This is a genomic window from Cronobacter sp. EKM101R, from assembly GCF_963888145.1.
GTDB classification, from domain to species: domain Bacteria; phylum Pseudomonadota; class Gammaproteobacteria; order Enterobacterales; family Enterobacteriaceae; genus Cronobacter; species Cronobacter turicensis.
Map to the genome: position 1 here is coordinate 23,072 of NZ_CAWPHW010000072.1, position 113,026 is coordinate 136,097.

At 58.0% G+C, this 113,026-nt stretch carries 109 protein-coding genes, 2 tRNA genes and 1 other RNA gene (1 of these 112 only partly in view); 73 read left to right on the forward strand and 39 right to left on the reverse strand.

Translation table 11 applies throughout. From position 1 onward, the window contains the following. A partial coding sequence (locus AACV31_RS22475) for an FkbM family methyltransferase (protein ID WP_165156248.1) occupies positions 1–500 on the reverse strand: 500 nt, incomplete at its 3' end. Positions 501–787: 287 nt separating this feature from the next. Between AACV31_RS22475 and AACV31_RS22480 the strand changes: the two genes are divergently transcribed. Next, entirely contained in the window at positions 788–982 is a 195-nt protein-coding gene (locus AACV31_RS22480) for a hypothetical protein (RefSeq protein ID WP_165156246.1), read from the forward strand. A gap of 2 nt (positions 983–984) precedes the next feature. Here AACV31_RS22480 and hdeA read toward each other — a convergent pair whose 3' ends face one another. Beyond that, the gene (hdeA, locus tag AACV31_RS22485; RefSeq protein WP_165156244.1) at positions 985–1,317 is read right to left on the reverse strand and encodes an acid-activated periplasmic chaperone HdeA; all 333 of its coding nucleotides are present in this window, start codon (positions 1,315–1,317) and stop codon (positions 985–987) included. Positions 1,318–1,939: 622 nt separating this feature from the next. On the opposite strand from hdeA, the gene tssA reads away from it, so the two are divergent. The 3 genes from tssA to AACV31_RS22500 are packed head-to-tail and all read left to right on the forward strand — an operon-like array spanning position 1,940 to position 5,378. Continuing rightward, positions 1,940–3,526: a type VI secretion system protein TssA gene (gene tssA, locus AACV31_RS22490; RefSeq protein ID WP_165156234.1), complete on the forward strand. Its 1,587-nt coding sequence runs from the start codon at positions 1,940–1,942 to the stop codon at positions 3,524–3,526. 36 nt (positions 3,527–3,562) lie between these two features. Then, positions 3,563–4,018: a type VI secretion system baseplate subunit TssE gene (gene tssE, locus AACV31_RS22495; RefSeq protein WP_165156224.1), complete on the forward strand. Its 456-nt coding sequence runs from the start codon at positions 3,563–3,565 to the stop codon at positions 4,016–4,018. Positions 4,019–4,040: 22 nt separating this feature from the next. Next, positions 4,041–5,378 (forward strand): VasL domain-containing protein, encoded by a 1,338-nt coding sequence (locus tag AACV31_RS22500; RefSeq protein ID WP_165156222.1) that lies wholly within the window; start codon positions 4,041–4,043, stop codon positions 5,376–5,378. A 166-nt stretch (positions 5,379–5,544) separates the two neighbouring features. On the opposite strand, the gene AACV31_RS22505 is transcribed toward AACV31_RS22500, so the two are convergent. Beyond that, complete coding sequence (locus AACV31_RS22505) at positions 5,545–6,447, reverse strand: LysR family transcriptional regulator (RefSeq protein ID WP_165156220.1); 903 nt, start codon at positions 6,445–6,447, stop codon at positions 5,545–5,547. A 72-nt stretch (positions 6,448–6,519) separates the two neighbouring features. Between AACV31_RS22505 and blaCSR the strand changes: the two genes are divergently transcribed. After that, a complete protein-coding gene (gene blaCSR / locus AACV31_RS22510) occupies positions 6,520–7,407 on the forward strand; it encodes a CSR family subclass B3 metallo-beta-lactamase-like protein (protein WP_255491316.1) in 888 nt (295 codons plus the stop codon). A gap of 35 nt (positions 7,408–7,442) precedes the next feature. On the opposite strand, the gene AACV31_RS22515 is transcribed toward blaCSR, so the two are convergent. Both AACV31_RS22515 and wrbA read right to left on the reverse strand, forming a co-directional pair. Continuing rightward, a complete protein-coding gene (locus AACV31_RS22515) occupies positions 7,443–7,670 on the reverse strand; it encodes a YccJ family protein (RefSeq protein ID WP_004385405.1) in 228 nt (75 codons plus the stop codon). Between the two features lie 25 nt (positions 7,671–7,695). Then, on the reverse strand, positions 7,696–8,292 hold the full coding sequence (gene wrbA, locus AACV31_RS22520; protein ID WP_161589026.1) for an NAD(P)H:quinone oxidoreductase: 597 nt from the start codon (positions 8,290–8,292) through the stop codon (positions 7,696–7,698). Between the two features lie 399 nt (positions 8,293–8,691). Here wrbA and AACV31_RS22525 point away from each other — a divergent pair, with 399 nt between their 5' ends. Then, on the forward strand, positions 8,692–8,865 hold the full coding sequence (locus AACV31_RS22525; protein ID WP_032981312.1) for a general stress protein: 174 nt from the start codon (positions 8,692–8,694) through the stop codon (positions 8,863–8,865). Between the two features lie 89 nt (positions 8,866–8,954). Here the strand turns inward: AACV31_RS22525 and rutG are convergent, their stop codons facing one another. The 7 genes from rutG to rutA are packed head-to-tail and all read right to left on the reverse strand — an operon-like array spanning position 8,955 to position 14,404. Continuing rightward, complete coding sequence (gene rutG, locus AACV31_RS22530) at positions 8,955–10,292, reverse strand: pyrimidine utilization transport protein G (protein ID WP_007768914.1); 1,338 nt, start codon at positions 10,290–10,292, stop codon at positions 8,955–8,957. A gap of 17 nt (positions 10,293–10,309) precedes the next feature. Then, a complete protein-coding gene (rutF, locus tag AACV31_RS22535; RefSeq protein ID WP_165156216.1) occupies positions 10,310–10,810 on the reverse strand; it encodes an NADH-dependent FMN reductase RutF in 501 nt (166 codons plus the stop codon). Between the two features lie 9 nt (positions 10,811–10,819). Then, a complete protein-coding gene (locus AACV31_RS22540) occupies positions 10,820–11,410 on the reverse strand; it encodes a malonic semialdehyde reductase (protein WP_161577078.1) in 591 nt (196 codons plus the stop codon). Then, a complete protein-coding gene (gene rutD, locus AACV31_RS22545; RefSeq protein WP_161589024.1) occupies positions 11,407–12,210 on the reverse strand; it encodes a pyrimidine utilization protein D in 804 nt (267 codons plus the stop codon). The genes AACV31_RS22540 and rutD overlap by 4 nt, the downstream gene beginning before the upstream one ends. Then, positions 12,210–12,608, reverse strand: coding sequence for a pyrimidine utilization protein C (gene rutC / locus AACV31_RS22550; RefSeq protein ID WP_146377138.1), 399 nt, complete (start codon positions 12,606–12,608; stop codon positions 12,210–12,212). The genes rutD and rutC overlap by 1 nt, the downstream gene beginning before the upstream one ends. 9 nt (positions 12,609–12,617) lie before the next feature. Continuing rightward, positions 12,618–13,316: a pyrimidine utilization protein B gene (gene rutB, locus AACV31_RS22555; protein ID WP_165156214.1), complete on the reverse strand. Its 699-nt coding sequence runs from the start codon at positions 13,314–13,316 to the stop codon at positions 12,618–12,620. Next, on the reverse strand, positions 13,316–14,404 hold the full coding sequence (rutA, locus tag AACV31_RS22560) for a pyrimidine utilization protein A (protein WP_075198834.1): 1,089 nt from the start codon (positions 14,402–14,404) through the stop codon (positions 13,316–13,318). Before rutA ends, rutB begins: the two co-directional genes overlap by 1 nt. Positions 14,405–14,685: 281 nt before the next feature. Here rutA and rutR point away from each other — a divergent pair, with 281 nt between their 5' ends. Continuing rightward, complete coding sequence (rutR, locus tag AACV31_RS22565; RefSeq protein WP_007768928.1) at positions 14,686–15,324, forward strand: HTH-type transcriptional regulator RutR; 639 nt, start codon at positions 14,686–14,688, stop codon at positions 15,322–15,324. A gap of 119 nt (positions 15,325–15,443) precedes the next feature. Beyond that, positions 15,444–15,932 (forward strand): DUF943 family protein, encoded by a 489-nt coding sequence (locus tag AACV31_RS22570; RefSeq protein ID WP_165156212.1) that lies wholly within the window; start codon positions 15,444–15,446, stop codon positions 15,930–15,932. A 56-nt stretch (positions 15,933–15,988) separates the two neighbouring features. Here the strand turns inward: AACV31_RS22570 and putA are convergent, their stop codons facing one another. Next, positions 15,989–19,951, reverse strand: coding sequence for a trifunctional transcriptional regulator/proline dehydrogenase/L-glutamate gamma-semialdehyde dehydrogenase (putA, locus tag AACV31_RS22575; protein WP_165156210.1), 3,963 nt, complete (start codon positions 19,949–19,951; stop codon positions 15,989–15,991). A gap of 412 nt (positions 19,952–20,363) precedes the next feature. On the opposite strand from putA, the gene putP reads away from it, so the two are divergent. After that, on the forward strand, positions 20,364–21,872 hold the full coding sequence (gene putP / locus AACV31_RS22580) for a sodium/proline symporter PutP (protein WP_165156208.1): 1,509 nt from the start codon (positions 20,364–20,366) through the stop codon (positions 21,870–21,872). A 117-nt stretch (positions 21,873–21,989) separates the two neighbouring features. Then, positions 21,990–22,412 carry a DUF3574 domain-containing protein gene (locus tag AACV31_RS22585; protein WP_185155294.1) on the forward strand — a complete coding sequence of 141 codons (423 nt, stop codon included), beginning with the start codon at positions 21,990–21,992 and terminating at the stop codon, positions 22,410–22,412. Positions 22,413–22,443: 31 nt separating this feature from the next. Here the strand turns inward: AACV31_RS22585 and AACV31_RS22590 are convergent, their stop codons facing one another. Then, positions 22,444–23,628: a NupC/NupG family nucleoside CNT transporter gene (locus tag AACV31_RS22590; RefSeq protein WP_165156204.1), complete on the reverse strand. Its 1,185-nt coding sequence runs from the start codon at positions 23,626–23,628 to the stop codon at positions 22,444–22,446. A gap of 356 nt (positions 23,629–23,984) precedes the next feature. Between AACV31_RS22590 and efeU the strand changes: the two genes are divergently transcribed. The 4 genes from efeU (at position 23,985) to phoH (ending at position 28,618) form a co-directional block, all read left to right on the forward strand. After that, the gene (gene efeU, locus AACV31_RS22595; protein ID WP_165156202.1) at positions 23,985–24,815 is read left to right on the forward strand and encodes an iron uptake transporter permease EfeU; all 831 of its coding nucleotides are present in this window, start codon (positions 23,985–23,987) and stop codon (positions 24,813–24,815) included. Positions 24,816–24,871: 56 nt separating this feature from the next. After that, positions 24,872–25,999 carry an iron uptake system protein EfeO gene (efeO, locus tag AACV31_RS22600; protein ID WP_165156200.1) on the forward strand — a complete coding sequence of 376 codons (1,128 nt, stop codon included), beginning with the start codon at positions 24,872–24,874 and terminating at the stop codon, positions 25,997–25,999. A 5-nt stretch (positions 26,000–26,004) separates the two neighbouring features. Continuing rightward, positions 26,005–27,288, forward strand: a complete 1,284-nt coding sequence (efeB, locus tag AACV31_RS22605; RefSeq protein WP_165156298.1) for an iron uptake transporter deferrochelatase/peroxidase subunit — start codon at positions 26,005–26,007, stop codon at positions 27,286–27,288. A gap of 541 nt (positions 27,289–27,829) precedes the next feature. Continuing rightward, the gene (gene phoH / locus AACV31_RS22610) at positions 27,830–28,618 is read left to right on the forward strand and encodes a phosphate starvation-inducible protein PhoH (protein ID WP_041923414.1); all 789 of its coding nucleotides are present in this window, start codon (positions 27,830–27,832) and stop codon (positions 28,616–28,618) included. A 227-nt stretch (positions 28,619–28,845) separates the two neighbouring features. Here phoH and AACV31_RS22615 read toward each other — a convergent pair. Beyond that, positions 28,846–28,933: transfer RNA gene (locus AACV31_RS22615), tRNA-Ser, on the reverse strand. Positions 28,934–29,179: 246 nt separating this feature from the next. Between AACV31_RS22615 and AACV31_RS22620 the strand changes: the two genes are divergently transcribed. Next, positions 29,180–31,504 carry an FdhF/YdeP family oxidoreductase gene (locus AACV31_RS22620; RefSeq protein ID WP_165156198.1) on the forward strand — a complete coding sequence of 775 codons (2,325 nt, stop codon included), beginning with the start codon at positions 29,180–29,182 and terminating at the stop codon, positions 31,502–31,504. A 154-nt stretch (positions 31,505–31,658) separates the two neighbouring features. Here AACV31_RS22620 and AACV31_RS22625 read toward each other — a convergent pair. Together AACV31_RS22625 and AACV31_RS22630 are read right to left on the reverse strand one after the other, a co-directional pair. Beyond that, positions 31,659–31,801, reverse strand: a non-coding RNA gene (locus tag AACV31_RS22625) — RtT sRNA. A 47-nt stretch (positions 31,802–31,848) separates the two neighbouring features. After that, positions 31,849–31,936: transfer RNA gene (locus AACV31_RS22630), tRNA-Ser, on the reverse strand. Between the two features lie 559 nt (positions 31,937–32,495). On the opposite strand from AACV31_RS22630, the gene AACV31_RS22635 reads away from it, so the two are divergent. The 11 genes from AACV31_RS22635 (at position 32,496) to AACV31_RS22685 (ending at position 42,974) form a co-directional block, all read left to right on the forward strand. Then, entirely contained in the window at positions 32,496–33,029 is a 534-nt protein-coding gene (locus tag AACV31_RS22635; RefSeq protein ID WP_075198845.1) for a fimbrial protein, read from the forward strand. A gap of 79 nt (positions 33,030–33,108) precedes the next feature. Then, entirely contained in the window at positions 33,109–33,798 is a 690-nt protein-coding gene (locus AACV31_RS22640) for a fimbrial biogenesis chaperone (protein WP_165156196.1), read from the forward strand. A gap of 97 nt (positions 33,799–33,895) precedes the next feature. Next, the gene (locus AACV31_RS22645) at positions 33,896–36,367 is read left to right on the forward strand and encodes a fimbria/pilus outer membrane usher protein (protein ID WP_255491317.1); all 2,472 of its coding nucleotides are present in this window, start codon (positions 33,896–33,898) and stop codon (positions 36,365–36,367) included. A 14-nt stretch (positions 36,368–36,381) separates the two neighbouring features. Continuing rightward, entirely contained in the window at positions 36,382–37,410 is a 1,029-nt protein-coding gene (locus tag AACV31_RS22650) for a fimbrial protein (RefSeq protein WP_165156192.1), read from the forward strand. 86 nt (positions 37,411–37,496) lie between these two features. Beyond that, complete coding sequence (gene ghrA, locus AACV31_RS22655) at positions 37,497–38,438, forward strand: glyoxylate/hydroxypyruvate reductase GhrA (RefSeq protein ID WP_165156190.1); 942 nt, start codon at positions 37,497–37,499, stop codon at positions 38,436–38,438. Positions 38,439–38,513: 75 nt separating this feature from the next. Then, positions 38,514–39,251, forward strand: coding sequence for a phosphatase (locus tag AACV31_RS22660; protein WP_165156188.1), 738 nt, complete (start codon positions 38,514–38,516; stop codon positions 39,249–39,251). A 24-nt stretch (positions 39,252–39,275) separates the two neighbouring features. Continuing rightward, positions 39,276–39,842, forward strand: coding sequence for a TorD/DmsD family molecular chaperone (locus AACV31_RS22665; RefSeq protein ID WP_165156186.1), 567 nt, complete (start codon positions 39,276–39,278; stop codon positions 39,840–39,842). Between the two features lie 108 nt (positions 39,843–39,950). Continuing rightward, positions 39,951–40,427, forward strand: coding sequence for a DUF1097 domain-containing protein (locus AACV31_RS22670; protein ID WP_105537342.1), 477 nt, complete (start codon positions 39,951–39,953; stop codon positions 40,425–40,427). A 206-nt stretch (positions 40,428–40,633) separates the two neighbouring features. Further along, the gene (locus tag AACV31_RS22675; protein ID WP_165156184.1) at positions 40,634–40,939 is read left to right on the forward strand and encodes a type 1 fimbrial protein; all 306 of its coding nucleotides are present in this window, start codon (positions 40,634–40,636) and stop codon (positions 40,937–40,939) included. 72 nt (positions 40,940–41,011) lie between these two features. Then, complete coding sequence (ymdB, locus tag AACV31_RS22680; protein WP_165156182.1) at positions 41,012–41,554, forward strand: O-acetyl-ADP-ribose deacetylase; 543 nt, start codon at positions 41,012–41,014, stop codon at positions 41,552–41,554. Then, the gene (locus tag AACV31_RS22685; RefSeq protein WP_255491313.1) at positions 41,487–42,974 is read left to right on the forward strand and encodes a phospholipase D family protein; all 1,488 of its coding nucleotides are present in this window, start codon (positions 41,487–41,489) and stop codon (positions 42,972–42,974) included. Before ymdB ends, AACV31_RS22685 begins: the two co-directional genes overlap by 68 nt. Positions 42,975–43,003: 29 nt before the next feature. Here AACV31_RS22685 and mdoC read toward each other — a convergent pair whose 3' ends face one another. Next, positions 43,004–44,161 (reverse strand): glucans biosynthesis protein MdoC, encoded by a 1,158-nt coding sequence (gene mdoC, locus AACV31_RS22690; protein WP_165156180.1) that lies wholly within the window; start codon positions 44,159–44,161, stop codon positions 43,004–43,006. Between the two features lie 273 nt (positions 44,162–44,434). Here mdoC and mdoG point away from each other — a divergent pair, with 273 nt between their 5' ends. The 3 genes from mdoG to AACV31_RS22705 all read left to right on the forward strand — a co-directional run bounded on the left by mdoG (position 44,435) and on the right by AACV31_RS22705 (position 48,818). Then, positions 44,435–45,970, forward strand: coding sequence for a glucans biosynthesis protein MdoG (gene mdoG, locus AACV31_RS22695; RefSeq protein WP_085958890.1), 1,536 nt, complete (start codon positions 44,435–44,437; stop codon positions 45,968–45,970). Next, positions 45,963–48,491, forward strand: coding sequence for a glucans biosynthesis glucosyltransferase MdoH (gene mdoH, locus AACV31_RS22700; protein WP_165156178.1), 2,529 nt, complete (start codon positions 45,963–45,965; stop codon positions 48,489–48,491). Before mdoG ends, mdoH begins: the two co-directional genes overlap by 8 nt. Positions 48,492–48,569: 78 nt before the next feature. Next, positions 48,570–48,818, forward strand: a complete 249-nt coding sequence (locus AACV31_RS22705) for a YceK/YidQ family lipoprotein (RefSeq protein WP_370458113.1) — start codon at positions 48,570–48,572, stop codon at positions 48,816–48,818. A 3-nt stretch (positions 48,819–48,821) separates the two neighbouring features. Here the strand turns inward: AACV31_RS22705 and AACV31_RS22710 are convergent, their stop codons facing one another. Continuing rightward, positions 48,822–49,199 carry a MysB family protein gene (locus tag AACV31_RS22710; RefSeq protein WP_015740818.1) on the reverse strand — a complete coding sequence of 126 codons (378 nt, stop codon included), beginning with the start codon at positions 49,197–49,199 and terminating at the stop codon, positions 48,822–48,824. Positions 49,200–49,325: 126 nt separating this feature from the next. Beyond that, on the reverse strand, positions 49,326–50,246 hold the full coding sequence (locus tag AACV31_RS22715) for a Kdo(2)-lipid IV(A) acyltransferase (RefSeq protein WP_105537347.1): 921 nt from the start codon (positions 50,244–50,246) through the stop codon (positions 49,326–49,328). Positions 50,247–50,471: 225 nt separating this feature from the next. On the opposite strand from AACV31_RS22715, the gene trhO reads away from it, so the two are divergent. Then, positions 50,472–51,521 (forward strand): oxygen-dependent tRNA uridine(34) hydroxylase TrhO, encoded by a 1,050-nt coding sequence (gene trhO / locus AACV31_RS22720; RefSeq protein WP_165156176.1) that lies wholly within the window; start codon positions 50,472–50,474, stop codon positions 51,519–51,521. A 57-nt stretch (positions 51,522–51,578) separates the two neighbouring features. On the opposite strand, the gene AACV31_RS22725 is transcribed toward trhO, so the two are convergent. The 9 genes from AACV31_RS22725 to mdtH all read right to left on the reverse strand — a co-directional run bounded on the left by AACV31_RS22725 (position 51,579) and on the right by mdtH (position 58,987). Next, complete coding sequence (locus tag AACV31_RS22725) at positions 51,579–52,154, reverse strand: YceI family protein (protein ID WP_007866757.1); 576 nt, start codon at positions 52,152–52,154, stop codon at positions 51,579–51,581. A 14-nt stretch (positions 52,155–52,168) separates the two neighbouring features. Beyond that, the gene (locus AACV31_RS22730) at positions 52,169–52,723 is read right to left on the reverse strand and encodes a cytochrome b (RefSeq protein WP_007769367.1); all 555 of its coding nucleotides are present in this window, start codon (positions 52,721–52,723) and stop codon (positions 52,169–52,171) included. Positions 52,724–53,047: 324 nt separating this feature from the next. Then, positions 53,048–54,172 carry an N-methyl-L-tryptophan oxidase gene (gene solA / locus AACV31_RS22735; protein ID WP_165156174.1) on the reverse strand — a complete coding sequence of 375 codons (1,125 nt, stop codon included), beginning with the start codon at positions 54,170–54,172 and terminating at the stop codon, positions 53,048–53,050. 117 nt (positions 54,173–54,289) lie between these two features. Then, positions 54,290–54,544: a biofilm formation regulator BssS gene (bssS, locus tag AACV31_RS22740; protein ID WP_007707814.1), complete on the reverse strand. Its 255-nt coding sequence runs from the start codon at positions 54,542–54,544 to the stop codon at positions 54,290–54,292. A 325-nt stretch (positions 54,545–54,869) separates the two neighbouring features. Further along, positions 54,870–55,115 (reverse strand): DNA damage-inducible protein I, encoded by a 246-nt coding sequence (dinI, locus tag AACV31_RS22745; protein ID WP_007769370.1) that lies wholly within the window; start codon positions 55,113–55,115, stop codon positions 54,870–54,872. An 85-nt stretch (positions 55,116–55,200) separates the two neighbouring features. Further along, positions 55,201–56,247, reverse strand: a complete 1,047-nt coding sequence (gene pyrC / locus AACV31_RS22750; protein ID WP_165156172.1) for a dihydroorotase — start codon at positions 56,245–56,247, stop codon at positions 55,201–55,203. A gap of 128 nt (positions 56,248–56,375) precedes the next feature. Then, a complete protein-coding gene (locus AACV31_RS22755; RefSeq protein WP_041923426.1) occupies positions 56,376–56,936 on the reverse strand; it encodes a lipoprotein in 561 nt (186 codons plus the stop codon). Positions 56,937–57,054: 118 nt separating this feature from the next. Further along, positions 57,055–57,702 (reverse strand): glutaredoxin 2, encoded by a 648-nt coding sequence (gene grxB, locus AACV31_RS22760; protein WP_165156170.1) that lies wholly within the window; start codon positions 57,700–57,702, stop codon positions 57,055–57,057. Positions 57,703–57,778: 76 nt separating this feature from the next. Further along, positions 57,779–58,987, reverse strand: a complete 1,209-nt coding sequence (gene mdtH / locus AACV31_RS22765) for a multidrug efflux MFS transporter MdtH (protein WP_105537352.1) — start codon at positions 58,985–58,987, stop codon at positions 57,779–57,781. Positions 58,988–59,253: 266 nt separating this feature from the next. On the opposite strand from mdtH, the gene rimJ reads away from it, so the two are divergent. The 4 genes from rimJ to murJ all read left to right on the forward strand — a co-directional run bounded on the left by rimJ (position 59,254) and on the right by murJ (position 63,079). Beyond that, positions 59,254–59,838: a ribosomal protein S5-alanine N-acetyltransferase gene (gene rimJ / locus AACV31_RS22770; RefSeq protein WP_007769379.1), complete on the forward strand. Its 585-nt coding sequence runs from the start codon at positions 59,254–59,256 to the stop codon at positions 59,836–59,838. Positions 59,839–59,848: 10 nt separating this feature from the next. Next, the gene (locus AACV31_RS22775; RefSeq protein WP_165156168.1) at positions 59,849–60,502 is read left to right on the forward strand and encodes a YceH family protein; all 654 of its coding nucleotides are present in this window, start codon (positions 59,849–59,851) and stop codon (positions 60,500–60,502) included. Between the two features lie 2 nt (positions 60,503–60,504). Further along, positions 60,505–61,428: a Gfo/Idh/MocA family protein gene (locus AACV31_RS22780; protein ID WP_105537354.1), complete on the forward strand. Its 924-nt coding sequence runs from the start codon at positions 60,505–60,507 to the stop codon at positions 61,426–61,428. A 115-nt stretch (positions 61,429–61,543) separates the two neighbouring features. After that, positions 61,544–63,079, forward strand: coding sequence for a murein biosynthesis integral membrane protein MurJ (gene murJ, locus AACV31_RS22785; RefSeq protein WP_007769395.1), 1,536 nt, complete (start codon positions 61,544–61,546; stop codon positions 63,077–63,079). 168 nt (positions 63,080–63,247) lie between these two features. On the opposite strand, the gene flgN is transcribed toward murJ, so the two are convergent. From flgN to flgA, 3 genes are all read right to left on the reverse strand, one after another. Beyond that, on the reverse strand, positions 63,248–63,673 hold the full coding sequence (gene flgN, locus AACV31_RS22790; RefSeq protein ID WP_007769397.1) for a flagella biosynthesis chaperone FlgN: 426 nt from the start codon (positions 63,671–63,673) through the stop codon (positions 63,248–63,250). 3 nt (positions 63,674–63,676) lie between these two features. Then, positions 63,677–63,970, reverse strand: coding sequence for a flagellar biosynthesis anti-sigma factor FlgM (flgM, locus tag AACV31_RS22795; protein WP_004385218.1), 294 nt, complete (start codon positions 63,968–63,970; stop codon positions 63,677–63,679). A gap of 96 nt (positions 63,971–64,066) precedes the next feature. Continuing rightward, positions 64,067–64,726: a flagellar basal body P-ring formation chaperone FlgA gene (gene flgA, locus AACV31_RS22800; protein WP_165156166.1), complete on the reverse strand. Its 660-nt coding sequence runs from the start codon at positions 64,724–64,726 to the stop codon at positions 64,067–64,069. 153 nt (positions 64,727–64,879) lie between these two features. On the opposite strand from flgA, the gene flgB reads away from it, so the two are divergent. The 11 genes from flgB (at position 64,880) to flgL (ending at position 74,781) form a co-directional block, all read left to right on the forward strand. Next, positions 64,880–65,293 carry a flagellar basal body rod protein FlgB gene (gene flgB / locus AACV31_RS22805; protein WP_004385215.1) on the forward strand — a complete coding sequence of 138 codons (414 nt, stop codon included), beginning with the start codon at positions 64,880–64,882 and terminating at the stop codon, positions 65,291–65,293. A gap of 13 nt (positions 65,294–65,306) precedes the next feature. After that, complete coding sequence (flgC, locus tag AACV31_RS22810; RefSeq protein ID WP_015740833.1) at positions 65,307–65,711, forward strand: flagellar basal body rod protein FlgC; 405 nt, start codon at positions 65,307–65,309, stop codon at positions 65,709–65,711. Positions 65,712–65,722: 11 nt separating this feature from the next. After that, complete coding sequence (gene flgD, locus AACV31_RS22815; RefSeq protein ID WP_007769405.1) at positions 65,723–66,403, forward strand: flagellar hook assembly protein FlgD; 681 nt, start codon at positions 65,723–65,725, stop codon at positions 66,401–66,403. Positions 66,404–66,429: 26 nt separating this feature from the next. After that, on the forward strand, positions 66,430–67,662 hold the full coding sequence (flgE, locus tag AACV31_RS22820) for a flagellar hook protein FlgE (RefSeq protein ID WP_007769407.1): 1,233 nt from the start codon (positions 66,430–66,432) through the stop codon (positions 67,660–67,662). A gap of 20 nt (positions 67,663–67,682) precedes the next feature. Further along, the gene (locus tag AACV31_RS22825; RefSeq protein ID WP_007707853.1) at positions 67,683–68,441 is read left to right on the forward strand and encodes a flagellar basal body rod protein FlgF; all 759 of its coding nucleotides are present in this window, start codon (positions 67,683–67,685) and stop codon (positions 68,439–68,441) included. Between the two features lie 16 nt (positions 68,442–68,457). Further along, positions 68,458–69,240 (forward strand): flagellar basal-body rod protein FlgG, encoded by a 783-nt coding sequence (gene flgG / locus AACV31_RS22830; protein WP_007663430.1) that lies wholly within the window; start codon positions 68,458–68,460, stop codon positions 69,238–69,240. 56 nt (positions 69,241–69,296) lie between these two features. Then, positions 69,297–69,995, forward strand: coding sequence for a flagellar basal body L-ring protein FlgH (flgH, locus tag AACV31_RS22835; RefSeq protein WP_015740836.1), 699 nt, complete (start codon positions 69,297–69,299; stop codon positions 69,993–69,995). A gap of 12 nt (positions 69,996–70,007) precedes the next feature. Next, positions 70,008–71,105 carry a flagellar basal body P-ring protein FlgI gene (locus tag AACV31_RS22840; protein ID WP_015740837.1) on the forward strand — a complete coding sequence of 366 codons (1,098 nt, stop codon included), beginning with the start codon at positions 70,008–70,010 and terminating at the stop codon, positions 71,103–71,105. Beyond that, on the forward strand, positions 71,105–72,070 hold the full coding sequence (gene flgJ / locus AACV31_RS22845) for a flagellar assembly peptidoglycan hydrolase FlgJ (protein ID WP_165156164.1): 966 nt from the start codon (positions 71,105–71,107) through the stop codon (positions 72,068–72,070). Before AACV31_RS22840 ends, flgJ begins: the two co-directional genes overlap by 1 nt. 75 nt (positions 72,071–72,145) lie before the next feature. Beyond that, on the forward strand, positions 72,146–73,804 hold the full coding sequence (gene flgK / locus AACV31_RS22850) for a flagellar hook-associated protein FlgK (protein WP_165156162.1): 1,659 nt from the start codon (positions 72,146–72,148) through the stop codon (positions 73,802–73,804). Positions 73,805–73,818: 14 nt separating this feature from the next. Then, positions 73,819–74,781: a flagellar hook-associated protein FlgL gene (gene flgL, locus AACV31_RS22855; RefSeq protein WP_075198868.1), complete on the forward strand. Its 963-nt coding sequence runs from the start codon at positions 73,819–73,821 to the stop codon at positions 74,779–74,781. Between the two features lie 81 nt (positions 74,782–74,862). Here the strand turns inward: flgL and AACV31_RS22860 are convergent, their stop codons facing one another. Next, on the reverse strand, positions 74,863–76,098 hold the full coding sequence (locus AACV31_RS22860) for an MFS transporter (RefSeq protein ID WP_165156160.1): 1,236 nt from the start codon (positions 76,096–76,098) through the stop codon (positions 74,863–74,865). A 114-nt stretch (positions 76,099–76,212) separates the two neighbouring features. Between AACV31_RS22860 and AACV31_RS22865 the strand changes: the two genes are divergently transcribed. Next, positions 76,213–77,151, forward strand: a complete 939-nt coding sequence (locus tag AACV31_RS22865; protein WP_007769426.1) for a LysR family transcriptional regulator — start codon at positions 76,213–76,215, stop codon at positions 77,149–77,151. Positions 77,152–77,207: 56 nt separating this feature from the next. Here the strand turns inward: AACV31_RS22865 and rne are convergent, their stop codons facing one another. Further along, positions 77,208–80,396 carry a ribonuclease E gene (rne, locus tag AACV31_RS22870; RefSeq protein WP_165156158.1) on the reverse strand — a complete coding sequence of 1,063 codons (3,189 nt, stop codon included), beginning with the start codon at positions 80,394–80,396 and terminating at the stop codon, positions 77,208–77,210. A gap of 567 nt (positions 80,397–80,963) precedes the next feature. Here rne and rluC point away from each other — a divergent pair. Beyond that, positions 80,964–81,917, forward strand: a complete 954-nt coding sequence (rluC, locus tag AACV31_RS22875; protein WP_185155295.1) for a 23S rRNA pseudouridine(955/2504/2580) synthase RluC — start codon at positions 80,964–80,966, stop codon at positions 81,915–81,917. 123 nt (positions 81,918–82,040) lie between these two features. Next, on the forward strand, positions 82,041–82,757 hold the full coding sequence (locus AACV31_RS22880) for a DUF3053 family protein (protein WP_007769434.1): 717 nt from the start codon (positions 82,041–82,043) through the stop codon (positions 82,755–82,757). A gap of 56 nt (positions 82,758–82,813) precedes the next feature. Here AACV31_RS22880 and AACV31_RS22885 read toward each other — a convergent pair whose 3' ends face one another. Continuing rightward, positions 82,814–83,401 (reverse strand): Maf family protein, encoded by a 588-nt coding sequence (locus AACV31_RS22885; RefSeq protein ID WP_165156156.1) that lies wholly within the window; start codon positions 83,399–83,401, stop codon positions 82,814–82,816. 140 nt (positions 83,402–83,541) lie between these two features. Between AACV31_RS22885 and yceD the strand changes: the two genes are divergently transcribed. The 14 genes from yceD (at position 83,542) to ptsG (ending at position 95,888) form a co-directional block, all read left to right on the forward strand. Beyond that, positions 83,542–84,063 carry a 23S rRNA accumulation protein YceD gene (gene yceD / locus AACV31_RS22890; protein WP_007769439.1) on the forward strand — a complete coding sequence of 174 codons (522 nt, stop codon included), beginning with the start codon at positions 83,542–83,544 and terminating at the stop codon, positions 84,061–84,063. Between the two features lie 51 nt (positions 84,064–84,114). Further along, positions 84,115–84,288, forward strand: a complete 174-nt coding sequence (gene rpmF, locus AACV31_RS22895; protein WP_007374494.1) for a 50S ribosomal protein L32 — start codon at positions 84,115–84,117, stop codon at positions 84,286–84,288. Positions 84,289–84,360: 72 nt separating this feature from the next. Continuing rightward, on the forward strand, positions 84,361–85,395 hold the full coding sequence (gene plsX / locus AACV31_RS22900; RefSeq protein ID WP_015386795.1) for a phosphate acyltransferase PlsX: 1,035 nt from the start codon (positions 84,361–84,363) through the stop codon (positions 85,393–85,395). Positions 85,396–85,401: 6 nt separating this feature from the next. Beyond that, positions 85,402–86,355, forward strand: coding sequence for a beta-ketoacyl-ACP synthase III (locus AACV31_RS22905; RefSeq protein WP_165156154.1), 954 nt, complete (start codon positions 85,402–85,404; stop codon positions 86,353–86,355). A gap of 17 nt (positions 86,356–86,372) precedes the next feature. Next, entirely contained in the window at positions 86,373–87,302 is a 930-nt protein-coding gene (gene fabD / locus AACV31_RS22910; protein ID WP_007707909.1) for an ACP S-malonyltransferase, read from the forward strand. A 13-nt stretch (positions 87,303–87,315) separates the two neighbouring features. Then, on the forward strand, positions 87,316–88,050 hold the full coding sequence (gene fabG / locus AACV31_RS22915; RefSeq protein WP_007769462.1) for a 3-oxoacyl-ACP reductase FabG: 735 nt from the start codon (positions 87,316–87,318) through the stop codon (positions 88,048–88,050). 154 nt (positions 88,051–88,204) lie between these two features. After that, the gene (gene acpP, locus AACV31_RS22920; protein ID WP_000103754.1) at positions 88,205–88,441 is read left to right on the forward strand and encodes an acyl carrier protein; all 237 of its coding nucleotides are present in this window, start codon (positions 88,205–88,207) and stop codon (positions 88,439–88,441) included. A gap of 91 nt (positions 88,442–88,532) precedes the next feature. Further along, complete coding sequence (fabF, locus tag AACV31_RS22925; protein WP_015740850.1) at positions 88,533–89,774, forward strand: beta-ketoacyl-ACP synthase II; 1,242 nt, start codon at positions 88,533–88,535, stop codon at positions 89,772–89,774. Positions 89,775–89,882: 108 nt separating this feature from the next. After that, positions 89,883–90,683: an aminodeoxychorismate lyase gene (pabC, locus tag AACV31_RS22930; RefSeq protein ID WP_165156152.1), complete on the forward strand. Its 801-nt coding sequence runs from the start codon at positions 89,883–89,885 to the stop codon at positions 90,681–90,683. Positions 90,684–90,693: 10 nt separating this feature from the next. Further along, complete coding sequence (gene yceG, locus AACV31_RS22935; RefSeq protein WP_165156150.1) at positions 90,694–91,716, forward strand: cell division protein YceG; 1,023 nt, start codon at positions 90,694–90,696, stop codon at positions 91,714–91,716. After that, a complete protein-coding gene (tmk, locus tag AACV31_RS22940; protein WP_015740853.1) occupies positions 91,706–92,344 on the forward strand; it encodes a dTMP kinase in 639 nt (212 codons plus the stop codon). The genes yceG and tmk overlap by 11 nt, the downstream gene beginning before the upstream one ends. Further along, a complete protein-coding gene (holB, locus tag AACV31_RS22945; RefSeq protein WP_165156148.1) occupies positions 92,344–93,351 on the forward strand; it encodes a DNA polymerase III subunit delta' in 1,008 nt (335 codons plus the stop codon). Before tmk ends, holB begins: the two co-directional genes overlap by 1 nt. 10 nt (positions 93,352–93,361) lie before the next feature. Then, a complete protein-coding gene (locus AACV31_RS22950) occupies positions 93,362–94,156 on the forward strand; it encodes a metal-dependent hydrolase (RefSeq protein WP_007769484.1) in 795 nt (264 codons plus the stop codon). A gap of 298 nt (positions 94,157–94,454) precedes the next feature. Then, entirely contained in the window at positions 94,455–95,888 is a 1,434-nt protein-coding gene (gene ptsG / locus AACV31_RS22955) for a PTS glucose transporter subunit IIBC (protein WP_007769485.1), read from the forward strand. A 176-nt stretch (positions 95,889–96,064) separates the two neighbouring features. Here ptsG and fhuE read toward each other — a convergent pair whose 3' ends face one another. After that, positions 96,065–98,266, reverse strand: a complete 2,202-nt coding sequence (gene fhuE / locus AACV31_RS22960) for a ferric-rhodotorulic acid/ferric-coprogen receptor FhuE (protein WP_165156146.1) — start codon at positions 98,264–98,266, stop codon at positions 96,065–96,067. 347 nt (positions 98,267–98,613) lie between these two features. Between fhuE and hinT the strand changes: the two genes are divergently transcribed. The 8 genes from hinT to AACV31_RS23000 all read left to right on the forward strand — a co-directional run bounded on the left by hinT (position 98,614) and on the right by AACV31_RS23000 (position 104,709). After that, positions 98,614–98,973 (forward strand): purine nucleoside phosphoramidase, encoded by a 360-nt coding sequence (gene hinT / locus AACV31_RS22965; protein ID WP_075198882.1) that lies wholly within the window; start codon positions 98,614–98,616, stop codon positions 98,971–98,973. Between the two features lies 1 nt (position 98,974). After that, a complete protein-coding gene (locus AACV31_RS22970) occupies positions 98,975–99,349 on the forward strand; it encodes a YcfL family protein (RefSeq protein ID WP_105537368.1) in 375 nt (124 codons plus the stop codon). A gap of 8 nt (positions 99,350–99,357) precedes the next feature. Then, positions 99,358–100,023: a penicillin-binding protein activator LpoB gene (lpoB, locus tag AACV31_RS22975; RefSeq protein ID WP_165156144.1), complete on the forward strand. Its 666-nt coding sequence runs from the start codon at positions 99,358–99,360 to the stop codon at positions 100,021–100,023. Continuing rightward, positions 100,001–100,819 carry a thiamine kinase gene (gene thiK / locus AACV31_RS22980; RefSeq protein WP_105537370.1) on the forward strand — a complete coding sequence of 273 codons (819 nt, stop codon included), beginning with the start codon at positions 100,001–100,003 and terminating at the stop codon, positions 100,817–100,819. Before lpoB ends, thiK begins: the two co-directional genes overlap by 23 nt. Before the next feature lie 17 nt (positions 100,820–100,836). Further along, the gene (nagZ, locus tag AACV31_RS22985) at positions 100,837–101,862 is read left to right on the forward strand and encodes a beta-N-acetylhexosaminidase (protein ID WP_075198886.1); all 1,026 of its coding nucleotides are present in this window, start codon (positions 100,837–100,839) and stop codon (positions 101,860–101,862) included. Positions 101,863–101,900: 38 nt separating this feature from the next. Then, positions 101,901–102,443, forward strand: a complete 543-nt coding sequence (gene ycfP / locus AACV31_RS22990) for an alpha/beta hydrolase YcfP (RefSeq protein ID WP_007711381.1) — start codon at positions 101,901–101,903, stop codon at positions 102,441–102,443. Between the two features lie 236 nt (positions 102,444–102,679). After that, a complete protein-coding gene (locus tag AACV31_RS22995) occupies positions 102,680–103,984 on the forward strand; it encodes an NAD(P)/FAD-dependent oxidoreductase (protein WP_032806352.1) in 1,305 nt (434 codons plus the stop codon). Between the two features lie 185 nt (positions 103,985–104,169). Next, on the forward strand, positions 104,170–104,709 hold the full coding sequence (locus tag AACV31_RS23000; RefSeq protein ID WP_007769501.1) for a glycine zipper 2TM domain-containing protein: 540 nt from the start codon (positions 104,170–104,172) through the stop codon (positions 104,707–104,709). Positions 104,710–105,352: 643 nt separating this feature from the next. Here the strand turns inward: AACV31_RS23000 and AACV31_RS23005 are convergent. Further along, positions 105,353–105,982, reverse strand: a complete 630-nt coding sequence (locus AACV31_RS23005; RefSeq protein ID WP_077568797.1) for a TetR/AcrR family transcriptional regulator — start codon at positions 105,980–105,982, stop codon at positions 105,353–105,355. Between the two features lie 252 nt (positions 105,983–106,234). Between AACV31_RS23005 and bhsA the strand changes: the two genes are divergently transcribed. Continuing rightward, on the forward strand, positions 106,235–106,492 hold the full coding sequence (bhsA, locus tag AACV31_RS23010) for a multiple stress resistance protein BhsA (protein WP_007769510.1): 258 nt from the start codon (positions 106,235–106,237) through the stop codon (positions 106,490–106,492). A gap of 54 nt (positions 106,493–106,546) precedes the next feature. On the opposite strand, the gene ldtC is transcribed toward bhsA, so the two are convergent. Both ldtC and mfd read right to left on the reverse strand, forming a co-directional pair. Then, a complete protein-coding gene (gene ldtC / locus AACV31_RS23015; RefSeq protein WP_075199087.1) occupies positions 106,547–107,521 on the reverse strand; it encodes a L,D-transpeptidase LdtC in 975 nt (324 codons plus the stop codon). Positions 107,522–107,653: 132 nt separating this feature from the next. After that, positions 107,654–111,100, reverse strand: coding sequence for a transcription-repair coupling factor (gene mfd / locus AACV31_RS23020; protein ID WP_165156142.1), 3,447 nt, complete (start codon positions 111,098–111,100; stop codon positions 107,654–107,656). A 140-nt stretch (positions 111,101–111,240) separates the two neighbouring features. Here mfd and lolC point away from each other — a divergent pair, with 140 nt between their 5' ends. Together lolC and lolD are read left to right on the forward strand one after the other, a co-directional pair. Beyond that, entirely contained in the window at positions 111,241–112,440 is a 1,200-nt protein-coding gene (gene lolC / locus AACV31_RS23025; RefSeq protein ID WP_165156140.1) for a lipoprotein-releasing ABC transporter permease subunit LolC, read from the forward strand. Further along, positions 112,433–113,026: the 5' portion of a lipoprotein-releasing ABC transporter ATP-binding protein LolD gene (lolD, locus tag AACV31_RS23030; protein ID WP_075199084.1), read on the forward strand. Its footprint extends 111 nt past the window's final position; 594 of the gene's 705 nt are visible here — the first part of the coding sequence; the start codon lies at positions 112,433–112,435; its stop codon lies beyond the right edge, outside the window. The genes lolC and lolD overlap by 8 nt, the downstream gene beginning before the upstream one ends.

Here is a 113,026-nt window from a genome sequence, read left to right on the forward strand (position 1 = left end):
GACTGACTGACTGACTGACTGACTGACTGACTGACTGACTGACTGACTGACTGACTGACTGACTGACTGACTGACTGACTGAAATAATCCCCCTCCTTGTTATATCCGCTTTCAACAGAAAATGAACCATAATTCCAGGGTTTATCGTATGATGAAACTGGAATGTTTATAAACTCATTATGTTCACCAACTGCTTTGTTATAAGCCAAAATATTTAGTCTGTTGTTTAATGCAATATTACCGCACAAGATGTGGTAAATGGGCGGTTGGGGCTCAAAACAGATTATTGTGCCAGCATGACATATTTTTGATAACGGAATGGTGTGTAATCCCATATTTGCACCAATTTCTAAAACATTGCTATCGCTCCTTAATAGTAGCTTGTATAGGTCAACTTCAGTTTCACTCCACTCACCATAATTTGAAGCATAATTCGAAATCATGTCACCTCTTAATAATATGAATTTCCCCCATCGCAAATCTTTTATAAATGTCCTCATTATGTCTCCTTTTGCTGTTGTGATAATGTTTTTACGATTTATTGCAGAGTGTTTTTTCAGACATATACCATTTACACCAAAAGAAAGCAATTTCCGGTATTGATGAAGATGTTACTAAAATAAAGAAGGGAGAGCCAGCCTGAGACGTTGCCAGTTATGGTGTTGCTCTGGGGAGGATGACACATACTGAGCGATGTGGATTACGTCGAAACCAGCGCGAACGTGGTGGAGAGGGACTATACCTGCGCCAGCAGAGTGAGGCAAGCCGAAAGGGACGCCGTGGCATCATGGCCAACAACTGCGGCCGCATGGTGACGCTCAACATGGGCTTCCCACCCGCTACCAGCGACACGCGCAAAACGGAAAACCAGTATGCGGTTGCCGGTGAGACTGAGAAGCTGCTTTTTGGTAGCCGATGCGACATATCTGCAACGCGATTATTCGCCATTAAAGCCCCGGGCCGGGGCTTTAATGGAACCTGAAATTAAACATCCTTTTTAACTTTTCCCCATTCTGATTTGACCTTATCCCGAAAAGATTCTTTAGGGGCTTGCTTGCAGGCTTCAATCACCATGGGGGTAACTTTAGTAATGCCATCTACATCAAGTACAGCAGATTCTGCTTTATCCTCTTTGTAGATATCCTCGATGAAACTAACAGCTGTGGGCTGAAAGCTGGCGTCCAGAGCCAGGAAATCCTCACATGTCCATGTGCTTACCGGTTTCTTATGGGCCTGCTCTTTATTGTCCGAAGCCTGGCTGAAGGATGAGAAGGTAAGCAGAGTGGTTAAACCAACTAATAATAACTTACGTTTCATTGTGTCGTCTCCGTGGGTGAAGTAGACATTTCCTGTATCAAATATAGACGTTGAATTTTATTTTTCCAGGATGTGGAGATATATACTGACCGACGGCTGTAATAAAATGATATCGCTGTCACTAATAAAGAATCAGAGCAGGAAGGAAGTGTTGGAATATTATCTTTTTGATGCCGCTTAAGTTATTGAAAATAATGCAAGGCATAAAAGGTCATCTTTTGTGCTATTGCTGTAAATTATTGATTTTGATTTGTTTTTCTTCGGTCTTGAAAACCGGCGACCCGAAAGGGTTCCAGAGTTCGAATCTCTGCGCTTCCGCCAACCAATTTAAGGGGATGCCGAAAGGCGTCCCCTTTTTCATTTGAACGTTTTGCCTCGCACGCGCCATCAGGGTTTTCTTAACGATTTTCGGTAAACTTGTTACTGAAGACAACGCGCCCGCCGCGTGCAGCGCCGTAAAACCGCATTACTTCTCTCCTGAACCGTCAAGTCTGCTTACATCTGCCCATTACCCTCTGCTTGTGTCTGTCTCTTCCGTGCGTAGCATCTGCCCTTTAACACGCTGTTAAATAAACGCTTCTCGCTGAAGTCAAGCGGGCAGGCGGTTTCAGGGAGAGAAACAATGGCATCGCTGCAGACGATTTTAGCGAGTTGTCGGGCAGGGGCAGAGGAGCTCGCCGCACAGGCGCAGGCCCGTCTCGCCCTCTGGGAAAAATGGCTGCAACCCCTTTCGGCGGATTTCCCTACCGGCGACGATCCGGGCTATGACGACGATTTCCAGCAGATCCGCGAAGAGGTGAATAAGCTTTCCGGCGCGGATATCACGCTTATCGGCGAGCTGGCGGAAAAAGTGCTGACCACGTCAGCCAAGGATATTCGCGTCGCGACGTATTACGCCTGGGCGCGGCTGCACCGCGACGGCGAAGCGGGCTTTGCCGAAGGGCTGGAGCTGCTCGCCGCGCTGCTTACACGTTTTGGCGCCGCGCTGCACCCGCAACGGGCGCGCAGCCGTCAGGCGGCGCTGGAGTGGCTGGCGTGCTCACGCGTGCTCGACAGCCTGTCGCTTTACCCGGAAGTCACCCGGGATGACGCCCGGCGCACCGCGGGCGCGCTGTTGTTGATTGAGCAGGCGCTGGCGCAGGAAGATCCCACCGCGCGCGCGCCGCTCACCGCGCTTTACGGCGCGCTGGAAGCGCGACTGATGAAAGCGGGCGGCGTGGATGCGGTGGTCCCGCAAACCACCAGCGATAGCGGCGCGTCGCAGGCGGCAACGGCGCCCGTTATCGGCGCCATTACCTCCGGGCGCGATCTGCTGGATCAGGCCCGCCTGCTTGCTGACTATCTGCGTAATCAGCCCGACGGCTGGCTTGCCGCCCACCGGCTGATGAAATCCCTGCGCCACGACACCCTTCACCAGTTGCCGCCGCTCTCAGGCGACGGACGTACCCGCATTGAACCGCCGAAGGCCGATCAGCGCGCCTTGTTAAAACGGCTGTGGCTTCAGCAGTGCTGGCTGGAGCTGCTGGAGCAGGCCGACAGCCTCTTCGCGCGCGGCGGCAGTCATTTGTGGCTCGATGTGCAATGGTATCTTCATGAAGGGCTTGTGAAATCGGGGCAGGAGACGCTCGCGGCTATCATTCGCGCCGATCTGAACGGGCTGTTAAACCGGTTGCCGGGCCTTGAGACGCTCGCCTTCAGCGACGGTACGCCGTTTGCCGACGACGTGACGCAGCACTGGATAGCGCAACAGGTGCGGGAGCGGTCGCAGGATCCCGATGTCACGCATGCAACGGAGACGTGCAGCGCCGGAGATGACGAGGTGCTGCAGCTGGAGCCGGAAGCCGTCGCGCTCGCCGACAGCGACGGTATCGACGCGGCGCTCGGCTGGCTACAGACCCGGCCCGCGCTCACCACACCGCGCCAGCGCTGGTTACTGCGTCTGCTAATGGCGCGTCTTGCCGAGCAGTACGGCAAAAACGATCTGGCGCTGCATCTGCTGGCCGGGCTGGATGCGAGCGCAGCGCAGATGACGCTCTCACAATGGGAACCCGCGCGGCTTTTTGAAGTGGGGGCCAGGCGGTTACGGCTGCTGCGCATGAAGGCCGGGCGCAGCGAGGCGGATAAGGCGCGTCTGCAAACCGATATGGAGCAGCTATTGGCGGGGCTTATCGCTATCGATCCGGCGCGCGCCGCCGTTTTGTGCAGTTAAACCGGTACATCACATCACTCAGGGAAGGAGACACCGATGCCCGAAAACCCTCGCGCGCCGTCGCTTTACGAGATCCTGTACGGCAATTTCGCAGGCGGCCTGCCGCTGGATGTTGTCAGCGAAGAGAATCAGGTGGTCTTGTCGGTGCTTGATAACATGCAGCGCATTCTGAATACCCGCGCCGGCAGTCTCAAGCATCTGCCCGATTACGGCATGCCGGACATGACCAAAATTCTTCAGGGCATGCCGGGTACGGCGCATCAACTGATCGGCGCGCTCTCCGCCGTGTTGCTGAAGTACGAGCCGCGGCTGAAGCGTCTGAACGTCGTGATGCTCCCGCAAACGATGCCCGGCGAGCTGCGCTACGCCATCGACGCCGAGTTAAAAGGCGTGGGGCTGGTGCGCTACGGTACGGAATTTATGCCGGAAGGGCGTGTGTTGATCCGCCACCTCAAACAACAACAGTTTATGGATAACCGCGCCGCGCGCTGAGCGGCTTTACGACAGGGATATCATGGAAATCCTCACTGAACGTCATCTGAAAACCGGCGGCGATCCACGCCTGCTGCCGGACTACGCCGCGCTTCGCGAAGAACTCGGCAAACTCACGCACCCGGCGCGCCCGGATGTGAACTGGCGCCGTGTCGAGCAGTTATCGCTGCTGCTCTTTGAGCGCAACGGCGTCGAGCTGCAAACCGCTGCAGCGTATACGCAGGCCCGTTTGCGCTTGCTGGGGTTGCCTGGCCTGAACGAAGGGCTGGCGATTATCGACGCACTCATTGCGCGCCAGTGGGGCAACCTGTGGCCGCAGCCGGTGCATGCGCGCATGGAGATTTTAAGCAGCCTCAGCCAGCGCGTGCAGCAGACGCTGCGCACCATGCCGCTGCGCTATGCGGATCTCGGCGCGCTCTATCAGGCGGAGCAGCACGTGACGAACATTATCGCGGTGCTGGAGCGCCTTGAGCTTAAGCATCTGAGTCAGATGGACGCGCTGCGTCTGCATCTGCATAACGCGGCGGCGCGGCTGGAAAATGACGCGGAGCAGGGTGATGCGCCGCCTGTCGTACAGAATGCGGCAGACGGTAGCGAAGCGCGCGTCGACGACGTGCGCCGGGTATATGTCGCCGCCAGCGCGCCAGCGCCAGACGTGACACCACCTCAACCGCCAGTGCGACATGGCCTGAAACCCTTTATCGCCGGTATGGTCACGATGCTGGTGGCGGGCAGTGCGGTGCTGATGGGCTGGCAGGCGTATCACCGCCCCAATCCGGCGCAGGTGCGAATAGCGGCGTCGCTTCACGCCTGGCCGCAGGTGACCGCCAGTTCAGCGCTCACGCCGGAACTGGCGCGCCAGCTCGACGCCGCAACCTTACTGACACAGACGCGCCAGCGCCTCGACTGGATGGCGGCTCAAGCGCCGGATCGCAATATTCGCTTTGCCTGCGCGCTGGCGCGGCAGGCAGGCGCGCTCTTGCCGCAGCATCCACAAGCGCAGGCGTTGACCCGCCAGTGGCGTCAGCAGATGAGCGCCAGCGCGATGCCGCTGCAAAATCTGGAGGGCTGGCGCCACGGTATGACGCAGCTTGATGAGCTTACCGCCAGGCTTAACGCGCTCGATGAGCGGCGGGGGAAATACCTGACTGGCAGCGAGCTTAAAACGATGGTGTTTAACATTCGCCAGGCCTTTGCCGCCATGCCGCCCGCCGAAGAACTGCTGCGCCAGATGGCCGAACAGCGCCAGCAGGGGGTTGTGCCGACCGCGCTGCGCCAGGAGACCGAAACCCGGCTCAATCAGTTGCTCTATCGCTACGTTCTCCTGACGCCACCCGCGGCGGATAACATCACGCCGTAGCCTGGCGTGAGCTGGCTCGTCCTGCAACAGGCAAAAAAATCCTGCCCGATGGGCAGGAAATTAACAGTATCAGGGGATTCACATCGAACCTGCACCTCAGGAGGAGTGAGTACACGTTTGCAGTGTGGTCAGCCGGTAGCTGGCATCTCTGCACTTGAGCAGATTCTCAACGATACCAGGGCGTTAGCGCCTGACGTACCGCGCCGATAAGGCGCTTTTTCCATGCCACCGTCGAGGTGCGGTACTGTAAAAAGAGGCTACCGAGCGCTTTTTCATCGTCCAGCTCCAGCACAGAGAGTTGGGCGTTATCTTTGAGCGTGGCGAACCATGGCCAGGGCACCACCGCCAGCAGCGGCGCTTCGCGCAGCGCGCCGGGGAGCTGGGCGTAATCGGTGCAGATAAACGCCAGCCGTCGCGCCAGTCCGCCGCGCGCAAGCTGGCGATCCAGCTCGTTGTCCTGCTGCGGCCACGGATGACAATAGGCATGTGGATAGTCGCACAGTCCCGCCAGCGTCAGGCTGGTCTGTCCGGCAAAGGCATGGCGAAGCGGCGGGCCATAAAGGATAACCAGCCGCGTTTGCCCGATGCGCTCATAGTGCAGCGCGCTGAGTTGCTTCTGGTGATCGCCCACCGCCAGCAGCAGATCAATCGAACCCTCCACCAGATCGTCTCGCCAGGCGCGTCGCTCGAATGCCATGCACTCAATACTGGCCTGAGCCTGATGCGCTTTCTGCGCCAGCACCGGCGTCAGCAGCGTATTGAGCGCAGGCGGCATGACCACCCGAAAGCGCCGATCGTGCGGCTGCGGCTCGCCGAACATCTCTTCATTCAGCGACACAAACAGCGGCACCAGTTTGTCGCGCAACCCCAGCGCGAAAGGTGTCGGATGCTGACGGTTTCCTTCGCGGCGAAACAGTGGATCGCCCAGCGCCTCGCGAAGCCGTGCGAGCGCATGACTCACCGCAGAGGGCGTAATATTCAGCCGCTGCGCGGTTTCCCCGGTCGCGCCCGTCTGTAGCATCACGTAGAGCACTTTCAGCAGGTTCATATCCAGTTGCAGGATATTCATCAAATGCCATTCCAATTGAACAGGATTAAAAAGGTGCTGATTATACTGCCTCTCCTTACTCAGGAGATGCTAATGAAACCCCGTACTGCGCTTTTTTCTTGTTTAATGTCACTGATCTCTGTCTCTGCGCATGCCGCGCTCGATCCCGCCCAGCCGCTGGCCGAGGCACCGCCGTATTCACTTTTCGAGGCCTGGGCTAAACCGGTCAGGCCCTTCGCCATCTGGCCCGGCGTCTGGTATGTCGGCACCGAAAATCTCTCGTCGGTGCTCCTCACCACGCCGCAGGGCCATATTCTGATTGATGCGGGTCTTGATGCCAGCGCGCCACAGATCAGGCGCAATATTGAGGCGCTCGGTTTCCGTCTCACCGATATTCGCTATATCGTGAACAGCCATGCGCGGCTCGACCAGGCGGGCGGTATCGCACGCCTGAAAGCCTGGAGCGGCGCGCACGTCATCGCAAGCCATGCTAATGCAGCGCAGATGGCGCGCGGCGGCAAAGAGGATTTCGCGCTGGGCGACGCGCTGCCGTTCCCGCCCGTGACGGTGGATGTTGAAGCACAGGACGGGCAGCAGTGGCATCTGGGCGGCGTCACGCTGACGGCGATTTTCACACCCGGCCACCTGCCGGGGGCGACCTCCTGGAAAGCGACGCTCGCCGATGGCAAAACGCTTGTCTATGCCGACAGCCTGGCGACGCCAGGGTACCCGCTCATTAACAACCGCAACTATCCGGCGCTGGTGGAGGATATCCGCCAAAGCTTTGCGCGGCTTGAGGCGCAACAGGTGGATATCTTTCTTGCCAACAAAGGGGAGCGTTTTGGCCTGATGGACAAAATGGCGCGTAAGGCGCAGGGGGAGAATAACGCGTTTATCGACCCTGAAGGAGTAGCGCGCTATGTGACGCAATCGAGGAATGCTTTTGAGAAACAGCTGGCGGCGCAGCGCGCGCAGCCCTGAAACGAAGCCCTCTGCGTGCGCAGAGGGCTAATAAGTCAGACGTTCTTACGTTCGATCGTCTGTTCGCCCCAGAAGAGGGAATCTTTGTCGGTTTTCTTAAAGGCGCGGATCAGCACTTCATCGCTACCTTCTTCCCAGATTTTCTCGGCCATAACCTCATCGTAATCGGCCACTTCAAAAATCGCTTCAGCGATTTCAGGGGACGTATTACGCAGGCTGGCCCATTCCCCCACGTGATGGGTTTTCGATTCTTGTGTTGGCATGCTTTCCTCCAGTGAAGTGAGTGAGTTAGCCTTTCATTTTGACGGCGAGGCCCGCCACGTATTCACCCTGATAACGGGCGATCGCCAGTTCTTCCTGACTTGGCTGGCGTGAACCGTCGCCGCCTGCGATGGTAGTCGCGCCGTAAGGCGTTCCGCCGCGAACCGTGGAAATATCAAAGAGTTCCTGCGCCCCATAACCGATAGGCACAATGATCATTCCATGATGAGCAAGGGTAGTCCATGTGGAGGAGATTGTGTGTTCCTGCCCGCCGCCGGTGCCGGTAGAGCTAAAGACGCTCCCCAGTTTCCCGTACAGCGCGCCCGAGGCCCACAGGCCGCCCGTCTGGTCAAAGAAGGTACGCATCTGGCCGGACATATTGCCAAAACGGGTCGGGGTACCGACGATAATCGCATCGTAATCCGCCAGCTCTTGCGGCGTGGCCACCGGGGCGTTTTGCGTTTTGCCGCCCGCTTTCGCGAACGCTTCCGCCTGCATGGTTTCCGGCACGCGCTTAATGGTCACTTCCGCGCCCTCAACCTTTTCAACGCCTTCCGCGACCGCGTGCGCCAGCGTTTCGACATGCCCGTACATGGAATAATAAAGCACCAGAACTTTCGCCATCAGCCTTGCTCCTGTATCAGTGTTTGCCACAGCCTGTATCGCTGCGCTCATCTATAAAGCATATGCTTCCGGCGGCAGAGTGCAAACTGGCGCGAAAAAAAGCTTTAAAAATAAGATCTTATCTATAAACAGGGTATTTGTAGCATCAGGTCACATTTTCCCATCCCTGAAATTTTTTAATCATAAGAATAGTTTATTAATCGTTTCGTCAGATTCTTCACCGAAACGCCAGATTGATGTTGCTAAATGTTTCCGAAAAGTGGCGAAGTTATAGGCCCTGGCTAAGCTTTTAATCACGCGGCAACGATAACGGCTCCGGCCAGCGCCGTGAGGTGAAAGAATCCTCTTTTACTGAATGCAGTATGATGTCTAATGATTCACACAATCTGGAGGTCAGAAATGGCAAACCATCGTGGTGGTTCAGGTAATTTCGCAGAAGATCGTGACAGAGCATCAGAAGCAGGTCGTAAAGGTGGCCAGCAGAGCGGCGGGAACTTCAAAAATGACCCGCAACGCGCTTCCGAAGCTGGGAAAAAAGGGGGCAAAAACAGTCATGGCGGCGGCCGTAGTTAGCGCCACGCATGACCGTTATTAACCGCCTTATCTGAAAGCGTAAAGGTTAATAGCAACCCCCTCACCGCCGGGCACTCCCGGCGGTTTTTTTATGCCTGCGAGGGTGGGTCCTGCGGCGTAAGCACTGGCTCAGCCGTGTGCGCCTGTTTGCGGCTTAACAGCGCATTGAGCGCAATCGCCCCGAATGTGGCGGTGCCGATACCGCCGAGCGTAAAGCCGCCCACCGTGAGCGCGAAGTCGCCCGCCCCCAGCACCAGCGTCACCGCCACCATAATTAGATTGCCGTTCTGGCTGAGATCGACATGGTTCTGCACCCAGATACGCGCGCCCGCGACCGCAATCAGCCCGAACACCACAATCGACGCGCCGCCGATAACCGGTGCCGGAATAGTGTGGATCAGCGCGCCGAATTTCGGCGAGAAGCCCAGCAGCAGGGCGATGACCGCCGCCGCCACAAAGACCAGCGTTGAGTAGACTTTCGTCACCGCCATCACGCCGATATTCTCCGCATAGGTCGTCACACCGCTGCCGCCCACCGCGCCGGAGAGCATCGTCGCCAGCCCGTCGCCGACAAACGCGCGCCCCATGTACGGGTCCATAGTGCGCCCGGTCATGCCCGCCACCGCTTTCAGATGCCCGAGGTTTTCGGCGATCAGAATCACCGCCACTGGCGCAATCAGCATGATGGCCTGCACGTTGAAGGTTGGCGCGGCGAAATGCGGCAGCCCGAACCACGCGGCCTGCGCCACCGGCGTAAAATCCACCGGCTTGCCGAAGCCCAGCACATTGGTGAAAAGCGCGTACAGCGCCCAGGCGGCGATAAGCCCCATCAGGATCAGCAGCCGCTGCACCATGCCGCGCGTAAACACCGCCACGAGGCCGATACAGAGCACGGTCATTACCGCCATCCAGCCGTCAAAGCCGCTGGCGGAGACGCTTTTGACCGCAATCGGCGCGAGGTTAAGCCCGATGGCCATCACCACGGCGCCGGTCACGACCGGCGGCATCAGCCGTTCTATCCAGCGCGTACCCGATTTCATGACCACCACGCCGATAAGCGTATACAGCAGGCCGCAGGCGATAATACCGCCGAGCGCCACGCTCATATTCGGGTTCAGCCCCTGGCCGTTAAAGCCGGTCGCGGCGATCACCACCCCCACGAAGGCGGCGCTGGAGCCGAGATAGCTGGGCACCCGCCCGCCGGTAATCACAAAAAACAGCAGCGTGCCGATGCCGGACATCAGGATCGACAAATTCGGGTCGAGCCCCATTAAAAGCGGCATCAGCACCGTCGCGCCAAACATCGCCACCGCGTGTTGCACGCCCATGACCAGCGTCTGGCCGGCGGAGAGCGTTTCATCCGGGGCCACCACGCCGCCCGCGGGGCCGGCAGGTTTACGCCAGCGAGGAAACCAGGAATTGGCCATGTGTATCTCCTGTGGAGCTAAGAGGCGAGCCCGCAGACGGGGCGCGAGAGGGCGTGATAATGCCGGTCAAACCAGACCAGCCCGTGCGTATCGTCGTTGCGTGAGATCTCAAGCACCCGGCACAGCAGTACGTCGTGGGTGGAGACCGGCACAACCTGTTCCACCCGACAGTCGAAGGAGACGACCGCGCCGTCAAGCTGCGGAGAGCCGGTGACGCCGCGACGCCAGTGGGCGGCGGCGAAGCGTTCTTCCATCGGCGTTTTACCGCCGAAGAGACCAGAGAGCGCCTCGTGCCCGGCGGCGAGCGTGTTGACGCACAGCTGACCGTTGGCCTGAAACACCGGCCAGACAGAGGCGTTGCGGTTCAGGCACACCAGCAGCGTCGGCGGGCTGTCCGTCACGCTGCACACCGCCGAGGCGGTAAAGCCCGCCATGCCCGCCGGGCCGTCGGTAGTCACAATATTCACTGCCGCCCCGAGCCGGGACATCGCATCGCGAAAAGCCTGTTGTTCACTCATAACGCCTCCTTAAACGATCGCGCACGCGTCTTCAAAGGAAAGACGCGGCAGGCGCGGGTGCAGTTTATCCGCATCGCCATAGCCAATATTGATAAGCAGATTGCTCTTCCAGGGAGTGCCGCTGAAGAATTCGACATCCACCGCCGCACGGTCAAAGCCGGACATCGGGCCGGTATCGAGCCCCAGCGCGCGGCAGGCCATAATCAGATACCCGGCCTGTAGCGAGCTGTTGCGAAACGCGGTCTCCTCAGCGACCGCCGGGCTTGAGGTGAACCAGGCGCGGGCGTCGGCGTACGGGAATAGCGTCGGCAGCGCCTCGTAGAATTCGCTGTCCCAGGCGACGATGGCGGTCACCGGGGCCTGCATGGTTTTCTCAACGTTGCCGCTGGAGAGCGCGGGCTTCAGGCGGGCTTTGGCCTCCGGCGTTCTGACAAATAGCAGCCGCCCCGGCGAGCAGTTGGCCGAGGTAGGGCCGAGGCGCACCATCTCATAGAGATCGCGCAGCTGCGCGTCGCTGACCGGCGTTTCCCGCCAGGCGCTGTGGGTGCGGGCGTCGGTAAATAAGGTGGCGAGCGCGCTGGCGCTCAGAGCTTCGCTCATACGGTCTCCTTGTGAGGCGCGGATGTAAGTGCCGCAAGCCCGGCATAAAGCAGAGAATGAAAGGGTTGCGGCGCGGTGACGTTGCAGGCGTGGCCGCCGGACGCCATGACATCGAGACGGCTGTGGGGCAGCGCCTCGTGCAGCGCCTGCGAACAGGTCCACGGCACCAGCACGTCATCGCGCGCGCAAATCAGCTGGACCGGCGTGGTGACGCGCGCGGCGCGCTCGCGATAATCGGCGGTTTTCAGCGCCCACAGCCTGCGCAGCAGGTTTTCGGTGCCCTGAAAATGGGCGTTATGCAGCGCCTCTTCGGCCTCGAGGCGCGGCTGGTTTTCCTGTGCCCACTGCGGCGGGTAGAGGAACAGCGGTTGCGCGGAGATATACGCCGCCGGGCCGCTGTCGAGCAGCAGCCGCTCGCGGGCGTCGAAGCAGCGGCGCGTCCAGGCGCCGAGCGACAGCCAGCCGTTAATGATAACCAGCGCGCTGACCGCCCCGGGATACGCCAGCGCCAGTTCAAGGCCGACCAGCCCGCCAAGCGCATGGCCGAGCACCGCATAACGGCCCACGCCGTGGAGCGCCAGCGCGCGGTGCAGCTCCTGCGCCATGTCGGCGAGCGTATAGCCCTCCGGCAGCGTATCGGCGTTGTCGCCGGTGCCGCGCTGGTCATACACCACCACCTGATACGCCTCACTGAGCGCGTTCTGTTGCGCCAGCCAGTAGCCGCCAAGGCCGCCGAGGCCTGAAATCATCACCATCACTGGCGCGCCGGGGAAGGGAGCGTCGCTTATACGCAGTTTCATCATGCGCCTCCTGACGGCCCGATATGGGCGACCGTCGCTATCTCCACCAGCGCCTCCGGCTTCACCAGCCCGCACTGAATACAAAAGCGCGCCGGTTTGTCGCCGGGGAAAAACTCCGCGTAAATTTCGTTAATCGCGGCGTAGTTTTTCCAGTCGGTAATAAAAATCGAGTTGAACGTCACGTCCTCCATCGTTCCACCCGCCGTTTCGATAACGCGCCGGATCGTCTCCAGCACATGACGGGTTTGCGCCTTTGGGTCGCCGGGATACACCACATTGTTGGCGCTATCAAATGGCAGCGTGCCGGAGACATAGACCACGCCATCGGCGAGCGTGCCGGGCACAAACGGCGCGATGGGCGTGCTGGTGCCGGGCGGAATAATGATCTGTTTTGGCATAACGGCTCCTTACGCGATGCGGGCGAGGGCGGAGGGAGAAAGCGCGTCGCAGAAGCGCTGTACGTCGCTCACCCAGCCGAAAAAGGTTTCGATATTAAACAGCGCGGCCTGCTGGGCGAACGGCGGCCCGGCCTGGTGCGTGGCGTCTTCCAGCACCACGCCGAAATACTCCAGGAAAAAGCCGTCGCGCAGCGTCGATTCCACGCAGACATTGGTGGCGATGCCGGTAAAGACCAGGTGGCGGATATTGCGCGCGCGCAGCATGCTATCGAGCGGCGTATTGAAAAAGCCGCTGTAGCGTGGTTTCGGCAGTACGATATCGCCGGGAAGCGGCGTGAGTTCATCCACCAGCTGATAATCCCAGCCGCCTTTCGCCAGCAACGTGCCGTGCAGCTCCGGACGGCGGCGCATGGTTTTCAGCGCGTTCGATTTATGGAAGTTTGGCGATCCGGGGCCGCCCGCTTCGAGATAGTCGCTGTCCCAGCCGTTCTGGAACCAGACGATGGTCATGCCCGCCTCGCGCGCGGCCGCCACGGCGGTTTTAATGTTCTCAATCACCGGCGCGGTGGCCGAGACGTCAAACCCCGCCAGATCCAGATAACCGCCCTGGCTTGCGTAGGCGTTTTGCATATCCACCACAATCAGCGCGCTCTGTTCCGGCGCGAAGCTGAGCGCCTCCGGGCGCGCCATCAGATTCACCGTGTTCATCAGGCCACCTCCTGCGTCACGCGCAGATGATCGCGACAGCGCATCAGCGGCTGGATATGTTCGCCAAAGGCGTCGATGCCGGTCAGGAAATCGTCGAACGTCAGCAGCACGCCTTCGGTGCCCGGCACCGCGGCGACTTCATCCAGCATCCGCGCGACGCTCGCATAGGAGCCGACCAGCGTGCCCATATTGATATTGACCGCCGAGGTCGGGTCCGCCATCTGGCGCACGTTGGTATCCGCGCCGGAGCGGGTATCTTTCTGGCTCTGTTCGGTGAGCCACGACAGCGCCTCTTCATCGGCGCCGGCTTTGTAGTGCTCCCATTTGGCGCGCGCCGCGTCGTCGGTTTCGTCGGCGATCACCATAAACAGCACATAGGAGCCGACGTCCCGCCCGGCTTTATCGGCAGCGGCTTTCATCCGCGCGGCGGTCGGCGCGAAAGCGGCAGGCGTATTCACGCCTTTGCCGAAGCAGAAGTTGTAGTCGGCGTGCTGTGCGGAAAACGCCATGCCCGCGTCGCTCTGGCCCGCGCAGATCACTTTCATCGGCTGCTGCGGGCGTGGGCTGACGCGGCAGTCGTTCATCGTAAAGTAGTCGCCTTTGAAATCGCTCTGACCGGTGTCCCAGAGGTCGCGCAGCACGTGGACATATTCGGTGAGGTAGTCGTAGCGGCGCGAGAAGTACTCATCGCCCGGCCACAGGCCCATCTGTTCATATTCCGGTTTCTGCCAGCCGGTCACGAGATTCACGCCAAACCGTCCGCCGGAGATGGAGTCGATGGTTGACGCCATACGCGCCACAATCGCGGGCGGCAGGGTGAGCGTGGCGGCGGTGGCATAAATCTGGATGCGCGATGTCACGGCGGCGAGGCCCGCCATTAAGGTGAACGACTCCAGATTGTGATCCCAGAATTCGGTCTTCCCGCCGAAGCCGCGCAGTTTGATCATCGAGAGCGCAAAATCGAACTGCTGCTGTTCGGCTTTCTGCACGATGGCTTTATTTAGCTCGAACGTCGGCATGTATTGCGGGGCATGGGTGGAGATCAGCCAGCCGTTATTTCCGATAGGCACAAAGACACCAATTTTCATCACGAACCTCTCTTTTGCGGGTAAAAGAACCGTCGCGTGGCGTTGCATCCTGCACGTCCCGTGCCGCGCTCAGAGAGGGTTTTGCAAAGTGAATGCCAGTTTTGAAAATGCTTTTGTTATCATTGTGTTGCTTAAGTGTGTTGTTTTTGCGCCTGAAAAAACGGACTAAACGGTCAAAAACGTTGCACAGAAAACAGGCAGCGTTGCGCAATCAAAGTGCAGCGAGGTCGAGCCGCCGTCGCGCTTTTGCTATGCTTGAGCAAAACAGAAGGAGAGGGCGCATGGCACAAGGCGCGCAAAAAGAGACGGGCAAGCGTTCAAAGGCGGTAGCGGCGAAGAAACAGGCTATTCTGGACGCCGGGCTGACGCTGTTTTCCCAGTTTGGCCTGCATGGCACCAGTCTGGAACAGGTCGCGGAGCGCTCAGGCGTTTCCAAAACTAATCTGCTCTACTATTTTCCTTCCAAAGAGGCGCTGTATGTCGCCGTGCTGAAGCACATTCTGGATATCTGGCTGGCGCCGTTGCGGGCCTTTCGGGCGGATCTGCAACCGCTCGCGGCCATCAGCGAATACATTCGCTTAAAGCTTGAGGTCTCGCGCGATTTCCCGGAAGCCTCGCGCCTGTTCTGTCTGGAGATGCTCCAGGGCGCGCCGCTTTTAATGGCCGAACTGCAGGGCGATTTAAAAGCGCTGGTGGAGACCAAATCGGCCATCATCAGCGGCTGGGTGGCAAGCGGCAAGCTGGCCCCCGTCGATCCGCACCATTTGATTTTTATGATCTGGGCCACCACCCAGCACTACGCTGATTTCGCGACCCAGGTAGAAGCCGTCACCGGCGCGACGCTCGCCGACGAGGCGTTTTTTAACCGCACCGTCGAGAATGTTCAGCGAATGATTATTGAAGGTGTTCGGGTGCGGTGAAGTAAAACGGGCGTCGGCTTGCGGCGCCTGTTTTACGGAAAATGCCTCTGAGAAGTGAGCCCAGGTGAGGCGTAATATTAAGCGGAAATAAGATCTGTCATTAACAGGGAGTTATACAGATGGGTAATGCCGCTTTTAGCCTGAGCAAAGGATTAGGACTAGCAACGGGGATTATCGCGGCCACGGTGGCGTTGAGCTTTATTCCAGGCCGCTCTGTAAACATTATCGCGGTGCATCAAAACCCCTATACAGCGGCGGTGATTGTGGAGCGTCTGCCCTGGCGCGATTGCGATAAAATAGCCTGGTGGCGTGATAATGAAAAACGTCTGATTAAGCACTATTCCCTCAAAATCGATAACCCTCGCGGCGCGTTAGATTACTTCGTCTATGCCTTCGGGGAGGGTTATCAACCGGAAGGTGACGCCGATCGGTTGTGCTTTGAAGAAATAAAAAGCCCTTCTCGCTGTATCGATAAAAACCTGCTGATGGTTGTGACGCAAAACCGTGCGGGTGAGCAGATATTTTTGATTGATCAATATCGATATCAAGTGATGCGTGATGGCGAGCTGCAAAAGCAGCCGCTTATCAAACCCGGAGATATACGTTAATACTTCCTCTCCCAAAGAAAAAGGCGCCCGCGGGCGCCTTTCGTGTTTATTAACCGTCAGCCGATGGTCATCAGGCTGGCGTTGCCGCCTGCGGCGGCGGTGTTGACGCTAAGCGAACGCTCAAGCCACAGGCGCTCCAGCAGCAGGTTGGTTTCTCCGCGTGCGAAGCCCTGAACCGAAACAATCGCGCCCTCGCGCGCGGCTACTTTCTCACACAGCGCGCGCAGCTGGTCGGAATCGCCGTGATAAATCACCGCATCGAAGAACTGGCTGAACAGCACGTCCGGTTTGGCAAAGTCGATAATCGCGTTCACGGCGGCCGGAAGCTGTTTGGCCAGCGTGCGTTGCAGCGGCTCGTCAACCCACAGTACGCGGCTGCCCGCGCTGGTGGCCGCGGCGAGCTGCACCAGCAAGTCCTGCTCGTTATCCGCCAGGCACAGCACGCGCTCGCGCGGCAGCAGGGTATACGTGTTGCGCTCGCCGGTCGGGCCCGGCAGGGTGCGCTGCACGCCACTTTGCGACAGAGCAAGGTAGCGCTCGCATAACGCTTTAAGCTCCGGACGGCCTGCGGCCCATTCGGTCAGCGCCTGATGCGGGCGCGTAATCAGCGCTTTGACCTGCGCGTCCTGGGCGTAGCGGGCGTCGTGACGCTCAAGCGTCGTCTGCACCGCCGCTTCCGGACGGCTCGCCAGCAGGCGGTAGAGATAGAGCGGCCCGCCCGCTTTCGGCCCGGTGCCGGACAGCCCTTCGCCGCCGAACGGCTGCACGCCGACCACGGCGCCGACCATATTGCGGTTCACATACAGGTTGCCGACGTGCGCGCTGCCGGTCACCTGCGCGATAGTTTCATCAATACGCGTGTGTACGCCGAGCGTCAGGCCGTAGCCCGCTTTGTTGATCTGCTCAATCAGCCCCGCCAGGTTGTTGCGGTTGTAGCGCACCACGTGCAACACCGGGCCGAAGACCTCTTTTTTCATCTCATCAAAGCTTTCGAGCTCAATCAGCGTCGGCGTGACAAACGTGCCGGTCTGCCATTCACGCGCATCAAGGCTGTTGTCGCGCGCGGCCTGGAAGACTTTGCGGCCTTTGGCGCGCATTGTCTGGATGTGGCGCTCGATACCGGCTTTGGCGTCGGCGTCGATAACCGGCCCGATGTCCGTCGTCAGACGGCCAGGGTTGCCCATCCGGCACTCGGCCATCGCGCCTTTCAGCATGGTCAGGGTGTGGTCGGCGATCTCTTCCTGAAGGCAGAGCACGCGCAGCGCCGAGCAGCGCTGACCGGCGCTGTCGAACGCCGAGGCGACGACGTCCACGACCACCTGCTCAGTGAGCGCGGAGGAGTCGACAATCATGGCGTTCAGCCCGCCGGTTTCCGCGATAAGCGGCGTCGGGCGGCCCTGCGGATCGAGACGGTCTGCAATGTTGCGCTGCAAAAGCGTCGCCACTTCCGTTGAACCGGTGAACATCACGCCGCGTACGCGCGGATCGCCCGTCAACTGCGCGCCCACGGTTTCGCCGCGCCCTGGCAGCAGCTGTACCACGCCCTGCGGCACGCCTGCATCCAGCAGGATCTGAATCCCCTGGGCGGCGATAAGCGGCGTCTGCTCCGCCGGTTTCGCCAGCACGCTGTTGCCTGCGGCAAGCGCGGCGGCCACCTGGCCGGTAAAGATAGCCAGCGGGAAGTTCCACGGGCTGATACAGACCACCGGCCCGAGCGGGCGATGGGTTTCGTTATCGAAATCATCGCGGACCTGGCCTGCGTAATAGCGCAGGAAGTCGACCGCTTCGCGCACTTCGGCAATGGCGTTGGCGAAGGTTTTACCGGCTTCGCGCACCAGAATGCCAATCAGCGTCTGGGTCTGGTCTTCCATCAGCACGGCGGCGCGCTCAAGGATAGCGGCGCGCTCCTGCGGCGGGGTGGCGAACCAGATAGGCGCGTTGTTGACCGCGCTTTGCAGCGCCTGCGCCACTTCGGCTTCGGTGGCTTCACGGGCGTAACCGACGATATCGCGCGGCTCGGCGGGGTTGATTACCGGCGCCAGTTCGCCATCGTCCACGGCGTCTTCCAGCATCGGCAGGGCGCGCCATTTTTGCAGCGCGCTGTTCAGCAGCGACGAGGAGAGCGACGCCAGGCGGTGTTCGTTCGCCAGATCAAGCCCGGCGGAGTTAACGCGCCCTTCGCCGTAGAGATCCTGCGGCAGCGGAATTTTCGGGTGCGGCAGACCGACGCGGCCTTCCTGCGCCGCCAGCTGTTCGACCGCGCTGACCGGGTCGGCCACCAGATCGTCCAGCGACAGCGTATTATCGGCGATGCGGTTCACAAACGAGGTGTTGGCGCCATTTTCCAGCAGACGGCGCACCAGGTAGGCCAGCAGCGTTTCATGGGTGCCGACCGGCGCATAGATACGGCACGGACGGTTGAGTTTGCCGTCGCTGATTTTACCGACCACCTGTTCGTAGAGCGGCTCGCCCATGCCATGCAGGCACTGGAATTCATACTGTCCAGGGTAGTAGTTCTGGCCCGCCAGGCTGTAGATTGCTGCCAGCGTATGGGCGTTGTGCGTGGCGAACTGCGGGTAAATCAGGTTCGGCACCGCCAGCAGTTTCTTGGCGCAGGCGAGGTAGGAGATGTCGGTGTAAACCTTGCGGGTGTAAACCGGGTAGCCCTCAAGGCCTTCCATCTGGGCGCGCTTGATTTCGCTGTCCCAGTAGGCGCCTTTCACCAGACGGATCATCAGACGACGGCGGCTGCGAGTGGCGAGATCGATCAGATAATCGATAACGAACGGGCAGCGCTTCTGGTACGCCTGAATTACAAACCCGATGCCGTTCCAGCCCGCCAGCTCCGGTTCGAAGCAGAGTTTTTCCAGCAGATCGAGGGAGATTTCCAGACGGTCGGCCTCTTCGGCGTCGATGTTAATGCCGATGTCATACTGGCGCGCCAGCAGCGTCAGGGATTTCAGGCGCGGGTAGAGCTCTTCCATCACGCGATCGTACTGCGCGCGGCTGTAGCGCGGGTGCAGGGCGGAGAGCTTAATCGAAATACCCGGCCCTTCATAAATGCCGCGTCCGTTAGAGGCTTTGCCGATGGCGTGAATAGCCTGCTGGTAAGAGACCATATAGGCCTGTGCGTCGGCGGCGGTGAGCGCCGCTTCGCCCAGCATATCGTAGGAGTAACGGAAGCCTTTCTCTTCAAGCTTACGGGCGTTGGCCAGGGCCTCGGCGATGGTTTCGCCGGTCACGAACTGCTCGCCCATCAGGCGCATCGCCATATCCACGCCTTTGCGGATCAGCGGCTCGCCGCTCTTGCCGATGATGCGGTTGAGCGAGCGCGACAGGCTGGCTTCGTTGTGGGTCGAGACCAGACGGCCGGTAAACAGCAGGCCCCAGGTGGCGGCGTTGACGAACAGCGACGGGCTGCGGCCAATGTGCGAGTGCCAGTTGCCATTACTGATTTTGTCGCGGATCAGGGCATCTCGCGTGGCTTTATCCGGAATACGCAGCAGCGCTTCAGCAAGGCACATCAGCGCCACGCCCTCCTGCGAGGAGAGTGAAAACTCCTGCAACAGGCTCTGTACCATACCGGCGCGGCCGGAGGCGGTTTTCTGGTTGCGCAGCTTTTCGGCAAGGCTCCAGGCGAGCTGGTGGGTTTTTTCCGCGACCGGCTGCGGCAGGCGGGCCTGCTCCAGCAGCATCGGCACCGCGTCGGTTTCCGCACGTCGCCAGGCGGCGGTAATAGCCGCACGGCTGACAGACTGCGGCTGGATCTGCTCGGCGAATTCGAGGAAAGGCTGGTGGCTCTCTTCCACCGGCGCTGCGGCCTCGTCGCTTTCGTTCGCCGCGCCCGCCAGCAGCGCAGGCAGCTCCGGCAGGCCGTCGCTGTTTTCCAGCTGTTCCAGATAATTAAAAATGGCCTGCTTAATCAGCCAGTGCGGCGTGCGGTCGATTTTCGTCGCGGCGGATTTAATGCGCTCGCGGGTGGCGTCGTCCAGCTTGACCCCCATCGTAGTGGTGCCCATGCCCTTACTCCTGTGTCTCGGTCTGTATAAAAAGGGGAACGATCGGCAATATCCATCATGTTGCAACTTTGTGCAACCTTGTTAATTGTGACCTCACCAGCAAGCTTAAAAATGAATGAAATGTTAAATATGAAATCGCTATGACGCATGGGCTAAAAGGCGGTTATAAGCTCAGAATTCGGGGCTGGTTAACATTTTTTACAGGTGCAACCCGGAAAAGCGTGAGCGAGTGCAACCTCTCAAAAAATGTACAGGTTTCACAGATGCAAAACATGTGAATGGTGTGTTAAATCGATTGTGAATAAAAAACGCTTCCGGCAGGATACTGCCGCCACACGAAACGACAATAACGCCACCGCTACGTTCCGGCGGTGATAAACGGGGCGACCCGGCAATAACGCGGAGAAGTGAAATGACGACGAGTACACCGATGCTGGTGACTTTCTTTATTTATATTTTGGGGATGATACTGATTGGGTTTATTGCGTGGCGTTCCACCAAAAACTTTGATGATTACATTCTCGGCGGGCGCAGTCTGGGGAGCGTCGTCACCGCGCTGTCTGCGGGCGCGTCGGATATGTCGGGCTGGCTGCTGATGGGCCTGCCGGGCGCGGTGTTTCTCTCCGGGATCTCCGAAAGCTGGATCGCCATCGGGCTGACGCTCGGGGCCTGGGTTAACTGGAAGCTGGTGGCGGGGCGTCTGCGCGTTCATACCGAGCACAACAATAACGCCCTGACGTTACCGGATTATTTCACCGGCCGTTTTGAAGATAAGAGCCGTCTGCTGCGGATTATCTCGGCGCTGGTGATTTTACTGTTCTTCACTATCTACTGCGCCTCCGGCATCGTGGCGGGCGCGCGCCTGTTCGAAAGCACGTTCGGCATGAGCTATGAAACCGCGCTCTGGGCAGGTGCCGCAGCAACCATCCTTTATACCTTTATCGGCGGGTTCCTGGCGGTGAGCTGGACCGATACCGTGCAGGCGAGCCTGATGATTTTCGCGCTGATCCTGACGCCGGTTATCGTGATTTTCGCAGTCGGCGGCCTGGACGATTCGCTGGCGGTCATTAAGCAGAAGAGCATCGAAAATATCGATATGCTCAAAGGACTCAACCTGGTGGCGATTATTTCGCTGATGGGCTGGGGACTGGGCTACTTCGGCCAGCCGCATATCCTGGCGCGCTTTATGGCGGCGGATTCTCACCATACCATCGTGCACGCACGTCGCATCTCCATGACCTGGATGATCCTGTGCCTTGCAGGCGCCGTGGCCGTTGGCTTCTTCGGTATCGCCTACTTTACCGAGCATCCGGATCAGGCCGCGGCGGTGAACCAGAACGGCGAGCGTGTGTTTATCGAACTGGCGCAGATCCTCTTTAACCCGTGGATTGCCGGTATCCTGCTGTCGGCGATTCTTGCGGCGGTGATGTCAACGCTGAGCTGCCAGCTGCTGGTCTGCTCCAGCGCCATTACGGAAGATCTCTACAAAGCGTTCCTGCGTAAAGGCGCGAGCCAGAAAGAGCTGGTATGGGTCGGTCGTATGATGGTGCTGGTGGTGGCGCTGGTCGCGATTGCGCTGGCGGCGAACCCGGAAAACCGCGTGCTGGGCCTGGTGAGCTACGCGTGGGCGGGCTTTGGCGCGGCCTTCGGCCCGGTGGTGCTGCTCTCGGTGATGTGGTCGCGTATGACGCGCAACGGCGCGCTGGCGGGCATGATCATCGGCGCGGTGACGGTTATCGTCTGGAAACAGTTCGCGTGGTTTAACCTTTACGAAATTATTCCGGGCTTTATCTTCGCAAGCCTCGGTATCGTGGTGGTGAGCCTGATGGGCAAAGCGCCGTCGGCCTCGATGCAGGCGCGCTTTGAAAAAGCGGACGAGGAGTACCACACGCCCGCGCCGTCTAAGCTTCGCGCTCACTAAGCGTTTCAACAAACCCGCCGCCTGGCGGGTTTTTTCTTTCTCATCAATCCGGTAGCTTGCCAGACGCCGCGATTTACGCTGTTATCTTCGCGTTCACCCATAACAAAAAAGGACAGGATGATGGCGATTCGCAAGGTTATCGTTTCACTCGCGCTGGCGGCGACGCTCGCTGGCTGCGCGCCGCGCGCAGCAGACCAGGCGCAGAGTTGCGCCGCGCAAAACCGCATGACGCAAACCACGCTGTACTTTGGCCTTAACCGGCCGTCCGGCCCCGTAATTACGGGCGAAGAGTGGCAGCGCTTTGTGGATAACGATGTTACGCCGCGCTTTCGCGACGGGCTGACGGTGTTTGACGCGCGCGGGCAGTGGCTCGGTAACGATGGCAAGGTGGCGCATGAGCCGAGCAAGGCGCTGATGCTTATTCACAGTAATGACAGCGCGAGCGAGAAGGGGATTGAAGCGCTGCGCGGAATTTACAAATCGCGCTTCGCGCAGGAATCGGTCATGCGCGTCGATGAGCGCGTGTGCGTTCAGTTCTGAAAAAAGGCGGGGGAGACCCCCGCCTTTACGTTTACAGCACCAGACCGGCGAAGGCCGCAGAAAGTAGGCTCACCAGCGTCGCGCCATAGACCAGGCGCAGGCCAAAGCGCGACACCGCGTTGCCCTGCGTCTCGTTCAGCCCCTTGATCGCGCCCGCCACAATGCCGATAGAGGCGAAGTTGGCAAACGACACCAGGAATACCGACAGGATACCGAGACCGCGCGGGGAGAGCGTCGCGGCGATTTTTTGCAGCTCGATCATCGCCACGAACTCATTAGCGACCAGCTTGGTGGCCATAATGCCGCCCGCCGTCAGGGCATCCTGCGCCGGAATGCCGATAAGCCAGGCGAGGGGGTAAAAGACATAGCCCAGCAGTTGCTGGAAGCTCTGGCCGAACAGCGTCAGGAACAGCGCATTCACCGCGCTGATAATGGCGATAAAGCCAATCAGCATCGCGAGAATAATCATCGCCACCTTAAAGCCCGCCAGAATGTACTCGCCGAGCATCTCGAAAAAGCTTTGTGATTCATGCAGCTTTTCGAGCTTCACGTCCGGCTCATCCTGCGGGCGCGTCGGGTTAATGACCGAGAGAATAATGAACGTGCTGAAGAGGTTAAGCACCAGCGCCGCCACCACATATTTCGCCTCGATCATCGCCATATACGCGCCGACGATGGAGAGCGAAACGGTGGACATGGCGGTCGCCGCCATCGTAAACAGCCGACGCGAGGAGAGATCCGCCAGCACGCCTTTATAAGCGATAAAGTTCTCCGACTGGCCGAGAATCAGCGAACTGACGGCGTTAAAGGATTCCAGCTTGCCCATGCCGTTGACTTTCGACAGCAGCGTACCGATGACGCGAATGAAAATCGGCAGAATGCGCCAGTGTTGCAGAATGCCAATCAGCGCCGAGATAAACACGATAGGGCAGAGCACGCCGAGAAAGACAAACGCGAGGCCTTTCTGGCTCATGCCGCCGAAAACGAAATCGGTGCCCTGGGCGGCGAAGTGCAGCAGCGAGGAAAACGCCCCGGCAATGGACTGGATAACCAGCAGCCCGGCCTGCGCATGGAGAAAGAACCAGGCCAGCGCCGCTTCAATCACAATCAGCTGAAGAATATAACGCAGGCGGATCTTTTTACGGTCAAAACTGGCAAGCCAGGCGAGCAGGAGGATCGCCACGACGGCGAAAATAAAGTGCAGTATGGTTGTCATAGTTACGCAGGTGTCTGAAAGAAAAATAGTTAGCCACACAAAAACCGGCCGGTAAACAGCGCGCTAAGCATAATTTCCCGCATCGTTATCTGGCAAATGGAATAAGAAAAAGCGATGACTGAATATTTTCCCGATGAATATTTTCAGGCGTCAGGGAAGGGGCGTTAGAGGCGCCGGACGGGCGGATTTCGCTTATGGTTTCATTCGGTGACTACTCAACTTCGCAACTTTTACACTTCGTCATACTTATCCCCACATTTCGCTTGTGTTTCTCCTGGCGGTAATGATAATCACTTTCACTCCCATTTACTTTTCTTTGCATCAGTTGACCTGATTTCACATTTACAGGTGCCCGAATGTTTGTTCCTTTTCTGATTATGCTGCGCGAAGGTCTTGAAGCGGCGCTTATCGTCAGCCTTATCGCCAGTTATCTCAAGCGCACCCAGCGCGGTAACTGGCTTGGCGTGATGTGGGCAGGCGTATTTCTCGCCGCCGCGCTCTGCCTGGGCCTCGGCATTTTCATCAATGAAACCACCGGCGAGTTCCCGCAGAAAGAGCAGGAGCTGTTTGAAGGGCTGGTGGCGGCCGTTGCCGTCGTGATCCTCACCTGGATGGTGTTCTGGATGCGTAAAGTGTCCCGCAATGTGAAAGGCGAGCTGGAACAGGCCGTGGATCGCGCGCTGAAACGCCCTGGCGGACACGGCTGGGCGCTGGTGATGATGGTGTTTTTCGCGGTCGCACGCGAGGGCCTCGAATCGGTCTTCTTCCTGCTGGCCGCGTTTGGTCAGGATGTGGGCGTCTGGCCGCCGCTCGGCGCGATGCTTGGGCTTGCGACCGCCGTGGTGCTTGGTTTCCTGCTCTACTGGGGAGGCATTCGTCTTAACCTCGGCGCGTTTTTCCGCTGGACCAGCCTCTTTATTCTGCTTGTCGCCGCAGGGCTCGCGGCGGGCGCCATTCGCGCGTTTCATGAAGCCGGTCTGTGGAATCACTTCCAGGCGGTGGCGTTTGATTTCAGCAATGTGCTTTCCACGCACTCGCTCACCGGCACGCTGCTGGAAGGCATTTTCGGCTACCAGGAAGCGCCGACCGTCAGCGAAGTGGCGGTATGGTTTATCTATCTGATCCCGGCGCTGGTGTTTTACGCGCTGCCAGCGCGCGCCGATGCGCGCGTCTCCGGGAACGCCTGATTTTTTGCCGCGCCCGTGCGCGGCTTAGTTACAACATACTTTTTAGAGGGATGGTCATGACGAAACAACTTCGCCGTAGCGCGCTTTCCGTGACGCTGCTGGCGCTTATCAGCTCAGCATTTGCCGCCCACGCGGCGGATATTCCGCAGGGCAAAGTCACCGTAAACGACAAACAGTGCGAGCCGATGACGCTCACGGTAAACGCCGGTAAAACCCAGTTCATCATCCTGAACCACAGCCAGAAGGCGCTGGAGTGGGAAATCCTTAAAGGCGTGATGGTTGTTGAAGAGCGCGAAAACATCGCGCCGGGCTTTAGCCAGAAAATGACCGCTAACCTTGAGCCGGGCGAATATGAGATGACCTGCGGCCTGCTGAGCAACCCGAAAGGCAAGCTTATCGTCAAGACCGCTGGGGGCGAAAAAGCCGCGGCGAAGAGCGATCTGATGTCGCTGGAAGGCGCGGTGACCGAGTATAAAACCTGGGTGAGCGCCGAAACCGCCGCGCTGGTTGCCGGCACCAAAGCCTTTACCGACGCGGTAAAAGCGGGCGATATCGCTAAAGCGAAGTCACTCTACGCGGCCACTCGCCAGCATTATGAGCGTATTGAGCCTATCGCCGAGCTGTTCTCCGATCTCGACGGCAGCATTGACGCCCGTGAAGACGATTACGAGCAGAAAGCGGCCGACCCGAAATTCACTGGCTTCCACCGCCTGGAAAAAGCGCTGTTTGGCGATAACAGCGTCAAAGGCATGGAGCAGTATGCCGACAAACTTAACAGCGACGTGCTGGAGCTGCAAAAACGCATCAGCGAACTGGCTTTCCCGCCGGGTAAAGTCGTGGGCGGCGCGGCGGGCCTTATCGAAGAAGTCGCAGCCAGCAAAATCAGCGGTGAAGAGGATCGCTACAGCCACACCGATCTGTGGGACTTCCAGGCTAACATTGATGGCGCACAGAAAATCGTGAATCTGCTGCGTCCGCAACTGCAAAAAGAGAACGCGCCGCTGCTCGCGAAAGTGGACGCGAACTTCAAAAAAGTGGATGCGATCCTTGCGAAATACCGCACCAAAGACGGTTTTGAGACCTACGACAAGCTGACCGACGCTGACCGCAACGCGCTGAAAGGGCCGATCACGTCACTTGCTGAAGATCTCTCGTTACTGCGCGGCGTGCTCGGACTGGACTAAGCGTGATGCAAGAACATGATAATCACGGCGTGCCGCAACCGGCGCGCCGCCGTCTGCTGAAAGGGCTTGGCGCGCTGACCGGCGCGCTCGCGGTCACCGGCGGTTGTCCGGTGGCGCATGGCGCGCAGGCTGAAAGCGCGCCCGGCACGCTTTCGCCGGATGGGCGTCAGGAGAAACAGCCGTTTTACGGCGCGCATCAGGCGGGCGTGCTGACGCCGCAACAGGCGTCAATGATGCTGGTGGCTTTCGATGTGCTGGCGGGCGATAAAGCGGATCTCGAACGTCTGTTCCGTCTGCTGACTGACCGCATCGCGTTTTTAACCGCAGGCGGCCCGGCGCCGCAAACGCCGAACCCGCGTTTGCCGCCGATGGATTCCGGCATTCTCGGGCCGGTGATTGCGCCGGATAACCTGACGATCACCGTGTCGCTGGGGCATTCTCTTTTTGATGAACGCTACGGCCTTGCGTCGCAGATGCCGAAAAAGCTGCAAAAGATGGCGCGGTTTCCGAACGATTCGCTGGATGCGGCGCTGTGCCACGGCGATCTGCTGCTGCAAATCTGCGCCAATACCCAGGATACCGTTATCCATGCGCTGCGCGACGTGATTAAGCACACGCCGGATCTGCTGAGCGTGCGCTGGAAGCGTGAAGGGTTTATCTCCGATCACGCGGCGCGCAGCCGCGGCAAAGAGACGCCGGTTAACCTTCTCGGCTTTAAAGACGGCACCGCGAATCCGGATACCCGCAACGCGCCGTTAATGGACAATGTGGTGTGGGTGACGCCGGAGCAGGGCGAGCCCGCGTGGGCGGTGGGCGGCAGCTATCAGGCCGTGCGCATTATTCAGTTCCATGTGGAGTTCTGGGACCGCACGCCGCTCAAAGAGCAGCAGACGATTTTCGGGCGCGACAAGCAGACCGGCGCGCCGCTTGGCATGCAGCATGAGCATGACGTGCCGGACTACAGCAAGGATCCCGAAGGCAACGTGATTGCGCTCGACAGCCACATCCGGCTGGCGAACCCGCGCACGCCTGAAACGCAGTCCAGCCTGATGGTGCGCCGCGGCTACAGTTACTCGCTCGGCGTGACCAATTCCGGCCAGCTCGATATGGGCCTGCTATTTGTCTGCTACCAGCACGATCTCGAAAAGGGATTCCTGACGGTGCAAAAGCGGCTTAACGGCGAAGCGCTGGAGGAGTACGTGAAGCCCATCGGCGGCGGCTATTTCTTTGTGCTGCCGGGCGTGGCGGATAAATCCCGCTTCCTGGCAGACGGCCTGCTGAAAGTCTGATAAAACCCCGCCACGACGGCGGGTTTTTTTTATGTTTCATTTACTAACAATTTTCGCACTGCCGTGGCGGCGCGTTTCCGCTGCGGCTATTCTGTTGATACATTTCTGTAATATTTCTCTGTCATAAAAGAGGCATCAGAAGAGAGAAAACAAAAGTTATCTTTTAGTAAATATTATGTTGCAAAGATGATAATTTTTGTTGTACTTAACGTGTTAGCGGTAGTTTCCCACTGTGACAGCAGTAGCACGACGGAGATCGCGAATGGTAGCGTCCAGAACTGGACTTAAAAGGAAAGCAACCCGCACCACCCGGCGCGGAGGACCCTCCTCCGGCAGCGTTATCTCCACCCCCTCAAACTTGTTCCAGGCTTCTCCCCCTGTTCCAGACGATGCGGTAAGCGGTGCGCGTAGCCGTACTACCGCGTCTTTTCGACCGGCAATTCATGGCTTAAAAGGAAGCCAAACCTCAAATGTTTGTGCGCATAATCGCGTCCACCAGCAGGACGCGGCTCATGTAAACCAACTTAACAAGGTGCCATCCATGGGAAGACAGAAAGCAGTGATCAAAGCTCGTCGTGAAGCCAGACGCGTTCTCAGACGAGATTCACGCAGCCACCGGCAGCGTGAAGAGGAATCGGTCACCACGCTTGTGCAAATGAGTGGCGTTGAAGCAATCGGCATGGCGCGGGATAGCCGCGATAATGCGCCGATTGCCGCTCGTACCGACGCTCAGGCGCATTATCTTGAGGCTATTGAGAGCAAACAGCTGATATTCGCCACCGGCGAAGCCGGATGCGGCAAAACGTTTATCAGCGCGGCGAAAGCCGCTGAGGCCCTGATTCATAAGGATGTCGACAGGATAATTGTCACCCGTCCGGTGCTGCAGGCCGATGAAGATCTCGGCTTCCTGCCCGGCGATATCTCTGAGAAGTTCGCCCCGTATTTCCGCCCGGTGTATGACGTGCTGGTGCGCCGCCTCGGCGCTTCCTTCATGCAATATTGCCTGCGCCCGGAAATCGGGAAAGTTGAGATTGCGCCGTTCGCCTATATGCGCGGACGTACTTTTGAAAACGCCGTCGTGATTCTGGACGAGGCCCAGAACGTGACAGCCGCGCAGATGAAAATGTTTTTAACCCGCCTCGGGGAGAACGTGACCGTGATCGTCAACGGCGACATCACCCAGTGCGATTTGCCGGCAGGCGTACAGTCTGGCCTGAGCGATGCGCTGGCGCGTTTTGAGGAAGATGAGATGATTGGCATCGTGCGGTTCGGCAAAGCCGATTGCGTACGTTCCGCGTTATGCCAGCGGACGCTTAACGCCTACGATTAAGCCCGCCTTCCAGAGCAACGAAAAAGCCCAACGGATGTTGGGCTTTTTTTGTTTTTATCTTTTGCGTTTTCTTTGCGGCTGGAAGGTGGGTGCGCTCCGCTTACCCACCCTACAAAATATCTCAGGCAGATATTGTAGGGCAGGTAAGCGGAGCGCACCTGCCGTTTTCCTGGCGCGATATAAAAGCAAAAAAGCCCGTACTTGCGTACAGGCTCTTTCTTTGAATATGGCGGTGAGGGAGGGATTCGAACCCTCGATACGTTGCCGTATACACACTTTCCAGGCGTGCTCCTTCAGCCACTCGGACACCTCACCATATTGTCTTGCTGCCACGCGTAGCGGGGCAACGGGGCGCTACTATAGGGATCTGCATGAAAACGGTCAAGCAGATTTTTTTCTTTCCTTATCGTTCGGTTAAGGGTTAAACGAAATGACGTTTTCTCCTGCAAAACCCGCTATTGGGGCCTATCTCGCCGCCGGATAACCCCGCTTCCGCTTCGCTTATCCGGTTTTCTGTACCAGGCTTAAACCACAACAATGAGACAGAAAAAGTGGAGCACTATGAAAGAGCGAAATCGTACTATCGGCATCGCGCCTTATGGCGGATCGGCGGGCGGCTGGGGCGCACTCAAGGCTGTCGCCGATGCCATACGCGGCCAGATGTCGGTGAAGCAGGACGTGATTGCCCTGTTCAAAGTTAACCAGCCGCAGGGGTTTGACTGCCCTGGCTGCGCCTGGCCCGACCCGCAGCACGCCTCGTCGTTTGAGTTTTGCGAAAACGGCGCGAAAGCCGTCTCCTGGGAGGCGACCAGCAAGCGCACTACGCCGGAATTCTTCGCGGCGCATACCGTCAGTGAATTGTGGGAGCGTAATGCGTTCGAACTGGAAGGCGAGGGGCGACTGACGCACCCGATGAAATATGATCCCTCGAGCGATACGTATCAGCCCATTGACTGGGAAACGGCTTTTCAGGAGATTGGCGAGCGTCTGCGCAGCTACGACGATCCGGACAGCGTCGAGTTTTACACCTCGGGGCGCGCCTCCAACGAAGCGGCGTTCCTGTGGCAGCTGTTCGCCCGCGAATACGGCACCAACAACTTCCCGGACTGCTCCAACATGTGCCACGAGCCCACCAGCGTCGGGCTGCCAGAGTCCATCGGCGTCGGCAAAGGCACGGTGGAGTTGGACGATTTCGACCACTGCGACCTGGTGCTGTGCATCGGCCACAATCCCGGCACCAACCACCCGCGTATGCTCGGCACGCTGCGCGAAGTGTCGAAGCGCGGCGCGACTATCGTCGCCATTAACCCGCTGCGCGAACGTGGCCTGGAGCGCTTTACCTCACCGCAAAGCCCCATAGAGATGCTGTCATTAAGCTCTACGGAACTGGCGTCAACCTATTATAAGGTGCGGGTCGGCGGTGATGCCGCGATGCTGAAAGGCGTGATGAAAATATTGCTTTCGATGCATGACGAGGCGCTGGCGAACGGCGAGCCGGGCGTTATCGACGAGGCGTTTATTCGTGAGCATACCGAAGGGTTTGAGGTGCTGAAGGCGGATCTCGACGCGACCGACTGGGATCACATCCTGAAAGTCTCCGGTATGGAGCGCAAGGAGATCCAGAATATCGCGCGCCTGTATGCGAAGGCCGAGCGGACGATTATCTGTTACGGCATGGGGATCACGCAGCACCAGTACGGCACGCAGAACGTGCAGCAGATCGCCAACCTGCTGCTGCTGCGCGGCAATATCGGCAAAAAAGGCGCAGGCATTTGCCCGCTGCGCGGGCATTCCAACGTGCAGGGCGATCGTACGGTGGGCATCACCGAGATCCCACCGCAGTCGCTGCTTGATAATCTCGAAAAAGTGTTTGGCTTTAAACCGCCGCAGAAGCACGGGCATGGCGCGGTGGCGGCCATCCAGGCGATGCGCGACGGCAAGGCCAAAGCGCTGTTGTGCCTGGGCGGTAATCTGGCCGAAGCCATTTCCGATCCGCAGGTCACGTTCCCGGCGATGCGCAATCTTGATTTAGTGGTGCATATGGCGACCAAGCTTAACCGCTCGCACCTGTTGCTGGGCAAGCACAACTATATTCTGCCGGTGCTGGGCCGTACGGAAACGGACGTACAGGCGTCGGGCGAACAGAGCATTACGGTTGAGGATTCAATGTCGATGGTGCATGCCTCGCGCGGCATGCTGCAACCGGCGTCGCCGCATCTGCGTTCTGAGCCCGCTATTGTGGCGGGGCTTGCCAAAGCGACGCTGCCGGATACGGTGGTGAACTGGGACAAAATGATCGGCGACTACAGCTTTATCCGCGACGCCATCGAAGCGGTATTCCCGGCGTTTGCGAATTTTAATGAGCGGGTGAAGCAGCCCGGCGGTTTTCGTCTGCGCAACGCGGCCTCGGAGCGCGTCTGGAACACGCCATCCGGCAAGGCGCAGTTTAAGGTGATGCAGGGGATTAATGAGGATCCGCGGTCGCTGAAGTGTCACGATCTGGTGCTGACGACGCTTCGCAGCCACGACCAGTACAATACCACGCTGTATGGGCTGAACGACCGCTACCGCGGCGTGACCGGGCGGCGCGACGTGTTGTTTATCAACCCCGATGAGGCAGAAAAACGCGAGCTGCGCGTGGGCGATCAGGTGAATGTGACCGCGCTCGATCCGGACGGCAAGCCGACCTCGCGGCGGCTGAATAACCTGACCGTGGTGGTTATCGATATGGCGCCCGGCTCGGTAGGCGCTTATTACCCGGAGGCGAACGTGCTGGTGCCGCTGGATAGCCACGATACGCAGAGCGGTATCCCGGCTTATAAAAGTATCCCGATCGCGATGGAGCGCGTCGCCGAGCCGGTGACGACGTCGGGCGCTCGGCGGTAATCGGGTGTAATGGTGGGTGCGCTGCGCTTACCCACCCTACAAAACATCCCAGGCAGATAATGTAGGGCAGGTAAGCGGAGCGCACCTGCCGTTTCCCTGGCGCGATATAAAAACAAAAAAGCCCGTACTTGCGTACAGGCTCTTTCTTTGAATATGGCGGTGAGGGAGGGATTGATTCGGCCCGCTGGGCCTCACCCTGCGGGCAGTCAGCTCGCAGGGCTCGCAGACTGTCCCACTGGCTGCGCCAGTGGTCGAACCCGGGTCGAGGCTTCTCATCCCTCCCGGGTCGGCGCGATATAAAAGCAAAAGAGCCTGAGGGTTAGCTCAGGCTCTTTCTTTGAATATGGCGGTGAGGGAGGGATTCGAACCCTCGATACGTTGCCGTATACACACTTTCCAGGCGTGCTCCTTCAGCCACTCGGACACCTCACCATATTGTCTTCCCGACGTGTCGGGACGGGCGCTAATGTAGGGGAAAGGCCCATAGCCGTCAACGGAAATTTAGCGCTTTTCGGCGCGTTTAAACAAACTTCATACAAAATGCGTTTAAAACAACCACTCATTTCGCGCACGACAAGTCCGTAACAGGAACAAACAAATGCCGTTGATGAATCTGAGCCAGCTACGCGCGCGTCGTTATATGCAATGTAATCAACCCGGATAAATCACTTATCTGCCTGATAATGCAATCCTCATTAATTAATTTTCCATAATTACATAAACATAAATATCAACTACTTTGTAAAGGTGTATATATCTGCGCTGCAAATGTTCATCCTTAAGATATTATTGAATCAATATATCTGTTTATTGAATGAATTGATGTAATACACAGTGATTCGGTTTTGCTATCCATCTTGAAGAGTTAAATAAAAATTCAGTTCAGGAATTGTCAGCTAATTTAGCAGGGGATAATATGCGCTGGCTTTACACTGTGGCATGGATTTATTTATTAAACATATGGTTTAGGATAAACAATCATGGAGAAGATATGAAAAGGCATCTCTGTTTGATGACGCTCGCGGGTGCTCTGGCGATAAATGCAGCTTCAGCATTAGCTGCGGATGGGAAAATTAATTTCACCGGCAAAATTACCGATCAGGCATGTGAAATTGATGATGACGATAAAGTGCTGGATGTTGATATGGGTGTCTATTCGGTGAAGCAATTCAACGCGACCGTGGGCGTAAAAACGCCACCGATCCCGGTGAATATCAAACTGAAAAATTGCCCCGTAGTGGAAGAGGGTGAAAATCCGCACTTTAGCATTTATCTGACCGGCGATGCTGACACGGTCAATAAGGATTACCTGAAGGTAGCGGCTGGCGGCGCGACCGGCGTGGCAATTGCGATTACAGATGACGAGGGAACCCTTATCCCTATGAATCAGTTCTCACAGCGTAAATTCGAAATCACCGATGCGACGATGGATCTTAATCTCATCGCTTATTATGTCTCCACGAGCACCACGGTTGCCGCAGGCGCAGCCAACGGAACGACAGATATTACTTTTGATTATCGTTAATTACTGATTCGTTTAATGTGTCATTAAGCCGTTAACGCGAGTTGACGGCTTATTATTCCTCTTTCGACATGGGTTGACTATGCGTGCGACGAGAAAATACATTCTCAGGGCGAATATTTTTTTACTCCTGATCTTATTGGTGAACAACGCGACCGCTGGCGGCATTGTGGTGGGCGGCACCCGTGTCATTTATGAAGGCAATAAAAAAGAAGCGGCGCTAAGTATTAAGAATAACAGCGCTGCCAGCCCGTTTTTATTGCAATCCTGGGTAGATAACGGCGACGGTAAAACACGTGGGCCTTTTATGGTCACGCCGCCACTGTTCCGTATTGAACCTGAAGAAGACCATGAATTACGTATCGCGAAAACCGGCGGCTTGCCGGAGGATCGCGAATCGCTGTTTTATCTGAATATCCGCGCCATTCCGCCGTCATCGCCGGAGGCGGTAAATACCCTTAAGCTGGTGGTCAAAACCCGTATCAAATTGTTTTATCGCCCGCAGGCGCTGGTGGTCGACGCGCAAACGGCCTACCAACAGCTCAAATTTCATCTCGCCGAGGGCCATCTGCTGGCCGAAAACCCGACGCCTTTCTACATGGTGTTTGACAGCCTGAAGATAGGCGCGACCCGTATTCAGAGCGCCGACATGCTGGCGCCGTTCGCCAGCCAGCGCTTTACGCTGCCTGCAACGGAAACCGGGCGGGTAGTGAGCTGGCGCGTCATTAACGACTATGGCGGCGTAACGAAACCTGAGACTCGCTCTCTGTGAGCCGTACAGCAAGGAATGCGCCGTGAAGAAAACTGCCAACCTTTTTAATGACGGCCTGAAAAGCGGCATTCGTCGTCTCACTACACCAGCGCTCGCCGTGCTGGCATACGCTCTCGTTGGCGGCGCTGGCGTCTGCGCGCAGGAGAAAGTCTGGTTTGACCCGATGTTGATGGAGCAGGGCGATCCGGGACAGCGGGGCGCGGACCTGTCGATTTTCAGCACGCAAAATCAGCTACCGGCGGGCAACTACCCGCTGCGCATACGGCTTAACGGCAGTGAAATGTTTACCCGAACGATTCCGCTGACAGTGAATGCGCAAGGAGAGACCCTCCCGGTCATCACGCCCGCGCTGCTGGAGGAACTCAACGTAAAAACCGACGCCTGTCCGGCGCTCGCGGCACTGGCTCCGCTTGCGCCCATTGAGGATATTGGCGCGCTGATCCCGGCGGCATCAATACGGCTTAATACCCATAAGATGGCGCTGGAGGTAAGCATCCCGCAGGCGGCGCTCCGCCGGACAGCCCGCGGCTATGTCGACCCGCAGTACTGGGACGATGGAATTCCGGCGCTGTTCAGCAACTACACGTTTAACGGCGCGCATTCGCAAAGCGACGTGGGGAACGGCGATACCTCGCAATACCTTAACCTTCAGAACGGGCTGAATCTTGGCCCGTGGCGGGTGCGTAACTATTCAACATGGAGTAAAAGCGACGACGAGGCGCACTGGGATTCCATCTATACCTTTCTGCAACGGGATATTAAACCCTGGCGCTCGCAGCTGACGCTCGGCGAGAGTTATTCCCCGTCGATGATTTTTGACAGCGTGAAATTTAAAGGCGCGCAACTCGCCACCGACGATAACATGCTGCCCGACAGCCTGCGCGGGTTCGCGCCGGTGATTCGCGGCATCGCGAATTCAAATGCGGAAGTCACGGTGCGCCAGAACGGCTACATCATTTTTCAGGACACCGTCGCGCCGGGCGCGTTTGAAATCAACGATCTTTACCCCACGTCGCATAGCGGCGATCTGGAGGTGACGATAAAAGAAGCGGACGGCAAAGAGCGGCGGTTCATCCAGCCGTTTTCCGCCGTACCGATTATGCAGCGGCCAGGGCAGATAAAATACAGCCTGACGGCAGGCGAGTATGATCCGAACAGTTCGCAGGACGCCACGCCCGCGTTTGCGCAGGGAACGCTGATTTACGGTTTGAACAATCAGCTGACGCTGTATGGCGGCGCAATGGGCGCAGACACTTATCAGGCCGCGGCGCTGGGGGTTGGCGTCGGGCTGGATGAATGGGGCTCGGTCTCGCTTGATGTGACCCATGCGCGCAGTCAGCTGCAAAATAACACCACGTCATCAGGCCAGTCGTATCGCTTCCAGTATTCCAAGAATATTGAGCTGACGGATACCGCTATTACGCTTGCGGGTTATCGCTACTCCACCAGCGGCTATTTCGATTTTGACGAGGCGAATCACGACGAGGCCTGGTACGACGATCGCTACAGCGGTTATTACCAGCAGCGCAGCCAGTTGCAGATCAGTATTAACCAGACGCTTAACGATATCGGGTCGTTTTATCTCAACGGCTATCAGCGTGATTTCTGGAACCGCACGGACAAAGAGCAGAATCTCTCGGCGGGCTTCGCGTTTTCAACGGCAGGCGTGACCTGGACGCTCTCTTCAGCGTGGAATAAAACGGACGCTCAGACCGACCGGCAAATTGCGCTCGGCGTCAGCGTGCCGCTCAGCCGCTGGCTGGCTAACAGCTGGGCGACGTTTAACGTCAGCCAGAATCAGGATGGCGATACGCGTTACCAGAGTGGTCTTAGCGGCACGCTGATGGATGACGGCAGGCTCAGCTATTCGCTCCAGCAGAGCTATAACCAGGCGGGGCAGAGCGGCGATGACACCGCCGACAGCAGCGCCGATCTTAATTATAAGTCGCGCTTCGCTAACCTGAGCCTCGGCTATTACCACTCTGATGATTCGCAGCAGTGGAGTTATGGCGCGTCTGGCGCGCTGGTGATGCACCCGCATGGCGTCACGCTGTCACAGCCGCTCGGCGATGCCTTCGCGCTGGTGGATGCCAACGGGGCCAGCGACATCCGCTTTAAAAACCAGGCTGGCGTTTCGACGGACTGGCTGGGCTATGCCGTTATTCCCTGGCTCTCGCCTTATGAAAGAAACGAGCTGACGCTGGATACCACCACCATGCCCGCCGGCGTGGACGCGCAGAATACGCACATGACGCTCATCCCTAATAACGGCGCGCTGGTGTATGCGCGTTTTGATGCACGCGAAGGGCACCGCCTGCTGTTGACCCTGCGGCAAACCAGTGGCGAGCCGGTACCGTTTGGCGCGCTGGTGACGCTGGATGGCATTGACGGTTATGAAAGCATCGTCGATGAAGGCGGTGTGGCGTATCTGTCTGGCGTCAAAGAGAACGGCGTGGCGCAGGTGAAGTGGGGAAACCATGCCGGACAGCGCTGTCAGGCGTCCATCGTTCTACCCGAAGCGGGGCCAGACGAAAGCGATCTGCGCCCTCTGACCGCCATATGCCGATAATAAGAGAACAAACTATGTTTAGAGTCATGTTATGCGGGCTGCTGGTCTGCCTCGCCGTTATCCCGTCTTTTTCACGGGCGGCAACGGGGTTCTGTAACACTACTGGCGGGCCGAAAATATTTAATGTCGATGCGAGTACGACGGTAACCAACCCTGATGTTAATCAGAGCGGTAAAACCTTTACTGAACGGTTTGGATCTTCGGAAAGCTACAGCGCGCATTGCGACTGCGATGACAGCGATCTCAATAAAGACCCGCATCCTGGCGTGAATTATAAAAGTGAGTATCTGGCGCCAGCCATCCAGTACGGCAGCGGGTATTTTATTCGGGTGAATGACAATATCGATCTGGAAGCTGCGATTAACATCGCCAACGTGGGCGATGTGACAGTGCCGTTTACCGATGTCTGGAATAAAAAAAATAATGGCTGCTCGCTGAACAGCTTTACGACGGGGCAGAGCGGCTCGCTTATGTTTCGCATCAGTAAGCCATTTCTGGGGCAAATCGTCATTCCGCAAATGGCGGTGGCGGCTATTTACGGCACCGTCAGGCCGGGGCAGTATTCCAGCGAACCGATGGCGAAGATTTTTCTGCAGGGCACGATCACCGTACCGCAAAGCTGTGAAATCAATGCGGGCGAAGTGATTACCGTTGATTTCGGCACCATTTTTGCCAGCAATTTCACGACCCGTGGCCATAAGCCTGAGGGATTCGTGGATAAAAAAACGGCTATTGCGTATGTCTGCAAAAATATCAGCGATGGGGTCGTCTTAACCATGACGTTTTCCGGCGCGCCAGCGAACGGTATGCCGGAGGCGCTCGCCACCAGTAATGCCGATGTCGGCGTGCTGCTGAAAAACAACAGCGAGCAGGTGATCCCCATCAATACCGGCGAGGTGCCGATGCCGCTGGAGACCTCAGCCGATATCTCCCGGCGTACCGGCGCGGTGAATATCCTGACGGCGCCGGTGAACCTCAGCGGCAAGGCGCCGCAAAATGGCGAGTTTTCCGCCTCGGCATCGATAACCGTGAATATTCGCTGACATTACCCGCTTTTCCTGGTGCCGCCGCCCCCAAAGGCGGCTGATTTTGTTATGGTTACTACCATTAACCTGTCAGGAGAAGCGCCGTGGAAATCCTCTTTTACCATCCCTCTTTTGATATCGCCGGGTGGGCCCCTTTACTGCAACGTCATCTGCCGCACGCGCGTCTTCGCGCCTGGCAGCCTGGCGATAACGCCGCCGCGGATTACGCGCTGGTCTGGCATCCGCCGTATGAAATGCTGCGCGGGCGCGTGAGCCTGAAAGCGATTTTCGCGCTCGGCGCGGGTGTGGATTCGCTCTTAAGCCGCCTGAAAGAGCATCCGGATCTGCTGCCGCCCGGCGTGCCGCTATATCGCATGGAGGATACCGGCATGGCCGCGCAGATGCAGGAGTACGCCATAAGCCAGGTATTGCACTGGTTTCGTCGTTTCGATGATTACGCCGCGCTACAGCGTGAAGCGCGCTGGGAGCCGCTGGAAGAGTATCGTCATGCGGATTTCACTGTCGGCGTGCTGGGGGCGGGCGTGCTCGGCGGCCAGGTGGCGCAGAGCCTGAGTCGTCTGGGCTTTCCGGTGCGCTGCTGGAGCCGCAGCCGCAAAACGCTGGCAGGCATTGAAAGCTTCGCCGGCCCGGATGAATTACCTGCGTTTCTGCACGGTACGCGGGTGCTGATAAACCTTCTTCCCAACACGCCAGAAACGGTGGGCATCATGAACGCCCGGTTGCTCGCAGCGCTTGCGGATAACGCCTATGTCCTGAATCTGGCGCGCGGCGTTCATCTGGTTGAAGAGGATCTACTGGCCGCGCTGGAGCGCGGAAAAGTGAAGGGCGCGATGCTGGATGTTTTTCATCAGGAGCCGCTGCCGCAAGAGAGTCCGCTATGGCGGCATCCGGGTGTGCGCATTACGCCGCACGTGGCGGCCGTTACCCGCCCGGAAGAGGCGGCCGCGTTTATCGCACAGAGCATTACGCGCATCGAGCGCGGCGACATGCCGCCGAATCAGGTGGACGTGGCGCGCGGCTACTAAGCGCGCCCCGGCGATTCGGCTAAAAATCGCCGGGGATACCTGTTATCCTTGCACAAAATCACAGAGGAGAGCGCCATGTATCCCGTTGACCTGCATATGCACACTGTCGCCAGCACCCATGCCTACAGCAACCTGCATGATTACATCGCCGCGGCGAAACAAAAAGGCGTCCGCCTTCTGGCTATCACCGATCACGGCCCGGACATGGCGGATGCGCCGCATCACTGGCATTTTATTAATATGCGCATCTGGCCGCGTATGGTGGATGGCGTCGGCATTCTGCGAGGCATTGAAGCGAATATTAAAAACCGCGAGGGTGAAATCGACTGCACCGGCCCAATGCTCGATTCACTCGATCTTATCGTCGCGGGTTTCCACGAGCCGGTATTCGCGCCGCAGGATAAAGACGCCAACACGCAAGCGATGATCGCGGCGATGGCGAGCGGCACGGTGCATATCATCAGCCACCCTGGCAACCCGAAATATCCCGTCGACATTCCGGCTATTGCCGCCGCCGCCGCGAAATATCAGGTTGCGCTTGAAATTAACAACTCATCGTTTACCCACTCCCGCAAGGGCAGCGGACCGAACTGCAAAGCGATTGCCGCGGCCGTACGCGATGCAGGCGGCTGGGTGGCGCTGGGGTCTGATTCTCACACCGCCTTTACGCTCGGCGATTTCCATGAGTGCCGCAAGGTGCTGGATGACGTTGATTTCCCGGAAGATCGCATCCTGAACGTGACGCCGCGTCGCCTGCTTGATTTCCTTGAAACCCGCGGCATGACGCCGATTGCTGAATTCGCCGCCCTTTAATTTTGCCTGAAATGGAATCTGTTAATGAATGAGTTTTCAATAATTTGTCGCCTGCTGGGCTCTCTCTGGTACCGCGCGCCGCAGGACCCGGTGGTGGCGCCGATCTACAGCCTTATCCGTGAGGGTAAGCTCGCGCAAAATTGGCCGCTTGAGCAGGATGAACTGCTGGCGCGGCTGCAAAAAAGCGCGCAGCCGGATGAGGTTCAGGCAGATTACCAGGCGCTGTTTGGTCAGGACGACGCCCGCGTGACGCCCCTGCGCTCTGCGTGGGTAGAGGGAGGGAGCGAACAGGAGGTGCGCGCCTTTTTAACCACGCGCGGCATGCCGCTCGGCGAGGCGCCAGCGGATCATTTCGGCCTGCTGTTGCTGGCGGCCTCGTGGCTTGAAGATCAGTCTGCGGAAGATGAGGCGCAAGCGCAGGAGATTTTATTCGGCGAGTACCTGATCCCCTGGTATGAAACATTCCTCGGCAAAGTGGAAGCGCATGCCGCCACGCCGTTCTGGCGCGCACTGGCGCAGATCACCCGCGAAGCCATTCAGGCGATGTGGGAAGAGCTGCAGGAAGAGGAAGAAGAGGGCGACGTAGAGTAAATTAAATGTGATGTTTCTCACATTTAAAATGTAACTCACTGTACGTTATTTCATGTGACGTGCGACAGATCGCATTTCCTGTGCGGCGTTTTGCTAAGATACGCCGCCATGAACAGACACATTTCTCTTGCATTAACGACCGGCCTGCTCTCCGCCCTCTGGGCGTGGGCCGCCGTGTCGCTGGGCCTGCCTTCCTGGGCGGGCTTTCTCGGCTGTACCGCCTGGTTTGCCAGCCCAAAAGGCGGCGTCACCGGTTTTCTTACCATCCTGTTTACGTTGTGCAGCGGCGTGCTGTGGGCGCAGGTCATCATCGCCGGAAGCGCCGTAGCGCCGGAACTCGCCTGGCTAAGCTACGCCATGACCGGCGTGGTGGCGTTTCTGATGTGCATCCAGGCGCGCCAGACGCTGCTTGGATTCGTGCCGGGAACATTTATCGGCGCCTGCGCGACGTTCGCCGGGCAGGGCGACTGGAAGAGCGTGTTGCCTGCGCTGATGCTGGGCCTATTGTTTGGTGTGGCGATGAAGTGCAGCGGGCAGTGGCTTGCCGCACGCACGGAGCCGAAAAACACGACGGTCGCTGAGTAAACCAAAACCCGCTTCGGCGGGTTTTTTGTTGTAGCTCGCCGTCACGCTGCCGCGCTCCGTTTTCCCTTCAGCGCTGTGAATCCTGATTAAGCGCGTTACCCATTCTCCATCCTTCACTTTTTTTTGCAGTAGCCTCTTCCCTGATCTGTAATTGTAATTTATATGTTAATAGTAAGTTAAAATAACAATACCTCAGGGGAACTATTATGATCTTTACGTCATTACGTATTGCCGTTATTAGCGCAGCACTTGTAGGTTTTTCGGGTTCAGCCCTGGCGCAGGCGGGCGGAACGATTACGTTTCATGGTGCGATTGTCGAAGAGGGCTGCGCGGTCACACACCAGACGGCGCGCATAGAGGTGTCCTGCGCGCGCGGCAATCAGATGCATCGTCAGACACTTTCGCTGCGCGCGTCAGGCGTGCGTGAAATCCATTCCGAATGGGTGCACAGCCGCCTCGATTACCTTAACCCCGCCCATACGCTCGGTATTCTGACATTAACCTACCGCTAAGCCGGTTTTGGCAGTAATCTCCCGGTGTGCTGTTCTACACTTTAGAGAACAGAAAATTGTCAGGAGAGAGGTATGTCCGGACGTATTAATGTGGTGCAGGGTGACATCACCCGCATCGGCACCGACGTCATCGTCAACGCCGCCAACCCTTCGCTGATGGGCGGCGGCGGGGTCGATGGCGCTATCCATCGTGCCGCTGGCCCTGCATTGCTGGCCGCGTGTAAAGTAGTGCGCCAGCAGCAGGGCGAATGTCAGCCAGGCCATGCGGTGATCACCGAAGCAGGCGATCTGGCGGCGAAAGCCGTCATCCATACCGTGGGGCCCATCTGGCGCGGCGGGCACGATAATGAACCGCAACTGCTGGCGGATGCGTATCGCAACAGCCTGGAGCTGGTGACGGCTAATGGGTATAACAGCGTGGCGTTCCCGGCCATCAGTACCGGCATCTACGGTTATCCCAAAGCGGCAGCGGCGCAAATCGCCTTCGAGACCGTTTCAGACTATCTCACCAGGCGCCCGCAACCGAAGCAGGTATACTTTGTCTGCTATGACGAAGAAAACTTCCTGCTTTACCAGCGGTTACTGGGACAATACGACGAACAGCCGGGCGCATAACACCCGGCTCGGACGCGCTATCGCGCCGACCACGGCCCAGCATCCTCACCACAGCGGTTTACATCCGCTCGATGACAGTCTCGACGCCTTCGCCGCCCGCTATCTGCTGGCGGAGATGGCGGAGCAGACTATCGACGTCCAGTACTATATCTGGGAAGACGATATGTCCGGGCGGCTGCTGTTCGGCGCGCTGCTGGCGGCGGCGCGACGCGGCGTGCGGGTGCGTATTCTGCTGGATGATAACAATACGGTGGGCATGGACAGCACGCTGCGCCTGCTAAACGCCCACCCGAATATCGAAATTCGCCTCTTTAATCCTTTCTCTTTCCGCACCCTGCGCGCGCTGGGCTATCTCACCGATTTCGCCAGGCTCAACCGCCGGATGCATAACAAAAGTTTCACGGTGGATGGCGAAGTGACGATTATCGGCGGGCGTAACGTCGGCGATGCCTATTTCGGCGCGGGCGAACAGCCGCTGTTCTCCGATCTCGACGTGCTGGCGGTTGGCCCGGTGGTGGCGGATGTCACGCAGGATTTCGAGCGCTACTGGCGCAGCCGGTCGGTCTCGACGCTGGATAATGTGCTGGATGTTGAGGCGGAAGAAATCGACGCCCGCGTCCAGTTGCCGCCGCACTGGAAGGACGATCCGGTGGCGCAGCGTTACCTTGAGCGCCTGGAGAGCACGCCATTTGCGAGCTATATCGAAACCCGCACATTGCCGCTGGTGTGGGCCAAAACGCGCCTGTTAAGCGACGATCCGCGCAAAGGGCAGGGGAGAGCGCGCAAACATACGCTCCTGCCGCAGCGCATGATGACGCACATCGGCGAGCCGAAAACGCAGTTCGACATTATCTCCTCTTATTTTGTCCCGACCCGCGGCGGCGTGGCGATGCTGCTGGCGCTGCGCCGTAAAGGCGTGAAAATCGCTATCCTGACCAATTCGCTGGCGGCGAATGATGTCGCGGTTGTGCATGCCGGTTACGCGCGCTGGCGTAAAAAATTGCTGCGTCACGGCGTGGAGCTTTACGAGCTGAAACCGACGCGTGACGCCGGGCGCGTGCCGCACGACCGCGGCCTGACCGGGAACTCGGGCTCCAGCCTGCATGCCAAAACGTTCAGCGTGGATAACAATCAGGTGTTTATCGGCTCGTTTAATTTCGATCCGCGCTCGGCGATGCTCAATACCGAAATGGGTTTTGTCATTGAAAGCGAAACGCTGGCGGGCGCGATTCATAAACGTTTTACGCGCACGCGGCGCGAGGCGGCCTGGGCGCTACGGCTCGACCGCTGGGGGCGCATCAACTGGATTGAAGAGAAAGATGGCGAGGAGATTATCTGGAAAAAGGAGCCGAAGACGCGGTTCTGGCAGCGCCTGCTGGTGCGCCTGGTGTACCGTCTGCCGGTTGAGTGGATGCTCTGAAGCCACGCGCCTTGCGGCGCGTGTCAGGATCACCCCGTCGCGGTTCCCGGCGACGGGGTTTTATTTTGCGGTTTGCCTGAGAAGAGAAACCGCAGCAGCGGAATGCGCAGATGCGCTTCATACAACACCACCGCAATCCCAATCACAAACACCAGTCCGGCGATAAAGCCCAGCGCGTTTGAGTGAATATGCGGCGTGATATACGCGCCGAAGAACAGCGTCAGCGGGTGGTGCACCAGATAGATAAACAGCGAGGCGTTAACGAAATAGGTGACGCGCGCCGATTTAAAATTCAGCAGACGATGGCCCAGCGAGAATACCACATTCACCATCCACAGCCCCATCAGCATGCTGATGACGTTGTCGGTTTCATACATCCAGGCGTCGCCGCTGCCATAACGCTGGTTCAGCAGATAGGCGACAAAGGCCGCCGCCGCGCCCAGCGCGCAGCCTGGCGAGAAGGTGGTAAAGCGGTTTTTCAGCGAGGCGTGTTTAAACGCCAGCGCGCCGAGAATAAAGAACGGTGAATAAAAGAGGGTTTGCATCACCACAAAATTAAACAGGCCGTCGCTTAATATCGGCGCGTAAACGATAAAAATAAGACGGCGGAGTGCGGCGAACGCGACCCCGAAAAGTAGAAACAGCGCTGAGAGTTTTCCTAATGTCAGGCGCTCCGCCAGCGCCGCGCTTTTTTCTTCCGGGGCGTTTTTTACCCATTGAAATATCAGCAAGCCGAGCGTCGTGAAAACCACCAGCACTAATAAAAACCATAAATGCGAGGTGAGTTCCCATACCAGCGTGTTGAATTTTTCATAGCCGGAAAGCGTCTGCCACGTTTCCGTGCGGCCTTTAACATATTGCAGCATCAAAAATTGCGGCAGCGTCAGCAGCGGAATGGCGGTCAGCATCGGAATGCCGACGCGCTCCACGCGCACCTTCCACCAGCGTTTGCGCGGGTAGCGCAGGAACAGCATGTAGGAGAAATACCCTGAAATAACAAAAAAAACCTGCATGCGGAAGGCGTGGATGAAATCGTTGAACAGCGTCAGGCCCACTGATGGGGTCAGGCTGTTGACATGCCACTGGTGCGTGGAATAAATCAGCGAAATATGAAACGGGATGCCAAGGAGCATCAACCATGCGCGTATGGAATCGAGAAAAAATTCTCTCTGTGTCGATGTCGTCATATCACTCCATAAAATCTCGGACTATTCGCCTTATCCCTCAGGCTGATTCTGTTTTAGATTCGGCCCCCACCCTACAGGAAGGCCGACACGCAGTCTCCAGGACAAATTCGCAAAGCGAAAATGGCGCGCATTCATTTGTTTAATCACTGAGCCGACGTGCTGAACAAAGCGGGGATTGTGTTGTCGGAAACCGCAAGTTTCCATTAAAATGGATCGGATTGATTTAAGCACACAAAGGGGGAAGTGCTTAGTTATATGAAACATAAAACACAGATGATGAAAATGGGTTGGCTGGGTGCAGCAGTAATGTTGTCACTTTATACCACTTCGGGTTGGGCCTTCACTATCGACGACGTCGCAAAACAGGCGAAATCCTTAGCGGGCAAGAGCTATGAAGCGCCGAAAAGCAACCTGCCCTCCGTTTTCCGCGACATGAAATACGCGGACTACCAACAGATCCAGTTCAATCACGACAAAGCCTACTGGAGCAAAATCAAAACCCCGTTCAAGCTTGAATTCTACCATCAGGGTATGTACTTCGACACGCCGGTTGCCCTTAACGAGGTGACGGCCAATACCGTTCGCAAAATTAAGTACAACCCGGATTATTTTAATTTCGGCAATGTGCAGCACGACAAAGACACCGTCAAAGACCTGGGCTTCGCCGGTTTCAAAGTGCTCTATCCGATCAACAATAAAGATAAAAACGACGAAATCGTCAGCATGCTCGGCGCGAGCTACTTCCGCGTGATCGGCCAGGGCCAGGTTTATGGGCTTTCCGCGCGCGGTCTGGCTATCGACACCGCGCTGCCGTCCGGCGAAGAGTTCCCGCGCTTTCGCGAGTTCTGGATTGAGCGTCCGAAACCGACCGACAAACGCCTGACGATTTACGCGCTGCTGGATTCTCCACGCGCAACCGGCGCCTATCGCTTCATCATCACCCCCGGTCGCGATACGGTTGTGGATGTGCAGTCGAAAGTTTACCTGCGCGATAAAGTGGGCAAACTGGGCGTCGCGCCGCTGACCAGTATGTTCCTGTTCGGGCCGAACCAGCCGTCGCCGGCCACCAACTACCGTCCGGAACTGCATGACTCCAACGGGCTCTCCCTGCACGCCGGTAATGGCGAGTGGATCTGGCGTCCGCTGAATAACCCGAAACACCTCGCCGTCAGCGCGTTCACCACCGAAAACCCGCAGGGCTTTGGTCTGCTGCAGCGCGGCCGCCAGTTCTCCCGCTTTGAAGATATCGACGACCGCTACGATCTGCGTCCGAGCGCGTGGGTCACCCCGCAAGGGCAGTGGGGCAAAGGTAAAATCGAGCTGGTGGAAATTCCGACCAACGACGAAACCAACGATAACATCGTGGCTTACTGGACGCCGGATCAACTGCCGGAGCCTGGCAAGGAGATGAATTTCAAATACACCATCACCTTTAGCCGCGACGAAGACAAACTGCACGCCCCGGAAAACGCATGGGTACTGCAGACGCGCCGCTCTACCGGCGACGTGAAACAGTCCAACCTCATCCGTCAGCCGGACGGCACCATCGCGTTTGTGGTGGATTACACCGGCGCCGAGATGCAAAAGCTGCCGGATAACACGCCGGTGACCGCGCAGGCGAGCATTGGCGATAACGGCGAGATCGTGGAAAACAGCGTGCGCTACAACCCGGTGACTAAAGGCTGGCGTATGACGCTGCGCGTGAAAATCAAAGACGCCAAGAAAACCACTGAAATGCGCGCTGCCCTGATGAATGGCGATCAGCCGCTGAGTGAAACCTGGAGCTATCAGCTACCTGCCAATGAATAAGTCTACTGAGTATATCGACCTGCTGCCGCTTTCCGATGCTGAGAAAGCGGCGCTGCCGACATCGGACATGCAGGCCCTTCATCAGGCGCTGGACGCTGAAGGACGCGTCTGGGCTCGCGAGGATGACTCCCCGCTGGGCTCGGTAAAAACGCGTCTGGAACAGCGCTGGTCAGACTCGCTCAAGGGCGATCAGCTGATCAAAGACGATGAAGGTCGCACCCAGATCCAGGCAATGCCAAAGGCAACGCGTTCCTCCATGTTCCCGGACCCGTGGCGCACCAACCCGATTGGGCGCTTCTGGGACCGTCTGCGCGGTCGCGAAGTGCTGCCGCGCTACATGGCGGGGCTGACAAAAGAAGAGCGCGCCGCGGAGCAGAAATGGCGTACGGTCGGCACCATCCGCCGTTACATCCTGCTGTTGCTGACGCTGTCTCAGACCGTCGTCGCCACCTGGTATATGAAGACCATTCTGCCGTATCAGGGTTGGGCGCTGATCAACCCGGCGGATATGATGGGCCAGGACTGGCTGGTGTCGCTGATGCAGCTGCTGCCGTATGTGCTGCAAAGCGGCATCCTTATCCTGTTTGCCATCCTGTTCTGCTGGGTGAGCGCCGGTTTCTGGACGGCGCTGATGGGCTTCTTGCAACTGCTTATCGGTAAAGATAAGTACAGCATCTCCGCCTCGACGGTGGGGGATGAGCCGATAAACCCTGAGCATCGCACCGCGCTTATCATGCCTATCTGTAACGAAGACGTGGATCGCGTCTTCGCGGGCCTGCGCGCGACCTGGGAGTCGGTGAAAGCCACCGGCCAGCAGGCGCACTTCGACGTCTATATCCTGAGCGACAGCTACAATCCGGATATCTGCGTCGCTGAGCAGAAAGCCTGGATGGAGCTGATTGCCGAAGTGCAGGGCGAGGGGCAGATTTTCTATCGCCGCCGTCGCCGCCGCGTGAAGCGTAAAAGCGGCAACATCGATGATTTCTGCCGCCGCTGGGGCAACCAGTACAGCTACATGGTGGTGCTGGACGCCGACTCCGTGATGACGGGCGACTGTCTGACCGGTCTGGTGCGTCTGATGGAAGCGAACCCGAACGCCGGGATCATCCAGTCGTCGCCGAAAGCCTCCGGCATGGACACGCTCTATGCGCGCTGCCAGCAATTCGCGACACGCGTTTATGGGCCGCTGTTTACCGCAGGCCTGCACTTCTGGCAGCTGGGCGAGTCGCACTACTGGGGCCACAACGCGATTATCCGTGTGAAGCCGTTTATCGAGCATTGTGCGCTGGCGCCGCTGCCGGGTGAAGGCTCTTTCGCAGGCTCTATCCTCTCCCACGACTTCGTGGAAGCGGCGCTGATGCGTCGTGCGGGCTGGGGCGTGTGGATTGCCTACGATCTGCCAGGCTCGTATGAAGAGCTGCCGCCGAACCTGCTGGATGAGCTCAAGCGCGACCGCCGCTGGTGTCACGGCAACCTGATGAACTTCCGTCTGTTCCTGGTGAAAGGGATGCACCCGGTTCACCGCGCAGTGTTCCTGACAGGCGTCATGTCTTACCTGTCAGCGCCGCTCTGGTTCCTGTTCCTGGCGCTGTCGACGGCCTTGCAGGTGGTACACGCGCTCACCGAGCCGCAATACTTCCTGCAACCGCGCCAGCTGTTCCCGGTGTGGCCGCAGTGGCGTCCTGAGCTTGCGATAGCGCTGTTCGCCTCCACCATGGTGCTGCTGTTCCTGCCGAAGCTGCTGAGCGTCATTCTTATCTGGTGTAAAGGCCCGAAAGAGTACGGCGGCTTTTTCCGCGTCACGCTCTCTCTGCTGCTGGAAGTGCTGTTCTCGGTACTGCTGGCGCCGGTGCGTATGCTCTTCCACACGGTGTTTGTGGTGAGCGCGTTCCTCGGCTGGGAAGTGGTCTGGAACTCGCCGCAGCGCGACGACGACTCTACTACGTGGAGCGAAGCGTTCCTGCGTCACGGCTCTCAGCTGCTGCTGGGTCTGGTGTGGGCGGTCGGCATGGCGTGGCTCGATCTGCGCTTCCTGTTCTGGCTGGCGCCTATCGTGTTCTCGCTGATCCTGTCGCCGTTCGTATCGGTGATTTCGAGCCGTGCGACCGTGGGCCTGCGCACTAAACGCTGGAAGCTGTTCCTGATCCCGGAAGAGTATTCGCCGCCGCAGGTGCTGGTGGATACCGACCGTTATCTGGTGCTCAACCGCAGCCGTTCGCTGGAAGATGGCTTTATGCACGCGGTGTTCCATCCGTCGTTTAACGCGCTGGCGACCGCCATGGCGACCGCGCGTCACCGCGCAAGCCATGTGCTGGAGATAGCCCGCGATCGTCACGTCGAGCAGGCGCTGAACGATACGCCGGAGAAACTCAACCGCGACCGCCGTCTGGTGCTGCTCAGCGACCCGGTCACGATGGCGCGTATGCATTATCGCGTCTGGGCGAACCCGCAGAGATACTCCTCCTGGGTAAGTCACTACGAGACGCTGAAGCTTAACCCACAGGCGTTAAGCACGCGCTAAGCGTGATGAAATGAAAATGCCGGCCACGAAGGCCGGCATTTTTTTACCCGTCTGACGGGCTGTTATACTGAATGTATTATGTTAAACGCGAGGTCGCACTTGAGAATTATCGCCGTTCTGCTTGCCGTCTGGATGCTCTGCGGATGTGGCAGCATCATCAGTCGCGCCGTGCCGGGGCAGGGGCATGGCAACCAGTACTACCCCGGCGTGCAGTGGGACGTGCGGGACAGGCCGTGGCGTTTCATCCTGATGCTCGACCTGCCGTTTTCGCTTATCTTCGATACCTTGCTTCTGCCGGTCGATATGCAACACGGCCCGTATGAGTAACGCTTAGCGGGTGGTATCCCACTCATCCGCCGCGGTGCGTCCTTCTTCGGTATCCAGCGGCGGCTCCAGCTGAAACTCGCCCTCATCCCACTCATGCAGGGTATTTTCTTCCTGCCACTCCTGGCGCAGTTCAATTTCATCGAAATCGCCGTCAAACACGCTCTGCGCGGCGTCGCCGGTCAACACGGTCAGGCAGTCGCCTTCGTCGGTTTCATCAGCGAAGAACTCCACCTGCCACATGATTTCCCCATCCTGCAGCACATACTTTTGCATATTGAACAGCCCGACAACCGCGTCCTCTTCCTCAATCCCCGGATTTGCGGCGAGGAACTCTTCGCGTGCTGCGTCAATGGCTTCTTCAAGCGTGGCGTACATAGTCATAGCTTACTCCCTGAACGGACATGGTTGTTTCAGGAAAGAATAGTCGAAGATTGCGATTTGCAAGAATGAATGGAAAAAATTCGCCAGAGGCGGTGCCCGCACGCGGCGCGCGGCGGGCAGTCAGGATTAATAACGTGACGGCACGCCTTCGGGGCGCGTTTTAAAGCGGCGGTGCAGCCACATATACTGATCCGGCGCCATCAGGATGCACTTCTCAATGATTTTATTCATCCAGGCGGCGGTCTCTTCGGCGCTGTCGATGGGCGGCGAGCATTCCGGCTCAAGCACAATCAGCTCGTAACCGCTGCCATCCGCTTTGCGGCGCGGTACGAACGGCACGATACTCGCTTTAGACATCTTCTCAAGCATCCAGGTGCCGGAGGTCGTGGCGGCCTTATCGACGGCGAATAACGGCACAAACACGCTGTTGCGCGGGCCGTAGTCATGATCCGGCGCATACCAGATGATCTCGCCGCCTTTCAGCGCCTTGATCATGCCTTTAAGATCCTTACGGTCGAGCATGGTTTTATTGGAGCGCAGGCGCCCCCAGGTTTGCAGCCAGTCGAGCAGTGGATTATCGTTCGGGCGATAAACCCCGATGCCCGGCGTATGCATCCCGAACATGCGCGCGCCCAGCTCCAGCGTCAGAAAATGCACGCCGATCAGCAAAATGCCTTTCTTTTGCGCCAGCAACGCTTTGACCGGTTCAAGACCGGATACTTCCGTCCAGCGCGCGATGCGCCAGTCAGGCCAGAACCAGGCCATGCCGGTTTCCATCAGCCCCATGCCGACTGATTCAAAGTTCTTTACCACCAGCACCTCTCGCTCGGCTTCGCTCATCTGTGGAAAGCAAAGCTCAAGATTGCGATGCGCGATGCGCGCGCGGCGTCTCATCAGCCGCAGCGCGAGGCGGCCCATCCCGCGGCCAAGCCGCCAGATAACCGGGTAGGGCAGCAGCACAACGAGATACAGCAGACCGATGCCAAGCCAGGTCAGCCAGTAGCGGGGGTGCAGCAGTGCGCGAGAAAATTGCGGTAAATGCGTCATGAAAATTCCATTAATTGCAGGCGAAGCCCTTTCACGGCCCGTATTGTGACATTTTTTTGCGAACGACCAAAATTCTGTGCCTTTCGCGCCGCGCCGCCTGTCTGAAGATAAATCATCGATAAGGAGTGGAAAATGTAGCGCAAAATGTAAGGATGTAAATTAACGGTAATTGCTATATCATGCCGGCCGTCATTTATTCCCCCACCGATAGCAGGAACGTACACCATGCCAGTGTTACACAACCGCATATCGAATGAGGAACTGAGGGCGCGCATGCTGGCCGAAACCGAGCCGCGCACCACCATCTCATTCTATAAATATTTCACCATCGACGATCCGAAAGCCACGCGCGACGCGCTCTGGCAGACACTCACTGCGCTGAATGTCTTTGGCCGTATTTATCTTGCTCATGAAGGCATCAACGCGCAAATCAGCGTGCCGGAAAGTCATGTCGAGGCGTTTCGCGCCGCGCTGTACGCCTTCCATCCGGCGCTCGATGGCGTGCGTCTGAACATTGCGCTGGATGACGACGGGAAATCTTTCTGGGTGCTGCGCATGAAAGTGCGTGACCGCATCGTGGCGGACGGCATTGACGATCCGACCTTTGACGCCAGCGACGTAGGCGACTATCTCAAGGCGGCGGAAGTCAACGCCATGCTTGACGATCCCGACGCGGTATTTATCGATATGCGTAACCACTATGAATATGAAGTGGGCCATTTCGAGAACGCGCTGGAGATCCCGGCGGATACGTTTCGCGAACAGCTGCCGAAAGCCGTCGAGATGATGGAAGAGTACAGAGACAAGAAAATCGTCATGTACTGCACCGGCGGCATCCGCTGTGAAAAAGCGAGCGCGTTCATGCGTCATAACGGTTTCCAGAAGGTCTGGCATATCGAGGGCGGCATCATTGAGTATGCGCGTAAAGCGCGCGAACAGGGGCTGCCGGTGCGCTTCGTCGGTAAAAACTTCGTGTTCGACGAGCGTATGGGCGAGCGTATCTCTGATGACGTGATCGCGCACTGTCACCAGTGCGGCGTGCCGTGCGACAGCCACACCAACTGTAAAAATGACGGTTGCCACCTGCTGTTTATTCAGTGCCCGGCCTGTGCGGATAAGTTTTCCGGTTGTTGCAGCGAGGTCTGCAAGGAAGAGATGTCGCTGCCGGAAGAGGAGCAGCGTCGCCGCCGCGCGGGGCGTGAGAACGGCAATAAAATCTTTAATAAATCCCGCGGACGTCTTAACACCACGCTTGGCATTCCGGACCCGGAATAACCCGCAGGTATAAAAAAACCGGTCAACTGACCGGTTTTTTTTCGTGCCGAAGCGCGATTACTTCTGCTTCACGCCTTCAACCGAGATAATCAGATCCACGTCCTGAGACGCCGGGCCGAGATCGGTCGTGATGTTAAAGTCTTTCAGCTTGATTTTACCTTCCGCTTCAAAGCCCGCGCGCTCGCCGCCCCACGGATCTTTACCCTGGCCCAACAGTTTGGCCTCCAGCGTCACCGGTTTGGTGACCCCGTTGAGGGTCAGGTCGCCGGTAATGTCCAGCTCATCGCCGTCTTTCTTCACGCTGGTGGAGGTGAAGGTGGCTTTCGGGAATTTCGCCACGTTCAGGAATTCCGCGCTGCGCAGATGTTTGTCGCGCTCGGCGTGGTTGGTGTCGACGCTGTTGGTGTTAATGGTGACGCTGACTTTGTCCGCCGCCGGATTTTTCTCATCAAACGTGAACGAGCCGTCGAAATCGCGGAACGTACCGTACAACCAGCTGTAACCCAGGTGCTGGATACGGAAGTTAACAAAGGCGTGCTGGCCTTCTTTATCGATTTTGTAATCGGCGGCAACGGCTGAGCCGGTAGTGAACAGCAGGGCACCCAGAGTGACCCCCAGCAGGCTTTTCTTCATATTTCGCTCCATGGTTAGTGTGACGCTTTCCCGAGCATCCGCTTCAGGGTGACGTCTTTATCGACAAAATGGTGTTTCAGCGCGGCGGCGGCGTGCGCGACCGAGAGCAGCACAACGCTCCAGGCGAGCCACAGGTGAATATCGCCCGCGAGATCCGCCTGCTCGCCTGCGCCGCTGACGAGAGCCGGCACCTCAAACAGCCCGAAGACGGAAATCGGTTTGCCTTCGGCGGTTGAGATCAGATAGCCGCTGATAAGAATGGTAAACAGGATCAGATACAGCATGACATGCACCGCGACGGCGCTGTAATGCGTCAGTCGGGAATAGCTGGCCAGCGGCGGAGGCGGCGGCGAGATAAAACGCCAGACCACGCGCACCAGCAGGAAGACAAACAGAATAATGCCAATACTTTTGTGAATTTCCGGCGCCTGGTGATACCAGACATCGTAATACCCGAGCGATACCATCCACAGCCCGAGCGCAAACATGCCATAAACCGTCAGCGCCATCAGCCAGTGAAGCAGTACCGAGAAATGTCCATATCGAGTTGGTGAGTTACGCCACTGCATGGTTATGCATCCGTCAATAAGAATGACTCAAACAGTGGCGTGTAGAGGAACGAAAAGCAAACCAAAAAAACAAAACAAATCATTCAAATATTTTGAATGCGAGAAAATCTTGTATAAAAAACGTTAATTGATTGCTGATGCCGCTATAGCACTGGCGAATATCGACTTGCGTGTTGGTTATAAAGCAAGCAATACCAAAAGCGGCAATGGTTTAGCGGCAAAATAGTTTAGCGGTTTATCAGGTTTTGTCAGCGGGTAATCAATAATTTTGACAGTAAGATGCCAGAAAATCGGGCCGGTAAGATAACCCGGCCCGCTGCAATATCATGCAGAAGCGGCAAAGCGCGAGAGCGAGAACGGCGTCAGATCGAACGCATACGGCTTGTCGGCGGCGAACTGCGTGGCGATTTCCCCCAGTACGGAGGCGAACTTAAAGCCGTGGCCGCTCAGCCCCGTGACCAGCAACACGTTTGGCGCATCCGGCAGAGTATCGATAATAAAATCTTCATCCGGCGTGTTGTCATAGGTACATGACGCGCCATACAGACAGCCGCCGATGCCCGGCAGGAAATGGCGCAGGAACGGGAATGCTTCCGAACCGTCGCTCGCCACCGCGCCAAACGGCACGCGCTCTTCCGGGCTCGAAATGAGCTGTCCGCCGTTGTGTTTGCCGATTTTCAGCTCGTTATTTTCCGCCGGGAAACCATAAAACTGGTCGCCGTTCGGCATTTCGCCGGTAAAGGCCGGGAAACGGTTATTGGCACTGTAGCGCCCGTCGGCCTGATACCAGGCAAAGATTTTACGCACCGGCGTCACCGGCAGGCCCGGCACCAGCCGCGAGACCCACGTACCGGCGCTGATAAGCGCCTTGCGGGCGCGATAGACGCCATCGGCGGTCGTCACGCTGACGCCATCTGCGGTAGCGTCAAAAGCGCTGACCGGGCAGTTGAAGAGTTGTGCGCAGCCCGCTTCTTCGGCAAGACGGATATAGGTGGCGATCGCCTTTTCGCTGCGCAGTACGCCGGAATTCGGCTCAAAGAGGCCGAGGTAGTTTTCCGGCAGTCGGATTTCCGGCCAGCGCGCCATGACCTCGTCACCGGTCAGTTTTTCCAGCGGCAGTTGCCAGCGCGCGGCGCTGTCAGCGACATTCGCCAGAAATTCGGAATCCGCGGGGCCGACATTAATTACGCCGGTACGCTCGAAAATACGCTCGCCGCCGAGCTCTGTCAGCTCATCCCACAGCGCCTGCGCGCGCAGGACCAGCGGCACATAACGCTCGCCTTCGCCATAAGCGTGACGGATAAGACGTGTGTCGCCGTGGTGGCTGCCTTCCTGATGGGGCGGATGGGCGCTGTCTATCATTAATACGTTAAGCCCGGCGCGAGTCGCGTAATAACCGGCCGCTGCGCCTGTTGATCCGCTACCGATGATAATCAGATCGTATTCCATGAAATTACTCCGTGAAAACCATTGGTTAGCAGAGTAATTAAGAGCAGGACAATTCTCAAGCAGGAAAAAATAAAGGCACCCCGGAGGATGCCTTTGAGTTTTAAGAAAAGCACGCTATCAGTGCTTGCGATAATCGCTTTCCTGGTACTCACCGGATTCAATTTTTGCAATGCCGGCTTCTAAGATAGAAATAAATTGTCTTGCTACATCGGTCGTTAGCCATAATGTCTGGCCGACTTCGGTCGCTTCGCGATCCACTTGCGGAGAGGATTGATAGTGCAACCGCAGCATCAGTGCGTCATAGCTATCGACGGTGCTGATGTCCCATCCAACAAGGGGATGCGTCTGTATTACTTCATTTTTTTCCATCATAACCCCCTTTATACGTGTTTATAGACAACGACTCATGAGGTTCAATGCGGCTTTTCTTATCTCTGAAGCAAATAAAGTATATCAACCAATAAAGGAAAATGGGGCAGAAATAAATACCCTGACACACATTTTTTTCGAGATTTTGAATTAACTGAACAATAAAACGGCAAATTATTCGCAAATTTTTGTTAAGGGAGTCGATCAATGAGATAAATGCTTAAAAGGGAAAAAACGCGCTATCACAGAAAAAGGCAGGACAAATATAAAAAAAACCGGGCGGCGAAGCCCGGAAAAACTGACACCATAGAGAAGACAGTTATGAGGGTTAATCAGTGGTAAACCAGTCGTCAGCGCTCTCCCAGGTTTCCTGGAGAATTTCGCTGATGCGATCTTTATCTTCTTTCGCGCCACCCAGCACCGACAGTTGATTAGCGGCGGCATAGCGCACGCTGACATGATTCGGCATTTCCGGATAATGGCTTTCAATACGGCGGGATAGCTCGCAGGCCAGCGCGTCGATAGCGCCCGGCGGCAGCGGCGTGGTTTTGGCGATAGTCACTTCAATACGCATAACAACCCCCTGTTAATCATACTGTATATATATACAGGCTTGCCGGGCGACATGCAACAGGGGGCGTGGTTTTTTTAACGTGCGCTTAGCGTTTTACCGTCCAGCGCACCGCTTCACCGGCGAGGAACGGCACCAGCGTATCGTCGGCGACAGTTATCGTTTCCGGCATCACGCCTTCTTCACGCACCAGCGTCACGGTGTCTTCATTCACCGGCAGGCCGTAAAAACGCGGGCCGTTAAGCGAGGTAAACGCTTCAAAGTGCGCCAGCGCGTTCATCTCTTCAAACACGGTGGCGTACGCACCCAGCGCCGAAGGCGCGTTGAAGCAGCCCGCGCAGCCGCAGCTGGCCTCTTTCCGATGGCGCGTGTGGGGGGCGGAGTCGGTGCCGAGAAACACGCGATCGCAGCCGCTCGCGACCAGTTCGCGCAGCGCCTGCTGGTGTACGTTACGCTTGAGGATAGGCAGGCAGTAGAGATGTGGACGAATGCCGCCTGCGAGCATGTGGTTGCGGTTAAACATCAGGTGCTGCGGCGTAATGGTGGCGCCGAGCAGCGTGTTGCCCTCGCGTACGTAGTCGGCCGCGTCCTTGGTGGTGATGTGCTCAAAGACCACTTTCAGCCCCGGCAGACGCTGTCTGAGCGGCTCCATCACCGTCTCGATAAACCGCGCTTCGCGATCGAAAATATCGACATCGCTGTGGGTCACTTCGCCATGCACCAGCAGCGGCATGCCGAGTTTCTCCATACGTTCCAGCACCGTCATGATGTTATCAACGCTGGTCACGCCGTGGCTGGAGTTGGTCGTGGCGTTAGCCGGGTAAAGCTTGGCGGCGGTAAAAACGCCTTGCTGAAAACCGCGCTCCAGCTCGTCCGCATCCAGCGTGTCGGTCAGATAGCAAGTCATCAGAGGTTCAAACGTGTGGTGTTCCGGCACGGCGTCGAGAATACGCTGGCGGTAGGCGATAGCGGCTTCCACGGTCGTGACCGGCGGCGCCAGGTTTGGCATGACGATAGCGCGCCCGTAAGTTTCGCTGGTGTAAGGCACGACGGTTTTCAGCATGTCGCCATCACGCAGATGAACATGCCAGTCGTCAGGGCGGCGGATAGTTAAAACCTGGGGTTGTGCAGTCATGGAAGGCTCCGGCTTGGGGAAACAGTCAGTAATGGCTGGTTTTATGCCGGGCACTAAGGATAAGCGTAAACGTTTTCCTTTGCATCCTTTTCCTGAAAATTCGGGGGCGTCGCGCCCCCGGTATCACATTAATCGGTCAGTGGGATCACGATTTCGCCAGGCTTCACCTCCAGCCCTTTGGCGAATTTCTTCGCCAGCGCTTCGCCCTGGGTGCGGTCTTCGCTCAGCACGTAAGCCGGGCGCTGTTCGAAGTAACTGCGCAGCGATTTGTTCAGATAAGGCATCAGGGTTTCCAGTACCGGCGCCATTTTGTCCGGCGTGATGCTGCTGTCGACGACTTCCATCTCGCGCAGATAAATAGCGCCTTTTTCTTTATCAAACGTCGGCAGGGCTTTCAGTTTCAGCTTCACCAGCGCTTTCTGGTTACCGAAAAGCGATGTCATATCGAGACTCGCATCGCCGTTGAGCGTGATTTTATTCGGCTCTTCACGGCCAATCGCGCTGTTCAGGTTGGTCAGAACGATATGCGCGTCGGCAAGACCGGGCACGCCGATATCTTTGGCGTAGTTATTGCGCTTTTGCAGCGCCTGGTTGATGTCCTGTTCGGTGACGGTGTATTGCGTGAGCTGGTTACATCCCACCAGCAAGCCGCTGACGATAAGTGCCGCGGCGACTAACATTTTTTTCATGAGCTTCCCTCGTTCTGGTGCTGTCGGGCGATCCTGACATAAAGCAGGATGCCCCGCCAGTGGAAGCGGCAAAAGCGGATTCGGCTTAAAACGCCGGTGGAGGCCACCGGCGGGGTCGTCAGATAGCCATTCTGGAGAGCAGATTAATTTGCGTCTGCTTGGCCATGTTGTCGCGATAGTCCGCGACGCGGGTAGGGTAGTTGACGCCAGCGACCAGCGTCAGATTGCGCAGCAGCGGGAAGAGATGAATGTCATCTTCGGAGAGCTCGCCGTTCACGGCGTTCGGCTGGACGATAAGCTTGTCGAGCGCGCGCAGGTCGTCGCTGATGTTTTTAATCAGCCCGGCGGAGTGGGCCATATGGTCGTCAAAGGAGCCAATCGCCGCCTCTTTTTTCTCAGTAAAGTAACGACGCGCTTCCGGCGTGGCGAACTCATCGAACGGGGCTTTGGCAAAGCGCGGCAGCAGCAGACGGTTAATGTAGCCATTAACGCGGCGCAGCCACTCTTCAATCGCCGGGTTGCGCTTGCCGGTGAGCAGCGGTTTGCCATCAAGATTATCGACGTAGTGAACGATATCCATGCTTTCCGGCAGGTAGCGGCTGTCGTCTTTTTGCAGAATAGGGGCCATTTTCTGGCCAATCATGCGGGTGGGAGTGGCTTCGTCATCGTTCGACAACACGATAAGCTCCACCGGAAGGTTTTTGAGCCCGAAAATCATGCGCGCTTTCAGACAGAACGGACAGTGATCGTAAATATATAACTTCACGTTTCTCCTCCTGCTCAGGTGACTGATTTTTCAGTATGGTGGAGAATACGGCGGGGAGCAAATCGCTCCCCGGATCTTAACTTTCCTGTTCCACCAGCCCCGGCGCGAGCCGTTTTTGACTGAACTGCCACCAGAGCATCAGGAATGTCCCGACGCCTATCACGCCAAGCATCGCCCAGGGCAGCTCGGGCGTATTCAGCGTGCGGCCGACGTCAAACAGCCAGCCGCCGCCTGCGTAGCCCAGCGCGCCGCCAAAGGCGAGGCCCAGGCGGCTGAAGCCCATATAGCTGCCGCGCGCACGGGCGTCGGCCAGCGACGCGCTCAGCGTTTCGCGCGCCGGCTCGGCGATAATCGAGCCGATGTAAAAGAGGCAAATTAAGGTAAACAGCTGTTGCAGGTTGCTCGCAAGACCGATCGGCACCAGGCTGAACGTCATCACCAGCAGCCCGGCCATCAGGCGCTGTTCAAGGCGAAAGCGCTTTTCGCTCCAGCGCGCCAGCGGATAGAGCAGCGTCAGCGACAGCACGGCTTCAATGGCATACATCCATTTCACTGCCGCCGGTTCGCCCGCGATATCGTTCACCATCACCGGCAGCATGAGCATCACCTGCACTGCCAGCATGTAATAACCGGTCAGCGTCAGCACATAGGTGACAAAACGCTTATCGCGCAGCACGCGGCCCATGCCTTCACGCAGCGGCGTGCGCACCGTGGAGAGCTTCCAGTCAGGCAACAGCCAGGCGTTAAAGCCCGCGCAGAGCACAAACAGCAGCGCGCCGACGCCGCACACCAGCCGGAAATCATATTGCAGCAGCCAGCTGCCGATAAGCGCGCCCGTCACGGCGCCCGCGCTGTCCTGCATCATCAGCAGGGAGAAAAAGCGACCGCGCTCCTGGGGGCGCACCAGCTTGACGACCAGCGCCGAGCGCGGCGGGTCGAAAAGCGTGCCGCCCAGCCCGGAGAGTATGCAGGAGAGCCACAGCACCCACGGCTCATGGGCGACCGCCATGGTCGCAAAGCCCGCGGCGCGCAGCAGCATGCCGGTGACGATCATCGGCCGCGCGCCGAGACGGTCGGCGATGGCGCCGCCGAAAATCCCCAGCCCTTGCTGAACGAGCTGGCGCAGACCGAGCGCGATACCCACCATCAGCGCGGCCCAGCCGAGGCTGTCGACGAAGCGAATAGAAATAAGTGGAAAGACGACAAAAAAGCCCAGAACCACGAGCATGTTATCAATTAACAGGAAATATTTACCCAGGCTCCTTGCCTGCGACACGCTGGACATTTCCCCTCCAGGGAAAAAAGCGAAGAGACCGTACTATCTTACGGCCTGGCGTACGAGGTGGTGATGTTTTGCGCGACAATATTTTTTTATCGATCGCTATGATTGATTGATGAAATTCATCGTGAAGCCGCGTGGCGCGTCAAAGAATGGCATGTTGCTGTTTTCACTGTTTTGTTCGGCGCGGTTATAGTAAAACGTAATGCCCGCGACGGCGCGCTGTCCGGGGCTGGAGTGAGGAATAATGCCGAGAAAGGAGCAGGGTATCGATGTTTGGCTACCGAAGTAACGTGCCGAAAGTAAGATTAACGACAGACCGCCTGGTGGTGCGTCTGGTGCACGATCGCGACGCATGGCGGCTGGCGGATTACTACGCCGAGAATCGCCAGTTCCTGAAGCCCTGGGAGCCCATTCGCGATGAAAGCCATTGCTACCCGTCGGGCTGGCAGGCGCGGCTTGGCATGATTAACGAACTCCACAAGCAGGGCAACGCCTTCTATTTTGCGCTGCTCGATCCGGACGAGAATGAAATCCGCGGCGTCGCTAATTTTTCCAATGTGGTGCGCGGCTCGTTCCACGCCTGCTATCTCGGCTATTCGCTGGGTGAAAAGTGGCAGGGGCAGGGCCTGATGTTTGAAGCGCTTACCAGCGCCATTCGCTATATGCAGCGCAGCCAGCATATGCACCGGATCATGGCCAACTATATGCCGCATAACCAGCGCAGCGGCGATTTGCTGGCGCGCCTCGGCTTTGAAAAAGAAGGCTATGCCAAAGATTACTTACTGATTGACGGCGTCTGGCGCGATCACGTGCTGACCGCGCTCACCGCGCGCGAATGGACGCCGGGGCGTTGAGGAGAAAACCATGAAACATCAGTTCAGCGCGCTGGAAGCGCGCGTCATCGGCTGCATGCTGGAAAAACAGGTCACTACGCCGGAGCAATACCCGCTCTCGGTCAACGGCGTGGTCACGGCCTGCAACCAGAAGACCAACCGCGAGCCGGTGATGAACCTGAGCGAGGCGCAGGTGCAGGAGACGCTGGATCAGCTGGTCAAACGCCATTATCTGCGCACCGTCAGCGGCTTCGGCAACCGCGTGACCAAGTATGAGCAGCGCTTCTGCAATTCCGAATTTGGCGATTTAAAATTCTCGCCCGCCGAAGTGGCGCTGGTCACGACCCTGCTGCTGCGCGGCGCGCAGACGCCGGGCGAGCTGCGCAGTCGTGCGGCGCGCATGCATGAATTCAGCGATACGGCGGCGCTTGAAAGCGCGCTGGAGACGCTCTCAACCCGCGAAGACGGCCCGTTTGTCACGCGGCTTGCGCGCGAGCCGGGCAAGCGCGAGAGCCGCTACATGCATCTTTTCTGCGGCGAACCGGATGCCGCAGCGCTTGTCGCACACGACGAAAACACCGGCGCGGATACCGACGCCTTAACCGCGCGCGTTGAGGCGCTGGAACGTGAGGTGGCGGAACTGCGCGAGCGCCTCGAATCACTGTTAGGTCATCTGGGAGAGTAATCGTGGCGAAATTACGCGTTGGGGTGGTCGGGCTTGGCGGCATTGCGCAAAAAGCCTGGCTGCCGGTGCTGTCACAGGCGACGGACTGGACGCTCACGGGAGCATTTTCCCCGACGCGCGCCAAAGCGCTGCCGGTCTGCGAGGCGTACCGGATGCCGTATATCGATTCGCTGCAGGCGCTTGCCGCGCAGTGCGACGCGGTTTTCGTGCACAGCGCTACAAGCAGCCACTATCAGGTGGTGAGCGAACTGCTGAACGCGGGCGTGCATGTCTGCGTCGATAAACCGCTGGCGGAGAATCTCGCCGATGCCGAGCGTCTGGTGACGCTCGCGAAGCAGCGCAACCTGACGCTGATGGTTGGCTTCAACCGCCGTTTCGCGCCGCTCTATCGAGATTTGAAAAACGCGCTGGGCGCAGGGGCATCGCTACGTATGGATAAACATCGCGCCGACAGCGTCGGCCCCCACGACCTGCGCTTTACGCTGCTGGATGATTATCTGCATCTGGTGGATACCGCGCTGTGGCTCGGCGGCGGCGAGGCGACGCTTGCAGGCGGCGCGCTGCAGACCACCGCGCAGGGCGAAATGTGGTATGCCGAACACCATTTCCGCCGCGGCGAGCTTTCCATCACCACCAGCATGCACCGGCGCGCGGGTAGCCAGCGCGAGTGGGTGCAGGCGGTGACCGACGGCGCGCTGATTGACGTGACCGATATGCGCGAGTGGCGCGAAGAGCGCGGCGCAGGCGTGGTGCAGCGGCCGGTGCCCGGCTGGCAGAGCACGCTTGAACAGCGCGGCTTTGCAGGCTGCGCGCGCCATTTCATCGACTGCGTTCAGAATCAGACGGTTCCGGAAACCGCGGGCGAGCAGGCGCTCCTTGCCCAGCGCGTGGTGGAGCGGCTGTGGCGCGAGGCCATGCGCGAGTAACCGCGGCGCGCATCTGCCAGTAGTATTTCCCTTTCAGTCGAGTAGACTAAGCGCTTCGCTGAAAAGCCCCTGACGCCTGCCCTGCAGGCGTCGGTGTTTATGGGAAAGAACAACAATGAATTTACTGAAGTCGCTGGCTGCGGTCAGCTCGATGACCATGTTTTCCCGCGTGCTCGGGTTTGCGCGCGACGCCATTGTGGCGCGGGTGTTTGGCGCCGGGATGGCGACCGACGCCTTTTTCGTCGCGTTCAAGCTGCCGAACCTGTTGCGACGCATTTTTGCCGAAGGCGCGTTCTCGCAGGCGTTTGTGCCCATTCTCGCCGAATATAAAAGCAAGCAGGGCGAAGACGCCACGCGGGTGTTTGTGGCCTATGTCTCCGGCCTGCTGACGCTGGCGCTCTTTATCGTCACGGTCATTGGCATGCTGGCGGCGCCCTGGGTTATCCTGGTGACCGCGCCGGGCTTTGCCGATACGGCAGATAAATTCGCGCTCACTTCATCGCTTTTGCGCATTACCTTTCCTTATATTCTGCTGATTTCGCTGGCCTCGCTCGCGGGGGCCATCCTCAACACCTGGAACCGCTTTTCGGTGCCGGCGTTCGCGCCGACGTTCCTGAATGTCAGCATGATAGGTTTTGCGCTTTTCGCCGCGCCCTATTTTAACCCGCCGGTGCTGGCGCTCGCCTGGGCAGTCACGGTAGGCGGCGTGTTGCAGCTCGTTTATCAGCTGCCGCACCTGAAGAAAATCGGCATGCTGGTGCTGCCGCGCATTAACTTTAAAGATGCGGGCGCGATGCGCGTCATGAAACAGATGGGGCCTGCCATCCTCGGCGTCTCGGTCAGCCAGATCTCGCTTATCATTAATACGATTTTCGCCTCGTTTCTGGTTTCCGGATCGGTCTCCTGGATGTATTACGCCGACCGCCTGATGGAGTTTCCGTCGGGCGTACTGGGCGTGGCGCTGGGCACCATTCTGCTGCCGTCGCTGTCGAGAAGCTTCGCAAGCGGCAACCATGACGAGTATTCGCGTCTGATGGACTGGGGGTTGCGCCTGTGCTTTTTGCTGGCGCTGCCAAGCGCGGTGGCGCTCGGTATTCTCGCAAGACCGCTCACCGTCTCGCTGTTCCAGTACGGTAAATTCTCCGGTCACGACGCGCTGATGACCCAGCAGGCGCTGGTGGCGTACTCGGTGGGGCTGATGGGGCTGATTGTCGTGAAGGTGCTGGCGCCAGGGTTTTATTCACGCCAGGACATCAAAACGCCGGTGAAAATCGCCATCGTGACGCTCATCATGACGCAGGTGATGAACCTGATGTTTATCGGGCCGCTGAAACACGCGGGGCTGGCGCTTTCTATTGGTCTTGCGGCCTGCCTTAACGCGAGCCTGCTCTACTGGCAGCTGCGTAAACGCAAGATTTTCCAGCCGCAGCCGGGGTGGGGCGCATTTTTAGCGCGACTGATTATCGCGGTGCTGGTGATGTCCGCGGCGCTGTTTGGCGTCATGCAAATCATGCCTGACTGGGCGCAGGGCACGATGCCGCTACGTCTGTTGCGTCTTGCCGGTGTCGTGGTCGCAGGCGTTATCGCGTATTTCGCGACGCTGACGTTACTAGGGTTTCGCGTGCGGGATTTCGCGCGCCGTACCGCGTAAACCACACTGATCAGTTAAGCCGTACCCGTTAAAAAACGCGCCGGAGACGCATTTCCCCGGCGCGTTTTTTTATGCCCGGTTTTCCCGAATGCGTTTCTTCAGATGCAAAAAACCTTCCAGCAGGTTTACCCTGCCGGAATGGCGTTTTTTTAACCCAGGACCTTGCGGTCAGATGGCGATTTTCTTCCCGCCGCGATGCATACTCGCGGCAGTCTGCCCGTTAGCGCCGTAAAGCGCCGGCTCCTGAAGCGGTTTTAACACCGCCAGCGCCTGGGCGTTACGCGTCATCTGGCCTTCGAGCAACCAGCCGTTATGCTGGTTCAAATCGCGCAAGTGCAGGGTTTTCTGAGTAATCGTCTGCCAGCGCTGCGCCATATCCGGCGGCGCGTCGCGGTGCGTATTCTGTTCGCTGCGGCGCTGCTGTTCCAGATAGTCCAGCGTGGCCAGCAACGAGCTTTTCTCTTCGGTGATGCGCTGAAGCGCACTACTGTTGAGGCTGCCCGCTGATAGCTGTTGCTGCTCCGCATCCATCACCGATTTCAGCGAATTCAGTACAGTTGTCATTTGGTCTAACAGTTCTGACAGACGGCTCATAAATTATTTATCCTGCAAGAAACTCTGAGCTTCCTGGATAAGCGCATCGGCGATTTTGCCGGTATCCATTTTCAGCTCGCCATTACGAATGGCGGCCTTCAGCGCTTCCACACGCTCAACGTTGATGTCATCAGCGCCAGGCTTCATCAGTTTTGCCTGGGCGCCGCTTAAGGTGACGCTGGCGCTACCTGCCGCCGCGGTTTCGGTCGGACGGGCTTTCGGTGCCTGCGGTTCACTGTTTTCGCGCGGTTGCACCGTACTCACTGGTTTCAGGGGTGACGTGCGTTCAATGCTCATTGATTTTTTCCTCATAGAGGGGCTCGCGGCATAGAGCCGATATTCATCGTTAGTTGATTAACTATATCGGCAGCCACGATGAATTCTTTATAAAGATTACAGGTTAATCAGAATAATCCCATCAGAACCCACGATGCCGCTTACCACCTGGCCTGAGGCCATTCTTACCCGGGCGTTTTGCGCCACCGCCGCATTGTTCAGGGCCCGGCCTTCGCCATTGATGCTAAAGCCTTCGCCGTTGGCGATAATCTGTACTTGCTGACCCGCTTTTACACGCCAGGACTGACGTACCATCGACAGCATTACCGGCTGATTTGGCGCGAGGTCACGCAGGGTAACAGCTTCGCGCGCCTGGTCAAGATTGAGCATAGCGTTTGGGAGCAGGAGATCCAGACGACCGCGCTCAAGACGCAGGTTGGACTCATTCAGCGTGCCGCCGCGCGCGACAGGCTGGCTTGCCACCACATAGTTCCCGAAGGCCTGAACGTTGACCTGCATATACCGTTTCTGATCGCCGCACCGTACCTGCACGCTGAGGTTTCCCCACAGACGCGCATTGCCCGGCAGGCTGAAATCAGGATTGTCGCAAGTCAGTCTCTGCGGCTCCGGCGTTTTCACCGTCACCACCACCGCATCGCTAATTCCCGCCAGACGCTGCAAAAAGAAAGGCGTCAGCTGCGCGTTGAGCATATCGGCGAAAATGCCGGGGCTTAACAGCAGCAAACCCGCGGCGAGACAGAATTTCAGGCTCTTCATTGCACTTCTCCACTTTCGGAACAGGGAGGATTCTACTCTGCTCTGTTTTTGTTCAAGGCAACAAATAGCGACGCATTTTGCGTTTATTCCAACGATAACGCACGCGTGAGGAACAGTAAGCTGTGCACACTCACCAGACTAAGTGGAGGAATCATGCTCGATAAACTGGACGCCGCGCTGCGCTTTCAACAGGAAGCAATCAATTTACGCGCTCAGCGTCAGGAGATCCTGGCGGCCAATATCGCCAACGCCGATACCCCCGGTTATCAGGCGCGCGATATTGATTTCGCCAGCCAACTGAAAAAAGTGATGGATCAGGGCCGCGCGTCAGGCAGCACCATGACGCTCGCCATGACCTCATCACGCCATATACCGGCTCAGGCGTCGACCGGCGCTTCTCTTGATTTGCTGTACCGCGTGCCGGATCAGCCGTCGATGGATGGCAACACCGTCGACATGGACCGTGAGCGTACCCAGTTTGCCGACAACAGCCTGAAGTATCAGACCGATCTGCAGGTTCTTGGCGGCCAAATCAAGAGCATGATGTCCGTGCTGCAGCAACAGTAAGGGTTAAGAAGCGATGGCGCTTTTAAATATTTTCGACATTGCCGGTTCCGCGATGACCGCGCAATCCAAACGCATGAACGTGGCGGCAAGTAACCTTGCCAACGCCGACAGTGCGACCGGGCCGGATGGCCAGCCTTATCGCGCAAAGCAAGTGATTTTCCAGGTTGATGCCGCGCCAGGCGCCGCCACCGGCGGCGTGAAGGTAACGGATGTCGTGGAAAGTCAGGCGCCGGACAAACTGGTCTACGAGCCAGGCAACCCGCTGGCGGATGCCAAGGGTTATGTCCGTATGCCGAACGTTGATGTGGTCGGCGAGATGGTGAACTCCATGTCCGCCTCACGCAGCTACCAGGCCAACGTAGAAGTGCTGAACACCGTGAAAAGCATGATGCTGAAAACGCTCACGCTCGGTCAATAAAGGAGAGAGTTATGTCGGTTACGTCCAGCATTAACGAAAGTTACAGTTCCAGCAGTGCCAGCAGCGCGACCTCCAGCACCAGTCTGACCGGGAGCAATGCCTCGGACCTGCAAAGCAGCTTCCTGACGCTTTTGGTGGCGCAGCTGAAAAACCAGGACCCGACCAACCCGATGCAGAACAACGAGCTGACCACGCAGCTTGCGCAGATCAGCACCGTGAGCGGCATCGAGAAACTGAACACCACGCTCGGATCTATCTCCGGCCAGATCGATAACAGCCAGTCGCTTGCGGCGAGCGCGCTTATCGGTCACGGCGTGATGATCCCGGGCAGCACCATTCTGACCGGCAAAGACACCACGACACCGTTTGGCGTCGAGTTGCAACAGGCCGCAGATAAAGTTACCGCCACTGTCACTGATAAGAGCGGGAAAGTCGTTCGTACCATCGAAATCGGCGCGCTGAGCGCTGGCGTCCATACCTTCTCTTGGGATGGCACGATGAGCGACGGCACCAAGGCGCCGGATGGCTCCTACAACGTCTCCATTGCCGCAAGCAACGGAGGCACCCAGTTGGTCGCACAGCCGCTTAACTTCGCGCTGGTAAACGGCATTACGCGAAGCAACGGTTCGAACCTGCTGGATCTGGGCACCTACGGGACCACGACACTCGACCAGGTACGGCAAATTATTTAAGCCTTCAATCTTATCAGGAGTAAGAAATGGCCTTTTCACAAGCGGTCAGCGGTCTGAATGCTGCCAGCACCAACCTCGACGTTATCGGCAACAACATTGCCAACTCCGCCACTTATGGTTTTAAGTCTGGCTCCGTCTCTTTCGCCGACATGTTTGCCGGTTCGAAAGCGGGCCTGGGCGTTAAAGTCGCGGGTATTACCCAGGACTTCGGCGACGGCGTAACCACCAACACCGGCCGTAAGCTGGACGTGGCTATCAGCCAGAACGGTTTCTTCCGTCTGCTCGACAGCAACGGCGGCGTGTTCTACAGCCGTAACGGCCAGTTCAAACTGGACGAAAAAAGCAACCTGGTGAACATGCAGGGTATGCAGGTGACCGGCTATCCGGCAACCGGCACCCCGCCGACCGTTCAGCAGGGCGCAGACCCGATTCCGCTGACCATCCCGACCGCGCAGATGCCGGCAAGCCAGACCACCAGCGCGAACTTCGTGATGAACCTGAACTCCTCTGACGATGTTCCGGCGCAGACCCCGTTCGATCCGGCTAACTCCAGCACCTTTAACAAAAGCGTGCCGCTGACCGTTTACGATAGCCTGGGTAACGAACACAACCTGAAGCTGTACTACGTGAAGACGGCGGATAACAAGTGGGATGTCTATAACATGGACACCAGCGTTAGCTCCGCGACGCCGACCACCCCGCTGACCAGCCTGACCTTCAGCGACAGCGGCGCCCTGACCGGCATCACCAACGCCGCACCGGCGGGCTCCCAGCAGGTGCCGATTTCTGTGGCCTCCCTGAACGGCTCCGCAGCGTTCAGCTTCAGCATGAACCTGACCGGCACCACGCAGCAAAACTCCGGCGCCAACGTCCTGCTGACGTCCAACCAGGACGGCTACAAGCCGGGCGACCTGGTGGGTTATCAGGTGAACGAAGATGGCAGCCTGGTCGGTAACTACTCTAACGAGAAGAGCCAACTGCTGGGTCAGATCGTTCTGGCGAACTTCGCGAACCCGGAAGGTCTCTCTTCTCAGGGCGACAACGTCTGGTCTGCAAGCACCGCCTCCGGCGTGGCGCTGCTGGGCTCTGCCGGTACCGGCAACTTCGGCAAGCTGACCAGCGGCGCGCTTGAAGCGTCCAACGTCGACCTGAGTAAAGAACTGGTCAACATGATCGTCGCGCAGCGTAACTACCAGTCGAACGCGCAGACTATCAAGACTCAGGACCAGATCCTCAATACCCTGGTTAACCTGCGCTAATTGTCTGAAGGGATGGCTTAATGGATCACGCAATTTATACCGCCATGGGCGCAGCCAGCCAGACGCTGAACCAGCAGTCTGTCACGGCGAGCAACCTGGCCAACGCATCAACGCCTGGCTTTCGCGCTCAGCTCAACGCGCTGCGCGCCGTGCCGGTAGAAGGGCTGTCATTGCCAACCCGTACGCTGGTCACGGCTTCCACCCCTGGCGTGAATATGAGCCAGGGGTCGCTCGACTACACCTCCCGTCCGCTGGACGTTGCCATTCAGGGCAGCGACGGCTGGCTGGCGGTGCAGGCGCCGGACGGCACCGAAGCGTATACCCGCAACGGTAACATCCAGCGCACGGCGACCGGTCAGCTCACCATCCAGGGTAATCCTGTGATGGGCGAGGGCGGCCCGGTCGTGGTGCCGGAAGGCGCGGAAGTCACGATCGCCGCCGACGGTACTATCTCCGTACTGAACCCGGGCGACGCCCCGAACACCATTGCGCCGGTAGGCCGTCTGAAGATGGTGAAAGCCAGCGCGCAGGAAGTGGTACGCGGCGACGACGGACTGTTTCGTTTAAACCAGCAGGCGCAAACCGCCCGCGGCGCGACGTTGCAGGCCGACCCGACCATCAGCCTGATGTCCGGGGTGCTGGAAGGCAGTAACGTGAAACCCGTGGAAGCAATGACCGACATGATAGCCAACGCCCGTCGTTTCGAGATGCAGATGAAAATCATCAGCAGCGTCGATGAAAACGAGCAGCGCGCTAACCAGTTATTGTCGATGAGTTAATCAACAGGACGACACTATGATCAGTTCCTTATGGATTGCCAAAACCGGCCTCGACGCCCAGCAAACCAATATGGACGTTATCGCCAACAACCTGGCGAACGTCAGTACCAACGGTTTCAAACGTCAACGTGCGGTGTTTGAAGATCTGCTTTACCAAACCATCCGCCAGCCGGGCGCGCAGTCTTCTGAACAGACCACGCTGCCTTCCGGCCTGCAGATTGGTACCGGTGTGCGCCCCGTCGCTACCGAGCGTCTGCACAGCCAGGGCAACCTGTCTCAGACCAATAACAGCAAAGATGTCGCGATTAAAGGCCAGGGCTTCTTCCAGGTTCTGCTGCCGGACGGCACCTCCGCGTATACCCGCGACGGTTCTTTCCAGGTGGATCAGAACGGCCAGCTCGTGACCGCGGGCGGCTTCCAGGTTCAGCCGGCTATCACCATTCCTGCGAACGCGCTGAGCATCACCGTCGGTCGCGACGGCGTGGTGAGCGTGACCCAGCAGGGAACGGCGGCGCCGGTACAGGTTGGCCAGATTAACCTGACCACCTTTATGAACGACAGCGGTCTGGAAAGCATTGGTGAAAACCTCTACACCGAAACCCAGTCCTCCGGCACGCCGAACGAAAGCACGCCGGGCCTGAACGGTGCAGGGCTGCTGTATCAGGGTTATGTCGAAACCTCTAACGTCAACGTGGCGGAAGAGCTGGTCAACATGATTCAGGTGCAGCGCGCTTACGAGATTAACAGTAAAGCGGTTTCCACGACTGACCAGATGCTGCAAAAACTGACGCAACTCTAAAGCCTGTTTCGGTGTGGCGTAATGCCACACCGAACGCCACTACGAAGATGAAAGCAATGCAAAAGACCGGTGCGCAACTCTGCCCTATAGCGATAGCTCTCGCATTAACCCTGTCGGGCTGTGCGTGGGTGCCTTCTACTCCGCTGGTTCAGGGCGCGACGACCGCGCAGCCCGCACCTGCCCCCGCGCCGGTGGTTAACGGTTCCATTTTCCAGTCCGTACAGCAGATTAACTACGGTTATCAGCCGCTGTTCGAAGACCGTCGTCCGCGTAACGTCGGCGACACGCTCACTATTGAGCTGCAAGAAAACGTCAGCGCGAGCAAGAGCTCGTCGGCAAACGCCAGCCGCGACGGCAAGACCAACTTTGGTCTCGACACCGTTCCGCGCTACCTGCAGGGCCTCTTCGGCAATGCGCGCGCCGATATCAGCGCATCCGGCGGCAATACCTTTAACGGCAAAGGCGGCGCTAACGCCAGCAACACCTTCAGCGGCACGCTGACCGTGACCGTCGATCAGGTTCTCGCCAACGGCAACCTGCACGTGGTAGGTGAAAAACAGATCGCCATCAACCAGGGCACAGAATTCATCCGCTTCTCGGGCGTGGTTAACCCTCGCACCATTAGCGGCAGCAACACGGTACCGTCCACGCAGGTGGCGGATGCCCGAATCGAATATGTCGGCAACGGCTACATCAACGAAGCGCAGAACATGGGATGGCTACAGCGTTTCTTCCTTAATTTATCGCCGATGTAACAGAGGTGAAAAATGTTTAAATCGCTCCCAGGACTCCTGCTGCTGCTCGTCGCGACGTTCGCGCAAGCGGACCGCATTCGTGACTTAACCACCGTACAGGGTGTACGTGAAAACTCCCTGATCGGCTACGGCCTTGTGGTGGGCCTTGACGGTACGGGCGACCAGACGACCCAGACGCCGTTTACCACCCAGAGCCTGAACAACATGCTCTCTCAGCTGGGGATCACCGTTCCGGCGGGCACCAACATGCAGCTGAAAAACGTGGCGGCGGTGATGGTTACCGCCTCTTACCCGGCGTTCGCGCGCCAGGGGCAGGCCATTGATGTGGTGGTCTCCTCTATGGGTAACGCCAAGAGCCTGCGCGGCGGTACGCTGCTGATGACGCCGCTGAAAGGCGTCGATAACCAGGTTTACGCACTGGCGCAGGGCAACATTCTGATCGGCGGCGCGGGCGCTTCCGCAGGCGGCAGCAGCGTACAGGTGAACCAGCTTAACGGCGGGCGTATTACCAACGGCGCGGTGATTGAGCGTGAGCTGCCGACCCAGTTCGGCAACGGCAATACCATTAACCTGCAGCTGAATAATGATGACTTCACGCTGGCGCAGCAGATCTCCGACACCATCAACCGCGCGCGTGGTTATGGCTCCGCGGTCCCGCTGGACGCCCGTACCGTTCAGGTGCGCGCGCCGAGCGGCGGCAGCTCTCAGGTACAACTGCTGGCAGGTATCCAGAACCTCGAAGTGAATGTCGCGGTACAGGACGCCAAAGTCATTATTAACTCACGTACCGGCTCGGTCGTGATGAACCGCGAAGTCTCGCTGGACAGCTGTGCGGTCGCGCAGGGCAACCTTTCTGTGACGGTCAACCAGCAGGCCAACGTCAGCCAGCCGAATACGCCATTTGGCGGCGGCCAGACTGTCGTGACGCCGCAAACGCAGATCGATATGCGCCAGAGCGGCGGCGCGCTGCAGCGCGTGACCTCCAGCGCCAACCTGAACAGCGTGGTGCGCGCGCTTAACGCGCTGGGCGCTACGCCGATGGATCTGATGTCGATTCTGCAATCCATGCAAAGCGCGGGGTGTCTGCGCGCAAAACTGGAAATCATCTGATGCTGACTGATAGCAAATTACTGTCCAGCGCCGCCTTTGACGCGCAATCGCTTAATGACCTGAAAACTAAGGTCGCAAAGGATCCGAACGGCAACCTGAAATCGGTTGCCCGTCAGATGGAAGGGATGTTCGTGCAAATGATGCTGAAAAGCATGCGCGAAGCGCTGCCCAAGGATGGGCTGTTCAGTAGCGATCAGACCCGGCTTTACACCAGCATGTACGATCAGCAAATCGCCCAGCAGATGACGGCGGGCAAAGGCTTAGGCCTCGCGGACATGATGGTGAAACAGATGGGCGGCGAGCAGGCTTCCGCAGAGCAGCCTGCCGACGCCGCGGATACCGCGGCTCAGGTGCCGATGAAGTTTGATATCGACACCATGAACAGCTACCGCAACCAGGCGATTACGCAGATTGTGCGCCAGGCCATGCCGAAGGCGCCGTCAAACGAAGAGCCGCTTTCCGGCGACAGCAAAGACTTCCTGGCGCAGCTTTCGCTGCCTGCGAAGCTTGCGAGCGAGCAGAGCGGCGTGCCGCACCACCTGATTCTGGCGCAGGCCGCGCTGGAATCGGGCTGGGGCCAGCGCCAGATCCGCAAAGAGAACGGCGAGCCGAGCTTTAACATCTTCGGCGTTAAGGCGACCTCTTCCTGGAAAGGCCCGGTGACCGAGATCACCACCACCGAATATGAAAACGGCGAAGCGAAAAAGGTCAAAGCGAAGTTCCGCGTTTACGGCTCTTACCTTGAGGCGCTGTCGGACTACGTAGGCATGCTGACGCGTAACCCACGCTATGCGGCGGTCACCACAGCCGCCTCGGCGGAAGAGGGGGCGAAAGCCTTGCAGAACGCCGGTTACGCCACCGATCCGAACTACGCACGCAAGCTGACCAGCATGATTCAGCAGATGAAATCGGTGGGTGAAAAAGTGAGCAAGGCGTACAGCCAGGATATCTCAACGCTGTTCTGAAACCGCTCAAGTTCTCTTAAGCGCTGCCGATAAATATCGTCAGGACCCGCATATGAATGTTCAAAAGGAACCTCCATGTCCAGTAGCTTAATTAACAGCGCCATGAGTGGCCTGAGTGCGGCGCAAACCGCACTGAGCACGGTGAGCAACAACATTTCAAACTATAACGTCGCAGGCTATACCCGCCAGACTACTATTCTGGGGCAGTCTAACAGCACCATGACGCAGGGCGGCTGGGTCGGCAACGGCGTGTATGTTTCAGGTATTCAGCGTGAATATGATGCGTTCATCACCAATCAGCTGAACGCCGCGCAAAACCAGAGCAGTGGGTTAACTACCCGCTATGAGCAGATGTCGAAAATCGACGATATGGTCTCTGGCACCACCAATAACATCTCCACCACGATGCAGGATTTCTTCAAAAGCCTGCAAACGCTGGCCAGCAACGCCGAAGATCCGGCCGCGCGTCAGACCCTGCTCGGTAAAGCAGACGGTCTGGTGAACCAGTTTAAAGTGGTGGATCAGTATCTGCGCGACCAGGATAAACAGGTCAATACGGCCGTTACCGCCAGCGTCCAGCAGATCAACAACTTCGCGACCCAGATTGCCTCGCTGAACGAACAGATCACCCGCCTGACCGGCATGGGCGCCGGCGCATCGCCGAACGATCTGCTGGATCAGCGCGATCAACTGGTGAGCGAGCTGAATAAAATCGTCGGCGTGGATGTCTCCGTACAGGACGGCAACACCTTTAACGTCACGATGGCGAACGGCTATAACCTGGTGCAGGGCAGCAGAGCGAGCCAGATAGCCGCCGTGCCGTCCAGCGCCGATCCGGCCCGCACCACGATTGCTTTCGTCGACAAGACCGCCGGTAACATTGAGATCCCGGAAAAGCTGGTCACCAGCGGTTCACTGGGCGGCCTGTTCGCCTTCCGTAGCGAAGATCTTGACCAGGCGCGCAATAACCTGGGCCAGATCGCGCTCGCTTTCGGCGATGCGTTTAACAAACAGCACGAAGCAGGCTTTGACGCCAACGGCGACGCCGGTAAAGCGTTCTTCACGCTGGGCTCTCCTGCGGCGATGAGCAACACGCGCAACACGGGCTCTGCTTCGCTGACGGCGACCATCACCGACAGTTCCGCGGTGAAAGCCAGCAACTACCAGATGGCTTACGACGGCACGAACTGGAAAGTGACGCGCCTGTCTGACAACGTCACCGTGAACGCCACGCCGACCACTGATGGTTCCGGCAACGTGACCGCGCTGGAGTTTGACGGCCTGAAGATTGGCATTACGGGTGCGGCAGCGAACAAAGATACCTTTATCGTGAAGCCGGTGAACGACGTCATTATCAGCATGGACGTGGCTGTTCACGACGAGTCTGAAATCGCGATGGCGTCGGATGCGACCTCCGGCGAGAGCGACAACCGTAACGGTAAAGCGCTGCTGGATCTGCAAAACAGCAAGGTCGTCGGCGGCAGCAAAACGTTTAACGATGCTTACGCGGCGTTTATCAGTGAAGTGGGTAACAAAACCAACACACTGAAAAGCTCCAGCACCACCCAGACTAACGTGGTCACGCAGCTGACTAACCAGCAGCAGTCCATTTCCGGGGTTAACCTGGATGAAGAATACGGCAACCTGCAACGCTTCCAGCAGTACTACATGGCGAACGCGCAGGTGCTGCAAACCGCGTCCGCACTGTTTGACGCGCTTCTCCAGATTCGCTAACAGGGAACCGAACGATGCGTATTAGTACTCAAATGATGTATCAGCAGAACATGCGGGGCATTACCGACTCGCAGAGTACCTGGCTGAAATACGGTGAGCAGATGTCCACCGGCAAACGTGTTAACCGTCCGTCTGACGATCCGATCGCCGCCGCTCAGGCTGTGGTGCTTTCGCAGGCGCAGGCGCAGAACGAACAGTACACTCAGGCGCGTACCTTCGCGACCCAGAAAGTGTCGCTGGAGTCGAGCGTACTGTCTCAGGTGACGAGCGTGATTACCTCCGCGCAGGAGAAAATTGTTTACGCGAACAACGGCACGCTGAGCGATACCGACCGCGCGTCGGTTGCAACCGACCTTCAGGGGATGCGCGATCAGCTGCTGAACCTGGCGAACAGCACCGACGGTAACGGCCGCTACATTTTCGCAGGCTATAAAACCGATGCGGCGCCGTTTTCCGGCACGCCTGGTAACGTCACCTATAACGGCGGTACGGAAAACATCACGCAGCAGGTGGATTCCGCGCGTACGATGGTTATCGGCCACACCGGTAACCTGGTGTTTGACAGCATCACCAGCAATGCCAAGCCTGAGCCGGATGGTTCGCCGAGCGAAACCAACCTGTTCAAAATGCTCGACTCCGCGATCGCCGCGCTGAAAACGCCGATGGAAGGCGCGGATGAGACGACCCAGCAGGGGCTGCTGGACGCTATTTCTAAAACCTCACGTGGTCTGAGCAACTCGCTGGATAACGTCGGGACGGTGCTGGCGGAAGTCGGTACCCAGCAGAAAGAGCTGGAAAACCTGGATCAGCTGGGCGCTGAGCGTACTCTGGGCCAGACGTCGCAGATGAGTAACCTGGTGGATGTGGACTGGAACTCGGCCATCTCTTCCTACGTGATGCAGCAGGCGGCGCTTCAGGCTTCCTACAAAGCGTTTAGCGATATGCAGGGCATGTCGCTGTTCCAGTTGAATAAGTAACGTTGTCGATTTGAAGCATGTCATGAAACTGGGCATGCTTGATGTGCCCGCCTCACGATACTGAGGCGGGCTTTTTTTTGCCTACCGCTGCGCGGGCTGTTCTGCCGCGAAGCCTGCCGGGCGCATTTTCTGCGTCAGGCGAATCACCAGCGCCACGCCGCTTGCAAGCGTCGCCAGCGCCACCACCGCAGGCCATCCGCCAAGGGCCCAGGCTTTACTGCCGAGCAGCGAGCCCAGCGCCATGCCGATAAACACGCCGGTAAAAAGCAGGGCATTCAGACGACCACGCGCTTTCGGCTCCAGGCTATAGACCAGCGTCTGGTGCGCCACCAGCGACGACTGTAGCCCTAAATCAAAACCGACCGCCGCGATGGCAATAAGTAATAACTGCATGGCTGACGACAGCAGGGGCAGCGCAAACATGGCGGCAAATGAGATCATCACCAGCAGACTGCCGAGCTGCGTCACACGCGCCGGGCCAAAGCGATCCGAGAGCGCGCCGGAGAGCGGGGCGGCCAGCGCGCCGGCGGCGCCCGCCAGACCAAAAGCGCCCGCGACCGCGCTACCCATGTGAAATTCCGCCGCCAGCATCACGGCAAGCATCGACCAGAACGCGCTGAAACCTATCGACAGAAAGCCTTGCGCCAGCGCCGCGCCGCGCAGCGTCGGGTAGCGTTTCCACAGGCCGCCCATGGAGTGCAGCAGGGCCGGATAGCTCAGCGTCGCGTGGGTTTCAAAACGTGGCAGCACGCGCCACAGCACCAGCCCCGTGAGCGCGATGCTGGCGGCGGCAAGCTGATACATGACTCGCCAGCCGAAGGCGGCGCTGATGACGCCGCTCACCGAGCGGGAGAGCAGAATACCGAGCAGCAGGCCAGTCATCACGGTGCCGACAATTTTACCCTGCTGACCTGCGGGCGAGAGGATGGCGGCGGCAGGCACGATATCCTGCGCCATCGTCGCCATCATCCCCACCAGCAGGCTTAACACCAGCAGGCTGTGCAGCCCGCCGCTCAGGCTGTAGAGCGCCAGCATGACGGCGAGCGCCAGACATTTCACCAGAATCAGCGTGCGGCGGTCGTGGCGGTCGCCAAGCGGCAGCAGAAACAGAATGCCGAGCGCGTAGCCAGCCTGGGTCAGCGTCGGGATAAGCCCCATGCCGTCCACACTCAGATGTAAATCGCTGCCGATAAGCGGCAGGATAGGCTGCGCATAATAAATGGAGGCGACGCTCAGGCCCGTCGCCATGGCCAGAATCAGTATCAACAACCGGGAGAGCCCAGGGGCGGGACGTGCGGTATCGTTATGGTTATTCATGGTGAAACCCTCGTGAGTAGTCAGTAGGGGGATTCTCCGCCTGCGGCGGCTGGCGCGGTAGAGGCCGACATGATAAAACGGTTATACGTGTAACGTATGACAAGAAGAAAATAGATGGGTATTGAGCGTATAGATCGTGTGGAGCTGATGCATACGTTTGTGCGGATCATCGAGAGCGGTTCGCTCTCCGCCGCCGCGCAGCAGATGAATACTACGCAGGCGACCGTCAGCCGCCGCCTGAAATCGCTTGAGGATCTACTGGGGGCCAGACTCCTGCTGCGTACCACGCACGCCATGAAACTCACCGATGACGGCGAGCGCTGCTATCAGCACGCCCGCAGCGTACTGGCGAGCTGGCAGGCGCTGGAGGATGAGATAAAAAACGCCGAAGGGGAGCCGGTTGGCGTATTGCGCGTACGCGCGCCCCACGCGTTCGGGCAGGATCAGCTTATTGAGCCGCTCACCGCTTTTTTAAACCGCTACCCCGGCCTGTGTGTGGACTGGATGCTTAACGACAAGTCGCCGGATTTCATCGGCGAGAATATCGACTGCGCGCTGCATGTCGGCCCGGACATTGACCCGTCGGTCATTGCCGTACAGCTCGCCGAGGTGCCGCGCATCGTGGTGGCTTCGCCTGCATTGCTGGAACGGCATGCGCCCGTGAAGGAGATTGACGCGCTCGCCGCGCTGCCGTGGGTGGCGCTCAGTACGTTTTATCGACGCGAAGTGACGCTGCATCATGTGCAGAGCGGCGAACGCCAGGCCTTCACGGTGATGCCGCGTCTGAGCTCCGACAGCCTGTACGCGATACGCCGGGCGATTCTTAACGGCCTTGGCGCCGGGATGGTTTCCGCATGGGTGGTGGAGGACGATCTTCGCGAGGGGCGTCTGGTGCAGCTGTTGCCGCAGTGGCAGGCGCCCGCGTTGCCGGTTTATCTGCTCTACCCCTGGGCGCGGTATTATCCGGCGCGGTTGCGTCGTTTCCTGGAGCTAATGAAAACGGTGATGCCTGAACTTGCGGGGATGCGGCAGGTGACCGCGGTGAAAAGCTAGCGGAAAAGAGGCAATAAAAAAGCCGGTCAGAGACCGGCTTTTTTGTGCGGGGAGGGTTACTCCACCGGCTGAGGACGCGTCGCAGGGGCAGAGGCCTGGTGGGTGGCGCTGTGGCCGCCCGCTGAACCTTTACCGCTGAAATCGAACGTCGGGCGAACCCAGTCGCTCTGACGCGGCGGCTCCGGCACGTAGTCCGGCGCCGGTGCGCGGGTCATCGGCGCAGAGGCGACGCTTGCAGAAGCGACAGCCACGACCGGCGCTTTCACTTCGGCTTCCTGCGCCTTCGGCTCAACGACTGGTGCAGCTTCCGGGGTTTTCACCGGCTCATCAGCGATCGCTTCCGGCTGAGGTGCCTCTTCAGGCGCGCTTTCTGCGATGACAGCAGCGGTCTCTTCACGAGGCGCTTCTTCAGCAACCGGCGCGTCAGCCGGAACGGCTTCCTGTGCGACCTGTTCCGCGACAGCTTCATCCTGCGGCTCGATAATCTGCGGCTGGGCGTCAACCGGCGTGGAGATAGCTTCAGGATGAGTGGTTTCCACCACGGTTTCCTGCGGCGCGCTCTCCACGGCAGACGGCTCGACCACAACCGCGTCGGCTACCGGCGCAACCGGAGCTTCAGTCGTCTGGGTCTCAGCGACCGGCGCGGTGTTCTGCTCCAGTTGCTGTTCTTCCTGCTCCTGCACACGCGGCAGCGGGTAGCGGATCCAGACTTTACCGGACGCCATTTCCGGCGACGCGCACGCCACGGTCAGCGGCATCGGCGACTGGGTCGGATAACGCTCGTCACGGTAGCGGCGACGGCGCTGGCCGCTGACGCGCAGGTGACGCGGAGAGCGACGAGAACGACGCGGCATACCGGCATTTTCGCTGCCCGTCTGGTTGTTGTCTTCCGCAGCGGCAGGCGTTTCCACATTTGCAGGCAACGCCAGCGGCGCGGCTTCTTCATGCGCTTCAGCAACCGGCGCGTCGGCGTTGCCGACGGCCGCCGCTTCAGCGGCGGATTCGATACGCACTTTCTGGCTCAGCTGGCGCGGTTTACGGCGCGGCATCACCTGAACAACGCGATCTTCCTGTTCGGTCTCTTCCACGGCGTCATCACGGTTCAGGACATTGACTTCCTGCTGTGCCTGACGCTTCTCTTCAGAGCGACGACGGTTGCGATCGCGGCGAGGGGACTGCTGCTGATCGTCACGGGATTTCGGTTTTTCCGCGGCGTCTTCAGCAACCGGCGCGCGAACTTCACGCGTTTCGGCGTTCTGCTGCTGTTTCTCGCGGCGGTTACGGCGGTTTTCTTCGCGCGCTTCGCTGTTGTCACGGTTATCGCGGTTATCGCGATTCTCACGGGACGGACGCTCACCGCGTTCGCTGCGATCGCCACGCTCGTTGCGGTCGCGACGGTTGTTCTGACGACGACCGTTGCGGCGATCCTGCGGCTTATCTTCACGATTTTTCGCAGGCTGCGGTTCCGGCTCGCTCGCGACAGGCTGCGCCTGCGGCTCGCTGGCGAACAGGCTCTTCAGCGCGCTGATGGCGCGGCTCAGGAAACCTTCTTTCGCAGGCTCTGCGGCTTTCACCGGCGCTTTCGGCGCAGCAGGTTCGGCTGCCGGCGCGCTGGTTTCCTGCGGCATCGGCGGGACGTCCGGCATCACGAAGGTGGCGAGAGCTGGCTGCTCAGGACGTTTACGCTCGGCGTATTCTTCTTCTGACGGCAGCGCCATTGCTTCTTCATGCAGCTTCGGCAGCATGTAGCTTAGGGTGTGCGTCTCTTCGCCTTTGCGCACGCGCAGGACGGAGTAGTGCGGGGTTTCCATCTGATCGTTTGGCACGATCACACAGCGAACGCCGCCCTGGCGCGTCTCGATAGCGGTAATCGCTTCACGCTTCTCGTTCAGCAGGTAGGAGGCGATAGGTACCGGAACGATAGCGTGAACCTCCTGGGTGTTCTCTTTCAGCGCTTCTTCTTCAATCAGACGCAGAATGGAGAGCGACAGGGATTCGTTATCGCGAACGGTGCCGGTGCCGCTACAGCGCGGGCAGACGTGATGGCTGGACTCGCCAAGCGACGGGCTCAGGCGCTGGCGGGACATCTCCAGCAGGCCGAAGCGGGAAATATGGCTAATCTGGATGCGGGCGCGATCCTGACGCACCGCTTCGCGCAGACGGTTTTCCACCGCGCGCTGGTGACGTACCGGGGTCATATCGATGAAGTCGATAACGATAAGACCGCCTAAATCGCGCAGACGCAGCTGGCGGGCGATTTCATCCGCCGCTTCGAGGTTGGTGTTGAACGCCGTCTCTTCGATATCGCCGCCGCGGGTAGCGCGGGCGGAGTTGATGTCGATGGCGGTCAGCGCCTCGGTGGTGTCGATAACAATGGAGCCGCCGGACGGCAGGCGCACTTCACGCTGGAAAGCGGACTCAATCTGAGATTCGATCTGGTAGTGGCTGAACAGCGGAATTTCACCGGTGTAGAGCTTAATTTTGCTGCTGAAATCCGGACGACCCAGCGCGGCGATGTGCTGGCGGGCCAGCTCAAGCACTTTCGGGTTATCAATCAGGATTTCGCCGATGTCCTGGCGCAGATAGTCGCGGAACGCGCGTACGATAACGTTACTTTCCTGATGGATAAGGAACGGCGCCGGACGGTTCTCAGCGGCTTTTTGAATGGCTTCCCAGTGCTTGAGACGGAAGCTTAAATCCCACTGCAGCGCTTCGGCGGATTTGCCGACGCCCGCGGTGCGCACGATAAGCCCCATGCCATCCGGCAGTTCCAGGCTTGAAAGCGCTTCTTTAAGCTCGGTGCGATCGTCGCCTTCGATACGGCGAGAGATGCCGCCCGCGCGCGGGTTGTTCGGCATCAGCACAAGGTAGCTGCCCGCGAGGCTGATAAACGTCGTCAGCGCTGCGCCTTTGTTGCCACGCTCTTCTTTGTCTATCTGAACGATGACTTCCTGGCCTTCGCGCAGGACATCTTTAATATTCGGACGACCATGAGAGGCGTAGCTGGCGGGGAAGTATTCGCGGGCGATTTCTTTTAAAGGGAGGAAACCGTGTCTTTCGGCGCCATAATCAACAAATGCGGCTTCGAGACTGGGTTCAATGCGGGTGATCTTGCCTTTGTAGATGTTCGCTTTTTTCTGCTCGTGTCCAGGACTTTCGATATCCAGGTCGTACAGACGTTGCCCATCCACGAGGGCGACGCGCAACTCTTCCTGCTGAGTTGCGTTAATTAGCATTCTTTTCATCGTAACTTACTCGTTATTCTTACATTGACGACAAAGCTGCGGGCATGGTGACGCTGACCGGGAGTGAACCGATGGCCTCGTGACTGTTCGCGCCGCCAACCTCCCGGTTGTCGAACGCTTAAGAGGCGCAGAGTGTCGGTAGCCTGTATTTCAGGTGGAAATACAGCGCAATTATCAGAGGAATGACCGGGATTGTTTCTCCGGAAGCTTCCCTTTACCGGCCAGGCTGCAACCCGCAGCCCGCTAACTGCCTGAAAGTTCAACACGTCTTACGCCATTGCCGCGTGGAAGGACTGTCAGGCAAAACTGGTAATTCCGCAAAATTCCTTGTCTAAACAAGTCTCAACACGGAAAACAGTCGCATTATTCCATTGCTAAGCTTGATATAGCAAGCTGACTTTTGCCCTTTATCACCGACTTACTCACAGTTTTTTAACTTCTTGTTCGTCTGCTCCGCCGAAGCGATGACAAAACGAACTCATTAGCTGTGTGAATCGATGAGTTACTAAATATAAGCATATAAAAATGTGTGGCGCTACGGTCATCCGGTATTTAGAATCGCGCACCATGAAAACAGAGACTCCATCCGTAAAAATCGTTGCCATCTCCGCCGATCAGGCCGGGCAACGTATCGATAATTTTTTGCGCACCCAGCTCAAAGGCGTGCCGAAAAGCCTCATTTACCGCATCCTGCGCAAGGGCGAAGTGCGCGTGAACAAAAAACGCATCAAGCCGGAATATAAGCTTGAGGCGGGCGACGAGGTGCGCATTCCGCCGGTTCGCGTGGCCGAACGCGAGGAAGAAGCGGTTTCTCCACATTTACAAAAGGTGGCGGCGCTAAGCGACGTTATCCTTTATGAAGATGACCATATTCTGGTGCTGAATAAACCGTCTGGCACCGCGGTCCACGGCGGCAGCGGGCTGAGCTTCGGCGTGATCGAAGGGCTGCGCGCGCTGCGCCCGGAGGCGCGTTTCCTTGAGCTGGTGCACCGTCTCGATCGCGATACCTCCGGCGTGCTGCTGGTCGCGAAAAAACGCTCTGCGCTGCGTTCGCTGCACGAACAGCTGCGCGATAAGGGAATGCAGAAAGATTATCTGGCGCTGGTGCGCGGACAGTGGCAGTCGCACGTGAAAACCGTACAGGCGCCGCTTCTGAAAAATATTCTGCAAAGCGGCGAGCGCATCGTGCGCGTCAATCAGGAGGGCAAACCTTCAGAGACGCGTTTCAAAGTAGAAGAGCGCTTCGCCAGTGCGACGCTGGTACGTTGTAGCCCCGTGACCGGGCGCACGCATCAGATCCGCGTACATACGCAGTTTGCCGGCCACCCGATTGCGTTCGACGATCGCTATGGCGATCGCACATTTGATGCGCAACTGGCGTCCACCGGGCTGAACCGTCTGTTCCTGCATGCGGCGGCGCTGCGTTTTGAGCATCCGGGCACCGGCGAAACGATGCGTGTTGAAGCGCCGATGGACGATGAACTTAAGCATTGTCTGAAAGTGTTGCGCGCAGGCGGCTGACAGCCTCCCGATTGTGGTAGTTCTCGGACTACCTCCCCGCGCTGCGGTATGAAATGCACTATACTGAACACCCGGCTTCGGCCGGGTGTTTTTTTATACAATTACAACCGCATGGAGATGAAAATGGCCTGGTTACAATCCCGGACATGGAAACGTGTTTTCTTTACCCTGTTTATGACAGGTATGGTATGGCAGCTCGCCGCTTGTGATAACAATAAAGAACCGGAGCAGCGCAAAGCGTTTATCCAGTTCCTCCAGACTCGCATTCTGCCTTCCGAGAAACTGTCCGTCCCGACGCTGACCGCGCAGGAAAAAGAGAGCTTCGGCAAGTACGCTGACGATTACGCCATTCTTAGCGATTACTCCAGCGAAATGACCACGGCGTTTTCCGGCAACGATCAGGCGATGCGCCAGATGCGCAGCGTGACCAGCGCGAAAGATATGGTCGAAAAACGCGACACTATCGAAAAATCTCGCAAGGAAGTAGGGAATATCGAGTCGAAACGCGCTGATACCATGAAGAGCGTGGAAGACCGTTACTCCAAACTGAAACAGCCGGACGATCTGAAAGCGGTTTTCGACCAGGCTTATCAGAAAACGGTTGTGCGTCCTAACGCGCTGCTGACCCAGACCCTGTCTCTGACCGACGCCATTCTTGGTCAGGCGCTGGATATCGGCAACTACCTGAACAGTCTCGGTAATAAAGTGCAGTACGTCGGCTCGATGGCGCAGTTTACCGACCAGAAACAGCTGGATCTGTTTAACGAAAAACTGAGCGCGATGCGCGAGAAGCAGCAGGAACTGCTGGCCGTCGCGCGCCAGCTGGCCGGCATGCAGTAAGCCTCGCTCCGCACTATAAAAAAGCCCTGCATTGCAGGGCTTTTTGCTTTCAGGGCTCAGCGATGGGCGAGGGGATCGACGCCTTCGCTTCTTAGCATTTCGCAAAGGCGAATCAGCGGCAGGCCAATCAGCGTGTTAGGGTCGCGCCCGTCAAGGCGGTCAAACAGCGTGATGCCAAGCCCTTCGCTTTTAAAACTGCCCGCGCATTGCCAGGGTTCTTCACGATGCAGATAGTTTTCAATTTCGCGGTCGCTTAACGTGCGAAAATGCACGTGGAATGGCTCGCAGTCGGCCTGATGCGCGCCGGTTGCGCTATTATACAGCGCCAGCCCTGTATAAAAGGTAACAACATTGCCGCTGGCCTGTTGCAACTGCTTAACCGCATTTTCAGCGGTGTGCGGTTTGCCGGTAATGGTATTATTCAGCACGCAAACTTGATCGCTGCCAATAATCAAATGCCGGGGATATTTCTCCCGTAGCGCTTGCGCTTTTTGCAAAGCCAGCCTTAATACTAATTGTGGTGCGGTTTCATCCGCGTATGGGGTTTCGTCGGTCTCAGGGGCTGCGGTTTCAAACGGTAAACCGAGCTTCTCTAACAGGCTACGGCGAAACGGCGACGTGGAAGCAAGCACGATTGAGGTCATATTTTTCAGTGAAAGATAGCGAATCGATGAGCGCTATTTTAAACTGTCGGCCGCAATGTGTGCGAATAAATGGTAAAAGGTGTTTCAAACCCGCCTTTTTCTTTGACTCTATGACGTTACAAAGTTAATATGCGCGCCCTATGCAAAAGGTAAAATTACCCCTGACTCTTGATCCGGTTCGTACGGCTCAAAAACGCCTTGATTACCAGGGTATCTATACTCCTGAACAGGTAGAGCGTATCGCCGAATCTGTGGTCAGTGTGGACAGCGATGTCGAATGCTCCATGTCGTTCGCTATCGATAACCAGCGTCTCGCCGTATTAAAAGGCGATGCAACGGTTACGGTAACGCTCGCATGTCAGCGTTGCGGCCAGCCGTTTAGTCATCACGTCCACACAACGTATTGTTTCAGCCCGATCTCTAACGACGATCAGGCAGAAGCACTCCCGGAAGCGTATGAGCCGATTGAAGTTAATGAATTCGGCGAAATCGACCTGCTGGCAACGGTTGAAGATGAACTCATCCTCGCCCTGCCTGTAGTTCCGGTGCATGATTCTGAACACTGTGAAGTGTCCGAGGCGGACATGGTCTTTGGTGAATTGCCTGAAGAGGCACAGAAACCAAATCCATTTGCCGTGTTAGCCAGTTTAAAGCGTAAGTAATTGGCGTTTCCCGCGCGAGCAGGAATAAGCCGTAATTGAGGAGTAAGGTCCATGGCCGTACAACAGAATAAACCCACTCGTTCCAAGCGCGGTATGCGTCGTTCTCATGACGCGCTGACCGCTGTCACCAGCCTGTCTGTAGACAAAACCTCTGGTGAAACCCATCTGCGTCACCACATCACCGCCGACGGTTTCTACCGCGGTCGCAAGGTTATCACTAAGTAATCACGCGCAAGCGTGGTTGAGCTTAGTGCGCTTTCCCCGCTCTGGCGGGGATAACCGTAACCTGGCGATATCTTGACACCTCTAACCCTGGCGTTAGATGTCATGGGCGGGGACTTTGGTCCTGCCGTGACAGTGCCTGCAGCATTGCAGGCACTGAATTCTGATCCACATTTGCATCTTCTTTTAGTCGGCGATCCCGACGCCATCACGCCATTACTTGCCAGAGCTGATTTTGAACAACGTTCGCGGCTGCAGATTATTGCGGCAGAGTCGGTTATTGCCAGTGATGTCCGTCCTTCCCAGGCTGTGCGCAACAGCCGCGGCAGCTCTATGCGTATCGCGCTGGAGCTGGTGAAAGAAGGGCGCGCGCAGGCCTGCATCAGCGCCGGTAATACCGGCGCGCTGATGGGGCTTGCTAAACTGCTGCTTAAACCTGTCGACGGTATTGAGCGGCCTGCGCTGGTGACGGTGCTGCCGCATCAGCAGAAAGGTAAGACGGTGGTGCTGGATTTAGGCGCCAACGTGGATTGCGACAGCACGATGCTCGCGCAGTTTGCGATTATGGGCTCGGTGATGGCGGAAGAAGTGCTCGGCATCGAGAATCCGCGCGTCGCGCTGCTCAATATCGGCGAAGAAGAAACAAAGGGGCTTGATAGCATCCGCGATGCAGCGGCGCTGTTAAAAACCGTACCATCGTTGAACTACATCGGCTATCTCGAAGCCAACGAATTACTGACCGGCAAAACCGATGTACTGGTATGTGACGGTTTTGTCGGTAATGTCACGCTAAAAACGATGGAAGGTGTTGTCAGGATGTTCCTTTCGCTGCTCAAATCGCAGGGCGAAGGTAAAAAACGGTCGTGGTGGTGGCTTTTACTAAAGCGTTGGTTACAAAAAAGCCTCTCAAGGCGATTCAGTCACCTCAACCCCGACCAGTATAATGGCGCCTGTCTGTTAGGATTGCGCGGCACGGTGATCAAGAGCCACGGTGCAGCCAATCAGCGAGCTTTTGCGGTCGCGATTGAACAGGCAGTGCAGGCGGTGCAGCGACAAGTCCCTCAGCGGATTGCCGCTCGCCTGGAATCTGTATTACCCAAGAGTGACTGAGCGTACATGTATACGAAGATTATTGGTACAGGCAGCTATCTGCCTGAACAAGTGCGGACTAACGCCGATCTTGAAAAAATGGTGGAAACCTCTGACGAGTGGATTGTCACTCGCACCGGTATCCGCGAGCGTCGCATTGCGGCGCCCGGCGAAACGGTCGCCACCATGGGCTACGAAGCGGCACTGCGCGCCATTGAGATGGCCGGTATCGACAAAGAACAGATTGGCCTGATTATCGTCGCCACCACTTCCGCCACGCACGCTTTCCCGAGCGCCGCTTGTCAGGTGCAGGGTATGCTTGGCATCAAAGGCTGCCCGGCGTTTGACGTCGCTGCCGCCTGTGCTGGTTTTACCTATGCGTTAAGCATCGCCGATCAATACGTGAAATCCGGCGCGGTGAAAAATGCGCTGGTGATCGGCTCCGACGTGCTGGCGCGCACGCTCGATCCTGAGGATCGCGGTACGATCATTCTGTTCGGCGATGGCGCGGGCGCGGCCGTACTGGGCGCCAGCGAAGAGCCGGGCATTCTGTCCACGCATCTGCACGCTGACGGCAGCTACGGCGAACTGCTGACCCTGCCAAACCAGGATCGTGTTAACCCGGACAGCCCGACCTTCTTGACCATGGCCGGGAACGAAGTCTTTAAAGTCGCGGTAACGGAACTGGCGCATATTGTTGACGAGACCCTGGAAGCGAATCAGCTGGATCGCGCCGATCTCGACTGGCTGGTGCCGCATCAGGCGAACCTGCGCATTATCAGCGCCACCGCGAGAAAACTCGGTATGTCGATGGACAATGTCGTCGTCACCCTCGACCGACACGGCAACACCTCTGCGGCTTCCGTGCCATGCGCGCTGGATGAAGCGGTACGTGACGGACGCATTCAGCAAGGCCAACTGGTGCTGCTGGAAGCCTTCGGCGGCGGCTTCACCTGGGGTTCCGCGCTGGTTCGTTTTTAATCGAGAAGGATAAAAAAATGACGCAATTTGCTTTTGTATTCCCGGGCCAGGGTTCTCAGGCCGTGGGAATGCTGTCTGACATGGCGGCAAATTTTCCCGTTATTGAAGCGACGTTCCGCGAAGCCTCCGCGGCGCTGGGCTATGATCTCTGGGCGCTGGTGCAACAAGGCCCGGCGGAAGAGCTGAATAAAACCTGGCAGACACAGCCTGCGCTCCTGACCGCCTCCGTCGCGCTGTGGCGCGTATGGCAGGAGCAGGGCGGTAAAGCACCTGCGCTGATGGCCGGTCATAGCCTTGGCGAATATTCCGCGCTGGTCTGCGCAGGCGTTATCGATTTCGCCGACGCCGTGCGTCTGGTTGAACTGCGCGGTAAATTCATGCAGGAAGCGGTGCCGGAAGGCACGGGCGCCATGGCCGCGATTATCGGCCTTGACGACGACGCTATCGCGAAAGCGTGCGAAGACGCCGCTGAAGGGCAGGTGGTTTCACCGGTTAACTTCAACTCGCCAGGCCAGGTCGTTATCGCCGGTCATAAAGACGCCGTTGAGCGTGCCGGCGCCGCCTGTAAAGCCGCGGGCGCCAAACGTGCGCTGCCGCTGCCGGTGAGCGTGCCGTCACACTGCGCGCTGATGAAACCCGCTGCGGAGAAACTGGCTGCTGAGCTTGAAAAAATTACGTTTAACGCCCCGCAGATTCCGGTTGTGAATAACGTGGACGTGAAATGCGAAACGTCGCCGGAAGCTATCCGCGATGCGCTGGTACGTCAGCTTTATAGCCCGGTGCAGTGGACAAAGAGCGTCGAATTTATCGCGGCGCAGGGCGTCACGCAGCTGTATGAAGTCGGTCCGGGCAAAGTGCTGACCGGCCTGACGAAACGTATTGTTGACACCCTGACGGCGGCGGCCATTAACGAGCCTGCCAGCCTGTCAGCGGCACTTGCGCAATAAAACGAGGAAAACCATGAGCTTTGAAGGAAAAATCGCGCTGGTCACCGGTGCGAGCCGCGGTATCGGCCGCGCTATCGCCGAAACCCTGGCCGCACGCGGCGCGAAGGTTATCGGCACCGCAACCAGCGAAAGCGGCGCGCAAGCGATTAGCGACTATCTGGGCGCGAATGGCAAAGGCCTGATGCTGAATGTGACCGATGCGGCATCCATCGAATCCGTTCTTGAAAATATTCGCTCAGAATTTGGCGAAGTGGACATTCTGGTCAATAATGCCGGGATAACCCGTGACAACCTGCTGATGCGAATGAAAGATGACGAGTGGAACGATATCATCGAAACCAACCTGTCATCGGTTTTCCGTCTGTCAAAAGCGGTAATGCGAGCTATGATGAAGAAACGTCACGGTCGCATTATCACTATCGGTTCTGTGGTCGGTACCATGGGAAATGCTGGTCAGGCCAACTACGCTGCGGCGAAAGCGGGTCTTATCGGTTTTAGTAAATCGCTGGCACGTGAAGTGGCGTCCCGCGGTATTACAGTAAACGTTGTTGCTCCGGGCTTCATTGAAACGGACATGACGCGTGCGCTGTCTGACGATCAGCGTGCGGGTATTCTGGCGGAAGTTCCAGCGGGTCGTTTAGGCGACGCAAAAGAAATCGCCAGTGCGGTTGCATTTTTAGCCTCTGACGAGGCCGGGTACATCACTGGTGAGACCCTGCACGTCAACGGCGGAATGTACATGGTTTAACCACGAATAAAATTATTTGCGTTATCAGGGCAATTGCCCGCAAAATAGCGTAAAATCGTGGTAAGACCTGCCGGGATTTAGTTGCAACTTTTTCAACATTTTATACACTACGAAAACCATCGCGAAAGCGAGTTTTGATAGGAAATTTAAGAGTATGAGCACTATCGAAGAACGCGTTAAGAAAATTATCGGCGAACAGCTGGGCGTTAAGCAGGAAGAAGTTACCAACAATGCTTCCTTCGTTGAAGACCTGGGCGCTGATTCTCTTGACACCGTTGAGCTGGTAATGGCTCTGGAAGAAGAGTTTGATACTGAGATTCCGGACGAAGAAGCTGAGAAGATCACCACCGTTCAGGCTGCCATTGATTACATCAACGGTCACCAGGCGTAAGTGAACATCTCCAGGCGGTCATTCGACCGCCTGAGTTTTATCTTTTTTAGTCCCACGAATCTCTTTTTATATCCCTCCCTGGAGGACAAACGTGTCTAAGCGTCGTGTAGTTGTGACCGGACTTGGCATGTTGTCTCCTGTCGGCAATACCGTAGAGTCCACCTGGAAAGCTCTCCTTGCCGGTCAGAGCGGCATCAGCCTAATCGACCATTTCGATACTAGCGCCTATGCAACGAAATTTGCTGGCTTAGTAAAGGATTTTAACTGTGAAGAGATCATCTCGCGCAAAGAACAGCGCAAGATGGACGCCTTCATTCAATATGGAATTGTCGCCGGCGTACAGGCCATGCAGGATTCTGGCCTGGAAGTAACGGAAGAGAACGCTCCCCGTATCGGCGCGGCTATCGGTTCCGGCATCGGCGGCCTTGGCCTTATCGAAGAAAACCACAGCTCGCTGGTTAACGGCGGCCCGCGGAAAATCAGTCCTTTCTTCGTGCCATCAACCATTGTCAACATGGTGGCAGGTCACCTGACCATCATGTACGGTCTGCGCGGTCCCAGCATTTCCATCGCCACTGCGTGTACCTCAGGCGTACACAACATTGGCCATGCGGCGCGCATCATCGCCTATGGCGATGCTGACGTCATGCTCGCAGGCGGCGCGGAAAAAGCCAGTACGCCGCTTGGCGTCGGCGGTTTCGGCGCGGCGCGTGCGCTCTCCACCCGTAACGATAACCCGCAGGCGGCAAGCCGTCCGTGGGATAAAGAAAGGGATGGTTTTGTGTTGGGCGACGGCGCGGGCATTATCGTACTTGAAGAGTACGAGCACGCGAAAAAACGCGGCGCGAAGATTTACGCCGAACTGGTCGGTTTTGGTATGAGCAGCGATGCCTACCATATGACCTCGCCGCCGGAAAACGGCGCAGGCGCGGCGCTGGCCATGGTCAACGCGCTGCGTGACGCGGGCCTCGACGCAAGCCAGATCGGTTACGTCAACGCGCACGGCACGTCGACCCCAGCGGGCGACGTTGCAGAAGCGCAGGCAGTGAAATCAGTCTTCGGCGACGCCGCGAAACGCGTCATGGTGAGCTCCACCAAATCGATGACCGGCCATCTGCTGGGCGCGGCGGGCGCAGTAGAGTCTATCTACTCCATTCTCGCGCTGCGCGATCAGGCTGTTCCGCCGACCATCAACCTGGATAATCCGGACGAAGGCTGCGACCTCGACTTCGTTCCGCATGAAGCGCGCCAGGTGAGCGGTATGGAGTACACCCTGTGTAACTCCTTCGGCTTCGGTGGCACCAACGGTTCTCTGATCTTCAAAAAGGTCTGACAGCCGCTACAAAGGCCCGCCCCGCGCGGGCCTTTGTGCATTTTCCCTCCCTCTTGCTCCCTGTCGGTCATCCTGCGAGACTAATGCGCTACCCGTTAAGGAGCCTCTATGCTGTTAATTAATGGTATCGAACAGGATTGCCTGTCGGCGACCGATCGCGCCGTACAATTCGGTGACGGCTGCTTTACGACCACCCGCGTACGCGACGGCGTCGTTCTCCTGCTAGAACAGCATCTGGCGCGCCTGCGCGAAGGCTGTGAACGGTTGCTGATCCCGATGCCGGATAGCGAGATGCTGCGTGACGAAATGCGCCAGGCGGCGCAAGGGCAGGGGAGCGCGGTGGTGAAAGTCATCATCACCCGCGGCGCCGGCAAGCGCGGCTACAGCATTGCCGGGTGCGGCGCGCCCACGCGTATTGTTTCCCGCGGCGCGTACCCTGCTTTTTATGATGAATGGCGCGAGCGTGGCGTGAGCCTCGCGACCAGTCCTGTGCGGCTCGGGCGCAATCCACATCTTGCGGGCATCAAACATCTGAACCGGCTTGAACAGGTATTGATTCGCACGCATCTTGAGCAGACGCCCGCCGATGAGGCGCTGGTGCTTGACAGCGAAGGGTGGGTTACGGAATGCTGTGCGGCTAATTTGTTCTGGCGTAAAGGAAAAGCGGTGTTCACCCCCCGTCTCGATCAGGCTGGCGTTGATGGCCTTATGCGGCGCCATATTATTGGCTTGCTGAATCAGTCATCCTGGCGATTATCTGAAATTAACGCGCCGGCCAGCGCGCTTGACGCGGCGGATGAAGTGTTCATCTGCAACGCGCTGATGCCGCTGGTGCCGGTGCGCGAGATTGACGGCCACGCTTACGCCTCGCGCGAACTGTATCACTACCTCATTTCCCACTGCGAATAACCGGGTTCCCATGAAGAAAATGTTGCGCGTCGCGCTACTGCTGGTTCTTGTGCTTGCCATCGCGGCAGGCGTCGGTTACTGGAAAGTGCGCCAGCTGGCGCACAGCCCACTGCCGATCACTAAAGAGACGATTTTTACCCTGAAACCAGGCACCGGGCGTATCGCGCTTGGCCAACAGCTTTATGAAGAGAAGCTGATCAAACGCCCGCGCGTGTTTCAGTGGCTGCTTCGTCTGCAGCCTGAGCTTTCTCACTTCAAGGCTGGCACCTATCGATTCACGCCGCAAATGACCGTGCGCGATGCCCTGCAGTTGCTGGCGAGCGGTAAAGAGGCGCAGTTTCCCCTGCGCTTTGTCGAAGGCATGAAACTGAGCGACTGGCTGAAACAGCTGCGTGAAGCGCCGTATATCAAACATACGCTCAAAGACGACGATTACGCGACGGTGGCTGAGGCGCTCAGGTTTGAGCATCCGGAGTGGGTGGAAGGCTGGTTCTGGCCTGATACCTGGCTCTATACGGCGAATACCTCTGACGTAACGATCCTTAAACGCGCCCATCAGAAAATGGTGAAAGCGGTGGATGACGTCTGGAAAGCGCGGATGGACGGGCTGCCTTACCAGGATCAGAACCAACTGGTGACGATGGCGTCGATTATTGAGAAAGAGACGGCGGTGGCGAGCGAGCGCGACCGGGTCGCCTCGGTCTTTATCAATCGCCTGCGTATTGGCATGCGGCTGCAAACCGACCCGACGGTCATCTACGGTATGGGTAAGAATTACAACGGCAAGCTGTCGCGTAAGGATCTGGAAACCCCGACGCCGTATAATACCTACGTGATTAGCGGCTTGCCGCCGGGACCTATCGCCATGCCAGGCGAGGCGTCGCTAAAAGCGGCGGCGCATCCGGCGAAAACGCCGTATCTCTATTTCGTGGCGGACGGGAAGGGCGGCCACACGTTTACCACGAATCTCGCCAGCCATAATCGTGCGGTGCAGGATTATCTCAAGGCGCTTAAGGATAAAAATGAGCAGTAAATATATTGTTATCGAAGGGCTGGAAGGCGCCGGGAAAACCACGGCGCGCAATCTGGTGGTGGAGACGCTGAAATCGCTTGGCATCACCGACATGACCTTCACCCGCGAGCCGGGCGGCACGGTGCTGGCGGAGAAACTGCGCAGCCTCGTGCTGGATATCAAATCGGTCGGTGATGAAGTCATCACCGATAACGCGGAAGTGCTGCTATTTTACGCCGCGCGCGTGCAACTGGTGGAAACGGTGATTAAGCCCGCGCTGGCGCGCGGCGAATGGGTCATCGGCGACCGGCACGATCTTTCCACGCAAGCCTATCAGGGCGGCGGGCGCGGTATCGACCGCGAACTGCTGGCGACGCTGCGCCAGACCGTGCTCGGCGATTTCGCGCCGGATCTCACGCTCTATCTCGATGTCGATCCGCGCATCGGGCTTGAGCGCGCCCGCGCACGTGGCGAACTCGATCGTATCGAGCAGGAGTCGCTCGACTTCTTTAACCGCACCCGCGCCCGCTACCTTGAACTGGCCGCCGCCGATCCGCGCATCATCACGATTGACGCCTGCCAGCCGCTGGATGCCGTCAGCCGTGATATCCGTTCAGCTATCGCGCGCTGGGTGCAGGAGCAGAAATAATGAAATGGTATCCGTGGCTGCGCCCCTCGTTTGAGCATCTGGTCGGTAACTGGCAGGCCGGCAGGGGACACCATGCGGTATTGATCCATGCGCTGCCCGGCATGGGCGACGACGCGCTGATTTACGCGCTGAGCCGCTGGCGCATGTGCCAGCAGCCGCAGGGCCAGAAAAGCTGCGGCGAATGCCGCGCCTGCCAGCTGATGCAGGCGGGCACGCACCCGGATTATTATCAGGCGGAGCCGGAGAAGGGCAAATCGACGCTGGGCATCGACGCTATCCGCGATATCAGCGAAAAGCTTTACGATCGCGCGCGGCTCGGCGGCGCCAAAGTGGTCTGGATTAAAGAGGCGGCGCAACTGACGGAAGCGGCAGCGAATGCGCTGCTGAAAACGCTGGAAGAGCCGCCGGAAAATACCTGGTTCTTGCTGGGCTGCCGCGAGCCGGAACAGCTGCCTGCCACGCTTCGCAGCCGCTGCTTCAGCTGGCATCTGGCGCCGCCCGAAACGCGCTATGCCGAAGCCTGGCTTGCGCGCGAGATCCAGGCGGAGCCGTCGCGGATTAACGCCGCGCTGCGTCTGACCGGCGGCGCGCCCGCCGCCGCGCTTGAACTGCTCCAGCCGGAGCAGTGGCAGCAGCGCGTGGCGCTTGGCGAGAAAATCACGGCGGCGCTGGCAAGCGGCGACTGGCTCTCTTTATTGCCAGCGCTGAATCATGAACAGGCGCCTTTTCGCCTGCACTGGCTGGCGGCATTCCTGATGGACGCGCTGAAGTGGCGTCATGGCGCCCAGGGGGTGCTGGTCAACACCGATTATCCGGTGCTGGTGGCCCAGCTGGCGCAGCGTTTTTCACCGGCCGTCATTCAGGCGATGCTTGATTCTCTGTTCCGCTGCCGCGACAGGCTGCTAAACGTCGCCGCCGTCAACCGCGAACTGCTGCTGACCGAACTGTTACTCACCTGGGAGCGCTATATGCGCCCTGACGCGGTGCTTCCTTCTTATCACCTCTGAGAGAGACGTTATGTTTTTAGTCGACTCACACTGCCATCTCGATGGCCTGGATTATCAGTCTCTGCATAAAGATGTGGATGACGTGCTGGCGAAAGCCGCCGCGCGCGACGTGAAATATTTTCTGGCGGTCGCCACGACGCTGCCGGGCTACAAATCTATGCGCGAGCTTATCGGCGAGCGTGACAACGTGGCTTACTCCTGCGGCGTGCATCCGCTGAATCAGGATGAAGAGTATGACGTGGAAGAGCTGCGTCGCCTTGCCGCCGATCCGCGCGTGGTGGCGATGGGCGAAACGGGCCTCGATTACTACTACACGCCGGAAACGAAAGCCCGTCAGCAGGAATCTTTCCGCCACCATATCCGCATCGGCCGCGAGCTGAACAAGCCGGTTATCGTCCATACGCGCGATGCACGCGAGGATACACTCGCCATTCTGCGCGAAGAAAAAGTGACGGACTGTTCAGGCGTACTACACTGTTTTACGGAAGACAAAGAGACGGCGGGCAAACTTCTGGATCTGGGTTTCTACATCTCTTTTTCCGGCATTTTGACCTTCCGCAACGCGGAGCAGATCCGCGAGGCCGCGCGCTATGTTCCGCTCGATCGGATGCTGGTGGAAACCGACTCGCCGTACCTGGCGCCGGTTCCGCACCGCGGTAAAGAGAATCAGCCTGCGCTGGTGCGCGATGTGGCGGAATATATGGCGGTGCTTAAGGGCGTAAGCCTGGAAACGCTCGCTGAAACCACCACGCGCAACTTCTCCACGCTGTTTCATATTGACCTCGCCACACTGCAATCTGCCTGAAAATCCGAGTTATTTTAAAGCTCGTAATTAATGGGCAAAGCGAGTAAAGTTCACCGCCGAAATTCAGGCGGTGAACGACGATTTATAAACATCCTGAAACACTTAATGTAAAGAATCGCAAGTTTTCGCCCAAGGCTTGTTTGAAACGTGATAGCCGTCAAACAAAGATCGCGTGATTTATTTTACTCTGCGTAATAAATAAAGGGCACTCAGATGCCCTGTTTATGGCCCGTTTCTCCCCCGGGCTGATGCGTGAAACGCGTAAAAAAAGCACAAATACTCAGGAGCACTCTCAATTATGTTTAAGAATGCATTTGCTAACCTGCAGAAGGTGGGTAAATCGCTGATGCTGCCGGTCTCCGTACTCCCTATCGCAGGTATCCTGCTGGGCGTCGGTTCTGCAAACTTCAGCTGGCTGCCAGCCGTGGTTTCCCACGTTATGGCGGAAGCGGGCGGATCAGTTTTCGCCAACATGCCGCTTATCTTCGCTATCGGTGTTGCGCTGGGCTTCACCAATAACGACGGCGTTTCTGCTCTGGCTGCTGTGGTGGCTTACGGCATCATGGTAAAAACCATGGCGGTCGTGGCACCGCTGGTTCTGCATCTTCCCCCGGAAGAAATCGCGGCAAAACACCTGGCGGATACCGGTGTACTTGGCGGGATCATCTCGGGCGCGATTGCAGCCTACATGTTCAACCGTTTCTACCGCATTAAGCTTCCTGAGTATCTGGGCTTCTTCGCTGGTAAACGTTTCGTGCCGATCATCTCTGGTCTGGCGGCGATCTTCACCGGCGTTATCCTGTCCTTCATTTGGCCGCCGATTGGTTCCGCAATCCAGACGTTCTCTCAGTGGGCTGCTTATCAGAACCCGGTCGTGGCGTTTGGTATCTACGGCTTCATCGAACGTTGCCTGGTACCGTTTGGTCTGCACCATATCTGGAACGTTCCTTTCCAGATGCAGATCGGCGAATACACCAACGCTGCAGGTCAGGTATTCCACGGCGATATCCCGCGTTATATGGCGGGTGACCCGACCGCGGGCAAACTCTCTGGCGGCTTCCTGTTCAAAATGTACGGTCTGCCGGCTGCTGCCATCGCTATCTGGCACTCCGCTAAACCGGAAAACCGCGCCAAAGTGGGCGGTATCATGATCTCCGCTGCGCTGACCTCGTTCCTGACCGGTATCACCGAACCTATCGAGTTCTCGTTCATGTTCGTGGCGCCGATCCTGTACGTTATCCACGCGATTCTGGCAGGCCTGGCCTTCCCGATCTGTATCCTTCTGGGTATGCGTGACGGTACGTCCTTCTCCCACGGTCTGATCGACTTTATCGTTCTGTCCGGCAACAGCAGCAAACTGTGGCTGTTCCCGATTGTGGGCGCAGGCTACGCGGTGGTTTACTACACCATCTTCCGCGTGCTGATTAAAGCGCTGGATCTGAAAACGCCGGGTCGTGAAGACGCGACCGAAGACACCAAAGCAACCGGGACCAGTGAAATGGCGCCGGCTCTGGTGGCCGCGTTCGGTGGTAAAGAGAACATCACTAACCTCGACGCCTGTATCACTCGTCTGCGCGTAAGCGTGGCTGACGTGGCGAAAGTGGATCAGGCTGGCCTGAAGAAACTGGGCGCTGCGGGTGTGGTTGTGGCAGGCTCCGGCGTTCAGGCGATTTTCGGCACCAAGTCCGATAACCTGAAAACCGAAATGGATGAATACATCCGTAACAGCTAATCCTGGCTGACGGGGAGATGAAAAGGGAGGCGCAAGCCTCCCTTTTTTACGTCTGTACTACGCGCACTCAGGCGTGCGAAAAGACGGGAACATCAGCAGGCCACTACTGCTGTAACCGTTCATCAGCGAATAAAAAAGGGAGCCATAAGGCTCCCTTGTGTGCGTATTGATGATGGTCAGAAGCTGTAACTCGCCGTTACGGAGAAGTTACGCGGCGCGCCGTACACGCCATAGGTGCCCAGGTAATCGTAATACTCTTTGTCGAAGACGTTGTTCAGGTTCGCCTGGACCGCGAGATTTTTCGTCGCCTGATAACGCGTGAACAGATCCACCACGGTATAGCCGTTCTGGTTTATGCGCGTGTCGCCATTTGGCCCTGCGATATCCTGCCAGGTTTTGGTCTGCCAGCGCGCGCCGCCGCCCACGGTTAATGCCGGGAGGCTCGGTAACTGGTAACGCGTGAACAGTTTCATCGTGGTGCGCGGCTGGTCAGGGTTGACGGCCACGCCATCACCCGCCTCGGCAATATAACGGCTCGCGCCGAAAGTGAGCTGCCAGTTATCGGTCAGCGCGCCGTTCAGCTCAAGCTCAACCCCTTTACTGACGGTGCCATCGACGGATTTATATGCCGTCTGCCCGCCGGAGCCGGGAATGATCACGCCCGTGTTCACCGCCACGTTATCCTGCTCGATACGGAACACCGCCAGCGAGGCCGTCAGGCGGGTGTTAAACCAGTCGGCTTTCAGCCCGGCTTCATAGGCTTTGCCGGTGGTCGGATCGAGGAACTCGCTGTTCACATCGCGCTGGCCGCTCGGCTGGAAGATAGAGGTATAGCTGGCATAAGCCGACCAGGTATCGTCGATATCGTAAATCAGGCCCGCGTAAGGCGTAACGTCATCCGATTTGCTGCGGCGAATTTCGTCCGGCTTGCGCTCCAGATTATATTTCGCGTTCCATTCGGTGTAACGCGCACCCAGAATCAAATGCAGCGGATCGGCAAGCGAGAGGCGCGTCGCGGCGTAAAGCGATTTCTGACGGATAACGTCACGCTGATAGAGCGCAAAATTTGACCATGTCGGGTTTGCCAGCGTGTTGCCGTTATAATCGTGAATATTCCCTACATCCATCAGGCCGGAATTATCATTCACGGGATAGGCGTTATCGTAGTTGTTGCGCTGGCGGCTGTAGCTCCCGCCAAACATCATCTCATGCTGACGGCCCGCCAGCTCGTACCCGCCGCGCACGAAGGCGTCTATCGAATCCTGCTTACGCTCGCCCACGTTCCAGCCGCCCCATGCGCCCTGCCAGAGCGCCGCGTTATACCGGCCCGTCGTTTTATCCGGGAAACCGTCGATATACATCAGGCGGTTGTCGAAATTGGTTTCGGCATGCATCGCGTTCACTTTCGCCTCCCAGCCGTTTTCGAAGCGCTGCGTCAGGTTGGCGAAAATTTTGGTGGAGTCGAGATCGGAATACGCCCAGTCGGCGGCGGTGTTGAAACCGCGGCGGAAATGCGTCCGGCTCCCGTCGCTGTAAAGCGATGGGAAGCCGCCCCAGGTCGGGCTGTCTTCCTGACTTTCCTGGTAGTCATAACCCAGCGATAACAGCGTTGAATCGGTAATGTCGGCATCCACGACGCCGTAGATGAATTTTTTGCGGTAGTGGTTACGCTCAACGAAGCTGTCATTATCCTGATAACCGGCCACCACGCGCCCGCGCACTTTGCCAGACTCTACCAGCGGCGACTGCACATCCATCACGTAACGCTGCTTGTCCCAGCTGCCATACGTGGCGGAGACGTTACCTTTAAACGTCTGGCTGTCGGCGTGTTTGCGCACCATATTCACATACGCCGACGGGTTCCCGGTGCCGCTCATCAGTCCGGCTGCGCCGCGCACCACCTCGATTTTATCGTAAATCGCCGTGTCGCCTGCGGTATCGCCAAAGTTCCAGCGGTTATCAAGAAACGTCGGCATATCTTCATAAGCGAAATTGCTGATGTAAAAACCGCGCGCGAAGAAATTCGTGCGGCTGGTATCAATGCGTGAGACGGTGACGCCCGTCGTGTTTTCCAGCACGTCTTCGATGGTCGTCAGTTGCTGATCCTGCATGCGTTGCTGGCTAATCACGCTCACCGACTGCGGAATGTCGCGCGGCACCAGCAGCATTTTTGTGCCGGACGTGGTGGTTTTCACGCTGTAATCCTGTGACTCGTCAGGCGTGCCGCTGTCGGCGGCGGCATCAACCACAATCGTATCGCTGGCGGCGGGCGCCGCGTACGCCGCCGGGGCCGCCAGCGCGCTGGCGATACTGAGCGCCAGCAAAGAGGGAAGGGAGGACGCCGGAACGGTGCCCTGACGGAGTGCATGCTTAGCCATGTGTTGCCCTTAAAATAAAAAATGATGCTGCGCATCAGGCTGTTGTAATACGACGCTTTTCGGCGGCATCCTGGCCTGATGAAAAGAGATCGCGGGACTAAAACAACGTTCCACTGTCAATAAGAATGAGAAATATAATCATTTGTCTTTGCGGTGTAAACAAATGTAAGAGGTGTGACAAACCATCCGATAAGCGGGGCGGGAGAAGCGGCAGGCGCTATGGCGAAGCGGGAAGCGAAGGGCGCGCCATAAATATCCGCTTTATAAAGAAAAACCGGGCCAAAGGTTGAAAGGAAGCGATTATCTCGCTCATACTCTTAACGTTTATCCAAGAAGGAAAAAAAACCATGGCCGAAGAAACCATTTTCAGCAAAATTATTCGTCGCGAAATTCCTGCCGACATCGTCTATCAGGATGAGCTCGTTACCGCATTTCGCGATATTTCTCCCCAGGCCCCGACCCACATTTTAATCGTCCCGAACGTGCTGGTGCCGACGGTTAATGACGTCACGGCGGAACATGAGCAGGCGCTGGGGCGTCTTTTTACTGCCGCGGCGAAAATCGCGCAGCAGGAAGGCATCGCGGAAGATGGCTATCGCCTCATCATGAACTGCAATCGTCACGGCGGGCAGGAGGTTTACCACATCCATATGCATCTGGTCGGCGGCCGCCCTCTGGGGCCGATGCTTGCGCATAAAGGTCTCTGAGATGGGGGGCGCGCGCACAGGCTTATTGCTGGCTGCGGTGCTGATGGCAGGCTGCCGCTCCGCGCCAACCATTCCCGTCAGCGACGATCAGGCGGTAGTGATGGAATCGAGCGTGCTGGCAGCGGGCATCACCGCTGAAAAACCAGACTTTTCTTTGCAAAACGGCAAGCCTGTCGCCGCCGCCACCATTTACAATAACAAAGACGCGCCCGTTACCGTGCATTACCGCTTTTACTGGTATGACGCCCGCGGGCTGGAAGGCCAGCCGCTGGAAGTCCCGCAGACGGTCGTTATCCCGGCCCAGAGCCGCGTGACGGTAAACGGTCAGACTAACTACCTGGCGGCACGGAAAGCCCGTCTTTATCTCTATCTCTGAAGGGGGAAATGTTGAACAGAATGTATCGCTATGCGCTGCTGGCGACCGTCGCCCTGGCGCTGTCGGGCTGTATTTTGCCCGGCGAGCAGAAACCGGCGCCGGTAGAAGAAGCGCAGCCAGGCACGCAGCAACCGACGCAGCCCGTACCGCCGCCGACGCAGCCGGTGCCTGGCGTACCGTCCGTGCCGTCGATTCCGGCGCAGCCTGGCCCGATTGAACATGAGCCTGAAAACGCAACCCCGGAGCCGAAAGCGCGCACCTATGACTGGAACAGCGCGATGGCGCCGATGGTCGGCAAAATGTTGCAGGCCGACGGTGTGAACGCAGGCAGCGTACTGCTGGTGGATAGCGTGAATAACCGTACTAACGGCTCGCTGCAAACCGGCCCGGCCACCGAAGCCCTGCGCGGCGCGCTGGCGAACAACGCCAAATTCACGCTGGTTTCCGCACAGCAGCTTTCGATGGCGAAACAGCAACTGGGGCTTTCGCCGCAAGATAGCCTCGGCTCGCGCAGTAAAGCCATCGGCATCGCCCGCAACGTGGGCGCGCAGTATGTGCTGTACGCTAACGCCAGCGGCAACGTGAATGCGCCTACGCTGCAAATGCAGCTGATGCTGGTACAGACCGGCGAAATCATCTGGTCAGGTAAAGGTGCCGTTCAGCAAACCCAGTAATCTGAGCCCCGAAGGGTTCTTAGCGCAGTGTTTTCCGGCGGCTTCGGCCGCCGGTGTCGTTTGCGCGCTACCCGGCCTCAGCGACGGCGCCTGGCAGGTGGTCGTCGATGATGACACCTTGGTGGTGCGCCGCGACGCGCGCAAAAGCCGTGCCCGCAGCCCGCGTCAGTATCGCGCGCTGAAACGGCTGCCTGCGGCGCTTGCCCCGCGGCCGCGCTGTTGCGTCAACGGCTGGCTGGCGGTCACGTTTTTGCCGGGCGACATCCACGATGCGCTGCCGCCGGTGCCGCAACTCGGCGCGCTGCTGTATCATCTGCATCAGCAGCCATGTTTTGGCTGGCGCATCGAACTGCTGCCGCTTCTGCTGCGCGACTGGCAGCAAAGCGCGCCTTCGCGCCGCACGCGCTTCTGGCTGCGTCTGCTGCGCCGTTTACGCCGCATGGGCGAGCCGCGCCCGCTGCGCCTCGCGCCGCTGCATATGGATGTCCATCCCGGCAATCTGGTCTGGCAGCCGAACCGACTCATGCTTATCGACTGGGAATATGCCGGCGATGGCGATGTGGCGCTGGAGCTTGCCAGCGTCTGGCTCGATGACGCGGCCCGACAGGCGCTTATAACAGATTATGCCCGCCGCGCGGCTATTGATGAGACGCAACTGCGCCGTCAGGTGGCGCGCTGGCGTCCGTGGAGCGGGTTGCTGATGGCGGGCTGGTATGAGCGCCGTTTTCAGGAAACCGGCGACCGCACATTTATCACGCTTGCAGACGAGGCCTGGCGCCAGCTGCAAATGCATTAACACGAAGGGAGAGAAACATGGGTCCGGTCATGCTGGATGTGGAAGGTTTTGAGCTTGATGCCGAAGAGCGTGAAATTCTGGGGCATCCGCTGGTAGGGGGACTCATCCTCTTTACCCGCAACTATCACGATCCAGAGCAGTTGCGTGAACTGGTTCGCCAGATCCGCGCGAGCGCCCACAATCACCTGGTGATTGCGGTGGACCAGGAAGGCGGCCGCGTGCAGCGTTTTCGCGAGGGCTTTACCCGCCTGCCTGCGGCGCAAAGTTTCGCCGCGCTGTTGGGAATGGACGCGGGCGGCAAACTGGCGGAAGAAGCTGGCTGGCTGATGGCCTGTGAAATGATCGCGATGGATATCGATATCAGTTTTGCGCCGGTGCTGGATGTCGGGCATCTCAGCGCTGCGATTGGCGAGCGATCGTTCCATGATGAGCCGGAGAACGTGTTGGCGATGGCGAAGCGTTTCATCTCGGGGATGCAGAGCGCGGGAATGAAAGCGACCGGCAAACACTTCCCCGGTCACGGTGCCGTAAGCGCCGATTCCCATAAAGAGACGCCGCGCGACCCGCGCCCGGCCGCGGACATCCGTCGTCACGACATGCTGCCGTTCCGCGAGCTTATTAGTTACAACATGCTAGATGCTGTAATGCCGGCGCACGTCGTCTACAGCGATGTCGATCCGCTGCCGGCGAGCGGTTCGCCTTACTGGCTTAAGCAGGTGCTGCGCAAGGAGCTTGGTTTTGACGGTGTAATTTTCTCTGACGATTTGTCTATGGAAGGGGCGGCTATCCTCGGCAGCTACGCGGAGCGCGGCCAGGCGGCGCTGGATGCCGGTTGCGATATGATCCTTGTCTGTAATAATCGTAAGGGTGCCGTAAGCGTTCTTGATAACCTGTCACCGATCAAAGCAGAGCGTGTTACACGTTTGTATCATAAAGGTGTAATTACGCGTCAGGAACTGATGGCGTCGGCGCGCTGGAAGCAGGTAAGCGGGGAGCTTACCGCGCTGCATGAGCGCTGGCAGACGCACAAGGCGGGGCAATAACGCTTGCCCTGAAGCTGCTACGCTGGGATGAGAATGCAATGATTATCTACTTACACGGTTTCGATTCAAACAGTCCGGGTAACCACGAGAAAGTGCTGCAATTGCAGTTTATCGATCCGGATGTGCGGCTTATCAGCTACAGCACGCGCCACCCGAAACACGACATGCAGCATCTGCTACGTGAAGTGGACAAAATGCTGCAACTGAATGTCGATGAACGCCCGCTCATCTGCGGCGTGGGGCTTGGAGGGTTCTGGGCGGAGCGCATCGGTTTTTTATGTGACATCCGCCAGGTGATTTTCAACCCAAACCTGTTTCCGTATGAAAACATGGAAGGCAAAATCGACCGGCCAGAGGAGTATCTCGATATCGCGACCAAGTGCGTAGAGAACTTCCGCGAGAAAAACCGCGACCGCTGCCTGGCCATTCTTTCGCGCGAGGACGAGGCGCTCGACAGTCAGCGTTCAGCCGAACTGTTGCATCAATATTATGAAATCGTCTGGGACGAAGAGCAGACGCACAAGTTTAAAAATATCTCGCCGCACCTTCAGCGCATTAAAGCGTTCAAAGCGCTGGGGTAATTCCGCCGTCGCGCCAAAATACCGCCTCACCGAACAAACGGGTCAGCCAAACGCTGGCCCGTTTTTGTTTAACTTTAATGCATAAAAATTGATGCACATCAAATTTGGTATGACCAATGCACCGTTCATGTTATGCTCGTCACTGTTGTGGGCCGTGTTGCTAAACTATTGTTAATTAAAAGCTATTCTTAATAACTTTGAATTAACAATTAGTTAAACACTTTAAGGGGGTCACGTTGACTACGCCATTAAGAAAGATCGTTATTGTGGGCGGCGGCGCCGGCGGACTGGAGCTCGCGACACAGCTCGGTCACAAACTGGGCCGCGGCAAAAAAGCGAAAGTCACGCTCGTGGATCGCAACCACAGCCACCTGTGGAAGCCGCTGCTGCATGAAGTGGCGACCGGTTCGCTGGACGAGGGCGTCGACGCGCTGAGCTATCTGGCGCACGCGCGCAACCACGGTTTCCAGTTCCAGCTGGGTTCGGTGGTAGACATCAACCGTGAAGCCAAAACCCTGACGCTTGCCGAACTGCGTGATGAGAAGGGCGAGCTGCTGGTGGCAGAGCGTAAAGTGCCTTATGACACGCTGGTCATGGCGCTCGGCAGCACCTCAAACGACTTCAACACGCCGGGTGTGAAAGATCACTGCATCTTCCTCGACAACCCGCATCAGGCGCGCCGTTTCCATCAGGAAATGCTCAACCTGTTCCTGAAATACTCCGCTAACCTCGGCGCTAACGGCAAAGTGAATATCGCGATTGTCGGCGGCGGCGCGACGGGCGTTGAGCTCTCCGCTGAACTGCATAATGCGGTTAAACAGCTGCACAGCTATGGCTATAAAGGGCTTACCAACGAAGCGCTGAACGTGACGCTGGTGGAAGCGGGCGAGCGTATTCTACCTGCGCTGCCGCCGCGCATCTCAAGCGCTGCGCATAATGAGCTGACCAAGCTGGGCGTGCGCGTGCTCACCAACACCATGGTGACCAGCGCGCAGGAAGATGGCCTCAACACCAAAGACGGGGAATTTATTCAGGCCGACCTGATGGTCTGGGCGGCGGGCATCAAAGCGCCGGATTTCATGAAAGAGATTGGCGGCCTGGAAACCAACCGTATCAACCAGCTGGTGGTCGAGCAGACGCTGCAAACCACGCGCGATCCTGACATCTTCGCTATCGGCGACTGCGCGTCCTGTCCGCGCCCGGAAGGCGGTTTCGTCCCGCCGCGCGCCCAGGCCGCGCACCAGATGGCCTCCTGCGCGCTGGATAACATCCTGGCGCAACTCAAAGGCAAGCCGCTTAAGCCTTATGTTTACAAAGACAAAGGTTCGCTGGTCTCGCTGTCGAAATTCTCCACCGTCGGCAGCCTGATGGGCAATCTGATGCGCGGCTCAATGATGATTGAAGGGCGTATCGCGCGCTTTGTTTATATCTCGCTGTATCGTATGCACCAGATTGCGCTGCACGGTTACTTTAAAACCGGGCTGATGATGCTGGTGGGCAGTATCAACCGGGTGATCCGCCCGCGCCTGAAACTGCACTAAGCACGCCATCCGCCTCTGGCAACCAGGGGCGGATGTCATTTTATTTCCGTCGCCTTTTCCCTTCAGACTCCTCTTAATCCGTGGTTCTGCCCAACGTAATCCTGTTTTTTGAGTCGTTTTCCGATAGGCCATCTGTGGCCTTAATTGCAAAATTGTTACTAATTGCACAGCCGGGAGGAATTCCTGTGAATAAATCAATGTTAGCGGGTATTGGTATCGGGGTAGCAGCTGCGCTGGGCGTAGCGGCGGTGGCCAGTCTGGATGTATTCAGCGCGTCACCGAAGTATGCCCAGGTGGTTTCCGCCACGCCGATTAAAGAGACGGTGAAAACGCCGCGTCAGGAATGCCGTAACGTGACGGTGACGCACCGCCGTCCGGTTCAGGATGAAAACCGCCTGACCGGCTCGGTACTGGGCGCGGTCGCAGGCGGCGTTATCGGTCATCAGTTCGGCGGCGGTCGCGGTAAAGATGTCGCTACGGTCGTGGGCGCGCTGGGCGGCGGCTATGCCGGCAACCAGATCCAGGGCCACCTGCAGGAAGGCGATACCTACACCACGACGCAGCAGCGCTGCAAAACGGTTTATGACAAAGCAGAAAAAATGCTGGGTTATGATGTGACATACCGTATCGGGGAAGAGCAGGGCAAAATCCGTATGGAGAACGACCCGGGTAGCCGTATTCCGCTGGACAGCAATGGACAGCTGGTCCTGAATCAGAAAACCTGAAAATAAAACAGCGTTACGCAACGATTGCCCCTCTTGCACTCAGGCGGAGGGGCTTTTTTTTTGCTTATGCAGGTGAATGAGAACCAAAAAGCGTGGTGAAAACGCTTATGCCTCAGGGTGAGGTGAGACATAAGCGTTTAAGGACAATTACATAGCATTGTGTTGTCTGAATAGAATAAAACCAGTGATCAGCACTGAGAGAAATGCGAAAAGAATCGAACCACCGCAGAACAACCAAAGGCCAAATAACAATGTTATTACTATTAGCACCTTAAATAATGGTAATAGCAAAACCATGTTCATCTTCCTTCTGTAGGTGTATAGCCAAAAAGCGTCTCGTGCCTTCCATATCTGAAACTCGATACACCACGGATACTGTGTGGAAAAACGTCCTCGTCCCTGCACGGCCCCGTCTTCATGACGTAAATAGCTCCTGTTCTAATAATTGGTGGTGCTAATTAATTAGCACACGAATAATCATTTCTTTGACGGTAAAAGAGTAGCTATTCTGGAGGATATATTTGCCAGTTTTTACCTATTAATAAATGTAACAGAAGGGCGCTCTGCAGGAATGAGTTATTCATTTGAGTTATAAGTGGAGAGCGTGGGCGACGGGCGCCGCCCACGAAACAACAGAAATGCTTTACAGCAGGTGCGGCCACAGCCGCATAGTCATATTCACAATCTCAATCAATTCATCCTGCGTCGCGCCTTCACGGGCGCTGACAGACATACCGTGCACCAGGCAACTGATAAAGCGTACCAGCGCGGGCAGGTCGCAATGCTGCGGAATTTCATTTTTAGCCTGACGCTCACTTAAAAAGCGCAGCAAAATCGCTTCGCGTTGCGTATGGCGCAATTTCAGCGTGGCGGCAATCTCTTCAGACGACGCGGCAAGCGCGGCGGAAGTGGTCACCATAAAGCAACCCGCAGGGGTCTCTTTACTGGCGAAGCAGCGCGCTACCGCGCAAAGGTAGTCGTGCAGCGCTTCGTCAACGCGTTTATCGGCGTGAAACAGAAGCGTTTCCTGCTGCTGTGCAAACCGCGCGATATAGCGGTCGAGCACGGCGCGGAACAGCCCCTCTTTATTGGTGAACTCAGCATACAGCGTCGGGGCTTTCGCGCCGGTCGCTTCGACGAGATGCGCGAGCGACGTCGCTTCGTAACCGTGCTGCCAGAAGAGTGCCATGGCCTTATCAAGCGCCGCTTCCCTGTCGAACACTTTTGGTCGGCCACGGCTTTTTTTTGCGCAACTTTGGGCTTCTGTTGTCATAGTGCCGTTTAACCTCTTTATGTAAACCTGCTCCCAAAATACCCCTTTTTGCACCAGGAGTACCAGCAAAACCGCGCCATGAGTGCTTTTACAGGCGATTTTGCGGGGACTATGATGATTAATATAACGATCGTTAAAAATTGTATTGACATGTGATGCGGATCACAACTATCCTTTGCCTATCGATCGTTAATTAAATAATTTTTAACGACCACGTAACCAAATCCGCATTACAAAAGAAAGGGTACCCACATGAAAAACGTTAAAGCACTGTTAGCCGCCGCGGTCCTGAGTTCACTGTCATTCGCAAGCGTCGCCGCCGTTCAGGTGCAGTCCACCCCGGCAGGCCAGCAGAAAGCGGGCACCATCTCTGCGACGGCCGGGACTAACCTCTCCTCGCTGGAAGCTGAGCTTTCGCAAAAAGCTGACGAGATGGGCGCAAAATCGTTCCGTATTACCTCAGCGAACGGCCCGAACAATCTGCACGGCACCGCGGTTATCTATAAATAAGCCGTCATGGTCGCATCGTTTAAGGCCCTGTCATTGGACAGGGCCTTTTTCGTTTCAGATGGCGTCGCTGGCGGGCATTGACGGGTGCGCGGTGACGTTAACCGGCACGCCGGAGCGCAGGCGCAGGGCATGGCCCATGACTTCCCGGTCGGTCTGCGGCGCGGCTTCAAAAGTTTTCAGCGTCGCGTCCAGCACAATCGGCAGCGTTTTCGGGTCATCCTCGATGCGTTTCGACAGCGGCTGATGCACCTCGACAAAATGACGTCCATCCGACTCGATGGAGGCTTTCACCGGCGCGTTAATGATATTGACGCGCGTACCGACCGGCACCACGCTGAAAAGGTGTTTGATGTCGTCATCGCGCAGGCGAATACAGCCGGAGCTGACGCGCATGCCGATACCGAAATCCGCATTCGTGCCGTGCAGCAGATAGACGCCGCCGTAGGCCGCAAGGCGAATGGCGTGGTGGCCCATCGGGTTTTCCGGCCCGGCAGGCACGACCGGCGGTAAATCGATTCCCTGCGCTTTATAACGCGCACGGATATTGGCCGTCGGCGTCCAGGTCGGATTGGCGCGCTTTTGCGAGACCGTGGTTTGCATGGTCGGTGTCAGCGTATCGCCATCGAGCTGGCCGATGCCTATCGGGTAAACAGTGACGCTCTTTTCGCCCGGCGGGAAATAGTAGAGCCGCAGCTCGGCAATATTAATCAGAATGCCTTCGCGCGGCGCATCCGGCAGCAGCATCTGGCGCGGAATCGTCAGCACGCTGCCCGCGCGCGGGACATACGGATCAACGCCGGGGTTGGCCTGCAACAGCGCCAGAAAGCCGACGTTATACCGTTTGGCAATGGCCTCCAGTGAGCCACCGTCGTCCGCCACGGTGTGATACAGCGTTTCGCCAATCAGCCGACTCCCCGGCGCGGGGAGGGGGTAAGTATTCGCCAGCGCCTGGCTTGCGCCAAGCGTCATGCTGGCGACCAACGCGAGCCACGACAGCCAGCGTGAAAAACGTGCATATTCTCTTTTCATTTACCGATCCCAAAGGCGAAGAAGTTTTTGTAATTCATAGATAAAGAGAGAAGTATGGCGGGGCTTCGTCCAGGAAACCCTGGACGATTGCAAAGGATTGTAAAGTTACGCCCCGGGCGGGGCGTGATCGGATTACGGGAGGGTGTGTTCGGCGAGCTGCGCCATAAACTGACGCACCCATTCCATGCGGTTTTTGCGCTCGTCCAGTTCGCGGAAGAACTTCAGTCGCGTCGGGCCATCGAGGCGGTAATGCTGCGGCTCTTTTTGCAGCAGGCCGATAAGCCAGCCAGGATCGACATGGTTTTTCTCGGCAAACTCAATGGTGCCGCCTTTCTCGTTGGCCTCGATTTTACGCACGCCAAGCTTCTGGGCCTGCTGGCGCAGGGCGGCGATATCCAGCAGCGTGCGCGCCGGGTCCGGCAGCAGACCAAAGCGGTCGATAAGCTCCACTTTGATCTCCTCAAGCTCCTGCTCTTTCTTGGCGCTGGCAATGCGCTTATAGAACGACAGGCGCGTATTCACATCCGGAATAAACGCCTCCGGCAGTAGCGACGGCATTCGCAGCTCCACTTCCGTCTGCTGGCTGGTGAGATCCTCAAGCGATGGCTCGCGCCCGGCTTTCAGCGCGTCAACGGCGTTTTCCAGGAGCTCCATATAGAGCGAGAAGCCAATGGTTTCCATCTGTCCGCTCTGATCTTCGCCCAGCAGCTCGCCCGCGCCGCGAATTTCCAGATCGTGCGTCGCCAGGGCAAAGCCCGCGCCCAGATCTTCCAGTGAGGCGATCGCCTCCAGACGTTTCTGGGCATCGGTAGTCATCGCCTTCGGCGGCGGGGTCAGCAGCCAGGCATAGGCCTGATGGTGCGAACGACCGACGCGTCCGCGCAGCTGGTGCAGCTGTGCGAGACCAAAATGATCGGCGCGTTCGATGATGATGGTATTGGCGGTCGGAATATCGATGCCGGTTTCGATTATCGTGGTACAGACCAGCACGTTAAAGCGCTGGTGGTGGAAATCGTTCATCACCCGTTCAAGTTCGCGCTCGCGCATCTGGCCGTGACCGATGGCGATACGCGCCTCCGGCACCAGATTCGCCAGCCGCTCGGCGGCTTTCTGAATATTTTCGACATCGTTGTAGAGGTAATAGACCTGACCGCCGCGCAGCACTTCACGCAGGATAGCCTCGCGCACCACCAGATTGTCATACTCGCGCACGAAGGTTTTCACCGCCAGACGACGCGCGGGCGGCGTGGCGATAATCGACAGATCGCGCATGCCGCTCATCGCCATGTTTAGCGTGCGTGGAATAGGCGTCGCGGTGAGCGTCAGAATATCCACATCGGCGCGCATCGCCTTGATACGCTCTTTATGACGCACCCCGAAGCGGTGCTCTTCATCGACGATCAAAAGACCGAGGTCTTTCATTTTTACGTCGCTCTGCAACAGCTTGTGGGTGCCGATAAGAATATCGACTTTCCCGTCGGCGGCCTGTTCCAGCACCTGCGCCTGCTCTTTGGCGCTGCGAAAGCGCGACAGCAACTCAATGCGCACGGGCCAGTTGGCGAAGCGGTCACGGAAATTGTCGAAATGCTGCTGGGCCAGCAGGGTGGTCGGCACCAGCACCGCCACCTGCTTATTGTTCTCCACCGCCAGGAACGCCGCGCGCATCGCCACTTCGGTTTTGCCAAAGCCCACGTCGCCGCACACCAGACGGTCCATCGCCAGCGGCTGGCACATGTCGCTCAGCACCGCGTTGATCGCCTGCGCCTGATCCGGCGTGGTTTCAAACGGGAATCCTTCGCAGAAGAGTTGATACTGCTCTTTGTCATGCTTAAAGGCGAAACCGGATTTCGCGGCGCGCTGGGCGTAGATATCCAGCAGCTCCGCCGCCACGTCGCGCACTTTCTCCGCCGCTTTCTGGCGCGCTTTTGACCACGCGTCGCCGCCGAGCTTATGCAGCGGCGCGTTCTCTTCGGCCCCGCCCGCATAGCGGCTAATCAGATGCAGTGAAGAGACCGGCACATACAGCTTCGCGTCACCGGCGTAGGTCAGCATCAGGTATTCCGCCGTGATGCCGCCCGCTTCAAGCGTCGTCAGACCGGCGTAGCGGCCCACGCCATGCTCCAGATGCACCACCGGCTGGCCGGGGCGCAGCTCCGCCAGGTTGCGGATGAGCGTATCCGGGTTAATGGTGCGGCGGCTCTCCTGACGACGGCGCGTGACGCGCTCGCCCAGCAGATCGCTTTCACAGATAAAAGCGCGGTGGCGCAGGGTGTCGATAAACCCGCGCTCCGACGCGCCGATGCTCAGGTAGCGTTCGCCTTCCTGCGCATCCTCCAGCCGCAAAAGACGCTTCGGCGCGATTTTGATGCGGGACAGGAGTTCCGAGAGCGCCTCGCGGCGGCCCTCGCTTTCCACCGAGAAAATCACCGGCCCGGTGAAGGATTCCAGAAAGCGGCGCAGGCTATCGAGCGGCGATTTCTGCTGGGCCTGGACGGCGATATCCGGCAGCGGCTGATAGCCCAGATTGGTGTTGGCGGCTTTGTCGGCCAGCGCCTCGGTTTTCAGCTGCACGCGCGGCCAGGCTTTTAACTGCGCATGAAGTTCATCGGTGCGCAGCCAGAGTTCTTCCGGCGGCAGCAGCGGGCGCATCGGGTCCACGCCGCGGTTTTCAAAGCGCGCCATGGCGTCGGCCCAGAAGCGGTCGGCGCTGGCTTCCAGATCGCCCGTGCTCACCACCAGCGTGTTTTTCGGGAAATAACTGAACAGCGGCGGCAGCGGCTCGTTAAAGAACAGCGGCTGCCAGTATTCGATCCCGGCGGGCAGGGTGCCTTTGCTCACCTGCTGATAGATATGCTCCGGGTCGCGTTTCACCTCGAAACGGTCGCGCCACTGGCTGCGGAAAAGCTCAATGGCCGCTTTGTCGGTCGGGAATTCGTGCGCGGGCAGCAGGTTTATCGCTTCCACTTCTTCCAGCGTGCGCTGGGTATCGACGTCAAACAACCGCAGGCTGTCGATTTCGTCATCGAAAAAGTCGATACGGTAAGGCTGCTCGCTGCCCATCGGGTAGAGATCGAGCAGCGCGCCGCGGGTGGCGTATTCGCCATGCGCCATCACCTGGTCTACATGGCGATAGCCCGCCTGATCCAGCTGGGCGCGCAGCGTGTCGCGCGATAACTGCTGGCCTTTTTGCATCACCAGCGCGTGGCCGTGCAGGAAGCTGTGCGGGCAGACGCGCTGCATCAGGGTGTTCACCGGCAGGATCAGCACGCCGCGCTGCATACCGGGCAACTGATAAAGCGTCGACAGGCGCGAGGAGATAATCTCCTGATGCGGCGAGAAGCTGTCATACGGCAGCGTCTCCCAGTCGGCCAGGTTCATCACCAGGCTTTCGGTAAATTGTTGAATTTCATCGTGCAGACGCAGGGCGGTTTGCATATCCGGCGCGATAAGCACCAGCGGGCCGGTATGGCGTTCCGCCATTTCCGCCACCTCGACGGCGCAGGCCGCGCCGGTCAGTTCACCCAGTTGACGCTGATCGCCCGCTTTGACGGGCAGAGAGTAACGATATTGTTCAGGCATAGAAGGCGAAGCGTGCTCCGGTTGTGCCGCTTGTCCGGGATAAAAACCCGGCGACAGAGTGGGTTAGTGGTTCCATAAATCAGATCTGGGCTTTATTATCGTTGATCACTTTGCATTAGCAACCGTACAAGACGGATTTCATGTATCAACCTGTCGCGTTATTTATCGGCCTGCGCTATATGCGCGGGCGTGCAGCAGACCGCTTCGGCCGTTTCGTCTCCTGGCTCTCCACTATCGGCATCACGCTCGGCGTGCTGGCGCTGGTGACAGTGCTCTCCGTGATGAATGGTTTCGAGCGTGAACTGCAAAACAACATTCTCGGGCTGATGCCGCAGGCGCTTATCAGTTCATCCAAAGGCTCCGTCAATCCGCAGCAGTTGCCTGCCGACAGCCTCCACCTTGAGGGCGTTAGCCGTATCGCGCCGCTCACCACCGGCGATGTGGTGCTGCAAAGCGCGCGCAGCGTGGCGGTGGGCGTGATGCTGGGTATCGACCCGGCGCAGCGCGACCCGCTGACGCCGTATCTGGTCAACGTCAATCAGCAGGATCTGGCCGCCGGGAAATACAACATTATTCTCGGCGAACAGCTCGCGGGCCAGCTTGGCGTCAAACGCGGTGATCAACTGCGCCTGATGGTGCCGTCGGCCAGCCAGTTCACGCCGATGGGCCGACTGCCGAGCCAGCGTCTCTTTACCGTTATCGGCACCTTCGCCGCCAACAGCGAAGTTGATGGCTACCAGATGCTGGTCAACATTCAGGATGCCTCACGCCTGATGCGCTACCCGGCGGGCAATATCACCGGCTGGCGGCTGTGGCTGAATGAACCGCTGAAAGTGGATGTGCTGAGCCAGCAGACCTTACCCGCGAACACCCAATGGCAGGACTGGCGCGAGCGCAAAGGCGAGCTGTTCCAGGCCGTGCGCATGGAGAAAAACATGATGGGCCTGCTGCTGAGCCTGATTGTCGCCGTCGCCGCGTTTAACATCATTACGTCGCTAGGGCTGATGGTGATGGAGAAACAGGGCGAAGTGGCTATCCTGCAAACCCAGGGCCTCACGCGACGTCAAATCATGGCGGTGTTTATGGTCCAGGGCGCCAGCGCAGGCGTTATCGGCGCGCTGTTTGGCGCGCTGCTCGGCGCGCTGCTCGCCAGCCAGTTGAATAATCTGATGCCGGTGATTGGCGCGTTCCTGGATGGCGCCGCGCTGCCGGTCGTTATCGAGCCGTTGCAGGTCATCGGTATTGCGCTGGCGGCGATGGCCGTCGCGCTGTTGTCCACGCTTTATCCTTCCTGGCGCGCCGCCGCCACCGAACCCGCTGAGGCTTTACGTTATGAGTAATTCTGTGCTGTTACAGTGCGACAACCTGTGCAAACGCTACCAGGAAGGCAAAGTGCAAACGGATGTGTTGCACAACGTCAGCTTCAGCATCGACGCGGGCGAAATGATGGCGATTGTCGGCAGCTCCGGCTCCGGCAAAAGTACGCTCTTACACCTGTTGGGCGGGCTGGATACGCCCACCTCCGGCGACGTGATTTTCAGCGGACGTGCGCTGAGCACGCTCTCTTCTTCTGCCAAAGCGGAGCTGCGTAACCGCGAGCTTGGCTTTATTTACCAGTTTCACCATCTGCTGCCGGATTTCACCGCGATGGAAAACGTGGCGATGCCGCTGCTTATCGGCAAAGAGGCGAAGGCCGAGACCGAGCGTCGGGCGCTGGCGATGCTCGACGCCGTAGGCCTCGCGCACCGCAGCAACCACCGTCCGTCTGAGCTTTCCGGCGGCGAGCGTCAGCGCGTCGCTATCGCCCGCGCGCTGGTGAATAATCCGCGGCTGGTGCTGGCGGATGAACCGACCGGCAACCTCGACGCCCGCAACGCCGACAGTATCTTCGACCTGCTCGGCGAGCTGAATAAAACCCAGGGCACC

What these genes read in the sequence shown, in the direction of transcription:
- rutD (WP_161589024.1), bottom strand. Translation starts at nt 12,210, where the DNA reads ATGAAACTGCGTATAAGCGACGCTCCCTTCCCCGGCGCGCCAGTGATG.
- flgE (WP_007769407.1), top strand. Translation starts at nt 66,430, where the DNA reads ATGGCCTTTTCACAAGCGGTCAGCGGTCTGAATGCTGCCAGCACCAAC.
- blaCSR (WP_255491316.1), top strand. Translation starts at nt 6,520, where the DNA reads ATGAAACCCCGTACTGCGCTTTTTTCTTGTTTAATGTCACTGATCTCT.
- rne (WP_165156158.1), bottom strand. Translation starts at nt 80,396, where the DNA reads ATGAAAAGAATGCTAATTAACGCAACTCAGCAGGAAGAGTTGCGCGTC.
- rutB (WP_165156214.1), bottom strand. Translation starts at nt 13,316, where the DNA reads ATGAACACGGTGAATCTGATGGCGCGCCCGGAGGCGCTCAGCTTCGCG.
- lolC (WP_165156140.1), top strand. Translation starts at nt 111,241, where the DNA reads ATGTATCAACCTGTCGCGTTATTTATCGGCCTGCGCTATATGCGCGGG.
- flgN (WP_007769397.1), bottom strand. Translation starts at nt 63,673, where the DNA reads ATGAGCCGTCTGTCAGAACTGTTAGACCAAATGACAACTGTACTGAAT.
- AACV31_RS22710 (WP_015740818.1), bottom strand. Translation starts at nt 49,199, where the DNA reads ATGACTATGTACGCCACGCTTGAAGAAGCCATTGACGCAGCACGCGAA.
- murJ (WP_007769395.1), top strand. Translation starts at nt 61,544, where the DNA reads ATGAATTTACTGAAGTCGCTGGCTGCGGTCAGCTCGATGACCATGTTT.
- flgK (WP_165156162.1), top strand. Translation starts at nt 72,146, where the DNA reads ATGTCCAGTAGCTTAATTAACAGCGCCATGAGTGGCCTGAGTGCGGCG.
- AACV31_RS22885 (WP_165156156.1), bottom strand. Translation starts at nt 83,401, where the DNA reads ATGACCTCAATCGTGCTTGCTTCCACGTCGCCGTTTCGCCGTAGCCTG.
- AACV31_RS22505 (WP_165156220.1), bottom strand. Translation starts at nt 6,447, where the DNA reads ATGAATATCCTGCAACTGGATATGAACCTGCTGAAAGTGCTCTACGTG.
- trhO (WP_165156176.1), top strand. Translation starts at nt 50,472, where the DNA reads ATGCCAGTGTTACACAACCGCATATCGAATGAGGAACTGAGGGCGCGC.
- AACV31_RS22670 (WP_105537342.1), top strand. Translation starts at nt 39,951, where the DNA reads ATGAACAGACACATTTCTCTTGCATTAACGACCGGCCTGCTCTCCGCC.
- bssS (WP_007707814.1), bottom strand. Translation starts at nt 54,544, where the DNA reads ATGATGGAAAAAAATGAAGTAATACAGACGCATCCCCTTGTTGGATGG.
- AACV31_RS22715 (WP_105537347.1), bottom strand. Translation starts at nt 50,246, where the DNA reads ATGACGCATTTACCGCAATTTTCTCGCGCACTGCTGCACCCCCGCTAC.
- AACV31_RS22640 (WP_165156196.1), top strand. Translation starts at nt 33,109, where the DNA reads ATGCGTGCGACGAGAAAATACATTCTCAGGGCGAATATTTTTTTACTC.
- AACV31_RS22825 (WP_007707853.1), top strand. Translation starts at nt 67,683, where the DNA reads ATGGATCACGCAATTTATACCGCCATGGGCGCAGCCAGCCAGACGCTG.
- AACV31_RS22725 (WP_007866757.1), bottom strand. Translation starts at nt 52,154, where the DNA reads ATGAAGAAAAGCCTGCTGGGGGTCACTCTGGGTGCCCTGCTGTTCACT.
- lpoB (WP_165156144.1), top strand. Translation starts at nt 99,358, where the DNA reads ATGTTGAACAGAATGTATCGCTATGCGCTGCTGGCGACCGTCGCCCTG.
- AACV31_RS22840 (WP_015740837.1), top strand. Translation starts at nt 70,008, where the DNA reads ATGTTTAAATCGCTCCCAGGACTCCTGCTGCTGCTCGTCGCGACGTTC.
- efeB (WP_165156298.1), top strand. Translation starts at nt 26,005, where the DNA reads ATGCAAGAACATGATAATCACGGCGTGCCGCAACCGGCGCGCCGCCGT.
- AACV31_RS22755 (WP_041923426.1), bottom strand. Translation starts at nt 56,936, where the DNA reads ATGAAAAAAATGTTAGTCGCCGCGGCACTTATCGTCAGCGGCTTGCTG.
- AACV31_RS22950 (WP_007769484.1), top strand. Translation starts at nt 93,362, where the DNA reads ATGTTTTTAGTCGACTCACACTGCCATCTCGATGGCCTGGATTATCAG.
- mfd (WP_165156142.1), bottom strand. Translation starts at nt 111,100, where the DNA reads ATGCCTGAACAATATCGTTACTCTCTGCCCGTCAAAGCGGGCGATCAG.
- acpP (WP_000103754.1), top strand. Translation starts at nt 88,205, where the DNA reads ATGAGCACTATCGAAGAACGCGTTAAGAAAATTATCGGCGAACAGCTG.
- phoH (WP_041923414.1), top strand. Translation starts at nt 27,830, where the DNA reads ATGGGAAGACAGAAAGCAGTGATCAAAGCTCGTCGTGAAGCCAGACGC.
- AACV31_RS22865 (WP_007769426.1), top strand. Translation starts at nt 76,213, where the DNA reads ATGGGTATTGAGCGTATAGATCGTGTGGAGCTGATGCATACGTTTGTG.
- flgL (WP_075198868.1), top strand. Translation starts at nt 73,819, where the DNA reads ATGCGTATTAGTACTCAAATGATGTATCAGCAGAACATGCGGGGCATT.
- flgG (WP_007663430.1), top strand. Translation starts at nt 68,458, where the DNA reads ATGATCAGTTCCTTATGGATTGCCAAAACCGGCCTCGACGCCCAGCAA.
- dinI (WP_007769370.1), bottom strand. Translation starts at nt 55,115, where the DNA reads ATGCGTATTGAAGTGACTATCGCCAAAACCACGCCGCTGCCGCCGGGC.
- ldtC (WP_075199087.1), bottom strand. Translation starts at nt 107,521, where the DNA reads ATGAAAAGAGAATATGCACGTTTTTCACGCTGGCTGTCGTGGCTCGCG.
- AACV31_RS22585 (WP_185155294.1), top strand. Translation starts at nt 21,990, where the DNA reads ATGATGGCGATTCGCAAGGTTATCGTTTCACTCGCGCTGGCGGCGACG.
- flgA (WP_165156166.1), bottom strand. Translation starts at nt 64,726, where the DNA reads ATGAAGAGCCTGAAATTCTGTCTCGCCGCGGGTTTGCTGCTGTTAAGC.
- efeO (WP_165156200.1), top strand. Translation starts at nt 24,872, where the DNA reads ATGACGAAACAACTTCGCCGTAGCGCGCTTTCCGTGACGCTGCTGGCG.
- mdoH (WP_165156178.1), top strand. Translation starts at nt 45,963, where the DNA reads ATGAATAAGTCTACTGAGTATATCGACCTGCTGCCGCTTTCCGATGCT.
- AACV31_RS22515 (WP_004385405.1), bottom strand. Translation starts at nt 7,670, where the DNA reads ATGCCAACACAAGAATCGAAAACCCATCACGTGGGGGAATGGGCCAGC.
- AACV31_RS22730 (WP_007769367.1), bottom strand. Translation starts at nt 52,723, where the DNA reads ATGCAGTGGCGTAACTCACCAACTCGATATGGACATTTCTCGGTACTG.
- tssA (WP_165156234.1), top strand. Translation starts at nt 1,940, where the DNA reads ATGGCATCGCTGCAGACGATTTTAGCGAGTTGTCGGGCAGGGGCAGAG.
- yceG (WP_165156150.1), top strand. Translation starts at nt 90,694, where the DNA reads ATGAAGAAAATGTTGCGCGTCGCGCTACTGCTGGTTCTTGTGCTTGCC.
- flgJ (WP_165156164.1), top strand. Translation starts at nt 71,105, where the DNA reads ATGCTGACTGATAGCAAATTACTGTCCAGCGCCGCCTTTGACGCGCAA.
- rutF (WP_165156216.1), bottom strand. Translation starts at nt 10,810, where the DNA reads ATGAGTGAACAACAGGCTTTTCGCGATGCGATGTCCCGGCTCGGGGCG.
- AACV31_RS22500 (WP_165156222.1), top strand. Translation starts at nt 4,041, where the DNA reads ATGGAAATCCTCACTGAACGTCATCTGAAAACCGGCGGCGATCCACGC.
- AACV31_RS22620 (WP_165156198.1), top strand. Translation starts at nt 29,180, where the DNA reads ATGAAAGAGCGAAATCGTACTATCGGCATCGCGCCTTATGGCGGATCG.
- AACV31_RS22905 (WP_165156154.1), top strand. Translation starts at nt 85,402, where the DNA reads ATGTATACGAAGATTATTGGTACAGGCAGCTATCTGCCTGAACAAGTG.
- hinT (WP_075198882.1), top strand. Translation starts at nt 98,614, where the DNA reads ATGGCCGAAGAAACCATTTTCAGCAAAATTATTCGTCGCGAAATTCCT.
- rutC (WP_146377138.1), bottom strand. Translation starts at nt 12,608, where the DNA reads ATGCCAAAACAGATCATTATTCCGCCCGGCACCAGCACGCCCATCGCG.
- AACV31_RS22880 (WP_007769434.1), top strand. Translation starts at nt 82,041, where the DNA reads ATGGCCTGGTTACAATCCCGGACATGGAAACGTGTTTTCTTTACCCTG.
- solA (WP_165156174.1), bottom strand. Translation starts at nt 54,172, where the DNA reads ATGGAATACGATCTGATTATCATCGGTAGCGGATCAACAGGCGCAGCG.
- AACV31_RS22685 (WP_255491313.1), top strand. Translation starts at nt 41,487, where the DNA reads ATGACGAAGAAAACTTCCTGCTTTACCAGCGGTTACTGGGACAATACG.
- putP (WP_165156208.1), top strand. Translation starts at nt 20,364, where the DNA reads ATGACGACGAGTACACCGATGCTGGTGACTTTCTTTATTTATATTTTG.
- tmk (WP_015740853.1), top strand. Translation starts at nt 91,706, where the DNA reads ATGAGCAGTAAATATATTGTTATCGAAGGGCTGGAAGGCGCCGGGAAA.
- flgM (WP_004385218.1), bottom strand. Translation starts at nt 63,970, where the DNA reads ATGAGCATTGAACGCACGTCACCCCTGAAACCAGTGAGTACGGTGCAA.
- ycfP (WP_007711381.1), top strand. Translation starts at nt 101,901, where the DNA reads ATGATTATCTACTTACACGGTTTCGATTCAAACAGTCCGGGTAACCAC.
- ptsG (WP_007769485.1), top strand. Translation starts at nt 94,455, where the DNA reads ATGTTTAAGAATGCATTTGCTAACCTGCAGAAGGTGGGTAAATCGCTG.
- AACV31_RS23005 (WP_077568797.1), bottom strand. Translation starts at nt 105,982, where the DNA reads ATGACAACAGAAGCCCAAAGTTGCGCAAAAAAAAGCCGTGGCCGACCA.
- mdoC (WP_165156180.1), bottom strand. Translation starts at nt 44,161, where the DNA reads ATGACGACATCGACACAGAGAGAATTTTTTCTCGATTCCATACGCGCA.
- hdeA (WP_165156244.1), bottom strand. Translation starts at nt 1,317, where the DNA reads ATGAAACGTAAGTTATTATTAGTTGGTTTAACCACTCTGCTTACCTTC.
- AACV31_RS22480 (WP_165156246.1), top strand. Translation starts at nt 788, where the DNA reads ATGGCCAACAACTGCGGCCGCATGGTGACGCTCAACATGGGCTTCCCA.
- mdtH (WP_105537352.1), bottom strand. Translation starts at nt 58,987, where the DNA reads ATGTCCAGCGTGTCGCAGGCAAGGAGCCTGGGTAAATATTTCCTGTTA.
- pyrC (WP_165156172.1), bottom strand. Translation starts at nt 56,247, where the DNA reads ATGACTGCACAACCCCAGGTTTTAACTATCCGCCGCCCTGACGACTGG.
- rimJ (WP_007769379.1), top strand. Translation starts at nt 59,254, where the DNA reads ATGTTTGGCTACCGAAGTAACGTGCCGAAAGTAAGATTAACGACAGAC.
- AACV31_RS22660 (WP_165156188.1), top strand. Translation starts at nt 38,514, where the DNA reads ATGTATCCCGTTGACCTGCATATGCACACTGTCGCCAGCACCCATGCC.
- fabG (WP_007769462.1), top strand. Translation starts at nt 87,316, where the DNA reads ATGAGCTTTGAAGGAAAAATCGCGCTGGTCACCGGTGCGAGCCGCGGT.
- AACV31_RS22665 (WP_165156186.1), top strand. Translation starts at nt 39,276, where the DNA reads ATGAATGAGTTTTCAATAATTTGTCGCCTGCTGGGCTCTCTCTGGTAC.
- AACV31_RS22675 (WP_165156184.1), top strand. Translation starts at nt 40,634, where the DNA reads ATGATCTTTACGTCATTACGTATTGCCGTTATTAGCGCAGCACTTGTA.
- rutA (WP_075198834.1), bottom strand. Translation starts at nt 14,404, where the DNA reads ATGAAAATTGGTGTCTTTGTGCCTATCGGAAATAACGGCTGGCTGATC.
- AACV31_RS22970 (WP_105537368.1), top strand. Translation starts at nt 98,975, where the DNA reads ATGGGGGGCGCGCGCACAGGCTTATTGCTGGCTGCGGTGCTGATGGCA.
- rpmF (WP_007374494.1), top strand. Translation starts at nt 84,115, where the DNA reads ATGGCCGTACAACAGAATAAACCCACTCGTTCCAAGCGCGGTATGCGT.
- fabD (WP_007707909.1), top strand. Translation starts at nt 86,373, where the DNA reads ATGACGCAATTTGCTTTTGTATTCCCGGGCCAGGGTTCTCAGGCCGTG.
- AACV31_RS22525 (WP_032981312.1), top strand. Translation starts at nt 8,692, where the DNA reads ATGGCAAACCATCGTGGTGGTTCAGGTAATTTCGCAGAAGATCGTGAC.
- wrbA (WP_161589026.1), bottom strand. Translation starts at nt 8,292, where the DNA reads ATGGCGAAAGTTCTGGTGCTTTATTATTCCATGTACGGGCATGTCGAA.
- pabC (WP_165156152.1), top strand. Translation starts at nt 89,883, where the DNA reads ATGCTGTTAATTAATGGTATCGAACAGGATTGCCTGTCGGCGACCGAT.
- AACV31_RS22650 (WP_165156192.1), top strand. Translation starts at nt 36,382, where the DNA reads ATGTTTAGAGTCATGTTATGCGGGCTGCTGGTCTGCCTCGCCGTTATC.
- ymdB (WP_165156182.1), top strand. Translation starts at nt 41,012, where the DNA reads ATGTCCGGACGTATTAATGTGGTGCAGGGTGACATCACCCGCATCGGC.
- AACV31_RS22775 (WP_165156168.1), top strand. Translation starts at nt 59,849, where the DNA reads ATGAAACATCAGTTCAGCGCGCTGGAAGCGCGCGTCATCGGCTGCATG.
- rutG (WP_007768914.1), bottom strand. Translation starts at nt 10,292, where the DNA reads ATGGCCAATTCCTGGTTTCCTCGCTGGCGTAAACCTGCCGGCCCCGCG.
- nagZ (WP_075198886.1), top strand. Translation starts at nt 100,837, where the DNA reads ATGGGTCCGGTCATGCTGGATGTGGAAGGTTTTGAGCTTGATGCCGAA.
- putA (WP_165156210.1), bottom strand. Translation starts at nt 19,951, where the DNA reads ATGGGCACCACTACGATGGGGGTCAAGCTGGACGACGCCACCCGCGAG.
- rluC (WP_185155295.1), top strand. Translation starts at nt 80,964, where the DNA reads ATGAAAACAGAGACTCCATCCGTAAAAATCGTTGCCATCTCCGCCGAT.
- fhuE (WP_165156146.1), bottom strand. Translation starts at nt 98,266, where the DNA reads ATGGCTAAGCATGCACTCCGTCAGGGCACCGTTCCGGCGTCCTCCCTT.
- flgC (WP_015740833.1), top strand. Translation starts at nt 65,307, where the DNA reads ATGGCGCTTTTAAATATTTTCGACATTGCCGGTTCCGCGATGACCGCG.
- AACV31_RS22705 (WP_370458113.1), top strand. Translation starts at nt 48,570, where the DNA reads ATGTTAAACGCGAGGTCGCACTTGAGAATTATCGCCGTTCTGCTTGCC.
- AACV31_RS22570 (WP_165156212.1), top strand. Translation starts at nt 15,444, where the DNA reads ATGGGTAATGCCGCTTTTAGCCTGAGCAAAGGATTAGGACTAGCAACG.
- holB (WP_165156148.1), top strand. Translation starts at nt 92,344, where the DNA reads ATGAAATGGTATCCGTGGCTGCGCCCCTCGTTTGAGCATCTGGTCGGT.
- AACV31_RS22635 (WP_075198845.1), top strand. Translation starts at nt 32,496, where the DNA reads ATGAAAAGGCATCTCTGTTTGATGACGCTCGCGGGTGCTCTGGCGATA.
- mdoG (WP_085958890.1), top strand. Translation starts at nt 44,435, where the DNA reads ATGATGAAAATGGGTTGGCTGGGTGCAGCAGTAATGTTGTCACTTTAT.
- flgB (WP_004385215.1), top strand. Translation starts at nt 64,880, where the DNA reads ATGCTCGATAAACTGGACGCCGCGCTGCGCTTTCAACAGGAAGCAATC.
- tssE (WP_165156224.1), top strand. Translation starts at nt 3,563, where the DNA reads ATGCCCGAAAACCCTCGCGCGCCGTCGCTTTACGAGATCCTGTACGGC.
- bhsA (WP_007769510.1), top strand. Translation starts at nt 106,235, where the DNA reads ATGAAAAACGTTAAAGCACTGTTAGCCGCCGCGGTCCTGAGTTCACTG.
- AACV31_RS22540 (WP_161577078.1), bottom strand. Translation starts at nt 11,410, where the DNA reads ATGAGCGAAGCTCTGAGCGCCAGCGCGCTCGCCACCTTATTTACCGAC.
- rutR (WP_007768928.1), top strand. Translation starts at nt 14,686, where the DNA reads ATGGCACAAGGCGCGCAAAAAGAGACGGGCAAGCGTTCAAAGGCGGTA.
- AACV31_RS22590 (WP_165156204.1), bottom strand. Translation starts at nt 23,628, where the DNA reads ATGACAACCATACTGCACTTTATTTTCGCCGTCGTGGCGATCCTCCTG.
- flgD (WP_007769405.1), top strand. Translation starts at nt 65,723, where the DNA reads ATGTCGGTTACGTCCAGCATTAACGAAAGTTACAGTTCCAGCAGTGCC.
- flgH (WP_015740836.1), top strand. Translation starts at nt 69,297, where the DNA reads ATGCAAAAGACCGGTGCGCAACTCTGCCCTATAGCGATAGCTCTCGCA.
- AACV31_RS22860 (WP_165156160.1), bottom strand. Translation starts at nt 76,098, where the DNA reads ATGAATAACCATAACGATACCGCACGTCCCGCCCCTGGGCTCTCCCGG.
- yceD (WP_007769439.1), top strand. Translation starts at nt 83,542, where the DNA reads ATGCAAAAGGTAAAATTACCCCTGACTCTTGATCCGGTTCGTACGGCT.
- efeU (WP_165156202.1), top strand. Translation starts at nt 23,985, where the DNA reads ATGTTTGTTCCTTTTCTGATTATGCTGCGCGAAGGTCTTGAAGCGGCG.